Origin of the sequence: Rathayibacter sp. AY1F9, from assembly GCF_002932155.1 — a bacterium.
Taxonomy (GTDB): Bacteria; Actinomycetota; Actinomycetes; order Actinomycetales; family Microbacteriaceae; genus Rathayibacter.
Genome location: NZ_PSVA01000005.1, coordinates 1 through 112,037, shown reverse-complemented (window position 1 = coordinate 112,037; position 112,037 = coordinate 1). Strand labels below are relative to the sequence as shown.

The following is a 112,037-nucleotide window of genomic DNA, read 5'->3' as shown; positions in this document are numbered from 1 at the left end:
CGAGTCCGCGGAGTAGCGCGGCACGAGGTGCCCGAGAGACGCCGGGTCCAGCCGGCGGCGCCCCTCAGGCGTCTGGGACCCGGCCGCGACTCGGCACGACCGGGAGGACGGGGTCAGTCGAGGTAGTCGATGTCGTCCCACGGCTGGTGGACGTCACCGGTGTCGCGGTCGTCGTCCGGCACCTCGAGCTCCTCGAAGATCACCGGAACACCCGTCGAGATCAGGACGCTGACCTGGCGGTTGCCCACGATCACGAAGTCGACGAGGCCTCCTCCGGCCTGCGTCGCCTCGGTCGCCGACCGCTTCAGCTCGGCGACGTCGGTCCCCTGGGACAGCCCGTAGGTCTTGCCCTCGATGGTGACGGTGGTGCGGATCATGTGGCGCTGCTGCTCCTCGGCTCGATGGATTCAGCGTACGAATCGCGACAGAGCGCTGCCAGGCCTTGCGGTGGAGGCCCACGGCTGCCACGGGTGAAGGGGCCGGCTGAGGCGAGCGGCGTCCGGAGCCGAGGCCGGAAGCAGCGTGACGGGCCGCTCGGGCGGATCCGCCGCTCCTGACCTCGGTTCCGGACACCGGGCGGCGGAGTCAACCGGGCGCGCTCCACGGAGCTCCCGCCGTAGCGTGGAATCTGTCCGCACGTTCCGCATCCAGCGACAAGGAGGATCCGATGACCGAGAAGAACACTCCCGAGGACCCGCAGACCACCGACCCCGAGCACGTCGACCCCGAGACGGCCACCGACCCCGAGGGCGACCCGGTCGAGAACCCGTCGGGCTGACGCCCGCACCGGAACGGCCCGCGGCCACCGGGACACCGCTGAGAAGGCGGAGTCCCGGAGGTCGCGGGCCGTTCCCGTGTCCGGCGCCGCCATACTGACGGAGTGCAGGCTGAGGACGACGAGCGCAGGGATCTCGAGCGGATCCTGTCGGCCCGACCCCGCGACGACGGCGCCGACCGGGACGAGCGGCGCGAGGCGCTGCGACGGCTCGGCGAGCTGGAGGCGGAGGACGCTCCTCCCGGAGTGACGGGGTCCGGCGCGCAGACCGGCGCCGCGCCGTCCGTGGCACAGCCGGGCGCGGCGCATCCCTGGACGGCGACCGACTCGCTTCTCCCCCTGCCCGCGACCGCGCTCCCGCTGTCGGCGACCGCCGGCTCCGGGACTCCGGAGTCGCCCGCCGAGCACCCCGACCGGCCGGCCCCGCGGACGCCGCACCCCCGCCGCCGCCGCCTCGTGCTCGCCGCCGCGATCGTCGGCGGAGCCGCGGTCGGCGCGATCGTCTCCACCGCGCTCCTCCTCCCTCCGCCCGCGGACCCCGTCGCCCCGCCGACCGCCTCCGCGGATCCCGCCGACCGCTTCGCCGCGCTCGTCGAGGGCTGGGAGCCGACCACCGACGTCCCGCCGGGCCTCGCCCTGCTCGCCGGGGAGGCCACGGTCTACGGCTCCGGGTTCGACACCGCCGAGAACGACCGCCTGCTGATCACCGAGCCGAACGGCACCACGGTGTGCCTCGCCGTGCAGCGCCCGGACGCGTCCTTCTTCGCCGGCTGCACCGGCTCGGAGGCGTTCTTCGCCGGGGAGCCCCTCCGGGTCAGCGGCACGACGCTCCGCAGCGGCGCCCCGGTGTACACGCAGATCCTGCTCCGCCCGGACGGGACGATCGAGGGCGGCTACCAGCTGGTGCCGGAGTCGCCGCAGCCCGAGGCGGCGGAGTCCGGAACGGTGGAGTCCGGGTCGGTGGAGTCCGGGTCGGCGGACCCCGCGACCAGCGAGCCCTGAACCGCCGAGCCCGCGACCAGCGAGCCGTGAGCCTGCGACCAGCGAGCCTCTAGGCGCGCGTCGCCTCCGCCGCGTCCGCGATCACCTCGGCCGCGGACGCCGTCCGCTCCCACACCGCGCGCTGCCGCTCGGCGCCCGTGCCCCGCGCCAGGACCCGCTCGACGCCGCACGCCGCGACCTCCTCGTTGCCCGACTCCGCCAGCGCCCGACCCGCGTGGTCGAGCAGGCGCGCCAGTACCGCGGAGGCGGGGGCCGGGCAGCCGTCGACCGGATCGATGAGGTCGCCGGTCGTGCCGTGGCGGCTCGCCAGCCACGAGGAGACGGCGATCACCGGAGTCGGCAGCGGCACGGGCGGAACCCCGGCGCCCGCGTCGCGCACGGCCGTCTCGGCGAGCGCCCGGATCAGGACGGCGATCAGCGCCGAGTCCTCGGCGTGCAGCGGGACGTCGGCGATGCGCACCTCGACGGTCGGGTGCGCACGGGAGAGACGGGCGTCGAAGTAGAGCATGCCCTCGTCCAGCAGCACGCCGCAGGAGGTGAGGGAGGCGACGACGCTCCGGTACTGCTCGACGTCGCCCCAGATGCCGACCGGGCCGGCGGTGGGCCAGCGCCCCCACGACTGGTAGCGCCAGCTGGCGAACCCGGTGTCGACACCGGCGCTCAGCGGGGAGTTGGTGCTCAGGGCGAGGAGGGCGGGCAGCCAGCCGCGCAGCCGGTCGAGGACCGCGATCCCCTCCTCCGGCGACCCGATCCCGACATGGACGTGCAGGCCGCAGGTGAACTGCTCGCGGGCGACGAGGCCGAAGCGCTCGGCCATCCGGTCGTAGCGCTCGTCGGCCGAGAGGTGCGGCTCGAACGCGGCGGGGCTGGTCGCGACCGCGACGGCGCGGGCACCGACCTCGCGGGCGGAGTCGTCGGCCAGGCGGCGGCCCTCGCGCAGTCCGGCCAGCAGCGCGTCGTGCGTGCGGGCGGGCGAGCCGACCGCCTCGATCTGCTCCGCCTTGAGCTCGGCGGCCAGGGCGACCGCCGCGGAGCCGCGGACGGAGCCGAGCAGCAGCGGCGCCGCAGGCGTCGGGAGGAACGTGCCGGCGTCGACGAGGAGGTACTCCTCCTCCACCCCGAAGGTGCGGGCGCTCATCGGAGCGCCTTCCGCCCGAGTCCCCCGCCGCAGCCCACCCGGTCATCCCACCGTGCCGGGCGCCCGCCGGGCAACCGTCCTCGGCCGATGTTCAGCGTCGGGACGCCCGCGACGCCGGTCCGCGGGCGGGCTGTCAAGGCCGGGTGCAGCGGGGCGCGGAGCGGCAGGATCGGAGCACACCCAGAACCGGAGGTCACCGTGCCCGACAGCACTCCCGAGCAGGCCGAGTACGACGTCGCCGTCATCGGTGCAGGACCCGCGGGGACGGCCGCCGCCCTCCGCGCCGCGGAGCTGGGAGCGCGCGTGGTCGTGCTCGAGGCCGCGCGCGTCGGCGGCACCTGCGTCAACACCGGCTGCGTGCCCACCCGCGTCCTGGCGAAGACGGCGCGGATGATGCGCGAGACCCGCTCCGCCGGCGACTACGGTATCGAGATCGGCACTCCCGTCCTCGACTGGGCCGCGACCGTGCGCCACGTGCACGAGCGCGTCGACCTGGTGCGCTCGATCAAGCGCGAGGCGCAGCGGTTCGAGGAGGCGGGGGTCGACCTGATCCACGAGGGCCGCGCCCGCTTCGTCGACGAGAGCACCTTCGTGCTCGACAGCGGGCGGCGGATCCGCGCGCGCTCGATCATGGTCTGCGTCGGCGGGCACTCGCGGCGGCTGCCGATCCCGGGCGCCGAGCTCGCGACCGTGCCGGAGGACGTGCTCGGGCTGACCGAGCTGCCGCGCCGCGTCGCCGTGATCGGCGGCGGCAACACGGGCGCCCAGCTCGTCACCGTCTTCAACGCCTTCGGCTCGGAGGTGACGCTCCTCGACGTCGCCCCGCGGATCCTGATGACCTCCGACTCCAGCATCTCCGAGCACGTCGGCGCCGCTTTCGAGCGCCAGGGCGTCCGCGTCCGCACCGGGATCGAGACGGTGTCGGGCATCGAGCGGCAGGACGACGGCTCGCTCGCGATCGCGTGGCGCGAGGGCGGCGAGGACCGCACGGCCGAGGTCGACGTGGTGATCATGGCCACCGGCTGGCCCGCCGACGTCGAGGACCTCGGACTCGAGAACGCGGGCATCGAGGTCGTCCGCTCGGCGATCCCCGCCGATCAGTACTTCCGCACGGTGGTGCCGCACATCTTCGCGGTCGGCGACGCGAACGGGCGCGACATGCTCGTGCAGGCGGCGCAGTTCGAGGCGGAGGCCGCCGCCGAGAACGCGGTGCTCGGCGCGAACCGGCGCACGCCTCAGTTCCTCCTGCCCGCGGGCGGATTCACGGACCCTGACTACGCGGGCGTCGGCTTCACGCAGGAGCAGGCCCGCGAGCGCGACCCGCAGTGCGTCGTCGCCTCGGTGCCGTTCTCGCACCTGGACCGCGCCGTCATCGACGACCGCGAGAACGGGTTCCTCACGCTGATCGCCGACCGGCGCCGCGAGCTGCTGCTCGGCGCGCACGCGGTCGGCGAGAACGCGATCGAGGTCGTGCAGTCGGTGACCACGGCGATGGCGGCCGGAGTCGACCTCGCGACCCTCGCGAACGTCCGCTTCGCCTACCCCACCTACAGCGCGGTGATCGGGATGGCGGCGCGCGCCCTGCTGGCCGAGCCGGCGCGCCCGACCGAGCTGGACTGACGCGCTACCCGATCCTCGGAGGCGGCGCCAGCCCCGAACCGGCGGCCCGCCGCCTCCGAACAACTGGAGACGGGCACTCCGCCCGCCCCGCCGAGAGGAACCCCTGTGCCGATCCCCGCTGTCGACTACAACCACGTCCGACTCACCGTCCGCGACATCGCCGTCTCGCGCCCCTTCTACGACTCCGTCTTCGGCTTCGACGTCGCCTTCGAGGCGCCGCCGGCCGACGCGTCGCCGGAGGAGAAGGAGCAGCTGGCGTTCGTGTTCGGCGGCGTGATCTACCAGTTCCCGGGCGGACTGCTCGGCCTGCGCCCCGTCGCGCCCGGCGACGACCGCTTCGACGAGGACCGGGTCGGGCTCGACCACGTCAGCTTCACCGTCCCCGACCTCGACGCGCTGAAGGCGGCCGCGGCCGTGCTCGACGACCTCGGCATCGCCCACGAGCCGATCAAGGACGCCGGCGGCATGAGCCTCCTCGAGTTCCGCGACCCCGACAACATCGCGCTCGAGATCACGTCCCCGAGCTGATCGGAGCAGCGCGCGCACGATCGGGCGGGTCTCACCCGGCCTCCACGCTGATCGAGTAGCGCGCGTATCGAGATCCCCCACGCTCGAAGGGGCGGGTCTCGATCCGCCGTTGCGCCGCTACTCGACCAGCAAGGGTCCCCGCCGTGCTGATCGAGTAGCGCGCTCAGCGCGCGTCTCGGGATCCCCGCGAACCCACGGAGCGCGGACTACGGACGGCGCCGACGGTACGGAGTCGTCGTCGACACCCGCACGAGGCCTGCGCGCTCGAGGATGGGCCGCGAGTACTCGGTCGAGTCGCTGTGCACGAGGGTCTTCCCGAGGGCTCGAGCGGAGGCGGCGCGGGCGGCCGTGACCAGGCCGTAGAGCCCGCGTCCGCGGTACTCCGGCAGCGTCGCTCCGCCCCAGATGCCGGCGAAGGCGGTGCCCGGGACGGGCTCGAGCCGGCCGCCGGACGCCATGCGCCCGTCGACCTCGGCGACCCACAGCTCCATGCCGTCGCCGCGCGCCAGGCGGGCGACGAGCGAATCGGCGATCGACACGTCGACCTCCTCCTCGAAGGCGGCGTCGATCATGGCGCTGAACGCGCGGACGTCCGGCTCGTCGACGACCCGCCGCAGCACGACCCCCTCCGGGACCGGCCGGTCCGAGAGCAGCGCCTCGACCGGGCCGATCATGATCGATTCGGCCTCGTCCGGCGCGAAACCGTTCGCGACGAGCGCGTCGTGCAGGCCGGGGGCCTCGTCGTGGCCGCGGGTCTTCCACTCGACGCGGGTGATGCCGGGATCGGCGTCGAAGTGCGCGCAGGCCGCGGCGACCAGGCGGGCGATCTCCGCGGAGGAGGCGCCGGCGAGGTCGCGGTAGGTGACGAAGCCGCGTCCGCCGGCGAAGGTCACCAGACGCAGAGGCCCCTCGCGCGTCACGGAGACGGCGCTCGGGGTCTCGGCGTCGGAGCGGAGCTGGTCGTCGTAGGCGCGGAGGTAGTCGGAGCTCATCGCCCCGACGCTACCCCCGGACCCGGGCGATCAGGTCCTGGATGAAGGGGATGACGTCCTTCGCCTGGTCGACGCTGGCGAACCCGGTCGCGACGAGCGGCCAGATCGAGCCGATGAGCGTCGCGATGACGGCGGCCACTGCGGCGACCCAGGCGAGGGCCGCGTTGCGGGAGAGGAACGCGACGGCGAGGCAGGCCAGGCCGACCGCGTAGCTGAGGACGATCGAGAGGACGATCGCGCCGACCGGGACGTCGAGCGCCCCGGCCGTGGTGCCGTCGGCCGCGCCGATCAGCCCGAGGACGGGCAGCAGCACGGCGACGACGACCACGAACGAGAGCACGACGCCCGTGCCGAGCGCGATCCAGGCCGCGCGCGGCTTGCGTCGCGCGCCGTACGAGCGGGTGCGCACGGGACTACTCCCGACCGGCGGCGGACGACGCGCGGTCGTCCTCGGAGCGGTGGGCGTCGTCGGACGCGGCGTCGCGATCGGCCGCGGCCTCGTCGCGCTCGACGTGCTCGGACTCCTCCGCAGGAGCGACCTCGACGGTCGCGGTGCGGGGGTCGCCGTCGTCGTCGACCGGCTCGACCTGGACGCGGACCACGAACTCCGCGGTCTCGACGACGGCCGGGGCCGCGTGCGTCTCGACGCGGGGGTCGTCCTCGTCGCGCTCGGCGGCGCGCTCGTCGTCGGCCGTCTTCTGGGCGGCTGCGCGCTCGTCGCGCTCGTCGGCCGCGCGGTCCATCGCGTCAGCGGCGTCGTCGGCGGCGTCCGCCAGACGTCCGCGGGCGGAGTCGACGGCACCGGAGACGGCGTCGCGGGCGTTCCCGGCGGCCTCCACGGCGGAGGTGCGGGCGTCGGACGCGGCACGCTTGGCGGTGTCGACGAGCGGCTCCTCGTCCTCCTCCGGCTTCTCGATCGGGTCGAACGGGCCGTGGACGTCGGTCGCCTCGACGTTGACGACGACGTGGCCGCCGGCGACCGGCTCCGCCACGCGTTGCACCTGATCGCGCACGGCGTCCAGGACCTCGCGGACGGGGTGGGGGTACTCGACGACGAGGTCGATGTCGACGGTGGTGACGCCGTCGGCCTTCGAGACCGTGACTCCGGGGACGGTGCTGGTGCCCAGCACGCGGCGGGAGGCGCGGTCGAGGCCACGGGCGACGGCTCCGCCGAGGTGGTGGACGCCGGACACGCGCTGGGCGCTCTCGCCGGCGACGGTCGCGACCCGGCTCTCGGTCGACTCGGGCTCGGACGGCTTCCCGTCGCGGCGGGCGGACTCGCGTCGGCTCTGCTCGTTCGGGGTCGGCTGCTCATCGGTGCGGATGCGCTCGACGGTGCCGGGCTCCATCGGATCGGACATGGGGTGCTCCTTCAGAAAGACTTCCATCCCGCCTGAGCGGGGCTCTCCGGCCCTCCCGATCGGGAGGGCCGGACGGTGGTGCCGGCGGCTACTGCACGCGGGCGGTGCCGCTCATCTTCGTCCGCAGACCGCTGACGATCTGGATGACGACGGGCGTCTCCTCGCCGAGGAGGGCGTCCCACTGGCGGACGGCCTGGTCGACCGTCTGCCGGGTGCGGGCGGGCGAGGCGCCGCGGCGGGTGTGCGCGGTGACGCGCAGCACCTTCTGGTGCTTGATCTCGAACGCGGTCACGTCGACCGCGACGATGGACGGCTCCTGCGACAGGGCCTCCTCGAGGACCTGCTCGGCGACCTTCGCGTCGATGGTGACGGAGCCGCCCGTGGGCGTCCCCGCTCCCTCTCCCGAGCCGACGCGCAGCAGCGTGGAGGTGCGGCCGCGGCCCTGGCGCACGATGAAGCGCACCAGCAGCAGGATGAGGACGAGCGCGACGACCGCGATGACCCAGAGGATCCACGGGGTGCCGCCCGAGAGGGCCTGGCTCGTGGGGTCGGCCGCGTCCTGCGCGGCGGTGGACACGTTCTCCTGGACCTGCGGGAGCAGCGACCCCACCGCGACGGCGCCGCCGGCGAGGAGGAGGACGAGGCCCACCACGAACAGGAGCAGCCGGTTGAGGAATCGGTTCGTGGTGGTCATCAGCGGACCGTTCCCTTCTCGGACAGGCGCACCTTGGAGCGCAGGCGCGGGGTGCAGTCGAACGTGGCGAGCTCGGCGTCGACGGCCTCGCGGATCGGCGTGGCGTCGACGCTGCGGCCGGAGGTGCGGGAGACCGTCACGTCGACGACGCGGGATCCGACCGACACCGACACGTTGTCCGGGTCGACGTCACCGGCGTAGCCGGCGGTGCGGGCGACGGCCTGCGCGATGACGCGGTCGTCGACGATGGCCGCGGTGCGGTCGGTGCTGACGGCGCGACGGCCGCGACGGCCGGGCTTGAGCGACACGACGATCAGGACGAGCCCGATCAGCGCGAGCACGGCGCCGGCGGCGGCGGTCAGCGCGATGGGCGCCGCGGCCGCGTTGAGCAGCGAGGACGCTCCGTCCTGCGGGGCCACGAGCAGCGCGGGCTGGCCGAGGACGGCGAGGACCGCCTCCGTGCCCAGCCACGCGAACAGGAGGATGAGCAGGACGGCGAGGACGATCGCCGATCCGGAGCGGGACGAGTGCGTCTCGCGCCGCACCAGGCGCGGGTAGAGCGCCCGGCCGGCAGTGGTGGGAGTCGTCACGACACCCTCCTTCGTTCTCGGAGGTCGGCACCGGTGATCCGGAGGTCGACCCGGCCGATCGTGGAGCCCGTCAGTTCGAGGCAGCGCGAGCGGATGGTCGTCTGCGCCCGGCTGAGTCGGTCCAGCAGCGTCCCGGAGGAGCGGCGGCCCGTCTCGCCCAGGGGCGTGACGTGGATGGGGGCGTGCGCGACGACGTGGAGGCGTCCTCCCTCGTCGTCGAGCTCGACGGACACATCGGACGAGTTCACGTCCAGCGCCTCCGCGGTGACGGCCGACACGACTCGGCGCACGGCGCGCGAGCTGATCGTCGTGCGGCCGTGGCTGGCCTCGTCGGCCATCACCGCCGCGGTCACGAGGACCGCCGCCCGCGGAGGGTGTCGCCGAGGGAGCGCAGGTCGAGCTTGCCCTCGACGACCCGCCCGACGCCGTAGCCGATCGCCATGGCGAGCGCGACCCAGAGGAGCGCCCAGAAGCCGAAGACGAGAGCGGTCAGCGCGAGGACCGCGCCGAGGACCAGGCCGATGTGGGACGGAGTCACTTGACGCGGCTCTCGGTCTCGTCGTCCTTGTCGTCCGAGGGGATGAAGACGTCGGAGATGGTGACGTTGACCTCGGCGACCTCCATGCCGACGACCGAGGAGATGGCCTCGGAGACGGCGGAGCGGATGCTGTCGGCGAGCTTCTGCAGCGCGACGGGGTACTCGGCGACGACGGTGATGTCGGCGGCGACCTGCTTCTCGCCGACCTCGACGGAGATGCCCTGGCCGCGGTCCTGCGCGTTGATCGCGTTGCGGATGGCGCCGATGGCGCGGGCGGCGCCGTTGCCCAGGTCGTGCACGCCGGGGACCTCGCGGGCCGCGATGCCGGCGACCTTCTCGACGACGCCGTCGGCGATCGTGTTCTTGCCGGCCGAGGTGGCGGTGCCGTGCTTGGCCGAGGAGGCGTTGGCGAGGCTGGTGGGGGTGACGTTGGTCATGATCTTCTCCAGATGGTCAGAGGTCGTGGCCGGGGCCGCGGTGCTCACGATCTGTGGCACATGATGAAGACGTGGCCCGGGGCTCGGACGTCCCGGTGGCTCAGCCAAGGTGCAGGGAACGTCGAGCGGAGATGCGTTTCGCGGCCACCGGCGTCCACAGGCTCCTTCGGCGCACTCGCTGAGCGGCCAGCGGAGTGCACAGCCGCGTCAGGCCGCGGTCGCCGTCCCCGCCGGGAGCCGGCGGTCGCGCCGACGGGTGAGGGCGCGGCGCCAGGCGGGGCTCCACCGCTCCTCGGCGACCGCGTTGACGCCCCACGACAGCAGGAGGACGACGACGAAGGCGACGAGTCCGGCTCCGTCGCGGCCGATCAGCGGCCAGAGCGCGCTGACGATCGCGCTGCCCACGACCAGATGGAGGATGTAGAGCGAGTAGCTGATCCGCCCGAGCCAGAGCAGCGGCGCCCATCTCAGCACGGCGGTCCGGCGCCGCATCGCGACGACCGTGACGGCCGCGCAGACGCCGAGGACGACCGCTCCGTCCGGCCCGCCGTGGAGGAGCTGGGCGTTCAGGGCCGCGATCAGAGCCGCCGGCACGGCGAGGAGCTCGAAGCGCCCCTGGCGTCGCGAGAGGAACAGCAGCATCCCGACGCAGAAGAGCGGTCCGTACTCGGCCAGCGTCAGGTTCGCCAGGACCCGGACGGCGACCGGCGCCGAGACGACGTCGACGCCTCCCGAGGCGAGGTGAGCGGCGACGGAGGCGGTCACGGCGACGCCGAGCCAGACGACCACCAGCACGCGGACCAGCCGATCCGTGAACCGGCACTTCGTGAGGACGAGCACGAGCAGCACCAGCAGGTAGAACTGCATCTCGACGGCCAGCGTCCAGAACGCGCCGTTCACATTGGGTACCAGCAGCAACCGCTGCACCATCGTGAAGTTGAGCAGCAGCTCCAGCGGCGTGAGGTCGGTGCCGGGGACGCGGGCGAGAGCGCCGACGACGATCGAGACGACCACCGCGATCCAGTAGGCCGGGTAGAGGCGGCTGACGCGGGAGATCGCGAAGTCCGACGGCCGCCGCGCGCGGTCCGCGGACATCAGGATCACGAAACCGCTGATGACGAAGAAGAGCTGGACGCCGAACTCGCCGAACGGGAGCGCGACGGATCCCGGCGGTGCATCGGGATGATCGAGCGAGAACGCGGTGGTGAAGTGGTAGACGACCACGCCGAGGGCGGCGAGGCCGCGCAGACCGTCGAGCTCGACGAAGCGTGACGCCACGGCTCCCCCGCTCCGGAGCCCCCGCCCCTCGCTCGAGTGTTCCAGAGCGCTCCGGTCGCCCGCGCGTCGGCCGTCCGTCGTTCCGCGCCGCGCCCGGCACCCGCCTCGACCCGCATCCCGGCGGCGGAGGCGCGGGGAGGGCGGCGCTCAGCTCTCGGGACGGATGCGGAGCGCGCGGGCGAGGGCATGCCGACCTGACCGAGCGGTTCGTCGCGGATGCGATCGCGTCGGCCTCGCGCATGACCGAGCGCGGGCTCCTCCCCGCGGAGGAGCAGCGCGTCAGGCCTCGTGCAGGTGGCGGTCGAGCGTCATCCAGTTCTCCCGGCTGAGGCGGGCGGCGCCGTCCGTGTCGCCCGCACGGAGGGACTCCACGATCGCGCGGTGCTGCTCCACGGATCCGCGGGCCGCGAGGGAGGCGAAGCGCTGGCGCTCGGCACGGCGGATGAGCGGAGTGGCCTGCTCGAGCACGTCCCCGATCATCCCGTTGCCGCTGAGCCCGGTGAGCACCGCGTGGAACGCGTCGTCGGAGCGCAGCGCCAGCTCGACGTCGCCCTCCGCCAGCGCCCGCGCGAAGTCGTCGTTCGCCGACTCCATCGCGGCGAGCGCCTCCGGAGTGACGGCCGGGCCGGCGAGGCGCGTGGCGAGCTCGTGCATGGCGGCGGCGATCTGCTGGGCGTCGCTGATGCTCTCGGCCGTGGCGGGGGTCACGATCGTCGCCCGGCCGGGCTTGGCCGAGACGAGGCCGACGCGGGCCAGCCGGAGCAGCGCCTCCCGGATCGGCGTCCGGCTGACCCCGAGCCAGGCCTCGAGCTCCTGGTCGCGGAGGCGCCCCCCAGTAGGCGCGCGAACCTGATGCCCCCACCGGCGCCGGAGAAGCCTCGCGCTCCTCGATGAGCGAGAGGACATAAGCTCGCACACGTGGCAGCCGGCGCAGTGATGTACAACTTCGCGATACAGCTGGCTGATGTGGACCGCGGCGTCTACGAGGACCTCACGTTGCGAGCCGCTCGGCACCCCTCCGAGACCGACGCGTACATGATGACGCGCGTGCTCGCGTACTGCCTCGAATACGTGGAGGGCATCACCTTCAGCGAGGGGATCTCGTCGACGGCGACCGAGCCGGCGGTGCTGGTCCGCGATCTCACCGGCAGGCTGACCACGTGGATCGAGGTGGGCGCGCCGGACGCCGAGCGACTGCACTTCGGGAGCAAGCTGGCCGACCGCACGACGGTCTACACGCATCGCAACCCGGAGAAGGTGATCGCGGCGTGGTCCGGCAAGCGCGTCCACCAGCTCGAGCAGATCACCGTGCAGAGCTTCGACCAGGGGTTCCTGGATGCCGCGGTCGCGGTACTCGAGCGCCGCAACACGCTGACCGTGTCGGTCGTCGAGGGGCAGCTGTATCTCGAATTCAACGGCGTGACGTCGAGCAGCGACATCCACGTGCATCAGCCGGGCTGAGCCGGCGCCGAGTGTCACGAGGTCCGTGTCCTGAAGACCGGTCGGAGGACACGATGGAGCATCCTCCGAAACGGTCCCTCGGGACACACCCGGAGACGACGAAGGCCCGGCACCGTCCTGAGACGGTCCGGGCCCTCGGGCACGCAGGGGCTGCGCGTCAGCGGCGCAGCGTGTGGCTCGGCTTCTCGTCGAAGCGCACCTGGTACGCGCTCGCGAAGCGGCCGAGGTTGCCGAAGCCCCACTCGCGGGCGACCGCGGCGACGGTGGTCGAGCAGGGGTCGCCGGCGACCAGGTCGGAGTGGGCGCGGTCCAGCCGCACGTCTCGCAGGTAGACCGACGGCGACACTCCGAGGTGCCGCTTCGTCGCCTGCTGCAGCGTGCGGGTGTGCAGACCGGCCGCGCGGGCGGCGTCGGCCGGAGTGATCGGCTCGTGGGCGTGGTGCTGGAGGAAGTCGAGCGCGACACGGGTGCGGGAGGCGGACGGGCGCCGCAGCACGGCCGGCACGTCCCACGCGCGCCACGGGAACAGCAGGAGCAGCACGCGGGCGAGGTCGAGCTCGGCGGTGAAGCGCACGAGCGGAGTGATCGCAGCCGTCGCGAGCGCGGCGCTCGCCTCCGTCACCGCGGCGCGCCAGCGGGCGAGGACGCCGGGGTCGGCGTCCGCCCCGTGGTCGAAGGAGACGGGCTGGCGGGGGCCGGCGTGCGTCTCGGTCGCGACGTCCTCGAGGAACCCGGGGGCGAAGTGGATGAGGTTCTGCCGGTGCGGCTCGAACTCGAGCCCGAACTGGCGCTCCGCGGGGAACAGGAACGGGGCCGAGAGCGCGCCGGTCCGGGTGAACGGCGGCAGGTTCAGGCGTCCGCCGCCGGCGCGGAACCACCCGACGACGTACTCCTTCAGGTGGGGGACCTGGCCGGTGAGGGCGCCCGAGCAGTCGGAGGTGCGCAGGGTCACCCGGTCGCTGCCGCGGACGGCGTAGCGGTAGGAGAAGCCGCGCTGCGACGGAGCGACGCGGAACTCGCCTCCGCCGTACGCCTCGGAGTAGACGGCGGACGCGGCGGACGGATCGTCGCCGGAGGCTTCGTAGCGCCGGTCGGCCCGCTCGTCGCCCGCGAACGGGCTGCCGAGGGTGAAGGTCGACTCGCTCATGACGTCCGCCCGGGGCGGCGGCGGAGGGAGCAGTGCATGGGGGACTTCTTCCGGGTTCGGGGTCCGTGCGCTCCGGGGGACGCACGAGGGGTACGGAATCAAGACGTGTCGAGGAGCCGGAATGTCACGAATCCCGTCTCGAGACGTCCCCCATCGGCGGCACTCGCAATCCGGCCAGCGGATTCGCCGGCCCGTTGTCAAGGCTGGTAGTCATGCCGGACGGCGCCCCACACTGAGGGCACCGGCGCGCGGGGACACCGCGCGCGGGACCGCGGAGGAGGCGCTCATCGACGACGACCCCCTCCTGAACGCGTCCGACGCGACCCTCGCCGCGCGCGCCGTCGACGGCGACGTGCAGGCGTTCGAGCAGCTCGCCCGCCGCCACGGCGCCCTCATGCGCGTCTACGCCGCGAAGCTCCTCGGCTCCGAGGCGGAGTCCGAGGACGTGGTGCAGGAGGCGTTCCTCACCGGCTGGCGGCGTCTGGCCGATCTCGACAGCCCGGCGCACATCCGCAACTGGCTGATGCGCATCGTCACCCACAAGGCGATCGATCGGATCCGCGTCCGCCGCCGCCACGACGACATCGACGACTGGGATCCGCCCGCGCCGCCCGAGCACTCCCCCGAGCGCATCGTCGAGGCACGACTCCAGCTGGACGCGGTCTGGGAAGCGCTGGACCGATTGCCTGCTGATCAGCGACGCTGTTGGCTACTCCGCGAGACCGCCGGCTACAGCTACCAGGAGATCGCCGACGCTCTCGAACTCCCCGTCTCGACGGTCCGCGGCCTCCTCGCCCGGGCCCGTCGATTCCTGCTCCACGAATTGGAGGCATGGCGATGACCGACGACGCCGCCGTGCCCGAGGACGACCTCGACGGCCACACGCTCGAGGAGCTGGGCGAGTACCTCGACCGCGGCCGCGAGCCGCGCGACCCCTCGATCGAGAACTCCGCCGCGTGCCGGCTCGCACTCGCGAACCTCACCCGCCTCACCGAGCTCTCGGCGCGGGCGCTGCGGCAGGAGGCCGACCGCGAGCCCGACCGCGACGAGGTCTGGATCGCCGGCCTGCTCGACGCGATCCGCTCCGAGGTGCGCTCCGGCCGCGACATCCCCGTCCGCCACCCCGACCCGACCCTCCGCCTGGCGCTCACCGAGGCGGCCGTGCGCGGGATGATCCGCCGCGCCGGCGACACGATGGGCGGCGTCATCATGGGCCGCTGCACCCTCGACGGCGACGTCTCGGCTCCCGGCGCGGTGGTGCGGATCGACGTGACCTGCGCCCTCGAGTTCGGCCTGCCGGTCGCCGTGGCCGCCGACCGCCTGCGCGAGCGCATCCGCTACGCCCTGGAGCGCCACACCGAGCTGACCGTCGGCGCGATCGACGTGACCGTCGACGACGTGTACCCCCACCGGGAGGAGCGGGAATGACCGACGACACCGAGCTCTCGCAGCGGCTGACCGCCGAGATCCGCGACATCGAGGGAGTCGCGGGGGTCTACCCCGCCCAGCCGATCGTCGAGGCCGCGGCCGACGCGCTCGCCGTGAAGCTGGACCTGCGGCAGCCCGACGTGCTGGTCGACATCGACCGGTCGGAGGGGTTCACCACGGTGAGCGCGCACATCGCCGCGTCCGCCGCACTGCCGGCCCCCGAGACGCTCCGCCTGGTGGGCGAGCGGATGCACGCACTGCTCGCCGCCGACCCGTCGGTCTCGGGGCCGCTCGCCGTGAACGTGAAGGTCCGCCTCATCGAGGACTCGGGGCGCGCCGAGCACTGAGCGGGGCCGCCGCCGTCCCCTCCCGCGGGAAGCCGCTCGGGTACGCCTCGTGCGGCGTGCCGAGTACCGAGGTGGCGTCCCGCGGAAGGGATCAGGGGCAGCCCGACCGGGTCAGCAGGAGACGAGGCGGTCGAAGCGGGACGCGACTCCCGAGCTGTCGCTGAACTTGCGGTTGATGACGCTCATCGTGTTGCAGCCGCTGTCCGGGCCGTTCCTCCAGATGACCTTGACGTTGCTCGCCTGGTCGCAGTGCCACCACACCGTGACCTGCGCGCGACCCAGGGAGTCGCACTGCGAGCGGACCTCGTAGCAGTTGCCCGGGCCGCCGTTCCGGTAGACGAGCTGCCCGGCGGAGGCGGGGGTCGCGACGGCGACGGCCCCTCCGAGGGCGAGGGCGATCGCGGCGAGCGTGGCCGTGAGACGACGGTGCATGGTGTTCTCCTTCGAACGGGCGATCGGAGGCGACGGCGGCCGCCCCTCTGCAGCACCCTGGACCCGGCCCCGCCGAGCCCGGTCGTGAGCTTTCGTCCCGGAGATCACCCCGCCTGGGGGGTGGGGGGAGAGCGAGTACTCCTCACTAGCGTCGAGGCGCGTGCAGCTGCGCGCCCCTTCGACGCAGAGGACTCGCCATGCCTTCACGACTCCTCGACCGGCCGCGACTCGCCCTCGCCCTCGCGGCCCTGTGCCTCGGAGTGCTCGCGGCGACACCCCCGCAGGCGGTCGCGGCCCTCGCACCGGCGTCCGCGCCTCCGACCGCCTCGTCCGCCGGCCAGGCCGTCACGGCGGCGCCCGCCGACGCCCCGGGCTGGACCACGCTCCTGCGCGACGACTTCACCGGGCCGGCGGGCGCGCCGGTCGGGAGCCAGTGGGAGCACGAGGTCGGCACCTGGGGCACCGGGGCGGTCGACCGGACGACCGCGTCGACGGCGAACGTCTTCCTCACGGGCGGCGGCGCTCTGGGCATCCGCGCCCTCCGCGACTCCGCCGGAGCATGGACCTCCGGACGGATCGTCACCGCCGACAAGTCGTTCTCGGCGCCGGCGGGCGGCCGACTGCTGATGACCGCCTCGATCCAGCTGCCGGACGTCGCGCAGGCCACCGGGTACTGGCCCGCCTTCTGGGCTCTCGGGCGGGACGCGAACGCCGTCATCGACTGGCCCGCGACCGGCGAGTTCGACATGCTCGAGGCCGTCAACGGCACCGCCCAGGTGATCCAGACGCTGCACTGCGGAGTACCGGACGGCGGCCCCTGCGACGAGCCCGCCGGCCGGACGAGCGGGATGCTGGACTGCGCGTCCTGCGTGACGGGGTTCCACCGCTACTCCGCCCTGCTCGACCGGACCGTGCCCGGCGACGAGCGCGTGGAGTTCCTCGTCGACGGCGTCACCCGGCACGTGGTGCGGGAGTCGGAGGTGGGGACGGCCGCGTGGCAGGCCGCGGTCCCGAACGACGTGCTGCTGATCCTGAACCTCGCCATCGGGGGCGGGCTGCCGAACGGCGTGTGCGGGTGCGACAGTGCAGCCGCTCCGAAGAGCTCCGGCGGGACGATGCTCGTCGACCACGTCGCGGTCTACCGGTCCGACGCGGCGCCGGCTCCGGTCGTCGTCGGGACCGCCGCGGTGGGCGCGACCCTGTCCTCCTCCGCCGGCCGGACGGGACCGCTCGTGCATCGCTGGGCGGCGGGAGGCGTCGACATCGCGGGAGTGACGGGTCCGGATCTCGTGGTCCCCTCCTCCGCGGTCGGCAAGCGGGTGACGGTGACGGTGAGCGCCGCCGACGGCTCCGGCCCGACGACCTCGCAGCCGACCGCACCGGTCGCCGCCGGCACCCTCGGCGCCGCGACGCCGACCGTCACGGGCACGGCCCGGGTCGGAGCGGTGCTCACGGCAGCCCCGGGTCCGTGGACGCCGACTCCCGTCAACCTCACCTACCGGTGGAAGGCGGACGGCGCGGCCATCGCGGGAGCGACGTCGCCGCGGTTCACGCTCACGAAGGCTCAGGCGGGGAAGCGGATCACGCTGACCGTCACCGGGACGAAGACCGGCTACTCCACCGCGAGCCGGACCTCCGCGGCGACGGCGGTCGTGGGACGGTGACGGGCGCGGGCTGTCCCCCGCCCGCCACCGTGTCTCAGACCTCGCGCTTGCGGCGAGGAGCGATGCGCAGGACGGCGGTCCCCGCAGCGATGAGGGCGAAGGCCGCGAGTGCCAGCCAGACCGAGTCGAACCCGGTCATGGCGAGCGTTCCGGCACCGACTCCGGCTCCGGCGGCTGTTCCGATGTGGTTGTACATGTCTCTCTCTCTGTTTCACCAGTCGCGCCGACGGCGTGTCAGCGCATCCAGGTAGGCCTTGGTGTGGACGACCTGCAGGAACAGGTCGACGACGAGCTCGTACATCGACGCGGCGGCGAGCATGTACCGCCAGCCGCGGTCGCGGACCGTCACGATCCGCTCGACGACGAAGATCGCGGTGACGGCCAGCCAGAACGGCTGGAGGCTCAGCTCGCCCCAGCCGACGGCGTAGACGATCGTGGCCAGGTAGACGTAGGTGATGATGCAGCCGAGCATCGTGAGCAGCTGGCGCCCCCAGTAGGGAGCCGTGACCCGCGTGAAGCCGTACTGCACGCAGTTCTCGACCGCTCCGCGCTTCCAGCGCAGGCGCTGACGCCACAGGTCTCCCCAGGTCGGCATGACCTCGGTGACGAGGGTGCAGCCGGCGGGGCTCAGCACGTCGTAGCCGAGCTGGCGGATCGCGAACGTGAGCTCGTTGTCCTCGGTGAGGACCGTGGTGTCGTAGATGCCGCCGATGCCGTCTCCGGAGGGGAGGGAGCCGGCCAGGCGGGCCGCGCTGATGCGGCGCATCACGGCGACCTGGAGCACGGCCGCGGTGCCCGTGACGACCAGGCACTTCCCGTTCAGGCGGCGCACGTCGCGGGCGTAGCGCGCGTACTCGTTGCGCTGGAGGTGGCCGACGAAGCCGCCGCCCTCGCCGCCGCGGAACACTCCTCCGACCGCGCCGATGCCGCCGTGCAGCCTGCCGCGGGCGATCTCGAGGAACCCGGGGTCGAGCGCGGAGTCGGCGTCCTGCACGAGCACCAGGTCGTCGTCCTGCAGCCCCGGGAGGACCTCGGCGAGGAACTGGTTGAGGCCGCCCGCCTTCTTGTGGCTGTTCCCGACGGTGACGAACACCTCGGCGCCGTGCGCGAGAGCGATCTCGACCGTGGCGTCGGTGCAGTTGTCGGCGATGACGACGATCCGGTCCGGCGGCCAGGTCTGCCGGCGCAGGCCCTCGATCGCCGCGGCGATCCCGGCCTCCTCGTTGTGGGCGGGGAGGGCGGCGACCAGGTCGCCGATGCGCGACGAGGCGCGGCGGCCGCTGCGGGGGCGCGTGCCGGCGATCGGGGTGAATGCCGGAGGGAGTCGGTCGGCGTCGACGGCGGGGAGCACGGTGCGCTCGAGGACCGCAGTGGGGGCCGGCGGACGCTCGAGCAGCGCGGTCGGGGCGGCCGAGCGCTCCAGGAGCGCGGTCGCGGCGGACGGACGCTCGACCACGGCGGTCGGCGCGGCCGGACCCTCGACCATCGCGGCCCGACGCTCCAGGACAGCGGTCGCGGCGGCCGGTCGCTCGACCACTGCGGGCGGGGCGGCCGGACGCTCCAGCACCGCGGTCGGGGCGGCGGGGATCGTCACCGCTCCGGCAGGCAGCGCGGACGCGAGGCGGCGCGGAGCGGAGACCCGCTCGCGCCCGGAGCGGGCGGCACGGCGTCCCGAGAGCGGGCGCGAGGCCGTCTCGTCGTGCGCCTCCCAGGTCGCCCGGCGACGGGGAGCCGTCGGCTCGTCCGCGCCGTGGCCGGGCTGTGTGCTCATGACTGTTCCTCTCCGCGGCCGGGGGCCGATGTGCGCTGATGAGCGCCCGCGCGGAACGGAGGTCGTCGCCGGGGTGGGCGCGACCCGAGTGAGGAACGGCGTCCGACGGGGGGATCGGAGCAGGGCCTGACAGAGGACAGCATCGGGGGGTGCTGCGATCAACCTAGGGGCACGGAGATGATGGAAGCAAGCAAATTTTGTCACCCTAAAGGGGCCACACAAGGTCCTTGCGGCTTCTTCGTCTTCGTCGTATTCGATCCGTCGGCTCGCCGAGCCTCCTCCACACCCGGCGCACCCCTCTCCGCTCGGCCCCGCCGCGGGCCGTTCGGGGGTCGGCGGCGCTCTTGTGCGCCGAGCCGCCGGGGTCCACCATCGAGCGACGGCCCCCGCCCGGGGCGGCCGCACCCGACGGGTCAGGGGCGCCATGCGGTCGCGAGGTCTGCTCTTCTGCCTGATCCCGCCGATCCTCTGGGGCGGCATGCTCCCCGTCGCGGACAGCATCGCGGCGACGGTCGACTCCTTCTTCATGACCCTGATCCGCTACACCGCCGCCGCGGTCGTCCTCGCCCTGCTGCTCGCCCGGGCGGAGGGGCTCCGCGCCTTCCGGCTCGACGGCCGCGGGTGGCGGCTGGCGCTGCTCGGCGCCTCCGGATTCGCCGGCTTCGGCCTGCTCGCCTTCACGGCTCTGCGGTTCACCTCGGCCCCGAACGTCAGCCTGATGATGGGGATGATGCCGGCGATCGGCGCGGTGCTCGCGAGCATCGGCGCGCGTCGCCTGCCGCCTGCCGCCACCGTCGGCTGCATCCTGCTCGCGCTCGCCGGAGTCGCGCTCGTCGTCACCCGCGGCGACGTCGCCCTCCTCCTCGACGGCGAGCTGGGGTTCGGCGAGCTGCTCGCCCTGCTCGGAGCGATCTGCTGGGTCGTCTACACGCGCGGAGCCGCGGCGTTCCCCGGCTGGTCGGCGCTGCGGTACTCGACGCTCACCACCGCGCTCGGCTGCCCCTCGATCGCCGTCGCGGTCGCCGTGGCGACGGCCACCGGCTCCGCGCACCCGCCGACCGGGGCCGAGGTGCTCGCGGCCTGGCCGCAGCTGGCCTACCTGATCCTCCTGGCCGGCGTCGTCGCCGTGCTGCTGTGGAACACGGGCATCAAGCTGCTCGGCGCCCTCAACGGCACGCTCTTCCAGAACCTCGTCCCGGTGACGACCTTCGCGATCAGCATGGCGGGCGGCTACCGGCCGGGGCCCGTCGCCCTGCTCGGCGCGGCCATCGTCGTGACGGCGCTGCTGCTCAACAACTGGGCGACGCGGCGCGCGGCCGCGGTCGCCGCGCGTCCCGTGGCGGTACCGGCTCCGGTGCGCTGAGCGCACCGCCGGAGCCTCCCGCTCGGGGCGGTCACCGGTCGGAGTTGCCGGCCCAGCGGACGGAGCCCTGCGCCTCCTCCTTGCTGATCGGGGACACTGTGCGGCAGTGCGAGCACTCGAGCAGGTAGCGGGTCGAGACGGTCAGGACGGGGACGAAGAAGAGCGAGAGGCGCGTCCGGCGGCGGAGGATCCGCTGCTCGTCGCGCTGCCCGCAGACGCGGCAGACGAAGACGAGCGTCCGGAGGAGGTCCTCGACGGCTCGGGTCCCGAAGATGAGGAGCATGCGTCCGAGCGTAGGGAGCAGGGCGCGCTCGGCGGAGGGGGTTGCCGGGGCGCCGTCGCCGCGTAGCGCCGGGCGCAGACGACCACGGCGAGCGCCGTCTCGAGCAGGTCGCCTCCGTAGAACAGCAGGAGCGCCGCCTGGCGTCCGGTCTCGTCCGGCGCCTCCGCGTAGAGCACCGTCGCGAGCAGCGCGTGCGCGGCGATGCCCGCTCCGAGCACGCCCAGGCGCAGGCCGAACGGGGCGCGGTGCGGGTTCGGATCGACTCCGGCGAGCGCCGCCGTCAGCAGGCAGCCGCTGAGCAGGAAGTGCACGCCGAGTGCGAGGTGCAGCAGCGGATCCGCGTGCGCGGCGGCGAGCAGTCCGGTCGCGTGCACGAGCCAGAGGGAGCCCGTCGAGAGCAGGAGCGCCGTCACCGGGTGGGCGAGGAGACGGGCCGGGCGGCTCCGGAGCAGCCGCGAGAGCCGTCGGGCCGCCGTGACGTCGAGCGCGCGCAGGGCCAGGGTGACGGGGGCCGAGAGCACCAGGAGGAGCGGCGCGAGCATCCCGAGGACCAGGTGCGTCAGCATCGCCCCGCGCGGATTCGCGTGCGACCACTCCGCGAGCGGACCCGTGAAGCAGAGCGCCGCGGTCGCGAGCCCGCCGAGGAGCAGGGCGGTGCGGTGGAGCGGCCACGGCCGTCCGCGCCGCCGCTCGAGTGCCGCGGCGCCCCCTCCGAGTGCCGCCGCCGCGGCCAGCGGGACCAGGAGCAGCAGGCCCGGATCGAGCAGGGTGTGGTCGGCGTGCGGGGTCACGCCGTCGCGCGCCGTCGCCGAGGCAGGAGGAGCAGGCCCGCCGCCAGCAGCACCGCTCCGGAGGCGATCCAGACGGAGTCGTAGAGCAGCAGGTCGACGTCGTAGCGCACCTGGTGCACCCGGAGCAGCTTGTGGTCGACGACTCCGTCCCACAGCTGGAACAGCCCCGCCCCCGTGAGCCCCGCGGCCCACGCCGTGCGCGGACGCAGAGCGGATCGGCGCCGGGCGTCGGCGAGCAGGAAGCCGCCGCCGACGAGCGCGAGGAGCTCGGCCGCGTGCAGCAGCCCGTCCGAGAGCAGGCCGATCGCCGGGGTGGAGCGGTCGTAGAAGTGGTGCCAGGCGAGGATCTGGTGGAAGACGATCTCGTCGACGGCCGCCATGAGGCCGACTCCGATCAGGAAGGCGCCCTGGAACGCCCGGTCGCCGCGGAGTCCCCGACGCCGCATCCGGTCTCCTCCCGATCGAGTGCCGGGGCCCCGGGATCCCGAGACCCCCGCGCCTCCTCCCGAGGCCCCGCCACCAGGGAAGCGGACGCCCGGATCGCGGCCTAGAGGGTTGACTCCTCGCGCCCGCGCCGGTCGTGCTGCCCCTCCGCTACGGGCTGGGCCGACGAGGCGCAACCCCGCGCGAGGGGCGCTCCCGTTCGGGAGAGTGGAGGCATGCAGCAGCTGACCTACGCCTCCAAGAGCTTCGTGACGACCGACGCCGTGACCGAGGCCCTCCTCGACCTGGTGACCGCGATCGACCGCCAGGAGCACTCCGAAGCGGTCACGGTCCCGGCGTTCACCGAGGACGGCGAGCTCATCGAGGCGAAGATGACCCTCGACGCGAGCAGCGAGCTGGTCGCCGTCCCCGTCGAGGTCTCCATCAAGGACGAGGAGTCGACCACCGGCGCCGTCGAGGCCGCCGTCGAGGACATCCGCTCCCGCATCAAGAGCAACCGCGCCACGATCGCGCGCCCCGTGATCGACGAGGACCCGCAGCCCTACAACTACGAGGAGTTCTGAGCAGCGCCTGCGGGCCTCCGCGCCTCCGCACTGAGGTGCCCGGATCTGCTCACGACACGCCGGAACGGCCGGCCGATCCGAGCACCACAGCACGGATCCTCGCCCTGCGCCTCTTGACCGGCGGCGCCGCAGGGAGTCGGATGAGGGCGTGCGCGCGCTGGTCCCCGTCTCCGATCCGTGGTCCGTCGACGGGAGCGGGCGGACGGACGACGGGCCCGTCGACGACCTCTCGGTCCGCGCCGAGCGGGACGGCGGCTCGTACTCGGTCCGGACGCTGCGGCTGACCGGTGTCCGCCTCGGGCCGCGCGGCTCGGTGCACGGAGTGGTCACCGATCCGGTCGCGACGGCCGCGCTCGCGATCGGCTCGCTCCTCCTCTCGGCGATCCCCGCCGGTCTGCCCGGGGACCGGACGCGAGCCGCGATGGTGGCAGCGGAGGCGCGGGCCCAGCAGCTGGCCGCCGACCGGCCCGCGTGGGACGTGAGCGCCCTCCCCCTCGACGGGATCGACTACGCGCTGTTCACCCGGACTCTGCCCGAGGGCGCCGTCGCGCACGCCGACCTCGGCTGGGCCGTCGTCGCGCTGTGGAGCACAGGCCCGCTCCCCCGGGGTCCCTTCCACCTGCTCGACATCCCCGACGAGCCCGTCCCGCGCTGAGTCGCCCGGATCGGCTCGCGACACGCCGCAGCGGGGAGCCGATCCGGGCGACTCAGCGAACGGGTCAGCGCACTCAGCGCGGGGTCACGCGCCCGCGACCGTGGAGCCGCGCACCAGCAGCTCGGTCGGCAGCAGCGTCACGCGCTGCACCTCCTCGCCGGCCAGGAGGCGCACCAGCACGTCCGCCATCGCCTCGCCGAGGCCCGTGGAGGGCTGGCGCACCGTGGTGAGGCGCGGCTCGCTCGCCTCGGCGAAGTAGTCGCCGTCGAAGCCCGCGAGCGCGATGTCGCCCGGCACCGTGAGGCCCCGCTCGCGCAGCGCCGTCAGGGCGCCCGCCGCCATCTGGTCGTTGGAGGCGAAGACCGCGTCGATCGGCCGCCCGGAGTCGAGCAGGCGGCGCATCGCGGTCGCGCCGTCCTCGGGCGAGTAGTCGCCGTACTCGACGAGCGAGTCGTCGAGCCCCGCGGCGGTGACGGCCGAGCGCCAGCCCGACAGGCGGTCGATCGCGGCGGGCATGTCCTGGCGGCTCGCGATCATCGCGGGGGCCGTGCGGCCGAGGCCCAGGAGGTGCTCGGTGACCGTGCGCGCCGCTCCGGTGTTGTCGACGTCGACGAAGTAGCTGCCGCCCTCCTCGGTCAGCGGCCGCCCGCCGAAGACCACGGGGAGGGAGGCGCCGAGCTGCGCGTAGGAGTGGTCGCCGCTGTGGTGCGAGACGACGAGCGCGCCGTCGACGTTGCCGCCGAGCAGGTAGCGCCGCGTCTTCTCGGGAGCCGCCTCGGACGCGATCACGATGGTGAGCGTGTACTCGGTGCCGGCGAAGGCCATCGCGGCGCCCTGCACGACCGAGGCGAGGAACGGATCCGCGAACACCTTCGCCGCCGACTCCGGCACCACGAGAGCGACGGTCTGCGTGCGGCGGCTGGCGAGGGAGCGGGCGGCGCGGTTGGGCACGTAGCCGAGCTGCTCGATCGCGGCGAGCACGGCCGTCCGGGCACCGTCCTTCACGCGCGGGGAGTCGTTGACGACCCGGCTGACCGTCGCGCGGGAGACTCCGGCCAGCGCGGCGACGGCTTCGAGGGTCGGGGCGGCCGAGGCGGTGTCGTGGGTCATGCAGGCCTTCCTCGCGGGTGCCTCCGAGGCTAGCCGAGCGCCGGAGGAGCGGGACCGTGGAGGGCGTCCTCGGCGCGAAGGGGCGCGGATCGCGGCCATTCGGGGGTGATGCGGGGCGGCGGAGCGAGTCCGCGGCCTGCGAGGGCGCGGATAGCGGCCGTTCGGGGTGGCGCGGGGACCGGAGCATCGGTAGCGCCCCCGGCGATCAACGGCGCGACCAGCGCGCGGCGATCGATCGCGCACTGCCGGCGGCAGGCAGCCTCGCGCCCGTCAGCGCCCGCGACGGAAGCGCGCGAGGAAGCCCCGGAAGCGCTCGGCCTGCCGGTCGGTGAAGTCGTTCGACAGCCGGAACGCCTCGCTCGTCGGATCCGCCCCGTTCGCGACATCGCGGATGGCGCGCATCGCCTGCTCCGACGGCGTCGGCCCGTCCCCCGGACGCGGCTGCGCCGGCCCGCTCGAGGGGTCCTCGTCGCGCGGGTCCTTCGGCTCCATGTCGCCTCCTCCGCGCCAGCCTAGGCGGCGGGAGGTCGGGCCAGGAGGTCTCGGGCGGAGCGTGATCGGCGGGATCCTGCGCGGCAACGGTCGGGATGAGCCGAGCACGACGACCGGCCGAGCCACGAACCCGCCGGCCGCTCAGTCCACTGCCCGATCCCTCACCGCACCCCCCGACCCCCGGACCCGGAGTGCCACGGCCCCGGGCCCGAGGCCCCCGTCCCGCGGTCCGATGTCCCCCGACCCGGTCCCGCGGGAGTCTCCGGGCCTCAGCCCTTCACCGCTCCGCTCATGATGCCCGCGATGAGCTGGCGTCCGGCGAGGAGGAACAGCACCAGCAGCGGGATCACCGAGAGCACGGCGCCGGCCAGCACGATCGAGTAGTCGACGTAGTAGCCCGACTGCAGCTGCGCGAGCGCCGTCTGCAGGGTCGGGTTCGTGGGGCTGAGGACGATCAGCGGCCAGAGGAAGTCGGTCCACGCCATCATGAACGTGAAGAGCCCGAGGATCGCCATCGCCGGTCGCGCAGCCGGGACGGCGACGGTGAGGAACGTCCGGAACTGGTTCGCTCCGTCCACGCGCGCCGCCTCGATCAGCTCGTCCGGGATCACGTCGACCAGGTACTGCCGCATGAAGAACACGCCGAACGCGGTGACCAGCGTCGGCACGATCACGGCGCCGAGCGAGCCGGTCCAGCCGAGCTGCCGCATCAGGATGAACAGCGGGATGATGCCCAGCTGCGTCGGGATCGCCATGGTCGCGACGACTCCGATCATCAGGCCGTCGCGCCCGCGGAACCGCAGCTTCGCGAAGGCGTAGCCGGCGAGCGTCGAGAACGACACGACCGAGAGCGTGATGATCCCCGAGACGATGACGCTGTTCAGCAGCGCCGTCCAGAACGGGATCGCGGTCAGCACCTGCGAGGCGTTGGCGAGGAAGTTGCCGCCCGGGACGAGCGGCAGGGTCTCGCTGCGGGTCGCGTTCGAGCCGCTCGCCACGACGAACGACCACCACAGCGGGTAGGTCGAGCCGAGGATGAAGGCGCTCAGCAACCCGTACGTGAGGAAGCCGGGCCGGTCGACGCGACCGGCGCGGGAGGCGCGGACGCGGCGCACCGGGAAGGCGGCGGAGGTGGCGGGGGCGGTCATCGCTCGCTCTCGTTCTGGCCGAGGCCGGTGGTGGTGAGCAGGGGGTCCGCGGCGGCGATCTCGTCGGCGGTCGCGGGGCGGGCGGAGCGGCGCTTCGAGCGCTGCGAGATCCGGTTCTCGACGGAGGCGATCCGCCGCGAGATCGCGAAGTTCAGCAGGCCGATCAGCACGATCAGGAGGAACAGCAGCCACGCGATCGCGGCCGCCTCTCCGAAGTTCTGGCGGAAGAACGCCATCTCCCAGAGGTAGAGGACGGTGGTCTGGAACTGCCGGTCCGAGCCGCCGATGCCGCCCGCGTTCGACACGTCGAACAGGCGCGGCTCCGCGAAGATCTGCAGACCGCCGATGGTGGCGGTGATGATCACGAAGATCAGGGTCGGCCGGATGCTGGGGATGGTGATCGAGCGGAAGCGGCGGAACGCGTTCGCCCCGTCGATCGCGGCCGACTCGTGCAGCTCGCGCGGCACGGCCTGCATGGCGGCGAGGAGGATGAGGGCGTTGTAGCCGGTCCAGCGCCAGTTGACCATCGTCGCGATCGCGACGTGGCTGGCGAGGCGGTCGTTCGTCCACTCGATCGGGCTGATGCCCACGAGGCCGATCAGATTGTTGATCAGGCCCTCCTGGTCGCTGAAGACGCTCGAGAAGATCAGCGCGACCGCGACCGGCGAGACGATGTACGGCAGCAGGACGCTCATCCGCCAGAAGGTGCTGGCCCGCAGCGCCTGGTCGAGGGCGGCCGCGAGCAGCAGCGCGACGGCGAGCTGCGGGATCGTGGAGAGCAGGAAGATGCTCAGCGTGTTGACGATCGAGTTCCAGAAGAAGCGGTCGCCGAGCACGGCCGCGAAGTTCGCGAACCCGACGAAGTCGCCCTGGCCCTGGAGCAGCTGCCAGTCGTAGAGCGACACGACGAGCGTGTAGACCAGCGGGAACGCGCCGGTGAGCGCGAAGAGCAGGAAGAACGGCGAGATGTAGAGGTAGGGCGAGGCCTTCACGTCGAAGCGGCTCGCGCGCTGGCGGAAGGTCAGCGGGAGTCGGGGCGCCGGGCGCCGCTTCCCCGCGGGGGGCGTCGCCGTGGCCGGCGGGGTGAGTGTGCTCGTCATGGCGCTCTCTTCGAGGTCGAGTCGGAGTCGGAGGGGGTGCGGCGGGGCCGACCGGGAGGAGTCGCGGGCGGCGGGGCCGGAGAGGCCTCGGGCCGGCGGACGGCAGCGTTTCTCCCGTGCGGCGGGGCGGCCCGGGATGCGGGCGGCCCGGCCGCACGGGGACCGGGAGGTCCGGTGGCGGCCACCGGCCGCACGGGGACCGGGAGGTCCGGTGGCGGCCGGACCTCCCGTGTCGGGTGGGCGTCGTCCCGCAGGCGTCAGCCCCCGGGCGTCGGCCCGACCGGATCAGTCGACGAGCTCGCCGAGGAGCTGGAGCGCCTCGTTCCAGCCCTCCTTGCCGTCGATCTCGCCGCGGTCGACCTTCTGCAGGACCGGTCCGAAGACGTTCTCCTGGATCAGCGAGTCGTCCGGGCCCTTGTACTGGGCGACGACGCCCTCGGCGCGCTGCGCGAGGATCGCGCCGGTCGGGGAGTCGTTCATGCCGGGGTCGGGAGCGGCCGCCGAGGCGAGCTCCTTCTGCGCGTCGAGGGTGCTCGGGAACGGTCCGGCCGCCTCGAACGCCTTCAGCTGCTGCTCCGGCTCGCTGAGCCACGACGCCAGCGCGGCGGCCTCAGCGGGGTGCTTCGACTGGGTCGGGACGGAGAGGAACGAGCCGCCCCAGTTGGCGGGGCCGCCGGGGAAGACGTCGGCGAAGTCCCAGCCGGTGGCCTCGGCGTTCCCGCCGCCGGCCTCGACGTTGCTCTTCAGCGTGCCGAACATCCAGCCCGGGCAGACGAAGGTGGCGAAGGTCTGGTCGGTGAACGACTTGCCCTTGTTCCAGTCCCACGCCTTCTGCGCGGCCGAGAGGCCGGAGGCGGTGGCGTCGGTCAGCTGGCCCCAGCGCTCCTCGAGCTCCGGGTTGCCCTCGACGTTCAGCTCGCCGTCGGAGGTGTAGTACCCCTCGGGCAGCTGGTTGACCATGGCGTTCCAGACGAATCCGGAGTGGTCGAACCAGGCCTTGCCGGTGGCGTCGTGGTACTTCTGGCCGGCGGCGAAGTAGTCGTCCCAGGTCGCGTCCGGCCCGCCGAGCATCTCGGCGACGGCGGCGCGGTCGGTGGGCATGCCCGCTGCCTCGAAGGCGGCGGTGTTGTAGCAGAGGCCCTCGGGTCCGATGTCGGTGCCGTAGCCGATGACGCGTCCTTCGGGGTCGGTCGCCTGCTCGTACTTCCAGTCGACCCAGTCGGCCTTGCGGTCCTCGATGCCGTGGTCGCGCAGGTCGACGAACTGATCCGAGACCTCCATGACGGAGCCGAGCCAGCCCTCCTCGATGGCGACGACGTCGGCGAGTCCGGACCCGGCGGCGAGCTTGGTGAACGCGTCGGTCCGCGCGTTGCCGCCGGTGTCGATGTTGTTCGGGACAATGGTGATCCCCGGGTTGGCGTCCTCGTACTCGCCGTAGAGCTCGTCGAAGCCCATGGCGTTGAACGTGGTGACGGTCAGCTCGATCTCGCCGCCCTCGGAGGCGTCGGATCCCGACGAGCATCCGGTGACGATCAGGGCGAGGGCCGAGGCGCCGGCGATCGCCGCGGCGATCCTGGTGCGTCGTGAATAGGGCACGGTCACTCCTTCGTGATGGTGGTGGGGCACCCCTGCGAGCGCTCTCACGCGTGCTGTTCCGCGTATGTGAGAGCGCTCTCACGAGGTGTGCGGCGAGCTTACGCACGCCCCTGCGGAGAGGTCAAGCGTTTTCGAGAGAGCGCTCTCATCGAAGTGATGGTCCCCGCCCAGCCGCGCGCCTCCGCCGCCCTCGCCCCGCGAGAACGCAGAAGTCGCGGTACTCGAACGCGAGTACCGCGACTTCCGTGGACTCACCGCCCCCTGCCGATCGAGTAGCGGCTACTCGACCAGCAGGGCCGACCTCAGCCCACCAGCACCGCGAAGCCCTGCGCGGGCAGCTGCACGGACACGGCTCCGGACGGCGCCGTCTCGCTCACGAGCGCGCCGTCCTGCGAGTAGACGCGCAGGGTGCCGGAGCCGCCCGAGACGCCGATCGCCGTGGTGCGCACCCCGTCGGTGGAGTTGCGGATCAGCTCGGTGCGGCCGCCCTCTCCTCCGACCACGAGGCGCGTGACCAGAGGTCGCACCAGCATGGCGTCGAGGCGGGTCGACGACGCTGAGCACCAGCACGCGGCCGCGCTCGGCGAGCACCCGCTCGACCCCCGAGATGAAGGAGGGGAAGAACGGGTCGGCCGCGATGACCGCCGGGTCGCGCGCCACGACGAGGCCCACCGCGAAGGAGACGCTGGTGGAGAGGGAGCGGGCCGTGAGGCTGGGCCGATAGCCGAGCTCGGCGGCGACGCGGAGGATCCGCTCGCGGGAGTCGGGCGAGACGCCCGGCCGGTCGTTGAGCGCGAACGAGACGAGCGCCTTGCTCACGCCGGCCTCGCGCGCGACGTCGAGGATCGTCGGTCTGCCCGCCATGGGAGCTCCTTCGCTCGTCGCCGCATCTGAACCGGTTTTGTAAACCGGTTCAGAGCGCCGTAGCAGGGAGGCGGGCGAAGGAGAAGAGGGAGGTGGGTGAGGCGGTGCACGTGCCACCTGGAGCCTGTTTCCCGCCTGTCCCCGGTGCTGGGACGTGCACGCGTCGGCCGGTCGCTACGGTGTCGGACGCCTGTGCATGGGCGCCCGGGATGGCCGCCGAGCGAGTGGCTCCAGGCCGCTCACGGAACCGTCGAGCGACGGAGTCTGGGAGCCCTCCTCGTCCCGACTCCGGCGCGTCCGCCTGGTGCTGGAGTGTCCCGGTGCCCGGTGACCCTGCAGGCACTCCCCCGACCCGAGAGAGAGAACGATCATGGCCCGCCCCCACACCGCCAGCCGCACCACGAGCGAGCAGCGCACCGAGCACGCCGAGCAGTACTCGGCCGGAGCGCGCTACGCGTCGGAGGCGTTCGGCACCTTCCTCCTCGTCGCGGGCGGCGTCGGCACCGCGGTCTTCGCCTCCGCCTTCCCCGACTCCGGCAACGCGCTCGGAGTCGGCTTCCTCGGCGTCGCCCTCGCCTTCGGCCTCACCGTGATGGCCGGCATCTACGCCGTCGGCCACATCTCCGGCGGCCACTTCAACCCCGCCGTCAGCATCGGCCTCGCCATCGCCGGCCGCACCGAGTGGAAGCACATCCCCGGCTACATCGTCAGCCAGATCATCGGTGGACTCGTCGGAGCCGGAATGGTCTTCCTCGTCGCCGCCGACGGCCCCGCCGGCTACCTCGCCGCCGCCCGCGACTCCGGCTTCGCCTCCAACGGCTACGGCGCTGGATCGCCTGGCGGCTTCGGCCTCGGCGCAGTGCTGCTGACCGAGATCGTCCTGACCGCCGTCTTCGTCGCCGTCATCCTCTCCGTCACCGCCAAGAGCGAGTACAAGGCCGTCGCGCCGCTCGCCATCGGCTTCACGCTGACCCTCGTGCACCTGATCAGCATCCCGGTGAGCAACACGTCGGTGAACCCGGCGCGGTCGATCGCCGCCGCGGTGTTCGCGGGGCCGGATGCGCTGGGGCAGGTGTGGGTATTCCTCGTGGCGCCGATCGTGGGCGCGGCGATCGCGGGAGTGGGGACGAAGGTGCTGAACAGGCGGAAGTAAGGGGGCGAAGGGCCGCGCCGCGACGGGCGCCTCCTCTCGAACGGGGCGCACTGACGCTTACAATGCACCTAGAAGAACTTTCGAGTGAAGCCGCGCTCCCTCAGCGGGGTGGCGGTGTCAAATAGAGCAATCCCGATTCGGCCGAATCGGTTGATGCAACACACGAATGCGGCGTCTCGCCCCTCGGATCACGAAAGGCGCATCTTCACCCGCAGCGCTCGACCGCGATCTTGCTCCCCCGGGTCACGACGCCGGACTTGCCGCTATTGCGCCCCTCCAGCGGCGCGCGCGTCGAACTGCAGCCGAGCGCAACGATTTGCCGAACGTGCGCCAGGGACCGAGCAAACGTGCCGCCGCTCCGCCTCAGAAACAATGCTGGCGCCCCCAAAGCGAGACATCTCACCACGAGACCCCTTCCCTGACGGGGATGCGCCCGGGATCCAACGAACGCCTGGGCTTCGCCTACGAGGCAACCGCGTGTCCCAGGAAGCTAATGGTTCCCCAGGCACGTGATGATGAGAAGCGGCAGCGATCGTAGTGCAGCAGCGTGATCTGCGAACGGCGCACTTAGCGAGAGGCGAAGAGACAGGACGAAGGCTCTGTGATGCGGTCCGGAGATTGGAGCGAGTTGGCCGCGCGAGAGGAGCAGCTGGCTCAACGCTTCAACGAGCTGCGTGGGTTCGCGAGCGTTTAGCTAGCGCACAGCCGTTCGAGTGTCCGTGGGGGCGGTAAGCTGGGTGAGCGCCAGAGAGGTCGCACCGAGAGGATGAAATGGCCAAATCAGTATTCTACAGCTTCCATTACGACAACGATGCATGGCGGGTTCAGCAGATCATGAATATGGGAGCGGTCGAAGGACAGCCGCTGTTGAACTCCCAGGAGTGGGAAGCGGTGAAGAAGAAGGGAAAGGCTGCGATCGAGGAGTGGATCGACGAGCAGATGGCCTACAAGAAAGCGGTCATCGTGCTGATCGGCTCGGAGACCGCCGACCGCGAGTGGGTTGACTACGAGATCCGCAAGGCATGGACAGCGAAGAAGCCGCTCATCGGCGTCCGCATTAATGGCCTTGCCGACTCCTCCGGCACCGCGGACTCCGCTGGCGCCGACCCGTTCGAGAAGATTCCACTGGCAGGTGGCGGCAAGATCTCCGACCACGTGAAAATAATGACTCCGAACGGCTCCACCAGCAAGGACGTCCACGCCGACATCAAGGCGAACCTGTCGAGCTGGGTCGACCAGGCCTACGCCCGGTCATGACCGCGTTCGGCGGGGAGGAACAGTGCCCGTTTTGCGAGATTGTCGACCGGGACGACCCGGACGCCCGCGAGGTGTATCGGGACGAACATACGATCGCCTTCTTCCCTACCGAGCCGGCCGTGCTGGGCCACACCATGGTCATCCCGCGCTCGCACGTGCCCGACATCTGGCATCTCACTGAGGATCAGGCCCGACGGCTTAGCGTGACCACCCTGCACGTAGCAACAGCGATTCGCGAGAGTCTCGATCCCGACGGATTGAACGTGATCCAGTCCAACGGACAAGCCGCCAGCCAAAGCGTAATGCACGTGCACGTACATCTAGTGCCTCGCACCGATGGGGACCGCATTGGACGAATCTGGCCGCCCGAGAGTAATTACAGCGAGGCACAGAAGGACGACGCCTGGGAGAGGTTGCGGGAAGCGTGCCAAGCTATCGGCAGTGCAACCACATGAGTACAGCCGCTCCCACCAGCACGATGATGCCGTAGTAGTCGCGGACGGACCAGGACCACACCACTTTGCCCCATCCGATGGATTCGCACTCGACGCGGGTCAGGGTGCCGCAGTACCGAGTCGCGTTCATCTCGTACTCGTCGACGTCGCCGCACCGGGCGGCGTCGAAGAGCAGTCGGTACTTGCGTTCCTCACGTAGATAACGGGCGTCGACCGCAGCGAAGAGCGCCACCGCAAATATCCCCAGCAGCGCTACCACCGCCGAGTCATGCGTTTCCGCATACCCGTACGTGGCCGTCGCGATTGTCAGCGCCCACCCCTTGGCAACTGCTGAGGTGGAAGACATACGCCCGATCGCCGCTTGGATAAAGTCCAGATGCTGGCGGCGAGCTTCAGGAGACGGCTGCACCTGGTCTGTCATCGGATCCTCCACATTGTCGTGGCACCACCATACCGCCACTTGTCGCGGAGCCCACTTTATCCTCCAACGGGTAATGGAAGCGTCGCTGCGTAGCCCGACGGCTCTTGGCCGTCACGGTCAGTACTGCTCTCACCGCCGTGACCCCGGCGAACAAGACGCCGACTAGGGCAAGTTGGCACTAGGGTGGCGACCATGGAAGCGGCAAATCTTATTGTGCAAATCGGCGTTCTGGCTGGCACTCTTGGCGCGGCCGCGGCGACCTGGTGGCAAGCGATCGTCGCTGGCAGGGCGAACCGTGCAGCAGGGGCGGCGCAAGAAAAAGCCGAAGAAGCCGCGAATCGAGCTGTGTCAGCTGCGGAACGATCAGCCGCTGCTGAAGAGCGCGCCGCTACCGCCGCGGAGGAACAGGCGGCGATCGAACGCGCGCGCGAGGCCCGTCGGGAGCCATTCGAAGCACGGAAAAGCCGTGACGATGTCTGGCACCTCTGGAACCGCCTCGATGAGATTGTAATCATAAGCGACCTTGATGGAAGCAAGGACGGTCAACAGTACGTGCAGGCCTACGAAACTGTTCCCACCTATCTGAAGCCGGGCCGGGCCCTGATGTTCACGTTCGGCGGCGGCCTGAATGATCCTGCATCGGTGGGACTCACTGTGACGTACCGGCTCGCAAGCGCACTCGAACACGACGTTCAAGAGTGGGACACCACCCTCCTCTAGCCGAGAGGGCTGCTGATAGAAAGCGTCTCCGTCCCAAGTTCCAGCGAGGTACCGAGTGCGAGACCGGTGCAACCCCGGTGAACAAGTGCAGACTCCTCACAGTCTCCACGCGCAAGCCGTCAGTCCGAGCACGAGGTGCATCATGTCGTCGAACGACACGGGAAGCGTTTCCGAGCGATCATCCCCTTGTCCGCGCGCGTTTGCGGTGGCGCTCAGTACTTTTGTGAATACCTTATCACGACCCCGAAAAGGTATTCGCGATTTGCGCGAGCAGAGCCAACCCTGCGAACGCGATCAAACCGACCATTAGAATCCGCCCGTCGGTCCACAGGGTCGACGGTTCCCACTTTCCGCGAGCCGTTCTTTTAGCTCGGCGCCATTCAAGTCGAGGCCCGCCATCTAGGAACCCTGCTCCATTGGGGGCGGCGATCCAGGCACGCGCGCATTCGTCGCACTGCCAGACCGTTCCCTCCGCGAGGAGTGCGACGTTCTTTTGGCGTTCCTCGTGCCCCCGATAGATGGCCGGCTGACTGCACGAGTGCACTGGTGGTCGCGCCTCCGGTAGCTGAGGTCGCTCTAGGTAACCCATGATGGCCAGTGTGGCCGCGATTCGGATGCAACACAACTCAGCTCAACACTGACCCGCCCGCCAGGCCACCCCACGACCCAGCACGTCTCGGGCCCGAGTCTCCCTCCGCGTCCCACTTAGACGCCGCTGTCGGAAGCTCGGGAACTCTTCGAAGGCGCCACCTACAACCAACACGTATGCGATATGAAACACCTTTTTATGACCGTATCTAGCCCGCAGCCGCGGCCCGTTCTGCTTCACTTCGGGTCTTCTCATAGAGCCCCATCGCGACAAGCACGTTGACAATGGACGCGAAGTCGCTCTTCTGCAGCAGCGCTTTCATAGCATTGCTGTGGCCAGCGGCGGAGGCGTAGATAACGTCTTCGAGTTCCGCGGCGATGGTGGGTGAGGTTTCGAAGTCGATGGGGGTGTTGGCCATCGCTTCGGCTTGGATCTTGGGGTTGTCGACGACATGGCGGAGGATGGTTTCGGTGGCGCTGACGCCGTTGATCTCGTCCACGTCGGTGCCGGCGAACAGGCCGTTGATCTTGTCGATCACGTCCTGCAGCAACCCGTATTTCGCCTCCCGCGGTTGAGCCGACCCGGCCGCCGTGACGCCAGGTAGTTGCCCGGTCTGCCCCGAGGTCAGGCCGAGGTTCTGAGCTTCGAGTTTCCGGAGGCGGTAGTGGGTGAGGACGATGTCGTCGGTGTTGATCGCTGAAGGCTCTGCGTCTTGCCGCTCGATGACGCGGCGGTAGACGCGGAGGAAGATCGCCCATTTCTCGATGTCGGTGTCGCCGTAGTCCATGATTTGTGACAGGAAGTCGTAGGCCCGCACGAAGGCGAAGACCGTCCCGCGGAACTCCTCGAGGCGGCCCTTCTCGAGGTCGTCGAAGGTATCGACGGCGTCGTTCCAGCGGGTCCAGAACACGTCGCGGGAAGCCTTGATGTGCGAGTACAAAGTGTTGTGGCTGGACTTGGTGAGCCACGCGTCGACGACGGCGTCGACGTCGTGGGGGTCGATGATGCTCATGCTGCGTAGCTTGCCGAGCATGTCGTGAATGATGTTCGGATCTGACGGCTGGGTCAGCTCGGCGTCTTCGTAGTATGTCTGGAACGCTTCGAGGATCTGGTCCGGGTCGTTGACGAAGTCGATGACGTACGTGTTCTCCTTCCCCGGGATCACCCGGTTCAGCCGCGACAGCGTCTGCACCGCCGTGATGCCGGAGAGCTTCTTGTCGACGTACATGCCCACTAGGAGCGGCTGATCGAAGCCGGTCTGGAACTTATTCGCGACGATCATCACCTGGAACTCATCCACCCCGAACGCGGCCTCCAACGACCGCCCCTTCAGGCCCTCGTTCATCGACGTCTCTGTGAAGTCCTTCGGCCCCGACTCCGCATCCAGCACCGACCCGGAGAACGCGACGAGCGCCCCCAGCTGACCGTCGAGCTTGTGGTCCTTCAGGTAGGCGTCGATGGCGAGCTTGTAACGCACGGCCTCCTTCCGAGACCCGGTGACCACCATCGCTTTTGCGCGGCCGCCGAGCTCGCTGCGGACGTTCGCGCGGAAGTGCTCGACGATCACGGCGACCTTCTGCGCGATGTTCGTGGGGTGCAACCGCACCCACCGCATCACCTCGCTGCTGGCCTTCACCGTGTCGATCTCCACATCCACCCCAGTAGCCCGGTCGGTGTGGGCGAGGGTGAACGCGAGGTCGTAGGGGAGGTAGTTCTTCAGCACGTCGAGGATGAAGCCCTCCTCGATCGCCTGCTTCATCGAATACAGATCGAACGCGCGCTTGGTGCCCGTCTCGTCCTCACGGCCGAACAACTCAACCGTCTTCCCCTTCGGCGTCGCCGTAAACGCCAGGAACGAAATCGTCCCCACCCCGACCTTCCGCGCCATCACATCAGCGAGCACGTCCTCCACATCCACAGACCCCGCCCCCGCCTCATCGGCATCGGCCACGCCGGCGGTGAGGACCTGCTTCAGAGAGGCGGCAGCCTCGCCGCTCTGCGAGGAGTGCGCCTCGTCAGCGATAACCGCGTAACGGCGACCGGCAAGACCCGCGTGCTTCTCGATCGTGGTCAACGCATGCGGGAACGTCTGCAACGTCACCCCGATGATCTGCTTCCCCGCCAGCAACGCCTCAGCGAGCTGTGCGGACTTCGACGCATCCCCACCGCGCGTGATTGGCTGGAACACACCAGACGTGGTCTCCAACTGCTCGACGGCACGCTGCAGCTGCCCGTCGAGGACCTGCCGATCCGAGACCACGATGACCCCGTCGAACACCTTCTGGCCATCCGCGTCATGCAGCTGCGCCATACGATGCGCAGTCCACGCGATCGAGTCCGTCTTCCCGGAGCCGGCGGAGTGCTGGATCAGGTAGTTGTGACCAGGGCCCTCCTCCAGCACGGACCGTTCGAGTTTCGTGACGGCCCGCCACTGGTGATACCGCGGGAACCGCAGCGACTTCGCGTACGTCTTCTTCCCATCGATCGGGTCGCTCTTCTCCTCAAACCGGTAGTGCAGGAACCGCCCGAGAAGATCCAGCCACGTGCCCCGCTCCAGGATCTCCTCCCAGAAGTACGCCGTCGGGCTCGTTCCCGGGACGGCCGCGTTGCCCGCCCCGTTCGCCTTGCCGCGATTGAACGGGAGGAAGCGCGTGTTCGGCCCGTCGAGCTTGGTTGTCATGTGCACCTCCTCGTTCGTGACGACGAAATGCACCAGGGCGCCACGGCCGAAGGTCAGCAGCGGCTCCCCCTCCGGCTTCCGGTCCTGCGCATACTGCTTCAATCCCGCGGCGAGGCTCTGCGTGAGTTCGGTTTTCAGCTCGATCGTCGACACCGGGATACCGTTCACGAATAGAACCAAATCGATGCGATTTGCGTTCCTGCCCGAGTAGACGACCTGACGCATCACCCGTAGCCGATTCGACGCGAAACGCTCGACCGTCTTTGGGTTCAGCGAGCTCGCGGGACGCGCCTGGAACAGTGAGAACTTCGCGTTCAACACCCCGACCGACGTCTTCAGCACATTGAGCGTGCCGCCACCGTTCATCGAATCAGTCGTCTGCGCAACGACGATGCGGTCGAGAACCTGCTTACGCCCAAGCTCCCGAGATATCTCGCTCGTGCCAGGCTTTACTAGCTTGCCGAGCTGCTCCGACTGCGTCGCCTCTAACCACGCGAACACGTCAGCGGGGAACAGCGCACGCTCCCGGTCATACCCCTCGTCATCGGGGGAGTACTCCCACCCGTGCGCGGCGAGATGCTGGCACAGTTCAATCTCGAACGCGTCCTCGTGCTGGATCGCCATCAGTAACCCCCGGTCAGCGTTGACGGCCGTCAGGCCGCGCCGCGCACATCGATCTTGCCCGCCACCGCCGCCGAGATGAGCGCGGCCCGCCGCTCCTTCGACAGCGCGATCGCCTCGCGGGCATCGGCGATAGCGGCATCCAGCTCGGCAGTTTCCCGGTCTAGGTAATTGGCGATCGCAACTTGCTCCGAGTACGGCGGGAGAGCTGCTGCCTCATTGAAATAGTTGACGTGATCCAAATTCTGAATGCCTGTCGACTGCTTGATAGATCGCACAGTCAGGCGGCTACGGTAGTTTGACCCATGCACGTAATTCCAGAACCGCGGATCCATTCCTTCCTTCAACTTAATTCTCGCGACAAAGTTTGAAGTCACAGCAGGTTCATCGCTATCGAATAGAACCACGAATCCCACGGGAGAATTCTCGCCGCCACCGCTTTTTTCTAGCAGCAGATCGCCTCGCATCAATAGCCGACCGACGCGTTCCGAAGGACGAACTTCCCGGAAAGTTATGTTCCGATCGTGCACGGACTGCGACGCGCGGTCGAAGTCGGCGACGCGGACACATCTCAGATCATAAGCACCCCCGGGATCGGCCCCCCAGGTACCATTCTTCACAGATGCAATCGAAGCTGCAATGCGGGTTATTTCCCAATTCGTCGGGATGACGCCGATACGAGGCACTCCGCTATCCTTCATGGGTACGGACGGATTCAGGCCCCTCGTAATAGTGTGAGCAATTGTTGCGGCGCGGCGCTCGGCGAGCAACGCGATGAGCTCCTCCTGATCCGCGATGAACGCATCGATCTCCGCCGTCTCCCGGTCCAAGAACCGTACGATCGATTCTTGTTCACCGATGGGAATTATCGGAATTTTAGCTGCAGCAAGATCCGTCTGATTCATACTGGGCACTGCCGTACTTGTTTTGAAGTACGAGTAGGGAATTTGCGTCGCCCAGTAATATACGAAGCGCGGATTCAGGTGCTTCCGCGAAATCTCGGTAAAATACATTGTGTCAACCGTCCAAAACCGGCCACTCACATGAAGTGGGCGGTCGACGGTTCCCTTTCGCCCGAATAGCACGGACTCGCCCTCAAAAAGGAAAGTAGAGGCACGGCGAAATTCTCCCCCTGAGCCATAGACGGGGTAGCCTTCGCGAGCAACTTCAACGTGTGAATAGTCAGCGCCATTACGGAAACGTACATATCTTCCTACCGCGCATACTTCCCAAGCTGCCGGGATTGCTCCAATCCATTCGTCGCCACTTGCCTTGTATTCAAGGTATGGTCTCAACTCGCTCACGCCTTCACCGCCTCGAGGCGCGCGCGGATGCGGCCGAGTACCGCTTCGAGGTCGGCGTCGATTTCTTCGAGTGAGCGCGGGGGCACGTGCTGGTAAAAGTGCCGCGTGAAGGGGATTTCGCAGCCCTCTTTCGTCTTCGACTCGTCGATCCACGCGTGCGGGGCGAAGGGCGTCACCTCACGCTCAAAGTACTCGTGAAGGTTCTCGGTCCACGGGACATTCTCGGTGTCGCGAAGAGTGGCATCAGCCTCAGGGCGACCCTTCGCGTCGTTCACGATGGGGGCGTTCTCGTCCCGCTCCGACAGGGCGCCCAGAAAGGCCTTGTACTGAGCCGGAGTCATCGCGACGCCGTAGTCGTCGAGCCGGCGCTTGAGTCGCTTGCGGAACTCGGCGAGTTCCGTGGTCGGCGGGACCTCTGCCTCCTTCACCGAGGCGACGAAGTTCTTCCACTCCACCTGCGCCAGGGCCTTCGTCTCCCGTGCGACGGCCAGCCGTTCCGGTGTGAGTGCCCAGTTCAGGCGCAGCGGCCGCTCGACGGTGATGGTGCGGTAGAAGAAGTCCTCGGTCGCGAAGGTCTTCGAACGCGCCCCTTCCGCTTCACCGCTGTAGAGCTTCAAGAGCGTGTTGATGTCATCGGGGCCCAGCTCATTGCGCTTGGAACCGAGGCCCTTGCGCATCTTGCGGAACAGCTTCGTCCCGTCGATCAGCTGCACCTTCCCGACCCGGTCGGCGCTCTTCTTCGTTGCGAGTACCCAGATATACGTCGCGATTCCGGTGTTGTAGAACATGTCGGTCGGCAGCGCGATGATCGCTTCGAGCAGGTCGCGCTCGAGCACCCATTTGCGGATGTTCGACTCCCCCGACCCCGCGCCACCCGTGAAGAGCGGGCTGCCGTTGAGCACGATTGCGGCGCGCCCGCCGCCCTGCTCCGCGGTCCGCATCTTCGAGATCAGGTGCATCAGGAACAGCATTGAACCGTCGGATACCCGCGGGAGCCCGGCTCCGAACCGCCCGGCGTAGCCGCGGAGAGTGTGCTCCTCGGTGACAGCCTTCTGCTGCTTCTTCCAGTCGACGCCGAACGGCGGGTTGGAGAGCCCGTAGCTGAAGGTCGCGCCAGCGTGGCCGTCGTTGATGAGGGTGTCGCCGAAGTAGATCGCGTCGACCGACTGCCCCTTAACCGTCATGTCTGCCTTGCAGATCGCGTATGACTGCGGATTAATTTCCTGGCCGGCGAGCGTGAGCACTGCCGAAGGGTTCGCGCTGCGGATATGGTCCTCCGCGACGGAGAGCATCCCGCCGGTGCCGGCGGTCGGGTCGTAGACCGAACGCACGACGTTCGGCTTCGCGAGCGTGTCTGATTCCGGGGCGAGCAGCACGTCGACCATCAGCTCGATCACGTCGCGGGGGGTGAAGTGCTCACCCGCTGTCTCGTTGGACGCTTCCGCGAACTTGCGGATGAGCTCCTCGAAGATGTGCCCCATCTCCTCGTTCGGCACCTGCGCCGGCGAGAGATCGACCGCCGCGAAACGCTGCGTGACGTGGAACAGGAGGTCGTGCTCGTCGAGCTCGGCGACGCGGTCCGCGATCTTGTACTTGTCGAAGATGTCTTTCACGTTCTCCGAGAACCCAGAAACGTAGTCGAGCAGGTTCGCCGCGAGGTTCTCCGAATCGCCGAGGGCGGTCTTGAGGTCGAACTTCGATTCGTTCCAGAAGGAGTACGAGTGGCCTGCCTTGTTGCGCAGCAGGGACGCGCGCACGGGGATTCCGTCGCCGGCGGCCTGCTCAACCGCCGCGAACACCGCTTGCTTCGTGGGTTCGAGTACCGCGTCGAGACGGCGGAGCACCGTGAACGGCAGGATGATGTCGCCATACTGGTGGGCCTTGAAGCTCCCGCGAAGCAGGTCAGCGATCGACCAGATGAACGTAGCGTGATTATTACTCAAGTCTAACTTCCCTCGTACGCGTGTAAGCAGGATCCTATCTACGGGGGCCGACACCGGCGGTGGTGCTCGGACGTCCTCGAGTCTTGCGCTTTAGGGGTACGAGATGTCCTACTCCTCGGCCCGTTCGGTGGTGGTGCTGGTCAGGGTGATTCCGTGGCGCATGGCGGTGAGCATTGTGCTCGCCACGCTGTCGGCTGCCGCTGACGCTTGTTGCGCTAGTGCTTTGGCGTGTTGTGCTTGGGCAATTGCGGCGTGCACTGCGCGTTGCTCGTCGAAGGTGAGGAGGGGTACTTCGAGGTCGCGCACTGGGATGCGGGAGATGACCGTTCCGGTGTCGAAGCGGAGGTTCCAGTCGCCGCTGAGGGCGTCTGCTAGATAGTGCGGGTCGAGCTTGGTTCGATCGCGAACGCGCAGGCGGGAGACGCTACCAACGGGGATGTGGCCGCCGTCCTCATCGACCACGGCCTGAATGTCGTGCATCGCCGTGATGAGGACGTCGCCTGGTTCCGTGAGGAAACGTGGATCATCGGTTGGGGGGAGCTCGCTGGTGTCGGAGATCTTGCGCTTGCGGACAGCGGCCGCGTCGACCTGTCGTCCCGCGAACTGCAGCATGTCGACCGTTCGCGCCGGGCGCGCGGCAACAAGTTCGACTGCGCCCGCTTCAATGAGTTTCGCGACGGTCATGATGAGAGGTCTGCTTAACACTGCGGGTGCAGAAATGCGCGTCGCGGCATCGGGAAGGGCCGTCGTCGCGCGGGTCAATTCGGTGCGCGCTCGCTTATAGGTGCTCATGACCTCAGTGGCGTCGACGCCTTCGACGGTTACCCACTTTGCAGGGTTGAGGTCGGCGTCGGCGGCCGTCAGTTCGCTGACGGCAACGCGTCGGTGAGGGACGGATGCGAGGCTGTCCTCGTGAGTCAACCAGTCGGCCACGAGTGTCTCCGGCTCATCCACGTTCGTCGCATCGATGAGTAGTACGTCTGCAGCCGGCATCGTTTCTGGGTCGCCGAGCACCCAGAGCGCGAGCGGGATCGAGGTGTGGGGCAGCATTTTCCCGGGGAGCCCGACCACCGCGCGAACGTGACCGCCGTGGAGGAGGTTCTTTCGAATGTCGGTTTCCGGGCCTCGGCGGGAAAGAGCACCTCGTGCACCCACGACGTATCCGACGCCGCCTGGAGCGAGGTGCGCCACGACGTGTTGCAGCCAGAAGGAGTCGCCACTGGATCGCGGTGGGAAGCCGAACCGCAGTCGCGGGTCGAGCATCGAGGCATCCGAATTGATACGGACGCCGAAAGGAGGCTCGGCGATGATCACGTTCGCCCGCAAGCTCGGGTCGGCGTCCTTGAGCAGGACGTCTAAGTTGTTGACCTTCAGGTTCACGCCGTGCAGTTTCGCGCGTAATGCTGCGAGGCGTGCCGCCATCGCGTTGATCTCGTCACCGACGACTTGGTCAGGGCGTGCTCCCATCTCGAGCGCCTGCAGCAGCGCCACACCGATGCCGCACGCCGGGTCATAGAGAACACCGCCCTCAAGGTCCGCCGCGAGAGACGCGAGCAGAGTGCTGGTGCGCGAGCCAACGAATCCGGCGTTGCCAGCTGACTTGCCTTGCGCCCTCGAAGTCCGTTCGAGCACGCCGTCGATCGCATCGGCGAGCTTGTCGCGGGGGATTCCGGCGATCACGGCGCGGACTTCGTCGAGCGTCGATTTCTTCATGTCAGGCCAGTCGTGCGAGGGGGCTCCCTCAATTACGTCGACGGCGGTCTGCACGAAGACCTCACCCATCGTCTCCATCGACGTATTGCCGCGGAGAAGGTTCGCGGCTCCCCAGAGCCCTCTTTCCCACGCTTTGCTCTCGGCCCCGACACCGGTCGCGGCCTTGTTTTTCTCGGGGTGTGCTGCCAGCCACGTCATGACGTCGGAACTGGTGAACAGGGGTTTGTTTGCCGTGCCGCCCGAGGGCTGGGGGAAGTCTGGCATGCGCTTTCGCCAGTTGCTGACGGCCGCGCGCGAGACGTTAGCGAGGTCGGCGATGTCGCTGGGCGCGAGGAGCCCCTCGTTGGTCGGGGTGATCATGCGGCCTCCTGGAAGGCGTCGTGGTCATAAATGAGATCGAGCATGTGAGCGGCGGCCATCCGAAGGGCTCGCGAGCAGGCATCCGGACGGGATACGACGGTGACGTCGACGTTGCCCGCTCCGAGGCGTGAAACTGCGTCGGTGAAGATGCCGTCACCGGAGACGAGGACAACCTGTTCGAACCGTTCTTCGACGCGCTCGGTTTCGAGGACCTCGAGAAGCTCGAGGTCGGCACCGTCACGACCGGGACGAAAAACGAGCCGACGCGGACCCTGCCATTCGAATCCGACGATGTCGACACTGAAACGTCCACACCCAAGCACCACCAGGTCATCGGGACGCTGACCGATCGTTTCCCTGATGGCCTCCTGCGCGACCTGTAGCTGGCTAGACCTTGACACTCCACCTCCCACGATGTTCTCGATGTCGATCAGGACGAGTCGACGCTTCTGCGCCGCTTCCGGTGTGTACATCCTAGTGCCTCTTCTGCGTGTGAATCCGATCCCCGAATGGGCTTGCTCCTACCGTAGCCGGGTTGCTCTCGGGCCGCAAGCTAAATCCGATTCACACGTTGCAAGTCGTCTGCGTGATTCACATTTTCGTGCTCGAGGATGCGCTCATCACTCATAGGGCGCGTACCTCGGAATTGCATCGAGCGTCCGGACCCTTGAACGGCGGTGCCGGCGGATGCTCTGATGGAGGCACTAAAGAGCCGGGCGGTGTTGGTTGGTCGGCGGGATAAACCAGCTTTCAGCGGCTCGCGCCACAACCCCGATAACCCGAGGCGACCAGGGCCTGCCACCCCCGCCTCGATACCGTCTCCCCCATGCCCGACCCCACTCCCGACACCCCCGAGGTCGCCGCCGAGCACCTCCGCGCCGAGCTGCAGCTGAGGCGCTTCGGGCGGCTCCGCCTCACCATCGACATGGCGCTCGGCAGCGGGTTCCTCGCGCCCTACGACCTCGTCGTCGTCCGCCTCGACACCGGCGCCGAGATCATCCGCGTGAAGGCCGATCTCACCGATCCCCATTACCTCCTCGGGCAGGTCGAGCTCGACCTCGAGACGAAGACGGTCGCCGAGTTCCTCGAGGAGTGGCGCCCCGCCTGACCGGGCCGGCACAGCCGCCATCACGGCGACGGGGACAGCACGGCGCCGAAGCGACCGGAGCAGGACGGCGGAGATCCGTACGCCCTCGCCTCACAGCCCCGCGGGAACCCTGTCCCGCTCCTCGTCGACCACCACCGGCACCCATGCGCCGCGCGCCGGCCGCCCCGCCCACCACACGTACACCCCGGCGGCGACCACGGCGCCTCCGGCCGCGACCGCCCACCAGGGGAACCCGGCGACATCGGGCGACTCCCCCGCCGCGTCCACGTCCGACTGCGGCGTCGGGATCACCCGTTCGCCGGTGACGAGGATGCGGTGGGTGTTGATCCCGAGCGGGGTGCAGGTGACAAGGGTCAGGAGGTCCTGGCCGGGCTGCACGAGGAGGCTCTGCGTGTCCTCCGGCTCGACGACCAGCGTCTCGCGCACGCGGTAGGTGACCACCTCGCCGTAGACCTCGATGGTGAAGGTGTCGCCGACGTCGACACGGTCGAGGTGGGTGAAGAGCTCGGCCGAGGCGAGGCCGCGGTGGCCGGTGAGCACCGAGTGGGTGGAGGGACCGCCGACCGGCAGGGCGGTGCCCTCGAGGTGGCCGACGCCGCGCTCGAGGACGGCGTCGCTCGTGCCGTGGAAGATCGGCAGATCCACGTCGATGGCGGGGATCCGGATGCGGGCCATCAGCCCCTCGGCGTCGCCGCGCAGGAGGGAGGAGTAGCGCTCGCGGTCGGCGACCTGCTCGTCGTCGGCGAGGGGGAGGCGCTCGTTCGCGGCGACGGCCGCGCCGCCTCCGCTGAGGCTCTGGTTGTAGGCGCGGGCCTCGACGAGGTTCTGCCGGAGGGTCTCGGCGCCGAGGTCGGTGATGTCCTGCGTGAGGGAGTCGATCTCGCGCGCCTGCTCGACGGCGCTGAGCCAGCTCGCGGCGACGGGGTACAGCAGAAGCGCCACTCCCGACAGGCTGATGAGCGCGATGACCAGCGGGGCGATCGGCAGCCGCCACCGCGGCCGACGGTGGATCCGCCTCCGTGGAGGAAAAGGGCTGGAGAGAGAGGAATGCGGGGCACCCGACGGGTGCCCCGCATTCGACTTCGTCATGGTCTGACGTTACTCGGCGGTCTGAGCAGCCAGCGCGGTGCGGCGGCGCGAGGCGATCAGGCCCGAACCGATCGCGAGGGCGAGGAGCGCGCCTCCACCGAGGGTGAACCACTGCGCGCCGCCACCGGTGAGGGGCAGGGCGAACGCCGGCACCTGGGTGTGGAGGAACTCGACGTAGTTCTGGATCGGCGCGGTGGCCGAGCTCGGTCCGGCGACGACCTGCGTCAGCACCTGGGCCGGGGTGGGCAGACGGAATCCGGCGGGCGGGGTCAGCTCGCGGACGTAGTAGTTGCCCGGCGTGATGATCGGGATCTCGACGATGCCGTTCGCTCCGGTCGTCCAGTTCTGGTTGCCGTTGATGAACACCGGGTTCTGGCCGAGGTTGGCGTCGTTCTCGGTGAGGAACACCTGGTAGACCGCACCCGCGAGCGGCACGCGGTTGGCGCCGTTGTTCTGGTAGGCGTACACGGTCAGCTGACCGATCGGGGTGCTGCCGGTGACCGTCTCCGTGGCACCGTTCACGACGCTCGTCGCCGAGTTGGTGATGATGCCGTTGGCCGGGATGGCGGTGGCGCGGGTGAGCACCGTGAGGGTGACGACGCCGCCCTGCAGGCCCTGGAGCTTGGTGAGGCCGGACTGCAAGAAGTTCAGCGTCACGTTCCGGGTCGCGGCGTCGTAGCCGAGCGTGTAGTCGGTGTTCGCGATGAACGCCGGTGCGGGCGCGGTGCCCGCGGCGCTGGTCACCGTGATGCCGGTGGGCGCGACGCCGGCCGGTCCGGTCGGCAGGTAGGTCAGCTCGGCGGGGAGCGTGTCGGTGAGGGTGAACGTGTCGAGCGTGTCACCGGCGGCGAGCACCGGGACGTCCGAGGCGATGGCCCAGCGGATGAGGTCGGGGTTGCGCGCCTCGACCGAGTTCGCCGCCGCGGGGACGCGCGTCTTGGTGAGCTCCGTGACCGCGTTCTTGGGGTAGACGTGGACGTCGTAGATCCACTGGTTCGCCGGCGCACCGGTCGGGCCCGTCGGGAACGGCAGGGTGACGAGGAACGGCGTCGCGCCGTTGGTCGCTCCGGCGGGGAGCTGGGTCTCGGTCACGAGGTAGAGGCCGAGCGGCATGCTCGCGCCGTTGTTGAACACGGCCTCGCCGTCCGTGCCGCTGGTGGCGGTGAAGGTGTCGGCGGCGGTGACGCGGGTCGCCGCGGTGCCCGGGGTCAGGTTCGCGACCTGGTTCCAGCCGTCGGGCGTGGTGAGGTCGACGCCCTGGACGCGCGCGGCGGTGAACACGGCTCCGGGCAGCGCGTCACCGGGGACCGTGATCTCCTGGCCGGTGCCGATCGCCTGGCCGTTGTTGGAGCCCAGCGCGAGCTTGTGCACGGTGAGGGTGCGGCTGATGGTCGGGTCGATGTTGCCGGGCAGCGTGACCGCTGACGCCGGCGCGACGGCGGTCAAGACCGCCGCAGCGCTCAGCGCGAGGACGCCGGCTGCGGCGGCGAGCCGCCTGGTGAGTGAGCGGGACATGTGATCTCTCCTACTGAGGTCGTGAGTGCTGGTGTCGTGGAGTCGAAGGTGTGCGGGAAGGGGTCTGCGGGAGAGCGCCGGGGCTCTCGGTCGGGGCGTCACCGGGAGGGGCCTCGCAGCCTCCGGCGCCGCTCCCAGAGGAGGAGGCCGAGTGCGAGAGTGAGCACCGACCCCCCGCCCAGGAGGAACGCGTCGGTGCTGGCGCCACCGGTCAGCGGCAGGCGTGTGGGGTCCACGGGGGCGTTGACGAAGCGGTAGACCGCCGTCTGACCGGCCGTGGGGGCCGTGATCGTCCGCGAGGCGACCGGGGACCACGTCGTTCCGGTCAGGCGCTCGAGACGCAGTTCCTGGTAGGCGAGGCGGCGGGTCGGATCCGTCGCCGCCTCGGACAGCGTGTAGCCGTGGCCCGGTCGCACCTCGAAGGTGCTCGCCGGGTTGCCCGCGGCGGCGTACTCCGCGCCGGCCCGGGTCTCCGTCGGGAGCGTCGCTCCGGCCAGTGCGGCGGGCGTCGCGGTGACGCGCCAGTCGGCCGCCTGGAAGCCGGTCTGGGGGCGCAGGACCTGCTTGACCAGGGTGATCGTCGCGCTGGCGTTGTCCACGGTGCAGGTGACGGCGGCGCCGTTCGTCGGGGTCACGTCTCCGGCCGCGCTCACGGTGAGGGCGGCGCCGGTGTCGGTGCGGCACTGCCAGGGCCCGGTCTGCACGGAGGTGGCGGGGCCCCCGGTTTCGGCGAGCCGGTAGGCGGCACCCGGGGTGACGGGGATCGCCGACACGCCCGCGGAGCCTGCGCGGCCGGTCGGGCCGGGCAGGGCGCCGGTCGGGCCGGTGGCGCTGAGCGTGAAGTCACTGGGCAGCGCGCTGCCGGAGCTCACCGTCTTCACGAGCGTGAGGGACGCCGTGGGCCGGTTCACGATCGAGCACTCGACGACCGCCGCGGAGGCGATGCCGGTGAGGCTCGCGCTGATGACGGTCCCGGACTGCGAGAACGTGGTCGCCCGGGCGGTGCCGTTGACCGTGCAGGCGCCGCTGACGAACGCGAAGCCCGTCTGCTGCACCTCCGAGACGGTGAGCGTCGCCCGCGACGCCTCCGTGCCGAACAGGACGGTCCAGGCGGCCTGGCCCGCGGCGTCCGTCTGCTGGCGGGGCGACTGCTCCGGCAGCAGGGCGACGGTGCCGGCGGTGGCCGTCGCGGTCGTGCCCACGGTCCAGTCCACGCCGGGGCGGGTGGTGCCGGAGGCGTCCCGGATCGTCTTGGTGATCCGCACGGTGGAGGCGGGGCGCGGGGAGTTGAAGAAGGTGCAGGTGACGTTGACGCCGAGCCGGTTCGGGAGGGTGACCGTCCCGGTCGGGTTCGAGCCCGTGCTCACCCGCACGCCGTCCGCGTAGCACTCGTAGATGCTCGTGTAGGCGGTGATCGGGGAGGCGGAACCCGCGGCCATCGCCTCCGAGACCGTCACCGTGCTGTTGATCGGAGTGGGGAAGGGGCCGATCTGCGCGGTCTGGCGGCCGGTGGTGGCGCCGGTGGTGGTGGCCGTGGCGAAGGGCGACGCCGGAGAGCCGGCGGCCGCCGTGAGCTGGAACTGGTCCGCCGCGGCCAGGCGCCCGACCACGCTCTTCTGCACGGTGATCGTGGCCGGTGAGGAGCAGCCGGAGAGGTCGACGGCGTTGACGCTCACGCGCGGCGTGCCGCTGACGCGGGTCCAGGTGGTGGCGTCGAACTCGTAGGCGCTGCCGGGGATGGCGGGGACACCGTTCGCGGCGGCGACGTCGCCGTTGGCGAGGTAGACGGTTCCGCGCGGCGAGAAGGCGATGCCGTTGATGTTGGCGAAGGCGGCGTCGGTCCCCGTCACGGCCTTCGCGATCGAGGTGTTCACCGGGAGGGTGCCGCCGGTCGCCGCAGCCAGGGCGTCGGCCGGCACGGTGAAGATCGCGGCGCTGCTGGCGTTGTTGACCGAGCCCGCGCCGACGACGTAGAGGTTGCCGCGAGCGTCGAACGCCATGTCGCCGTTGCCGTTGGGGGTTCCGGAGGTGGGGAAGGAGCCGACGAGGGCGAACCGGGTGGCGACGGGGTTGGCCTCGGTGAAGCTCCAGATGTAGAACTGGCCGCTCGCGAAGCTGCCGAACAGGTACCGGCCCGTCCGGAGGTCGACCGCGCCGGCGACGATGCTGCCGGCCACCTGCGCTCCGCCGGCCACTGTCGTGTAAGCGCTGTTCGCGATCCTCTGGAAGCCGGCCTCCGGCGTCCACTTGAGGACGGCGTCGACGTCCGTCGCGTCGGACGAGCGGTCCAGCGCGTACGCGAAGGCGCCGTTCGCGCCGACGCCGAGCGCGTTCGCCTCGGCGGTCCCCGACCAGCTGCCGATCGAGGTCAGGGATCCCGTGACGATGTCGGCCTGCTGCAGGGCGCCGGCCGCCGTGAGGGAGTAGAAGCGGCCGGTGTCGCAGAACAGGCGCGGCGTCTGCACCGTGTTCGTGAAGGTGCAGAGCACCTCCGCTCCCGCCTCGCTGGGGATCGTGATCGACCCGGCGGCGGAGGCTCCGGAGGCGATGACCGTGCCGCCGCGCGAGCACTCGTAGCTGTTGGAGTACCCCAGGCCTGCGCCCGCGGTCTGCGCCTCGGCGATCGTGTACGTCGCTCCGGACTGCACGGTGAGGCGGCTGATCTGCGCGGCCTGGATCCCGGTGGCGGTGCCCGTGGTGGTCGCCGACGCGAGGACCGTCGTGCCGCTGCGCACCGAGAGCGTGAACTGGTCGCCCGTGGCGCTGCGCACCGGCAGGTTCTTCCGGACGGTGAGGGTCGTCGCGGCCTGGATCGTCACCGAGGTGGGGGCGGAGGCGATGAGGCCGGTGGGAGTCGTGGTCCCGGTGCTGTACGTCCCGGCGGCGGCGGCCACCACGTCCACGGAGATCGTGCACGAGGTCGCACCCGCGGCGAGATCGCCGCCGAGCGTCGAGACGGTGGAGGATCCGGCGGCCGCGGTCACGGCGAACGCCGTTCCGGTGACGTCGGTGCAGGACCCGCCGACAGCCGGCGTCGGGGCCACGACGAGGCCGGCCGGGAGAGCGGTCGAGAAGCGCCAGTCCGCCTTCGCGAGGAGGTCGCTGGTGTTGGTGACCGTGTAGGTCAGCGTGGTCGGCACCGTCGCGGTCGGCACGGCCTGCGTGAAGGCCGCATCGAGAGCGGGAGTGACGTCGAGCACGCGGAGGTCGTCGACGGCGAAGGCGCTTCCCGTGCCGGTGACCGTGTTCACGAGCTGCACCTGGGCTGCGGCGATCTGCGCCGGAGTGAGGAGCGCGGTGCTCGTGCCGGTGTAGGCGGCGGCGCGAGCGGAGGCGGGGAGCGCGGGATCGACGAGCGAGCCGAGCCCGCCGACCAGCGGGAGGGTCGGGGACGTGTAGAACACGCTGCCGGTCGCGGCGCAGGGCACGACCGGTGCGGCGAATCCGGTGAGGACGGTCGACCCGCCCGACACCAGGTTGAGGGAGAGGGACGCGTTGTTCGTCCCGCACTGCCCGCCGGCGGCGTTCATGCCGACGGCGTAGTAGCGGGCGGCGGGAGCGGAGACGCCGATCCCTGCGGCGCTCTGGGCGACGGTCGCGCCGCCGGTGATGGCGGCGTACGGGTACTCGACCAGGGCGTGGTTCGCCTGCGTGCCGGTGTTCGAGCCGTTGGCCGGCGCGGTGCTGGAGGTGGACCCCGGCACTCCGGCCGCCACCTGGCCGAGGACGTCCGCCATGCGGCGGGTCTCGCGTGCGGCCGACGATCCCGTGCCGACGGTGAGGAGGGGCCGGGTCGGGCAGAAGGCGGAGTTGGGGTAGGGCGCCGTGTAGTTGACCAGGACGCCGGTGCAGTTCGTGGCGGTCGACCAGCCGGTGGCGGCCGTGTAGCGGCCGTTCGCGTAGGCGGTGAGCGCGCTCGGGGTGGCGGTCAGGCCCTGCTCGAAGGTCTCCGTCCACACCTGTCGCGGGGCCTCGGCGACGCCGGCGGCGAGTGTGGAGAAGCCTCCCGCTGCTCGCGCCGTCGCGGGCGGGCCGCGGTCCGACTCCTGATCGTCGTCCGAGGCCGCCGTGGGAACGGGCGCCGATCCGGCGGGCGCCGACTCGACGGGCTGCTCCGTCTCTGCGGCGCCGCGGGGTGCTGCGGGATCGGGCTCGTCCTGGGCGGGCTCCTCCGCCGTGGCACTCGGCGACTCCGCGGCCTCGGCGGGTGCGGGCGGGGCGGACGTCGACGGGGCGGACGCTGACGGAGTGGGTGCCGACGGAGCGGGTGCCGGATCGGCCTCGGGGGCTGTCGGCGGTGTCGGTGCGACCGGCGTCGGGAGAAGGGCGGGGGCGTCGCCGGCGACCGGATCCGCCTGGTTCGCGGCCTGAGCGGGAGACGAGGCGGAGACGTCGCCGAGCCCCCACGAGCCGACGAGGAGAGCGCCGATCGTCGCGAAGACGACGGCCCGCATTCCGAGGCGCGACGGCGCTCGGTGCCGTGAGTGGCGGCGCCGCCGGGTCGTGAAAGCCATGGTTCTGCTTCTCAGTCGTGTTGTCGATCGTGGAGATGAGCGAAACGTCGACACGACGAACGACACGGATGTCGCAGCGAGTGCGGAGGCCCCAGACTCCGGAGGGGAGCACGCATTCCCCGCGGGCTTCCGAAGATGAACGTATAGGTCGGCCTCCCTCTCGCCATAGAGAAGTGAGCCCCCCGTGTCGGGGCCATAACCGATGAGAAAAGGACCGGGGTGAAACCGAATATGGCGCCTTTTGACGGGTCCTCGCGAAGGAGTTCGAAGAAGTGAGCGCGCGCGACCGGCTCGGCTCACTCCTCCCGTCAGGTCCCGTGCAACGCTCGGGCCCCACCCGGCCACGTACTCGGTAGACGCCCGACCGACGAAGGATGGACCCGATGACGCGACGCACACTCGACGACCTGCTCTCCCGCAGCGACCCCGCGACCGACGACCGGGCGCCCGGCGTCCGCACCGCCCTGCACAGCGTGATCGCCGAGACCCGCGAACGCGCGCCCCGCCGTCCCGCGCGGTCGAGGGCGTGGTGGCTGGCGGCTCCCGTCCTCCTCGTCCCGGGTCTCGTGCTGGCGACCAGCGCCGGCACCGACGTCCGCTCGGTCCCCGACTTCACGATCCCGATCAGCTACACCACCGACTCCGGCGCAGCAGTGTCGTGCTCGATCGACTACTTCAACGGCGAGATCGACTACCGCGAGGTCACCACCTCCGCGACCGACTACCTCCGCGCGCAGGACTGGAGCGGCGTCGGCCAGCGGATCCACGACGACGCGCTCGCCTACACGACCGATCCCGCCTGGCTGGCCTCGGACATGAACAGCGACGGCCCCGGCCTCTCTGACGAGACGATCCGCTGGCGCGCCTGGATCACCGCCGCGGACGACCACATCCTCGACACGATCCCCGAGGGCGTGATCGTCGAGGGCGACGGCGGCCTGGGCGGCAGCACCGACTGCACGGGAGCGCTGTGATGAGCGCCGGCGAGGCGGCGCCGTCGATGGCCCGCAGCGTCGTCCGCTCCCCCGCGCGCGACCGCGGGGCAGAGATCACGGCCCTGGTCGAGCGGGAGGCGGCGGACCTGCTCCGCTACTTCGCGCGGCGGACGGCGAGCCCCGAGGACGCCGCGGACCTCCTCAGCGACACCCTCCTGATCCTGTGGCGGAAGGATCGGTCGATCCCCGAGGACGAGACGCGCGCGCGGATGTGGGCGTTCGGCGTCGCACGGCGGGTGCTCTCGGGCCAGCGCCGCACCGCGACCCGGAGGAGCGCGCTCGTCGAGCGGCTGGCGGAGGAGCTCCGCATCACTCCGCCCGCGCCGGCCGACGACGAGGCCGAGGATGTCCGCGCCGCGATCGCGCAGCTGAAGCCCGTCGACCAGGAGATCATCACCCTCGTCTACTGGGACGGCTTCTCCCTCGCCGAAGCGGCCGAGATCCTGTCCCTCCGCGCCGCGACCGTGCGGAGCCGGCACGCGCGGGCGCGGGCGACGCTGCGGGACGCGCTGGGAGCAGCGATGTGAGGAGGGGTGCGGGGCGGGCGTGCCGGCAGCACCATCCGGAACACGTGGGGCCAGGCCGGCACAACGCCCCCGCCACGAACGACGTCCGGCCCCGCCCCGCAGGCACCTAGTCGAGGAAGTACGCGTTCACCTTCTCGTCGGTGTCCAGGATCTCCTCCGAGGGCACCCCGACTCGGGCCGCGAGGTCGATCGCCCCGAGAAGCGCGACCTCGATGTCGGGAGAGAACGCCCGGTCGAGGATGTCGATGAAGTGCAGCATGCTCGTCTCGAGCTTCGCCAGGAGATCGGCGTAGTCGGCGGCCAGCTGTTGATCGAGTGAGCGCTGATCCTCGAGATATCCGGCGATGAGCGCTTCTTCCCGGGCGGAGAGCGAGGACGACGCGACGCTGAACATGACGGAGCCGACGGTGTTGCCGATGACGGCGCCGAGGACGGGGACCGGGATGAGCACCTGCCCGACGACCGAGGACAGCGCGCTGATGCCGGCCTGGAGGCAGAGGATCTCGGAGTTCTCGATGAACTCGATCTCGGAGATGTCGCCCGCTCGCAGCCTGCTCGCCTGGCCCGCGATCCCCAGCGCGGCGGTCGTGACCGTGTTCGCCGTGGCGGCCGACGTCGCAGTGAGATTGGTGAGTGAGTAGATCGTGAGACCGCGGACACCGCCCTTCACCGCGCCGAGACCGGAGGCGTTCGCGATGTCCTTCCAGTCGTCGGCCGAGAACTCCTTGAGCTTCGTGCCTTCGCGGCGCTTGTCGAGGACCGCGGAGACGAATGCGGTCCCACCCTCGATCCCGGCGGCGACGACGGTGGCCTGAGCGCCCTGGCGCACCGTCGCCCGGTTCTCCCGAACGGCAGCCGTGCGGGCGGCCTCGTCGGTCGCCGTGATCCTTCCCTCCTCCGCCGCGAACGTGTCGGCGTACGCACCGAGCTGCACGTCCCGGTACTCCAGCCGGGAGGGCTCGAGTGCCGCGATGTCGATCGTCTCGCTCGAGAAGAAGGCCTCCACACGGTTCCAGTCGCGGAGGGACGGGCCGTCCCCGCTGCGGGAGAGGAGCTTCGCTGCATCCTCGGCGGACATCGCGTGCAGCTTCTGGATGGCCTCGAAGTGGTCGCTCGGGATCTGGTACCTGCCGCCGTTCCTCACGAAGTCCGGGTACCTCTCGAGGTGCTCCGTGATCGCGCCGAGGCCGAACCGCCCGCCGGCGGTGGAGAACTTCTGCTGGATCAGCAGGCCGTTCCGCATGAGATCGACAGGGCCGTTGTCGTTCACCCAGGAGTTGCCGCCGGTCTCCCCGAGCACAGCGGCGCGGGCGTTGCCGATGCCGACCTCGGCGACCTCGGCGATGAATCCGTGCGCGCCCTTCACTCCACCGCGGTTCGACGAGACCACGTCGCCTATGTGCAGGAGGGCCGTATCCAGATGGTCGAGAGCCGTCGAGAGGTTCTGGTCCTGCCTGCTCAGGGCGCCCATGAGTCGATCGACGCGGACCTGGTTCAGGTAGCCCACCCAGGCGGCGACGGCCTGCTCGTGAGTGCTTCGGGCGACGTCGGCGAGATCAGGCATCGTCGGCGGCCTGCTCCACACGGGCGCTCAGCAGTGCCGCACTCGCTTTCGCGATGTTCACCAGCGCGCCGAGCTGCGACTGCTGAGCGGGAGCCAGGGTCGCGAAGTCCGCCCCGAAGAGCGGCAGCGCCTCGCCGTAGACCTTCAGAAGCAGCTCTCGAGTAGAGGCGGTGCGCTGGAGGAGGTCGTCGATCTGCGCGTCCATCGCCTGCACCTGCGCGATGTTCCGCATCACGGCGGTGAGCATCTCGTGCTTCGTCTCGCGGTTCTCGAACTTCTTCTTCGTGAACAGGACGACCGAGGTGAGGACGGCGGCGCCTGCGAGGCTCCAGCCGACCGGGCCGGCCAGCGCGAGCAGCGCTCCTCCCGCGACGGTCCCTCCGCCACCGGCAGCGACGGCCCCGCCGCCGAGCCATGCCAGGGCGGCCTGGCTCGCAGCGGCACCGGACAGGGTCGAGATCGCGGTCCCGGTCGACGCGGTGCCGAACGTGGTGGCGACCCACATGGCGGCGGTCGGCGCGACGCTCGCGATCGCCGCGCCGGCGGTGACACCGGCGCCCGCTCCCGCCGCGGACTTCCGTGCAGCGACGAGATCCGCGCGGGCGATCTCCTCGGCGTCCAGGAACCGGGCTCTGTCGAGCTCGATCTGCTCGAAGTCCCTGCTGAAGGACTTGGGCGTGTTGGCGATGCTGTTCACCACGAGCTCGACGAGAGCGATCAGGTCGGTGGAGCGCTCGCGTTGCCGGAGGAGGGAGAGCCCGTCGTCGCTCATCGCCGTGAAGGCGCGGTTGTATTCGGCCGTGACCTCCTCGTACGACTGGAGGCTCCTCGGGCCGAACTTCTCGGCGGCTGCTTCGCGGAGATCGCCGGCCTGCTCCATCACCTGCGTCGTAGCGCTCCGCGCACGCTTGCTCAGATCGCCGGCAGCTCGCGCGACTCTCTCCTTCGCCCTGTCCAACTCCGGTCGCTCGACCATCACCTGTACCTGTTCCCCGTAGACGCCTTTTCCCGGCTCGACACTATCCAGCCGCGTATCGAAAGGTGATCGGGAACACCGCTGCCGACGCTTCTCGGACACCCCTGCCGGATGAGTCGCCCCCGCCGCTCTTCCTCCGGCTCGCGGCCCTCCGCGCCCCTTCACCCGGCACCCCCGCCTGAGTAGCATCCCCCGCATGAGCAGGCTCGTCGTCTCCGTCCTCACCTCGCTCGACGGCCGCTTCGAGGGGCCCGGGCACGACCTCTCGGCGCTGCCGTTCGAGGACGCGTTCAACGACCGCAACCTCGAGCTGCTGCGCCGCGCGGGCACACTCGTCTACGGCGGCCGCTGGTTCCGCGACAATTGGGACAGCTGGAGCGCCGTCGCCGCGGATGGGACGGCGGGCGAGCGGGAGCACGAGACCGCGCGGCTGGTCACGTCGCTCGACGCGCTGGTGATCAGCGACTCCCTGGCTCCCGATCCGGAGGCGCCGTGGGCCGCCACCACCCGGATCGTGCCGCGGAAGCGGGGTCCGGCCGAGATCGAGCTGCTCAAGCAGGGCGACCGGGGCGACCTGCTGATGTTCGGCAGCGGCACCACCTGGAACCCGCTCCTCGAGCAGGGCCTGGTGGACGAGCTGATCGTCCTCGTCGGCGCCGGACTCGCGGGCGGCGGGACGCCGCTCTACTCCGGGGCGCCGCAGCACGGGCTGCGCCTCCTCGACGCGACGGTTCTGCCGGGCTCTGAGCTGGTGCGGCTCCGCTACGACGCGAGCGGGGCCGGCGAGCGGCCGCACAACCTCCGCTGAGACAGGGCGTCCTCCCTCAGGAGCCCACGCCCCTCCTCTCAGCTGACGTCGTGCGCGCCCGAGGCCGGGGCAGCTGCCGAGAGCGAGCCCCCAGCGGACTCCTCCGGCCGGCGGAGTGCCCGAGCGCACAGTCGGACCCCCAGAAGCGCAGTCGCCGCGCCTCCCGCCAGCATCCCGGCACCCAACGCCGTCCACGTCGTCAGGCTGGAGCTCGGCGCGCCGTGCAGACCGTAGAAGAGCCCGACCCCGCTGCCGACCAGAGCGGCCGCGACCAGCGGGATCGCCAACGCCGATCCCTTCTCCGACCGCGTCCACGCCGAACTGCAGAGAACGGCGACGGCGCCGATCAGCCAGCCGACGCCGGGGATCAGCAGCCAGCCGAAGGCGAAGACCAGGGAGGCCGCGACCGCGAACCACGGGCGGTCGAGGACCGTCCGCTCGTCACCGCGATGGACTCCGGCCTCGACTCCGCTCGTCATGCGTCGGAGCCTACGGAGACGGCCCGGACCGCGGCACGAAGTGACGCGGGATCGGCCGGACGGCGCCACACCCGCCTCCGCTCGGTCCTGAGGAGCCGGTCCTGCCGAGCCGGTCCTCGAGCGCTGGCACCCGGCCCACCTGAGGCACGCCCCGCCCTCCGCTCACCCCGCGACGGTCAGCGACACCTCGACCGCCACGTCCTCCGGCCCCTCCCCCAGCACCGTCTGCCGCACCTCGACCCCGTCGAGCCGGAGACCGCGGTCTCCGGCGGCGTCGAAGAGCGCGACGATCGCCGGATGCAGCGTCCCCTCGGGCAGATCCTCCCCGTCGCGAGGCCGCCAGGTGGCGACCAGCTCGGTGCGCGCCGGGAGGATCGCGGCGAAATCGGCGAGGTCGCCCGCCGCCTCCGCCGACGTCGGCCAGCAGCAGACGAGCTCCGCCGAACCCCGCTCGCCCGCCCGGAGCGCCGTCCAGAAACGTCCCGTCGGCCCGATCCCTGCCGCGTGCACTCGGGTAGCGAGTGCGCCGAAGATCTCGTTCGCCTCGTCGTCGCCCGACCCGTCGGCCTCGTCCAGGGCGATCGTGAGGACCTGGCCGACGTAGGGCTGCGCCGGCATCGTCCGCTCGGCCACCTCGACCGGCACGGCGAGCGCCCGCAGCGCCACTTCGGCGGCCTCGAACGCCCGGTCCTCCTGCTCCCGCTCCGCGAGCACGCGCTCCCTGTGCGCCAGCAGCGCCTCCGCCGCGGTGCCGGCTCGAGTCGCCGCCGCGACCTCGGGCAGCGGGACCCCCGCGCTCCGGAGCGCGCCGATCACGACTCCGACCCGGACCTGCGCGTCGGCGTACCGGCGGTACGACGACCGCTCGTCGACCTCCGCCGGGACCAGCACGCCCTTCTCGTCGTAGTGCCGGAGCGCCTTCACGCTCAGACCCGTGATGCCTGCGTACTCCCCGATGCCCACCATGCCTCCAGCATCCCGTCTCCCCCGGCGGGAGGGTCAACTGGCGGGAGGGTCAACGGGCGGGAGGGTCAACGGGCGGGAGGGTCAACGGGCGGGGGTGCCGACGCGGGACGGACAGCAGCGGAGCGGGCAGCAGCGGAGCGACCGGAGCCGGGCGGGCGGCAACGTGTCCGGCGCCGGCGGATCCGACACGGCCTCACGCCGACGCTTCAGCTCTCGCGCTTCAGCCCGCGCGCCTCACCGCGAGCTCACCAGCCCTCGGGCCCCGCGCTCCCCGCCTCGTACTCGTCCAGCGGAGCGTCGCCCGCGGCCCAGGCGGAGAGCACCGGAGTGATGATGCGCCAGCACTGCTCGGCCACGTTGCCCGGGACCGAGAGCAGGGTGTCGCCCTGCAGGATCCCGGCGAGGACCTGCGCGTAGGGGTCGAGCGTGGCCGCGCCGGGCTGCGCCGTCAGGGTGGTGCGCTCGAGATCGGTCAGCTCGTCGGCGCTGTTCACGACCAGGTCGAGGCTGACGTCGCCGCCCTTGAGGCCGATCCGGAGGACCGTCCCGGCGTCGCCCTCGGCCGCCTGCAGGCCGCGCGGGGGCGTGGCGGCGCGGAAGTGGATCGCCACCTCTCGGCGCGGGTCGCCGATCGCCTTGCCGGAGCGGAGGACGAAGGGGACGCCCGCCCAGCGCGGGGTGTCGACCTGGAGCAGCAGCTGCGCGAGGGTCTCGGTGCCGGTCTCGGGGTCGACGTCGGGCTCGTCGACGTAGGAGGGGAAGAAGCGGCCGTCGACGCGGCCCTCGGTGTAGCGGGCTCGGCGGGCGGAGGAGGGGTCGTCGCGCCAGAGCCGCACGGCGCCGAGCACCTCGGCCATGCGCGCGTGGACCTCGTCGGGCGCGACCTCGTCGGGGCGCTCCATCGTGGTCAGCGCGAGCACCATCAGGAGGTGGCTCTGCAGCATGTCGCGCAGCGCGCCGGTCTTCTCGTAGAAGGCCGCGCGGCCCTCGATGCCGAGCGTCTCGTCGTAGACGATCTCGACCTTCTCGATCCACTCGGCGCTCCAGCTCGCCTCGAGCATGCTGTTGCCGAACCGCAGGCCCAGCATCCCCAGCACGGTCGCGTTGCCGAGGAAGTGGTCGATGCGCCAGAGGCGGCTCTCGGGGAGGACCTTCGCGAACGCCGCGTTGAGGGCGATCGCGTCGTCGAGGTCCTCGCCGAACGGCTTCTCGATGGCGACGACCAGCTCCTCGGGGAGGTCGAGCTCGGCGAGCGAGGCGGCGACCTTGTGCCCCATCGCAGGCGGCAGGGCGACGTAGAGCACCGGGGTCGACGGGCAGGCGTCGAGGAGGGCCTTCAGCTGCTCCGGGTCGGAGGCGTCGGTGCCGACGAAGCGCGCCCGTGACGCGAGGGCCTCGACCGTGTGCGCGGCGACTCCGGCCGCCTCGAGGCTGCGGCGGACGAGGCCCTGCCACTCCTCGTCGGTCTGGGGCGTGCGCGCCGCGCCGATCAGCGTGAGCTCGAGGTCGCGCGCGAGCTCGGCCACCCGGCCCAGGCCCGGCAGCAGCAGCCGCTCGGTGAGGTCGCCGCCCGCTCCGAGGATCGCGATGCTCCGCTGCTCGCTCCCCAGCGCCGCGGCCTCGGGGATTCCGATCTGCTCCGTCATGGTGTCTCCCTCGTAGCCGTCGTGAGTCAGCGGCCACAGTACGCGCCGGGCCCTGGCGCGAGGCCGGGAGCCGGGAGGGGTTGAGGAAGCGGGCGCGGAGTGGCAGGGCGGCGCGGTCGGGAGCGAGAGAGCTGCACGACCTCCGCTGAGACGCGGCCCGCCGTGTCGGGGCAGGGAGCCCCTTCTCAGCCGACGTCGGGCCGCGACCCGCGGACGTCCGGCCCGCCGCAGCCGTCCCGCACAGCACGTCATCCCTCTCCGGTGCCGTCCGGCGGTACCCTGCCCGCATGCGCCTTCGCCAGGTCGTCCTCGACACGGAGGACGCCCGCGCCCTCTCCGCCTTCTACCTCGCCCTGCTCGGCGGCGAGTACCGCCCCGGCGACGAGCCGCCCGCGGACGGCTCCGACGACGAGGCGGAGTGGGTCGCGATCGTCACCGCCGACGGCGCGAAGCTCACGTTCCAGCGGGTGGCCGCCCTGCCGCGCGCGACCTGGCCGGAGGGGCCCGTCCCGCAGCAGCTGCACCTCGACTTCATGGTCGCGGACGCCGACGAGCTCGACCGGCAGAAGACCCGGGCGCTCGCTCTCGGCGCCGAGCTGATCGAGGACAGGAGCGAGGACCCGGAGGAGGCGCTCCACGTCCTCGCCGATCCGGCCGGCCACCCGTTCTGCGTCTTCGTCGCGCCCGACTACCCGGCGGAGTAGGGGCGCGCGGCTTCAGCGAGCCGCACGCGTCGGATCACATGCCGGTGATCGTGACCGTCGTCGTCGCGGCGATCACCGCGGCTCCCGTGACGCTCGCGGCGGTTCCCGCGAGGACGGCGGCGGCCGCCGGCCCTGCCCAGTGCTGCGCCGCGAGCGACCGGATCGCCTGCCGGTCCGGGATGCCGGGCCTCGGCGAGAGCGCTCCGGCCGCGTCGAGCAGGCCGATGAGCGCCGCGTCCGACGGCAGGGGCGCCGTCCGAGCCGCGAGGACCTCGGCGACCCGGATCCGCAGCCGCTCGTCCTCCGCCGGCTCCACGGCGGCGACCCGCTCGAGGAGGGCGGCATGCAGCTCCCTCCGAGTGAGGCGGGCGATCCACCAGGAGACGCTGCGCGGTGCTCGCTCCGCTGCGATCCACCCGAGTGCCCCGTCGAGCACGGCGTCCCCGAGCGCGGACCGCTCCGGCCCGAGGGCGACGACTCCGGCGTCCACCTCGACGCACCGCTGGAGGGAGAGCTCCGCGAGGACGGAGGCGGCCAGGACGGTGTCGAGAGCGCCCGACGAAGCCGCGGGCCGCCCGTCGCTCCGCCGCAGCAGGAGGAGGAGAGCGACGGGGAGGGGCGGCTGCCCGGCTCCGGGGGGCGCAGCGGCCGGCGGGGTGGTGGGAGCGGGCTGTTCCGAGGAGTTCCGTGTCGAGTCGTCCATCCCTCGAGCCTGACACCCGACCCGTCGAGACCGCATCCGCCGGGCGACGGGTCCTCCGTCGTCCGACCGGCCCACCGGCCGGACACGCCCGAGAGCCCACGTCGCGCCCCGAAGCGGACAGCCCCTCGGCCCGTCCGGCGTCAGACCACCCCCGCCGCCGTCCCCGACACGATCAGGTCGGCGCGGTCGCGAGTGGCCTCGATCAGCAGCGCGTTCCGCCCGTCGACCTCCGAGGCCCAGGCGGAGGCCGCCTCGGGGGCGCGGCCGAAGGAGACGTGGCGGTCGACCAGGCGCTCGAAGCGCTCGGTCTCGGGAGTCGCGCAGAACCAGGCCTCGTCGAACTCGGCGCGCAGCAGCGCCCACGGGCCCTCGTCGACGAGGAGGTAGTTGCCCTCCAGCACGACGAGCGAAGCGGAGGGGTGCACGGCCAGCGCGCCGGCCACTCCCTCGTCGACGGTGCGCTCGAAGGTGGGCGCGTAGACGACGTGGTCGGTCTCGGCGCGCAGCCTCCGCACCAGGGCGAGGAAGCCCCAGCCGTCGAACGTGTCGAGGGCGCCCTTGCGGTCGTGGCGGCCGAGCTCGTCGAGCGTGGCGTTGGCGAGGTGGAAGCCGTCCATCGGCACGAAGGCGGCGGTCCCCTCCCCCGCGAGCTCGTTCGCGCGGGCGACCACCGCCCGGGCGAGCGTGGTCTTGCCGGCCCCGGGGCTGCCGGCGATCGCGACGATCGCGCGGCGGCCCGGCGAGGTCAGCGCGAGCGCGCGCCCGGCCAGCTCGTCGAGGCCGGGCCGCACCGCGTCGGGCGCGACCTCGGTCTCAGGCCTCGCCACGGCTGCTCTCCAGCGCGTTCACCAGGAAGCCGTGGGCGTGGCGGGCGAGCGCGGGGCCGTCGTTCCAGAGGTTCCGCCACACGGCGAGGTCGTTCGAAAGGGTCGGCGAGACCACGGCCGACGAGAACGACTCGAAGGTGATGGGTCCGCGGTAGTCGATCGCGGCGAGGGCGTGGAAGAACGTCGTGAAGTCGAGGTGGCCGCTGCCGAGGTAGCCGCGGTGGTTCTCGCCGATGTGGACATACCCGAGACGATCCCCGACCAGCAGCACCGGGCGGAAGAAGTCGTCCTCCTCGATGTTCATGTGGTACGTGTCCAGGTGGATCAGGACGTTGTCGGCGCCGATGTCGTCGGCGAGGCGCAGGGCGTCCGCGGCGGTGTTGATGACGTTGGTCTCGTAGCGGTTGCAGATCTCGAGGCCGAGGGTCATGCCCTTCGTCGAGGCCTCGGCGGCGAGGTCGGTCAGCACCGAGACGACGTTCGCCCGGCCCGCGGCCGAGAGGGGCGCGCTGTACTTGCCGAGCGCGCTGTAGAGGGCGCCGGTGAAGTGGGTGCCGCCGAGCGCGTGGGTGGTCTCGAGGGAGTCGGCGAGCAGCTTCGCGCCGCGGGCCACCACCTCCGGGTCGTCGCTGGAGACGTCGGCCGAGAAGGCGAGGCCGCGCGAGCAGACGATGCCGAGGTCGTTCGCCTCGAGGGCGGCGCGGGCGGAGGCGGTGTCGAGGTTCTGCACGTCGTGCAGCGAGAGCTCCAGCAGGTCGAATCCGGCCGCCTTGGTCTGCTCGATCGTCGCGGTCACTTCGTCGGGGGTGGTGCCGCCGGCGAAGACGAGGGCGTGCACTCCGAGAGGGTTCGTGGTCATGGTGGTGCTCCTTGGTTCGAGAGGTTCAGGGGCGGCGTCGGGCCGCGGGGTCGGTGTCGAGCAGGTCCGCGAGGAACGCCTGGCCGGAGGTCGCGAGGGCGACGGGGTCGTGCCAGAGCTCGCGCCAGAGACCCATGCCCTCGGCCGAGGCCGGGGGCTGGACGGCGGGCGAGAAGCTCTCGAGGGTGAGCGGACCGCGGTAGCCGGAGTCGGCGAGCGCCGCCGCGAGCCCGGTCCAGTCGGTGCTCCCGGTGCCCGGCTCTCCGCGGTGGTTCTCGGAGGCGTGGAGGTAGCCGAGCAGGTCGCCGGCGTCGCGGACGGCGCTCGCGAGGTCGACCTCCTCGAGGTGGGCGTGGAAGGTGTCGAGGTGCAGGAGCACGTTCGGCGCGTCAAGCTCGCGGAGGAACGCGGCGGTCTGGGCGGCCGTGTTCAGCAGGTTGCTCTCGTAGCGGTTCACGTACTCCGCTCCGACGACGACGTCGGCGGGAGCGGCGGCCGCGGCGACCCTCCGCAGCACGTCGAGCGAGCGCGCGCGGGCAGCCATGTCGGCCGCGTGCTCGTACTTGCGCATGGCCGAGTAGGTGACTCCGCCGACGTACCGCGCGCCGATCGCCTCGGCGAACCGCACGGCCGCCAGGAGCCGCTCCTCGCCGCGGCCGGCCGTGGCCTGGTCGGTGATGTCGGAGTCGGCGTCCAGCGCGAGCGAGACGACCGCGTCGATCCCGTGCTCGTCGAGCAGGTCGGCGGTCCACGCGGAGGCGTCGGGGTCGGCGGGAGCCGGGATCTCGATCAGGTCGAAGCCGATCGAGGCGGCGGCGCCGATCGCGCGGCGCCCCGACTCCGGCGTCCAGTCGCCGACGAGCAGGCCCGCGTGGACCCCGATCGGCGACGAGCGCTCCGTGCTCCCGCGGTGCAGGAACTCGGGGTGCATCAGGCGGCCTTCGCGCCCGTGATCAGCGAGACGAGCTCGTCGCCGCTGGTCTCGGCGGTGCGGCGGCCGGCGACGGCGAGGCCCGCGCGCATCACCCACACCTGGTCGCTCAGGCGCATCACCTGGTCGAAGTTGTGGCTGATCAGCAGCACGGCCACTCCGGCGTCGCGCAGCTTGAGGATGATCTTCTCGACGCGCGCCGTCTCCTGGACGCCGAGCGCCGCGGTCGGCTCGTCCATGATCACGATCTTGCTGCCCCAGCCCGCGGCCCGGGCGATCGCGACCGCCTGGCGCTGGCCGCCCGAGAGGCGGCGGACCTTGCTGGTGACCGGCGGGACGTTCACGGCGAGGTCGCCGAGAAGCTCCTGGGCCGTCTTCTTCATCTGCGTCCGGTCGAGGAACCGCACCCCGGGCACGCCCTTGGTGAGCTCCCGGCCGAGGAAGAAGTTCTGCCACACGGTCAGGTCCTCGACCAGGGCGAGGGTCTGGTGCACCGTCTCGATGCCGCCGTCCCGGGCGCCGAGCGGAGTGGTGAAGTGCACCACGTCGCCGTCGAGGGTGATGGTGCCGGAGTCGGCGGGGTGCACTCCGGAGAGGCAGCGGACGAGGGTGGACTTGCCCGCGCCGTTGTCGCCGATCAGGGCGGTGATCTCGCCGCGGCGCATCGACATCGACGCTCCCTTGAGAGCGTGGACGCCGCCGAAGGACTTCTTGATGTCCCGCGCTTCGAGCAGGATGTCGCTGGTCATGGCTGGGCTCACTTCTTCTGGTAGCGGGTGATGAGGGCGGCGAGCACGACCACCAGGCCGACGGCGAGGGGCTGGTAGAACTGCGAGACGCCGAGCAGGGTCAGGCCGTTGGTCAGCGCGGTCAGGAGGAACGCTCCGATGATCGGGCCGACGATCTTGGCCTTGCCGCCGGTGAGGCTCACTCCGCCGAGCACGACGGCCGCGATGGAGTTGAGCAGGTACTGCGTGTTGATGGCCGGCTCCGCGGCGCCGACGCGGGCGACGAGGAGGAGCGAGCCGACTCCGGCGAGGACGGCGGCGATGATGTACACCGCGATGCGCACGCGTCCGGCCTTGATGCCGTTGGCGACCGCGCTCTCCTCGTTGCCGCCGACCGCCTGCACGTGCAGGCCGAAGCGGGTTCGGAACATGACGACCCAGGCGACGACTCCGATGACCGCGGCCAGGATGATCGGGTAGCCGATGATCCCGATCGAGCCGGTGGTGAGGCGGAGCAGCTCGGGGCTGCCGACCGTGATCGGCTTGCCGTCGGAGACGATCAGCGCGAGGCCGGTCGCCACCGAGAGCGTGCCCAGTGTCGCGATGAAGTCGGTGACCTTGCCCTTCGCGATCAGGAAGCCGTTGATCACTCCGATCAGCCCCGCGAAGAGCAGGGCCGCGAGCGCCGAGAGCCAGAAGCCCCAGCCGGCGCTCCAGCCGATGCCGAAGCCGACCGCTCCGACGGTCATCGTCGCCGAGATCGAGAGGTCGATGCCGCCGGTGGTGATGACGAAGGACTGGCCGATCGAGAGGATGACCAGGATCGCGGCGGCGACGAGCATCGCCTTGATGTTGCCGAGGCTGAGGAACGTCGGCGTCGCGATCGAGAACACGATCACCAGGGCGACGAGCCCGATCGGTGCGGCGTTCTCGGCCCAGAAGCTGAGCTGACGGAGGTTCGCCAGCAGCGGGGAGGCGCTGGCCGGGGGTCGGGCGGTGACTGAGGTCATGGTCGCTTCCTGGGTTGCCATGGGCGGGAGGTCCTACTTGCTGGGGACGAGCGCGGCGAGCGGGTTGTCGAACTCCTCGAACGGCTGGGGGAAGGCGCCGAGGGCCTGCTCCGCGGTCTCGGAGGTCACGAGTGCGGTGGGCGACTCGATCTCGGCGGGGATCTCCTCGCCGGCGCCGACGGCCTCGCACGCCTGCACGCCGAGCTGGCCGATCGCGTAGGGGTACTGGGCGACGGTGGCGGTGAGGCCGCCGTCCTTCACCGACTGCAGCGCGTCCTCGTTGCCGTCGACGCTGACCACCTGGACGGAGCCGGTGAGGCCCGCGTTCTCGACGGCCTTGACGATGCCGAGGCCCATGTCGTCGTTCGCGGCGAAGAACGCCTTCACGTCGGGGTTCGCGGCGAGGATGTCGGTCGCCTTGGTCAGCGCGACCTCGCGCTTCCAGTCGGCCGCGGCCTCCTGGACGACGGTGAGGTCGGAGCCGATCGCGGCGGTGAAGCCGTCGACGCGGGCGGCGCTGGTGACGTCTCCCGAGACTCCGCCGATGACGGCGACCTCGGAGCCGGCGGGCAGCTGCTGCAGGAGGAAGTCGCCGGCCTTGCCGCCCGCGGCCTCGTTGTCGGTGCCGATGTAGGTGGTGACGTCGAGGTTCGCGGCCTCGACCGCGTCGGGGTCGAGCGGGCTGTCGATGTTGACGATCGTCTTGCCGGTGGCGGAGGCGAGGGCCTGCACCAGGTTCGTGCCGCTGATCGGGTTGACGATCAGGCAGCCGAAGTCCTGGCCGGCGACCGTGGTGAGCTTGTCGGCCTGGCCGGTGGTGTCGCCGATGTCGGCGGCGGCCTGCACCGAGACGTCCACGGAGTCGTCCTTCGCGGTGTCCTCGATGCCGTTCTCCATCGCCTGGAAGAAGGGGTTGTCGAGGCCCTTGATGACCGCGGCGACCTTGGTCGATCCGGAGCCGCCGGCGGCCGTGTCGCCACCCGAGGCGCAGCCGGTGAGGAGGAGTGCGAGGGCGCCGACCGGTGCAAGAACCGGGAGGAGGCGGCGTGCTGTGCGGTTCATCGTCATCCTTGAGGATCAGTGGCACCACTGCGTGCCGGTGTGTGAAAACTACCCGGGCTTTCGCGTTACCGCAATACGAAAGTCGGGGAACTTCAGGTTTCCCGTCGGCAGGCATGTACGCTGACCGTGACAAGAGGGGGAGCGATGACGGGGTACTCCACCGGCGAGGCCGGTTCGCACGTGGCCGACGTCCTCGCGCTGTTCCGCGAGCAGGGCGAGATCTCGCGCAACGCGGTGATGGAGCAGACGGGGCTCTCCCGCTCCACCGTCAACCAGCGCCTCGCGACCCTCGTGGAGCTCGGCCTGATCGCCCCCACCACCGGCGGCGAGTCGACCGGCGGGCGCCCCTCGAGCATGTTCGCGATGAACCTGGTCGGCACGGTCTTCCTCACCGCCGACATCGGAGCGAGCGGATTCGTCGCCGCCGCCTGCGACCTGCGCGGCACCCCCCTCCGGCACGAGAGCGGCGTCGTCGACGTCTGGGAGGGACCGGACGCCGTGCTCTCGCTGGTGATCGCCGCGTTCGAGCGGCTGCAGCAGGGCGACGCGGTCGCCGGCATCGGCGTCGGAGTCCCGGGGCCGGTCGAGTTCGCCGCCGGGCGCGTGCGCAACCCGCCGATCATGACCGGCTGGGACGACTTCGACATCGCCGGCTACTTCGCCGAGCCGTACGAGGGCGTGCAGGTCGTCATCGAGAACGACGCGAACGCCCGCGCCCTCGCCGAGTCGCGCCACCACGGCTCCGACAACCTGATCAGCCTGAAGCTCGGCACCGGCATCGGCTCGGGCCTCGTCTTCAACGGAGCGACGATCCGCGGAGCCGTCGGCGCGGCCGGCGACATCGGCCACACCCGCGCGGTCACGGGCACGGTCGACGCGGATCCGCTGCCCTGCCGCTGCGGCAACGCCGGCTGCGTGGAGGCGTACGCGAGCGGCTGGGCCCTCGTCCGCGACCTCTCGGCCGACGATCCCTCGATCGCGCACGTCGCCGACGTCACGGCCCGCGTGCTCCGCGGCGACATGCGCGCCACCCAGGCGGTGCGCCAGGCCGGCCGCGTCCTCGGCGAGGCGGTCGCCGACCTCGTCAACATCCTCAACCCGCGGACCATCGTGATCTCGGGCCAGCTCGGCGACTGCGGCGAGGTGCTGATGTCGGGCCTGCGCGAGCGCGTCTACCTGCGCACCCACCCGCTCGCCACGCGGCACCTGACCATCCACACGTCGGACCTGGGCGAGCTGGCCGGCGTGATCGGCCTCGCCCTGACGACAGCCGACCAGGTCTTCAGCCGCGAGCGCTTCGACCGCGAGGCGAGCGCCGAGAGCCCCCGCGCGGCGGCCGCCGCGAGCTGAGCGGGAGCGCCCGGCAGCGGCGGGACCGGCATGAGCGACCCCTCCGCCCCGCGCACTGTTACGCCCGGCGACGAAGGGTTACGCCGGGCGACGCGGGCCGGGACGGGCGGGCCCGCGGTGCTCCATCATCGTGTCCGGGACGACGCGGAGAGGCCGCGGCCGCCCGACCCGTCCGAAGGAACGCGATGATCCGGCTCGAGCAGCTCAGCAAGTCGTACGGTCCGGCGACCGTGCTCGACCGCCTCGACTTCTCGGTCGCGACCGGCGAGATCTTCGCCGTCGTCGGCCCGAGCGGTGCGGGCAAGAGCACGCTCGCCGCCTGCGTGAACCTCCTCGAGCGGCCCACCTCGGGCACGGTCGTCGTCAACGGGGAGGCGCTCTCGCAGCTCTCGGAGGAGCGGCTGCGCGTCGCCCGCCGCCGCATCGGCACCGTCTTCCAGTCCGACGGACTCTTCAGCCGCCGCACGGCCGAGCAGAACGTGGCCCTGCCGTTGGAGTACCTCGGCGTCACCGCCGCCGAGACGAAGCACCGCGTCGCGGAGCTGCTCGAGCGCGTCGGCCTCTCGGACCGCGCCCGCTACTACCCGCACCAGCTCTCCGGTGGTCAGCGCCAGCGCGTCGGCATCGCCCGCGCGCTCGCCCTCCGCCCCTCGGTGCTGCTCTCCGACGAGGCGACCTCGGGCCTCGACCCCGCCTCGACCACCGCGATCACCACGCTCCTGAAGGAGCTGCGCGACGACCTGGGCCTCTCGATCCTCTTCATCACCCACGAGATGGAGACGGTGCGCCAGGTGGCCGACTCCGTCGCCCGCCTCGACCACGGCCGCATCGTGGAGTCGGGGCGCCTCGTCGACCTGCTGCGCGACCCCGCGTCCCCGCTCGGCCTCGCCCTCAACCCGGTGCGCCCCTCCGTCGCGCCCGGCCCGGGTCTGGGCGAATGGGTGGTGGGCTACTCCCGCTCCGGAGTGCCGACCGACTGGGTCACCCGGCTCGCGGAGGCGGTCGGCCCCGTCTCGCTGCTCGGCGCGGCGATCGAGACGGTGGACGGGCAGGCGGTCGGCCACGCGACGATCGGGCTCGGCCCGGTCGACGAGGCGCGGCTCACCCGTGCGGCGGCCGAGCTCGGCCTGTCGGTCCGGCCCGCCGGCGTGCGCGTCCTCGCCGAGGAGGTGGCGGCATGATCCTCCACCTCGACAACAAGGTCCCGCTCGAGCAGATCCCCGCGCTGGTGCTGCCGGCGCTCGGCGAGACGCTGATCATGGTCGGCATCGTCATGGCGATCGTGGTGCTGGTCGGCGTGCCGCTGGGCGCTCTCGTGCACAACCTCGCTCCGGGCGGGCTGGCCGAGAACCGGGCCGCCCACCAGGTGCTCAGCGCCGTCATCAGCGTCGGCCGCTCGCTGCCGTTCCTCATCCTGATGGCGTCGATCATGCCGTTCACGCGCCTGATCACCGGCACCAACATCGGGATCGCGGCCGCCGTCGTGCCGATGTCGATCGCGGGGATCGCCTTCTTCACCCGGATCGTCGAGAACGCGCTGCGCAGCGTGCCGCTCTCGCTCACCCGCGTCGCCCGCGCCTCCGGAGCGTCGCGGCTGCAGGTGGTGCGGACCGCTCAGCTGAGCGAGGCGGTGCCGCAGATCATCGGCGGCCTGACGATCAACACGATCGCGATGATCGAGTACTCGGCGATCGCCGGCACGATCGGCGCCGGCGGCATCGGCTACGTCGCGGTGACCTACGGCTACCAGCGCTTCGACACCACCGTCATGCTCGCCACCATCGTGATCCTGGTCGCCACCGTCGCGACCGTGCAGCTCACCGGCGACGCCCTCGTCCGCGCGACCACGCCCGGCGCCTCCCGCTCGCGGCGAGCGCCCCGGGTCGCGGCCGCCGTCTAGAACCACCACTCCTCCTCCTGCGCCCTCGGGCGCCCCTCCCGCGCGCCCGCGCACCCCCTCTTCGAAAGGCACCGCCATGTCCACTCCCGACGACCTCGGATTCGATCTCAAGAAGAAGCGCCGCTGGCCCTGGATCGCCGGAGCGGCCGTCGTCGTGGTCGGCGTCGCCTGCGCGATCGCCGTCCCGCTCCTCTCCCCCGCCGTCTCGGCCAACGAGCAGGAGGGAGCGACGCTCTACGTCGCGACCGCCGAGGGCAACGCCTCCGAGCAGGCCCTGGTCGACTTCGTCGCGAAGGAGGTGGCGCCGCGCTACGGCATCACCGTCGCCTTCAAGGGGCTCTCGGACAGCAACACCATCAACCGCGCGGTGAGCGAGGGCGAGGTCGCGGCCACGGTCTACCAGCACAAGCTCTGGCTGGGACAGGTGCTCGAGGCCAACCCCGACTTCGAGGAGGAGGCGGCCACCCCCGTCTTCCGCTGGGGCTTCGGGCTCTGGAGCGACAAGTACTCCGACGTCTCCCAGATCCCCGACGGCGGCACGGTCTCGCTCTACTCCGACCCCGCCAACGAGGCGCAGGGCCTCTGGCTGCTGCAGAACGCCGGCCTGATCACGCTGAAGCCGGGCACGGAGCCGGGCACCGCGACCCAGGACGACATCGCCGAGAACCCGAAGAACCTGCAGTTCACGCTGCTCGACTTCGCCGCCCAGTCGCGCGCGCTGCCGGACCTCGACGCGGCCGTCGGCTACACCGAGTACTACCTCGCCGCCGGCATCCCGATCGAGCAGCAGATCTTCGCCCCGCAGGCCCCCGACGACTTCGCCGGGCAGCTCACCATCGGCTCGAAGTACCGCGACACCGAGAACGTGAGGAAGCTCGTCCAGGCCTTCCAGGATCCGGCCGTGCAGGAGTTCCTCGCCACGGACGAGACGGTGAAGGGGATCCTGCTGCCGATCGACGGCTGAGCAGGGCCGGAGCGACGGGGTCGCCTGAGGAGTCGCGCGCGGCTTCTCGGGCGACTCGGCGTCTGTAAACGTAGCGTGGGCTCATGAACACGTTCACTCTCCACAACGGTGTCGAGATCCCCGCCCTCGGACTCGGCGTCTTCCAGACTCCGCCCGACGAGACCCGCGCCGCCGTCGCCGCCGCGCTCGACGCGGGGTACCGGCACATCGACACGGCGGCGGCCTACGGCAACGAGCGCGAGGTGGGCGAGGCGATCGCCGGCCGCGACGACGTCTTCCTCGAGACGAAGGTGTGGATCAGCGACTACGGCTACGACGAGACGCTGCACGCCTTCGACAAGAGCGCGGGCAAGCTCGGCGTCGAGCGGATCGACCTGCTGATCCTGCACCAGGCCCTGCCCGAGGCCTTCGACCGCACCCTCGACGCCTACCGGGCGCTCGAGCGGCTGCTCGCCGACGGGAGGGTGCGGGCGATCGGCGTGAGCAACTTCATGGTCGAGCACCTCACCCGCCTCCTCGCCGAGACCGACGTCGTCCCCGCGGTGAACCAGCTCGAGGTTCACCCGTACTTCCAGCAGCGGCGGGTCGAGCGCTTCGGCTGCGAGAACGACATCCTCACCCAGGCCTGGTCGCCGATCGGCGGCATCACCGCCTACCGCGACTCCCCGCGCCGCAGCTTCGACGACCCGGTGCTCCTCGATCTCGGCGCCAAGTACGGGAAGACGGCCGCGCAGGTGATGCTGCGCTGGCACCTGCAGGAGGGCCGCCAGGTCATCCCCAAGTCGACCCGCCCCGAGCGCATCGCCGAGAACATCGACGTGTTCGACTTCGCGCTCTCCGGCTCGGAGCTCGCCCGGATCGACGCCCTCGAGGCCGGCGTGCGCGGCGGACCGGAGCCCGAGGCCGTGACGCTGGAGGCGTACGGCCGCGACATCCCCGAGGCGTGAGGAAGGCGCCCGCGACGGGAACACCGGAGCCGTCGCGGGCGTTGCCCTCACCATGAGCGTTCCCCTCTCCATCCTCGACCTCGCCCCCATCGCCCCCGGTGAGACCGCTCGCGACAGCTTCGCCGCCTCCGTCGCCCTGGCCCAGGAGGCCGAGCGGAACGGCTACCGCCGCGTCTGGTACGCCGAGCACCACAACATGGCGAGCATCGCCTCCAGCGCGACCTCTGTGCTCATCGCGCACGTCGCCTCGCAGACCTCCACGATCCGCCTCGGCTCCGGCGGCGTCATGCTGCCGAACCACTCCCCGCTCACCATCGCCGAGCAGTTCGGCACCCTCGAGACGCTGCACCCGGGACGGATCGACCTCGGACTCGGCCGCGCCCCCGGCAGCGACCAGGCGACCTTCCGCGCGCTCCGCCGCGACCCCGACTCCTCCGAGCGCTTCCCGCAGGACGTGCTGGAGCTGCAGGCGTTCCTCGCCGGCGAGTCCCGCATCCCCGGAGTGAGCGCGACGCCCGGTGCCGGCACCCGCGTCCCCCTCTACATCCTCGGCTCCTCGCTCTTCGGCGCGCAGCTCGCGGCCGCGCTGGGCCTGCCGTACGCGTTCGCCTCGCACTTCGCTCCGGACGCGCTGCACCAGGCCGTCGCGGAGTACCGCCGCGGCTTCCGCCCCTCCGAGCAGCTCGACGCGCCCTACGTGATCGCCGGGATGAACGCCATCGCCGCCGACACCGAGGAGGACGCACAGGAGCAGTTCGCGCAGATGAAGCGCGCCCGCCTGATGATGCTGCTGCGCCAGAGCGGGCAGATCCCCGTCGGCCAGACCTTCGACGACGAGGAGCTCGACGCCCTGCTCAGCGCCCCGATCGGCGCCCACGTCGCGAGCATGACCACCTACACCGGTGTCGGCACCGGCGACCAGGTGGCCGACTACACCGCCGACTTCGCCCGCTCCGCCGACGCCGACGAGGTCATCGTCGCCCACGCGTCGCTGCAGACGGAGGCGCGCCTGCGCTCGGTCGCTCTCCTCGCGCAGTCGAACGCGCGCGTCGCCGTCTGAGCCCGTCCGCAACCGAGGTCGAGCGGCCCGGCACCGGCCTGATGGCCACTGTCGGACGCTCCGGGCCTCGGTTGCGAACGGCCGGCCCTGGGCAGAGTGGGGGTCGGGCGGCGCACATCAGCGGACGCGAGCAGAAGTGAGCCTCTAACGGGGGCCACCTCTCGGGGCACGACCCCGGGAGGAGCGCGTCCGCGGTGCCAGGCTGAGCCCTGTGTCGACGATGACGGGCAAGCGGCGTGAGCCCGGGGACGGCCCTGCACGGTCGGCTGCCCTGCTGCTGCGGGTCTGCGCGGGCGACCGGACCGCCTTCCGGCAGCTCTACTCGCTCACCGCGGGCCGGGTCGTCTCCGTCGCGGATGCCGTGCTCGACGACCGCGCCGCCGCCGAGGAGGTCGCGCAGGAGGTCTACCTCGAGCTCTGGCGCACCGCGCGCTCGCTCGACCCGGGCCGTCCCGTGCTCGCCTTCCTGGCCCAGGTCGCGCACCGCCGTGCCGTGGACCGCGCCCGGGCGGACCGGTCGGCGCGGCGCCGGGAGCTGCAGTACACGGTCCTCGACCGGCCGCGCGATCACGAGTGGGAGCGCTCGGACGTCCGGCTGGCCCTGGCGCCCGCGGCCGGCGCGATCCGGCAGCTCGCCGCCATCCACCACGACGTCCTCTACCTCGCCTACGTCCGCGGGTACAGCCACTCCGAGATCGCGGAGGAGCTGTCGATCCCGCTCGGCACCGTCAAGACCCGGCTGCGCGACACCCTCATCCGCCTGCACACCCACCTGCAGTCCGCCGGCCCGGCGGACCCGGACGGCGGACCGGGACGGCGCATCCGGCACTGACCGGTGGCGCGAACGCCTCTACGCGACCGGGGTTCCACGCTTCAGGACCGTGTCCGGCCCGCTCAGCCCGCCTGCGTCGCGCCCGAGACCGCGAGCCCGACGATCACCGTGAGCACCGTCGTCCACAGCGCGATCGCGACGCCCTGCCAGAGCAGGATCCGCCCTCGGCCGACTCCGGCGCCCGCCAGCATCACCGCGGTGAAGTGCGTCGGGAGCAGCAGCGGCCCCAGCAGGCTCACGCCCGGGACGCCGTAGCGGGTGAAGGCCCGCTGGAACTTCTCGCGCCGCGGAGTCGTCCGCTTCGCCTCCGAGCGGCCCGTGATCGCCGAGCGGACGCCGGTGCCCAGCAGCACGAGCAGCGCCACGCAGACGAAGTTGCCGATCGCCCCCGCAAGCCCGGCGACGACCGGGTGGATGCCGCCGATGATCCCGATGCTCGCCGCTCCCTCGCCCTCGATGAAGGGGACGGCCCCGGCCGCGGCGACGACGAGGGGCTGCACGAGCTCGGGAACGCGGCCGATCAGGTCCTGGAATCCGAGGATCGCGTCGCTGATGATCGTCATGGTCGTGCCTTCCGGTTCGTGGCCCCGGCTCTCGGGACTCCTCCATCCGACCGTGTCCGGGAGCGCCGCGGCAGTGCCGCCGGGTCACCGCTGTCCGGGACGATCGACGGTCCGAGGGGTGACAAGTGTCATGGTCGTAGCTTGGGCCGCATGGTGAACACGACCGAGGCGGATCCGCCCGTGCGCGCGGGCCGCGGCGTCGCCGTGACCTGGTGGTACACCCTCGCGTCAGCCGCCTCCTTCGTGGTGGTCGTCCTGGCCGTCTGGTCCGTGGCGGTGCTGAGCGCCGAGGCCGAGGAGTGGCGGAAGGCCGCCTACTTCCTGGGCGCGGCCGCCTGGGTCGCGGTGTTCTCGCCGACCGCGCTCGCGTACCGGCGCGCCGACCGCGAGGGCCCGGTGCGCCTCCGGGCTGCGCCGACCCTGGTCTTCTGCCTCGGAGTGGCGGCCGCGGCGCTCACCGGCACGGCCGCCGGGAGCCTCGCGCTCGGACTCTCGCTCGCCGCGACCCTGGTCGCCGTGCTGCCCTGGCAGAGCGGGGTGCGGCTCCGGGTGATGGTGCTCTGCACGATCGTCCTCGCGGTCGCGGCGGTGCTCGAGCAGACGCGAGCGGCGCCGGACGCGTCGGCCGCGCTCTCGACCCTCCTGCTGTTCGCGACGCTGCTGCCACTGACGGTCGTCAGCGCGCTGTGGTGGTGGGACATCGTCCGCGAGCTCGACCGGGCGCGCGCCGCCGAGGGCCGGCTCGCCGCCGCCCAGGAGCGCCTGCTGCTCGCCGGCGACGTGCACGACCTCCAGGGCCACCACCTCCAGGTGATCGCGCTGCAGCTCGAGCTCGCCGAGCGCCTCCTCGGCAGCGACCCGGAGGCCGCTCTCGAGCAGCTGCGCGCCGCCCAGCGCTCGGTCGACGGCGCCCGCACCGGCACCCGCGAGCTGGCGACGCGCTTCCGCAGCGTCCCGCTCGTCGACGAGCTGGCCAACGCCGCCGACCTGCTCCGCTCGGCCGGGCTCCGCGTCGAGCTCGAGGTCGACCCGGCGGCGGCTCACGCGCCGGCCGAGACGCTCGGGCCGGTTGTCCGCGAGACGACGACGAACATCCTCAAGCACGGCGGCGGCTCCAGCGCGCGGCTGCGGCTCGCGCGGGAGCAGGACGAGTGGCGGTTCGAGGCGGTGAACGACCTGGCACCGGACGCGGAGGAGGCGGACGGGACCGGCTCGGGCGTCCTCGGCATGGCGGAGCGGGTCGAGCGGGCAGGGGGGACGCTGCGCGCCGGGGCGGTCCGCCGCTCCTTCGAGCTGGACGCGCGCCTGCCGGTGGGGAGCGACTCGTGATCCGGGTGCTGATCGCCGACGACGAGGACATGATCCGCACGGCTCTGGCCGCGCTCCTCCGCCTCGAGGAGGACCTCGAGATCGTGGGCGAGTGCCGCGACGGCGAGCAGGCGGTCGCGGAGGCGCTGCGCCTGCAGCCCGACGTGTGCCTGTTCGACGTCGAGATGCCCGGGCTCGACGGGATCGAGGCGGCGGAGCGGCTGCGCCGGGTCTCGGCGACGCGGGTCGTGGTCGTCACCCGGCACGCGCGGCCGGGGGTCCTGCGGCGAGCGCTCGGAGCGGGCGTCAGCGGCTTCCTGCCGAAGTCGCGCCGGGTCGAGGACGTCGCCGAGGTGATCCGCCAGGTCGCGAGCGGACGCCGCTACGTCGATCCGGAGATCGCCGCCGACGCCCTGGCGAGCACGCGCAGCCCGCTGACCGACCGCGAGCTCGACGTGCTCAGCGCCGGCTCCCGCGGCGAGACGATCGGCGAGATCGGCGCGGCGCTGCACCTCTCCTCCGGCACCGTCCGCAACCACGTCTCGTCGATCCTGCGCAAGCTCGACGTCGACACCCGCCAGCGCGCGGTCATCGAGGCCCGCGAGCGCGGCTGGATCTGAGCGCAGGCGCCGCAACGGCAGCCACTACGCAGGAGTCGTCGCACTCGCGCTCGAGTGCGACGACTCCTGCGTTCTCGCGAGCGGTGCCTGTCAGGCCGTCGGCGTCCAGATCCGCATCGTCGACGGTCCGCGGTTCGCCCAGCGGTGGTACGGCCGGAACTCCGCCTCGAAGCGGCGCCCCTCCTCCACCGGCACGAAACCGTAGGGCCATCCGGGAGCCGCCTCGCGCGCCACGAGGGACACGCGCGCTCCCTCCGCCGTCACGACGGGCGGCACCGAGGCGTCGACCGCGATGTGCTCGGTGTCCAGGCCCTCGGGCAGGTCGAGCGACTCGATCGCCAGCACGAACGGCCCGCGCTCGAGGGCGACCTGGCCGCGCACCGCGTCGATCCGGGGATGCGGGGCGACGAAGCGGGCCGTCATCGGCAGCGAGAGCCGCACGGTGTCGCCGGCGGAGAACGCCCGGCGGACGGTGACGGTCGGCGTCGAGACCGGCTCGCCGTCGAGCAGCGCCGAGCCCCGCGCGAACGGAGGGACCCGCAGCGTCAGCGCGAACTCCGCGTCCTCGAGGATCCGCACGACGACCTCGCCGTCGGCCGGGTACTCCGTCTCGACGCGCAGCGCGACGCCTCCGGTGCGCACCTCGTACGCGCCGTACTGGTGGAGCTGCACCCCGTCGTCGGTGGCGGTCGCGAAGCCGAGCTCCACGCTCGCCAGGGTGCGGGCGGTGTTGGTCGGGCAGCACGAGACCCAGAACCAGGGCGCGCGGAGGCTGGACTGCGCGCGGTCGGTCTCGCGCGACTCGTCCGGTGCCACTCCGTCGACGCGCTGCTGCAGCGTGTTCGTGTAGAAGAAGGCGCGGCCGTCGTCGCGGGTCGCGGGGAGCACCGCGTTCAGCAGCGTCCGCTCCATCAGGTCCGCGTAGCGGGGCTCGTTCGAGCCGAGCAGGAGCCGCCAGCTGAGCATCGTGGAGCCGATCGCCGCGCAGGTCTCGGCGTAGGCGCGGTCCGGCGGCAGCTCGTAGTCGGCGCCGAACGCCTCGTCCTGGTGGTGCGAGCCCATCCCGCCCGTGACGTAGGTGCGCCGCTCGACGGTCGCCTCCCACTGGCGGCGGACCGCCTCCTCCAGCTCGGCGTCGCCGGTCTCGACCGCGACATCGAGAGCCCCGGAGGCGAGGTAGAGGGCCCGCACCGCGTGGCCGCGCAGCACCTCCGCGTCGCGCACGGGCACGTCGTCCTGGAAGTACTCGGCGCCGAACGCGATCGGCTTCAGCGTCCCCGTCCCGCGCCGCTCCACGAAGAGGCGGGCCAGCTCGAGGTAGCGCTCCTCCCCCGTCGCCCGCGCCAGCTCGGCGAGCGCCGGCTCGATCTCGGGGTGGCCGCACACGGCGACCCTCCCCTCGGGCCCGAACTCGCGGTGCACGTGGTCGGCGAGCCGTCGGGCGACCTGCGGCAGGAGGTCGTCGTGCCCGGTGCGGAGCCGCGCCACGGCGGCCTGGATCAGGTGCCCGAAGCTGTACAGCTCGTGGCCCCACTCCAGGTCGGAGTAGCGCGCACGCTGGCCGGGCCGGCCGAAGCTCGTGTGCAGGTACCCGTCCGGGTCCTGGGCGGAGGCGACCCGCGCGACGAGGTCGTCGTACCGCTCCTGCAGCCCGGCGTCGTCGCTCCGGCCGAGCTCCCAGGCCATGGCCTCGAGGAGCTTGTAGACCTCGGAGTCCACGAACTCGATGCCCGCGTGCGCGTCGCCGCCCTCGGCGGACGAGATCGAGCCGTCGGCCGCGCGGTCGAAGTTGCCGGCCCAGCCGACGCGCTCGATCCACGAGCGGCAGTGCTCGATGACGGCGGAGGAGTTGAGGTCCTGGTAGTGCTTCCAGAAGCCGCCGGTGAGGAGGATCTCGTCCTGGCGGAGCGGCCGGAGCACGCTCCGCGAGGGGGCGACCGGGCCGCCGAGGGCGGTGGCGGTGGGGGCGGTGAGGGTCACGGTGTCTCCTTGGAGGGACGGGTCAGTCCTTGACGGCGCCGGCGGTGACTCCCGCCGAGACATACCGCTGGGCGACGACGAGGAGGACGGCGGCCGGGAGCGAGGCGACCACGGCGGTCGCCATGATCGAGTTCCACTCCTGGTTGTTGTTGCCGATGTACTTGTAGATGCCGAGGGTGATCGGCTGAAGCTTGCCGCCGCTGTCGAGCGTCGAGGCGAAGATGAAGTCCGACCAGGCCCAGAGGAACGCGAACAGCGAGACGGTGACGACGGAGTTGCGGCTGATCGGCATGATCACCGAGGTGAAGGTGCGCCAGGCGCTCGCTCCGTCCATCCGGGCCGCCTGGGTGAGCTCGTCGGGGATCCCCGACATGAAGGCCGTGAAGATCAGCACGCCGAACGGCACCGCGATGGTGGAGTCGGCCACGATCAGGCCCGGGATCGAGTTGAGCAGCCCCAGGTTGAGGTAGATGGCGTAGAAGCCCATCGCCATGATGATCGCCGGGATCATCTGCGCGATCAGCAGCACGAACGAGAGGGCCTGCCCGCCGCGGGGCCGCAGCTTCGCCAGCGAGTAGGCGGCGGGAGCGGCGATCGCCACGGTCAGCAGCACCGTGCCGAGGCCGACGACGAGGCTGGTGCCCAGGTAGGGCAGCTGCTCGCTCAGCACCGCCTGGTAGCCAGTGAACGTGGGCGAGAACGGGAACCAGTCCGGCGGATCCTTCCGCATCGAGCCGGTCGGAGTGAGGGAGACGTTGATCATCCAGTAGACGGGGAACAGCATGACCGCCGTGAGGGCGATCCCGACCACCGTCAGGTACCAGGGGCGGCGGGCGGTCACGAGTCGGCCTGCTTCCGCTGGACCCGGATGTACACGAGGCCGAAGACGAGGGCCAGGATGATCAGCAGGTTGCCGACGGCCGCGGCCGGTCCGAAGTCGGGCAGCATCGAGCCGAAGCCGAGCTGGTACGTCCAGGTGGCGAGCGTGGTCGAGGAGTCGGCGGGGCCGCCCTTCGTCATGATCCAGATGATGTCGAACACCTTCAGCGTGTAGACGAGGCCGAGCAGGATCGTGATCGCCGACACCGGCCGCAGCAGCGGCAGCGTGATCCGCCAGAACTGCTGGGCGCCGGTCGCGCCGTCGAGCGAGGCCGCCTCGTAGAGGTCCTGCGAGATGTTCTGCAGGCCGGAGTAGAGGATCACCAGGTTGAACGGGATGCCGATCCAGATGTTCGCGATCAGGACCGCGATCAGCGAGGTGGTCGGCGAGGTGAGCCAGTTGATCTGGCCGATCCCGAACGACTCCAGGAACGCGTTCACGATGCCGGAGTCGCTGTTGAGCATCCACGACCAGGTCGAGGCCGAGACGATCAGCGGCAGGAGCCACGGCACCAGGAACAGCGCCCGGAGCGTGCTCGCCAGCGGGAAGCGGCGGTAGAAGAACACGGCGAGCGCCAGCCCCAGCGTGAACTGGAAGAGGAGCGAGACGCCGGTGAAGACCGCCGTGTGCAGCAGCGCCGGGCCGAAGGTCGCGTCCTGGAACACCTGGACGTAGTTGTCGAACCAGACGAAGGGCGCGTTCCCCTGCACGAACGAGCGGACCGTGTAGTCCTTCAGGCTCAGCTCGAGGTTGCGGTAGAGCGGGAACGCGTAGAAGACGAGCAGGTAGGCGACGAGCGGGGCGAGGAACGCCCACGCGACCAGGCGGCCGCCCTCGGGGCGCCGGCGGCGCCGACGGCTCTCGGCGGCCGGGGCGGGCGGGGCCGGCGGCTCGGTGCCGCGCCGCAGGAGGCGGGCGGTCTCGGTGGCAGTGGTCATGGTCTCTCCCGTCCCCCCGGCCGGTGCGCGGAGCACCGGCCGGGGGGACCTCGTTCGGGGAGCGGGAGCCCCCGGTCGTCCTACTTCGTGGCGGATTCGGCGGCCGACTGGGCGGCCTTCAGGGCGTCCTCGGGAGACTGCGAGCCGCTGAGCACGGTCTGCACCGCGCCCCACAGCTGCTCCGAGATCTTCGGGTACTTCGTGCCGAGGTCGTCCGAGGTGCGGCCCTTCGCGGCCTGCACGGCGGTGACCCACGGCTCGAGGTCGGCGTTGCCGGCGACCTGCTCCTGCTGCGCCTCGGCCGTCGGCGCGATGTACGAGAGCGTGTTGTCGGTCGTGACCAGGCTCTCCGTCGAGGTCAGGCACTCGGCGATCTGCTTCGAGGTCTCGTAGCGCGCCGTGTCCGACTGCACCGGGAGGGTGAGGAACTCGCCTCCGGTCGGTGCGGGGGCCGCTCCGCCGTCCTTCGACGGGATGGTCAGGACGCCGTAGTCGATGCCCGAGGCCTTCGCGTTGGCCAGCTGCCAGGTGCCGTTCTCGCCGAACGCGTACTCGCCGGTCTCGAACTCCTGCCAGCTCGTGGTCTGCGTGTTGCCGATCACGGAGTTGGGCGCGTAGCCCTTCTCCAGCCAGTCGCTCCAGAGCGAGACGGCGTCGACCGCGGCGGGCGAGTCGAGGTCGGTCAGCTCGGCGCCGGAGCCCCAGAACCACGGCAGGAACTGGAAGGTCCCCTCCTCCGTGCCGATGCCGGAGAACGTGATGCCCTTGCCACCGGAGGCGGTGACCTCCTCGAGCGCGTCGGTCAGCCCGGCCCAGTCGGTGATGGAGGCGGCGTCCACGCCGGCCTTCTCGAGCACGGCCTTGTTGTAGTACAGCGCGAGCGTGTTGGCGCCGATCGGCACGCCGAAGGTGTCGCTGCCGGTCTGGCCGGCCGCGAGGATGTTCGCGTCGATCCCGTCGGTGGAGAGCCCGGACTCGGCGGTCGTGGTCAGGATGCCCGACTCCGCGAGCGTCGAGACCACGGGGTTGTCGACGAGCAGGAGGTCGGGCGAGTTGCCCTGCTGGCCGGCGAGCAGCGCCTTGTTGGTCAGGTCGGTGGTGTCGTAGCCGGTGCGCTCGACGGTGACGCCGGCCTCGGTCCCGCAGGAGTCGATGAGCTTCGCCCAGTCGGACGACTCGTCGAACTGGGGGTACGGGTCCCAGAACGTGTAGCTGCCTCCCGCGGCGGAGCCGGAGTCTCCCCCGGAGCCGCTCGCGCAGCCGGTCAGTGCGGCGGCGGCCGTCCCCAGCAGGACGGCGGCGGCGAGGCCCCGAGCGTGCTTCCTCGTCTTCACGGATGATCCCTTCGTCGTTGATGGATTCCTCGGCAGTCGTCCCGATCGTCTACGCCGGGCCGAAACTACTTTCTGTCGGGTAAACCTAAGCAGGGGCGGTCAGCGCGTCAAGAGATGCGACCTTTTCGGTCTTTTCGGTTTTTCGCCGGAGTCGTGCGAGGATCGACGCGGCGGCCCGCCGGGCCCGGAACGGAGGCGCGGTGCCACCACGCAAGCCCACCGGCACCATCACGCTCACCGACGTGGCGGCCGCCGCCGGCGTCTCGATCGCCACCGCCTCCAAGGCGCTCAACGGCCGCGACCAGGTGCGCGCCGAGACCCGCCAGCGCGTGCTGGACGCCGCCGAGGCCCTCTCCTTCACCCCGAACCCGTTCGCGCAGGCCCTCAACTCCCGGCGCACGGGCACCATCGGGATGCTCACCAACGATCTCGACAACCGCTTCGTGCTCCCCGTGCTGCTCGGCGCCGAGGACGCGTTCGGCGCAGGATCGACGTCGGTGCTCCTCTGCGACGCCCGCGGCGACTCGATCCGCGAGCAGCACCACATCAAGAATCTGCTCGCCAAGCGCGTCGACGGGATCGTGGTGCTCGGCCGGACGACGAACCCGCGCCCTTCGATCACGCGCACCATCCCGGTGCCGGTCGTCTACGCCTATGCGCCCTCGGAGGATCCGCGCGACTCCTCCTTCACGCCCGACAACGTGCAGGCCGGCGTCCTCGCCGCCCGCCACCTGATCGAGCGCGGACGGACGAGGATCGCCCTCGTCAACGGCGAGCCGAGCTACACCGCCGCCCACGACCGCGCCCGGGGCGTCGAGCAGGCGCTGACGGAGGCGGGGCTGCCGCTGGTCGGCGGCGGCGTCCTCTTCGGGCAGTGGTCCGAGAGCTGGGGCCGCCAGTGCGCCGAGACGCTGCTGCGCGCGCATCCGGACCTCGACGCGATCATCTGCGCGAGCGACCAGATCGCCCGCGGCACCCTCGACCACCTGCGCGAGACCGGTCGGCGGGTTCCGCAGGACGTGGCCGTCGTCGGCTTCGACAACTGGGACCTCCTCGTCGAGGCCGCCCGCCCGCCGCTCTCGAGCATCGACATGATGCTCGACACGCTCGGCCGCGCCGCCGCGGAGGAGCTCTCGAACGCGATCCACGGACGTCCGACCGCGGGCGTGCAGGCCATGCCCGTCCGCTTCGTGCCGCGGGAGTCCTCCGGCTGACGCCCCCGCCCTCCGCGAGAACGCGGAGGACACCGCCTGCTCAGCGGTGTCCCGACGCTCGGAGCGGCGTCTCGACGCACGAGCGGGCCAGCGCGCATCGGCGAGGACACCGGAGGGACGGGCGGAGCGCGATCGTGGGCGCAGACGTGCGCCGGACCCCTCGGGAGTCCGGCGCACGGCCTGGCGGTGATCAGCTGCCGGTGATCAGCCGGGATCAGCTCCCGGTGCGTTCACCGCGGCGTCGGAGGGTGAGGAGCATCAGACCGCCGCCGAGCAGGGCGAGCAGGGCGAGCAGGCCCAGCACTCCGGCGGTCGCCGTCGCTGCGGCGTCCACTCCGGTCGAGGCGAGAGCCGGACCGCGGGGACCGTTCGACCCGGACACGGGAACGACCGCGGCGTAGGAGGGCGCCGGTCGCGGCGCTGTGGTCGCGGTCGGAGTGGGCGAGGCCGTGGGCGTCGCGGTCGGCGTGGGGGTGGGGGTCGCCGTCGGCGTGGTGGTGGGAGTCGCCGTCGGAGCCACGGTCGGGGTCACCGTCGGCGTGGTCGTCGGCGTGACCGTCGGAGCCACGGTGGGCGCGATCGTCGGAGTCACCGTCGGAGCCACGGTGGGCGCGATCGTCGGAGTCACCGTCGGAGCCACGGTGGGCGCGATCGTCGGAGTCACCGTCGGAGTCACCGTCGGAGTCACCGTCGGCACGACGGTGGGAGTCACCGTCGGAGTCACCGTCGGCACGACGGTGGGAGTCACCGTCGGGGTGACGGTGGGAGTCACGGTCGGCGTGACAGTGGGTGTGACCGTCGGCGTCACGGTCGGCGTGACGGTGGGGGTCACCGTCGGGGTCACGGTCGGCGTGATGGTCGGGGTCACCGTCGGCGTGACCGTGGGCGTCACGGTCGGTGTGACTGTCGGCGTGACCGTCGGCGTCACGGTGGGCGTGACCGTCGGCGTCACGGTGGGCGTGACCGTCGGGGTCACGGTCGGCGTCACGGTCGGCGTGCCGTCGGGGTCACGGTCGGCGTCACGGTCGGCGTGACCGTCGGGGTCACGGTCGGCGTGACCGTCGGCGTCACGGTCGGCGTCACGGTCGGCGTGACCGTCGGCGTCACGGTCGGCGTAGCCGTCGGCGACGGTCCGCCGTCGGAGGGCTCGCAGCCCGGCTCGGTGAAGTCGTTGGAGTCGAGCGTGACCGCTCCCGTGCGGGCCAGTGCGCGGCCCTCGACGGAGACGCCCGTCGTCACCGTGATCGAGGCCGAGGCGAGCACGGAGCCCACGAAGTCCGAGTCGGTGCCGAGCGTCGCGGAGCTGCCGATCTGCCAGTAGACGTTGCAGGCCTGCGCTCCGTTGATCAGGGCCACCGTGCTCGACGAGGCCGTCGTCAGCGTCGACGCGGCGCGGATCACGAAGACCGCCTCGTTGACGCCCTCGGCGTCGAGCGTGAGCGTCCCCGTCACTCCGACCGGTCCGGCCGCGGTGTAGACCCCGGGCTTCAGCGTGCTGCCGCCGATCTCGGCGCCGATCTGCGCGGTCGTCGCCTGCGAGGCGAGCTGTCCGTAGGCGGTGCCCACGTCGGCCTGGGCCTGAGCCGCCTCCGCGTCTCCGCGGTGGATCACTCCGTCCGTCCGTCCGGGCGGGAACCCGGTGACGGCGGTCAGCGGGCTGACCCCGACGCTCTGGTCCAGGACGCTCGACCCCGTGTTCGTCACGGTCGACGCGGCCAGGACCGAGTAGTCCTCCGCCGTGCCGAGGTCGGGAGCAGTGGCCGCCTGCGCCGAGACGCCGGCGAAGAGCGCGGCGCCCACGACGGCGAGGACGACACCCGTCCCGATCGCCCCTCTTCTGCGGTCCTGCCGATGACGGCGGAGCGAGGTGCGAGAGGACACGTGCGGCATGAGGCCAGCGATCTGCCCACGTCAGCGTGAGCTCAACAACCCGAGGTGGGAGGCTCGAACCGTAGGTCGCGCTCCTCGCCCGCGTCTACGCCGCGACCCTGACGGGGGGGCAGGATCCGCCGACGGCGTCCCCCGACCCGGGACATGGCCGCCACTGGAGTCCTCGCGCCGGTGACGGCGGACCCGGCCGGCGGAGCGGATCAGCGGTGACGCCCGCGGCACCGGCGCCGGTCCGGGTGCCGCGCGGCCCGGGAGCCCTCAGCCGAGAGCCGCCACCCGCTCGATCACGCCCTCGCCCAGCCGGGCGACGTACCCCTCCGGATCCGGCCCGGCCGGCGCCAGCTGCACGTGGTCGATCCCCAGCGCCGCGTACTCCTCCATCGCGCGGACGAAGCCGTCGGGGTCGCCGATCGGATCGCCGCCCCCGGTGATGGTCTTCGTGATCGTCGCGTAGTCGCGCCCGAGGTCGTCGCAGTGCCGCTTCAGCACGTCGAGCTTGTGCGCCACGTCGTCCGCGCCGGTGCCGAACAGGTTGCAGGCGTCGCCGTACTGCGCGACCAGCCGCAGCGTCTTCCTCTCTCCGCCGCCGCCGATGAGGATGGGCGGGCCGGGCTGCTGGATCGGCGCCGGGTGGTTCAGCGTCTCGGCCAGCCGGTAGTGCGTCCCCTCGAACGGCCCGTCGTCATCGCTCCACATCTGACGGCAGATCCGCAGCGTCTCCTCCAGCCGCTCGAACCGCTCCTTCAGCGGCGGGTAGGGCACGCCGAGCCCGAGGTGCTCGCGCTCGTACCAGGCGGCGCCGATGCCGAGCATCGCGCGCCCGCCGGAGAGCACGTCGAGGGTGGTGACGATCTTCGCGAGCAGTCCCGGATGGCGGTACGTCACGCCGGTGACGAGGAGCCCCAGCCGCATCCGCTCCGTCCGGCCGGCGACGAAGCCGAGCGAGGTGTAGCCCTCGAGCATCGGATCCTCGCTCGTCGCGAAGTGCTCCATCTGGAAGTAGTGGTCCATCAGCGTGAACCAGGCGCAGCCGACGTCCTCGGCCGTCCGCGCGGTCGCTCCGAGGATCGGCGCGATCCCCGCGCTTCCGCCCGGAAGGGTGAAGTTCATGAAGTGAATGCCGAGCTGCACGCGCGTCTCCTGTCGTCCCGGGATGTCCAGGAGCCAGTGTGCGCCGAGCCACCGCTCAACACGCCGACGCGGCCGCCTCTGAGCGGCGTCTCATCCGTTCCGCGGCGTCTCGGCCGATCGCACCGCCGAGGGGCGGCCGCCCTCACTCGCAGACGCGGAAGCGGTTCCGATCGAACCCGACGACGTCGCCGACGGCGAGCTGGCGCCCGCGGCGCAGATCCACCTCGCCGTTGACGGTCACCATCCCCTCGGCGACCGCCTCCTTGGCCTCGCCGCCCGAGAGGATCCCCGCGAACTTGAGGAACTGGCCCAGGCGGATCGACCCGCCGCCCAGCGGGACGTCGACGGGCTCGGGAACGGCAGCGGCGCCTGTCACGTCAGACCGCCGGGATGTCGGCGAAGCGCGAGAAGTGGCCGTGGAAGCCCACAGTGACCGTGCGGGTCGGGCCGTTGCGGTGCTTGGCGACGATGAGGTCGGCCTCGCCCGCGCGCGGGTTGTCCTTCTCGTAGGCGCTCTCGCGATGCAGGAGGATCACCATGTCGGCGTCCTGCTCGATCGAGCCGGACTCGCGGAGGTCCGAGATGGCGGGGAGCTTGTCGGCGCGCTGCTCGGGGCCTCGGTTCAGCTGCGAGAGCGCGATGACCGGCACCTGCAGCTCCTTCGCGAGGAGCTTGAGGGCACGGGAGAACTCCGAGACCTCCTGCTGGCGGCTCTCGACCTTCTTGCCGGAGGTCATCAGCTGCAGGTAGTCGATGACGACCATCTTGAGCCCGACCCGCTGCTTGAGCCGGCGGCACTTCGCCCGGATCTCGACGAGGGTCATGTTGGGCGAGTCGTCGATGTAGAGCGGCGCGTCGTTGATCCGGCCGCGGGTGGAGGCGATGGTCGTCCAGTCGCGCTGGTCGACCGTGCCCTTGCGCATGTGCTGCAGCGGCACGGACGCCTCGGCCGAGAGGAGGCGCATCGCGATCTCGCTGCGCCCCATCTCGAGGGAGAAGAAGATCGTGGCCATGTTGTGCTTGATCGCGGCGGCGCGGGCGAAGTCGAGCGCCAGCGTCGACTTTCCGAGCGCGGGGCGCGCGGCGACGATGATCATCTGCCCGGCGTGGAAGCCGTTGGTCAGGTCGTCGAGGTCGGCGAAGCCGGTGGGGACGCCGGTGAAGCTGCCGTCCTTGTGAGCGGCCGCCTCGATCTCGTCGATCGCGACGGTCACCGCGTCGGTCAGCGGGACGTAGTCCTCCGCCGTCTCGGAGCCGGTGACGTTGTAGATCTCGGCCTGCGCCGTGTTGACCAGGTCGAGCACCTCGCCCTCGCCCTGGTAGCCCATCTGCGCGATGCGGGTGCCCGCCTCGACGAGGCGGCGCAGCAGAGCGCGCTCGGCGACGATGGAGGCGTAGTACCCGGCGTTGGCCGCGGTGGGGACCATCGAGGTGAGCGTGTGCAGGTAGTCGGCGCCGCCGGCCCGCTGCAGCTCGCCCTGCTTCGTGAGCTCGTCGGTGACCGCGATGACGTCGGTCGGCTCGCCGTGCGAGTAGAGGGCGAGGATCGCGTCGAAGACGATCTCGTGCTTGGGGATGTAGAAGTCGGTGCCCTTGACGCTCTCGACGACATCGGCGACCGCGTCCTTCGAGAGCAGCATGCCGCCCAGCGCCGACTGCTCGGCGAGGAGGTCGTGCGGAGGGGTCCGCTCGTTCCCGCGCGACTCGCCGCGGTCACCGCGACCGTCCCGTCCGTCCGAGCCGGGTACCGCCAGGTGCGCGATCGTCATGCCTTCGCCTCCTCCTGTCGGGTGCTGCGCGTCCGGTCGAGCCGGTGCCGGGATCCGGTCTACCAGCGACCTCCGACAGCGGCGCGCGGGCGCCTGCCCGCACCCCTCGCGGGGCGCTGCGCCACCCTACGGACCGCCGCCCGCGGCACGCAAACCGCCCTGTGGAGAGAGCTGTGCAGAACCGAGGGGAAACGCCGGGCCCACTGTGGGCAACGTGTGGACAACCCTGTGGGATCAGCGGCCCTCAGCAAGTTTTTTCCGGCTCTTGACCAGGCATTTCCTGCTTTCCACAGGTGTGTGGGGAAAAGAGTCTCAAGACCACAGTGAAGGTTGGTCCCGCCGGAGGGTGTATGTGGATGGAGCTGTGGAGAACGGGAACGACGAAGGGCGGTGCGAGGGGACTCGGAAGTCCCGTCGCACCGCCCTCCGCGGCGTTCTCGCGGCCTTACTTGGCCGCGACCACCTGCAGCTTCACAGTGGCCTGGATGTCGTCGCGCAGACGCACCACGGCCTCGTGCTCGCCGACGTGCTTGATCGCGTTCGAGATGACGATCTTGCGCTTGTCGAGCTCGCCGAATCCTGCCGCCGCCACCGCGTTCGCGATGTCGGAGGTCTTCACCGAGCCGAACAGGCGGCCGTCCTTGCCGGCCTTGACCGTCAGCTTCACGCGGTTGGCCTCGAGGACCTGCTTGGTGTGCTGGGCCTCTTCGATGGTCTTGTGCTCACGAGCGGCTCGCGCCGACTTGATCTGCTCGACCTGCTTCTCGCCACCGCGGGTCCACGCGACGCCGAAGCCCTGCGGGATGAGGTAGTTGCGGGCGAACCCGTTCTTCACGTCGACGACGTCGCCGGCCGAGCCGAGTCCGTCGACCTCGTGGGTCAGGATGACCTTGGACATACCGTTACCTACCTTCCGCTGCCGGCGTAGGGCAGGAGCGCCATCTCGCGGGCGTTCTTGACGGCACGGGCGATGAGGCGCTGCTCCTGAACGGAGACGCCGGTGATACGACGGGCGCGGATCTTCCCGCGCTCCGAGATGAACTTGCGGAGGGTCGCGACGTCCTTGTAGTCGATGACACCCACGCGGACCGACTTCGCGGGGGCCGCGTTCTTCGCGCCCTTGCCGCGGATCGGCTTGCGGCGGTCGCCGCTGCTCTTTCCAGCCATAGTGGTTTCCTTAGATTCTGGTTCGCCCCTGCCCCGCCGCGAGCGATCGCGGTGCGGGGGAGGCGTGATTCAGGTGAGGAGAGCGTCCGAGCCGAGGCTCAGAACGGCGTCTCGTCGTTGTAGCTGCCCGGCGTGCTCCACACGTCGCCACCGGCGGGAGCGCTCGGCGCCCACGGCTCCTCGGCCTGACCGCCACGGTTGCCGCCGGCGTTGCCGGAGCCCCCCTGACCGCCGCCGCCGAAGCCGCCCTGGCCGCCGCCGATCTGACCGCCGTTGCCCTGGCCGCCACCGGCCTGGCCGCGTCCGCCTCCACCGGAGGCGCGCGTGACCTGCGCGGTCGCGTAGCGCAGCGAGGGCCCGATCTCGTCGATCTCGAGCTCGATGCTGGTGCGCTTCTCGCCTTCCTTCGTCTCGTAGGAGCGCTGCTTCAGGCGGCCGGTCGCGATGACGCGGCTGCCCTTGGTCAGCGTTCCTGCGACGTTCTCGGCGAACTCGCGCCAGACGGAGGCGCGGAGGAACAGCGCTTCGCCGTCCTTCCAGTCGTTCGCCTGACGGTCGAAGGTGCGCGGCGTGGAGGCGATGGTGAAGTTCGCGACCGCGAGCCCGCCCTGCGTGTAGCGCAGCTCGGGGTCGGCGGTGAGGTTCCCCACCACGGTGATGATCGTCTCGCCGGCCATGAGCGCTACGCCTTGGGAGCGGCCGAGGCCTTGGCAGCCTTGCGGGCGGCCTTCTCGTCGGCGAGCTTCGCGGCGGCCGCGACCTGGGCGATGCCCTCTTCGGCCCGCAGCACCTTGGTGCGCATGACGGCCTCGGACAGCTTCAGCTGACGGTCGAGCTCGTTCGCTGCGGCGGAGGTCGACGTGAAGTCGACGACGGCGTAGATGCCCTCGGACTTCTTGTTGATCTCGTACGCCAGACGACGGCGGCCCCAGACGTCGACCTTGTCGATGGATCCACCATCGGTGCGGATGACGTTGAGGAACTTGTCGAGACTCGGAGCGACGGTGCGCTCATCGATCTCGGGGTCCAGGATGACCATGATCTCGTACTGATGCGTCACTAACCCACCTCCTTCGGACTGAACGGCCACGGTATTTCCGTGACAGGAGGGTATGTAGCATCTGCCCACTCCCGCGGACGCGAGTGCGTCTGGTCGTGGACAACCTGTACAGACTACAACAGGAGCGCCGCGACGCGCCGGACGGATCCGTTCGAGGCGCACCACCCCGGGTGCAGGGCGAGGCGGGCACGGGGCCGGGCTCAGCGCCTCAGCGCGACGCCCACCACTCGCGGAGCCGCTGCGTCGCGACCTCCTCGTCGAGCGGACCCTCCTCGAGCCGCAGCTCCAGCAGGAACCGGTACGCCTGCCCGACCTCGGGGCCCGGGGCGAGGCCGAGGATCTCCATGATCCGCGTGCCGTCGAGGTCGGGGCGCTTGGAGGCGAGCTCCTCCTTCTCGGCGAGCTCCGCGATGCGCGCCTCGAGGTCGTCGTAGGCGTGCGCGAGCCGGTCGGCCTTGCGGCGGTTGCGCGTGGTCACGTCGGCGCGGGTGAGGATGTGCAGCCGCTCGAGCAGGGGCCCGGCGTCGGTCACGTAGCGGCGCACCGCGGAGTCGGTCCACGCGCCGTCCGTGTACCCGAAGAAGCGCAGGTGCAGCTCGATGAGGCGGGCCACGTCCTTCATCGTCTGGTTGTCGAACTTCAGTGCGCGCATCCGCTTGATCGCGAGCTTGGAGCCGACCAGGTCGTGGTGGTGGAAGCTCACCGCTCCGCCCGGCTCGAGCCGCCGCGTGGCCGGCTTCCCGATGTCGTGCAGGAGGGCGGCGAGCCGCAGCACGACGTCGGGCGCGGCTCCGGGGTGCCGCGACTCCTCCAGCGCGATCGCCTGCTCCAGCACGGTGAGGCTGTGGGTGTAGACGTCCTTGTGGTGGTGGTGCTCGTCCTGCTCCAGGCGCAGCGCGGGCAGCTCCGGGAGGAAGCGACCGGCCAGACCGGTGTCGACGAGCAGCTCCAGGCCGGCACGGGGCGAGGCGGTCGCGAGGAGCTTCCGCAGCTCCTCCTGCACGCGCTCCGCCGAGACGTCGTCGATCCGGCCGGCGAGCTCGGCCATCGCCCACTCGACCTCGTCGGTGGTGCGGAATCCGAGCTGCGAGGTGAAGCGCGCGCCGCGGAGCATCCGGAGCGGATCGTCGCCGAAGGAGAGGTCGGCGGGGGAGGGGGTGCGCAGCCGGCCGGCGAGCAGGTCCTCCACTCCTCCCGAGGGATCGACGAGGACGACCTCAGGGAGCCGCAGCGCCATCGCGTTGACCGTGAAGTCGCGCCGCACCAGGTCGCCCTCGAGCGAGTCGCCGAACTCGACCTCGGGCTTGCGGCTCACCCCGTCGTAGCTGTCGCTGCGGTAGGTCGTGATCTCGACCGTCTCGCCGGCCACGCGAGCGCCGATCGTGCCGAAGGCCCGGCCGATGTCCCAGTGCGCCTCGGCGATCGGAGCGACGATCCGCACGATGTCGTCGGGGCGTGCGGAGGTGGTGAAGTCGAGGTCGTGCACGCCGTGGCCGAGGAAGGCGTCGCGGACCGGGCCGCCGACCAGCGCGAGCTCGTGGCCCTGGGCTGCGAACGCCTCCGCCAGCCGCGTCACCGTGGGCGTCCCCGCGAGCGCGCGGAGGGTCTCGAGAGCGGTCTGGACGCTGTGCATTCGCACGATCCTAGTGGCGGGGGGTGTCCCGGCAGCGGGTGACCGTGCCAGGGGGTTACGGGGGGGGAACCGCCTGCACAGCGGACGCACCGCCTGCCCCGAGGAGGGCTGCCCGTAGAATCACCCGCATGGAGGCCGAGTGAGTCCGATGCATCGGCGCGACCCCTCCCTCCGCTCCCGCCGCTCGCGGGCGGCCCTCCTCCTGCTCCGCTCGGCAGGTGCCGCCGCTCTCGCGCTCGGCCTGACCGGCGTGGCCTCCCCCGCCCTCGCGGCCCCGGTCGCCGCCGCGACGGCGACCTCGACGCCCGCTCCCGGCACCGTCACCACGACCGCCGGGGCCGGCAGTGACGGCGTCCTGCGGCCCGGCCAGGACCTCGAGCTCTCGATCGCCGTGCGCAACGGCACCACCGAGGCGATCGACAGCGCCGACGTGACGGTCGCCCTCTCCTACGCCACCCTCGACACCCGCGCGGAGCTGCACGACTGGCTCGACGCCGAGGCCGACAACGACACCGACCCGGTCCGTGCGACCGCCCAGCTGCGCCTGCTGCCCTCCAGCACCGCCGAGGCCGGCCTCACCGTGCCGGTCGACCAGATCCCCTTCTCCAACGACCGGACCGCGCTCGGCACCCACGCCGTCCTCGTCACGGTCACCGGTCCGGGTGGTGTCGTCTCGACCGCTCGCACCGCCGTCGAGCTGACCGACGACGCGGTGGCCCCGGAGCGCGAGACCGGCGTCAGCGTCCTCGTCCCGCTCACCGTCCCGGACACGGCCGACGGCCTGCTCTCGGCCGAGGCCCTCGCCGACTACACCGACGGCACGGGGACCCTCACCCGGCAGCTCGACGCGGTCGCGGGGAAGGGCGTCACGATCGGGGTCGACCCGCGCATCCTCGCTTCGATCCGGATCCTCGGCAGCGCCGCTCCGGAGTCGGCCCTCGACTGGCTCGACCGGCTGCAGTCCGTGCCGAACGAGCGCTTCGCCCTGCCGTACGCCGACGCCGACGTCTCGGCCCAGGCGCAGGCCGGGCTCTCCGCCCTCCTCTCTCCCACCTCCTTCGAGTACGCGATCGACGACACCCGCTTCGCCGCGGTCCCCGGCACCGCCAGCCCGGCGCCCACGGTCGCCGTCGACTCCGACCAGCCGGCCGAGGACCTGCCGGCGCGTCCGAGCACCGAGTCGCTGCTCGCCTCCGACTGGAGCACCTCCCTCGGCAGCGTCGCCTGGCCCGACGAGGGCACTCTCCGGGGGTCGGACCTCGACGTCTACGCGGCCAGCGGCATGAACCGCACGGTCGTCCCCTCATCCGGTCTCCTGCTGCCGGAGGAGGTGACCACGACCTCGCGCGCCACCGTCGGCGACTCGGACCTGGTCGTGGCCGACTCGCGCCTCACCGAGGCGTTCGACGCGGCCGCGACTGCCACCGACGACACCGAGTGGCGCGCCCGCATGTCCGAGATCGCCACCGATCTCGCCGAGGTGCAGGAGGAGGGGACCGCGCCGGACGTCGTGCTCACCCTCGGTCGCGGCTCGGCGATCGGCGCCGCGCGCCTCTCCGAGACCCTCGACGCGATCGAGTCGCTGCCCTGGGCCCGCGGAGTCGCCCTCTCCACCGCCCTCGCCGTCCCCGCGACCGAGGGCGCGAGCGTCGTCGACTCGCCGGAGTCGGAGTCGCGGCTCGACCGGGTGCGCGACCTGCTCGACGCCGGCTCCGAGGTCGAGGCGTTCTCCTCCGTGCTGCAGGAGCCGGAGCTGCTGTCGGGCAAGAGCCGCAACGACGTGCTGGCGCTGCTCTCGGTGACCTGGCGCGGAGACGGCAGCGGCTGGGGCGACGCCGTCGGCGTGGCCATGACCGAGGCCGACCGGACGCTCTCGCTGGTGTCGATCGACGCGACCGGCAGCATCCTGCAGGTCTCCCGCGACTCGAGCATCCCCGTGTACGTCCGCAACGAGCTCCCCTGGCCGATCGCCGTCCGCATCCAGGCCTCGACCTCGAACGCCGTCCTCGACATCGACGAGGAGGCGATCGAGACCACCGAGATCGACGCCCGCTCGCAGGGCCGCGTCCTCATCCCCGTGAAGGCCCGGGTCGGCAACGGCGAGACGAGCCTCGGCCTGCAGCTGACCTCGGCGCAGGGCGTCCCCATCGGCACCCCCACGGGCATGACGACCAGCGTCCGCGCCGACTGGGAGACCGTCGGCACCCTGGTCATCGGGATCGCGCTCGTCGTCGTCTTCGGAGCCGGCATCCTCCGCAACATCCGCCGTCGCCGTCGAGGCGACACCCCTGAGGACGAGGAGGACCCGAACGCCGTGCTCGAGGTCCAGCCCGATCTCGACGACCAGCGATCGGACCCGCGTGGCTAGCTTCTCCCTCGGACGCGCGAGCGCCGTCCTCGCCTCCGGCACGATGGTCTCGCGGATCCTCGGCTTCATCATGTCGATCGTCATGGCGAACACGATCGGAGCCGCGGTCGCGCCGGGCGCGGACGCCTTCACGACGGCGAACCTGCTGCCCAACACGATCTACTCGATCATCGCGGGCGGCGCTCTGAACGCCGTCCTCGTCCCGCAGATCGTGCGGGCGGGCCTCGACGCCGACGGCGGCCGCGGCTACATCAACCGCCTGCTGACCCTGGCGCTCGGCCTGCTCCTGGTGACCACGATCGCCGCCACGGTCCTCGCTCCCCTGCTCGTGCGCCTCTACGCGCCCGGCTACGGACCGGAGCAGTACCAGCTGGCCGTCGCCTTCGCGTTCTGGTGCCTGCCGCAGGTCTTCTTCTACGGCCTCTTCACGATCCTCGGCGAGGTGCTCAACGCCCGCGGCTCGTTCGGCCCCTTCACCTGGGCGCCCGTGCTGAACAACGTCGTGGTGATCGCCGGGCTCGTCGCCTTCATGGTGCTGTTCGGCGCCGATCCGGAGGGGAACCGTCCGGTCGACTCGTGGTCCCCGGCGATGGTCACCCTCCTCGGCGGGAGCGCGACACTGGGCATCGTCGTCCAGTCGCTGTTCCTGATGCTCTTCTGGCGGAGGGTCGGCCTCAGCTACCGCCCCGACTTCCGCTTCCGGGGCGTCGGTCTCGGCACGGCCGGGCGGATGTCGCTGTGGTCGTTCGCCACGGTGCTGCTGACCATCGTCGCCGGCATCGTCGAGAGCCAGGTCTCCTCCACCGCGTCCGGCGAGGGGCCCTCGGCCGCGGCGCTGCAGAAGGCGTGGCTGATCTTCATGCTGCCCCACTCGGTCATCGCGATCTCGATCGCCATGGCGTACTTCACCAAGATGAGCGGCCACACCGCGCGGGGGGAGATGAAGGAGTTCCGCTCGGACGTCTCCACCTCGCTCCGCCTGGTGCTGATGATGCTCGTCTTCGCCGCCGCCGCGATCGTCGTGGTCGCGGTGCCGTTCGGCTCCGTCTTCACCGACTCGTTCGCGGACGCGAAGGCCATCGGAGCGATCGCCATGGCCTACGTGATCGCCCTGCCGCTGTTCTCCTCGATCGCCATCATGCAGCGCGCGTTCTACGCCCTGAGCGACGGAGCGCGGCCGTTCCTGTTCACCCTGGTGCAGGTCGTCGTGGCGGTCGCCGGGTACCTGATCGTGCTCCGGCTCCCCGCCGACCGCACCGCCGTCGGCATCGCCGCTGCGACCTCGCTCGGCATCTGCGTGCAGGCCCTCGTGGCGGCCCTCCTCCTGCGCCGCCGGCTCGGCGGCCGCGGAGGCAGGCGGATCCTCGTCAGGCTCGCGCAGTTCGTCCTCGCCGCGGTGCCCTCCGCCGCCGCCGGCTACGGCGTCCTGGTCGCCCTCGGCGGCACGCGCGCGGGCGGTTTCGCCGTCTCGAACTACGTGGAGCCGCTGCTCTCGATGGCCGCGATCGGCACCGTGATGGCGCTCGTCTACTTCGCGGTCCTCTGGTTCCTCCGGGTGCCGGAGCTGCGCGCCGTCCTCGCTCCGGTGCTCCGCCGACTGGGCCGCTGATGCTGCTCCGGTAAAAGCCTGGTCAGAGTGCATTTCCTGGGCTGCTGCATCGAGCGGCGCGTGGCACGACCGGCACTCCCGGGCCCGCGGAATAGTGCCCGCCTAGGATGTGTTGTAGCCCACGGAGCCGCGGAACGATTCGAGCGACCGGCTCCGGGTGCTCGGCTCCCGCCCCACCCGTCACCGCTCGTACAGACCCCGAGGAGTTGCCGTGCGCGACATCGTCATCATCGGATCCGGCCCCGCCGGCTGGACCGCCGCCATCTACGCGGCGCGCGCCGAGCTGCACCCGGTGGTCGTGGCCTCGTCGGTCGAGATCGGCGGCGACCTGATGAACACGACGGACGTCGAGAACTTCCCCGGCTTCCCCGACGGCGTCCTCGGCCCCGAGCTGATGACCTCGATGCAGGCGCAGGCCGAGAAGTTCGGCGCCGAGACCTTCTACGACGACGTCACCTCCCTCGATCTCGAGGGCGAGATCAAGACCGTCCACCTCGGCTCCGGCGAGAGCATCGAGGCGAAGACCGTCGTCGTCGCGACCGGATCCGCCTACCGCAAGCTGGGCCTCCACGATGAGGACCGCCTGTCGGGACACGGTGTCTCGTGGTGCGCCACCTGCGACGGCTTCTTCTTCAAGGGGAAGACCATCGCCGTCGTCGGCGGAGGCGACTCCGCCATGGAGGAGGCGACCTTCCTCACCAAGCACGCCGCGAAGGTCTATGTGATCCACCGCAAGGACTCGCTCCGCGCCTCGAAGGTCATGCAGAAGCGCGCCTTCGACAACGACAGGATCGAGTTCATCTGGAACGCCGAGGTCACCGGCATCACCGGCGAGAACCACGTCGACGGCGTGAAGCTGCGTGACACGATCGACGGCACCGAGTCCCACCTCGACCTCGACGGCCTGTTCATCGCGATCGGCAACGACCCGCGCACGCACGTCGTGCACGGCAAGCTCGACCTCACCACCGAGGGCACCATCTCGGTGGTCGGCCGCTCCTCCCAGACCTCCGTTCCCGGCGTCTTCGCCGCGGGCGACGTGATCGACCCGACCTACCGTCAGGCCGTCACCGCCGCGGCATCCGGAACGGTCGCCGCCCTCGACGCGGAGCACTACCTCGCTTCGCTCGCCGATGGCACCGCCCACACCGAAGGCTCACCCCGGGCCGAGCTCATCACCCGCTGACCGTCCGGTCATCGCACATCGGAGCCGGCAGCCCGCCGACTCGTGAAGGAGAGAACACCATGTCCACCGCGAAGAGCGTCACCGACGCATCGTTCCAGTCCGACGTCCTCGACTCCGAGAAGACCGTCCTGGTCGACTTCTGGGCCGAGTGGTGCGGCCCCTGCCGCATGGTCGCACCGATCCTCGACCAGATCTCGGCCGAGCACGGCGACAAGATCGAGATCGTCAAGCTGAACGTCGACGAGAACCCGCAGACCGCCGCGAAGTACCAGATCACGTCGATCCCGGCGATGAAGGTGTACCAGAAGGGCGAGGTCGTGAAGACCGTCATCGGCGCCAAGCCGAAGCCGGCCCTCGAGGCCGACCTGGCCGCGTTCCTCTGAGTTCGCACTCCTGACCGCCCTCTGCGGTCTCCGAGAGCCCCTGTCACGTCGTGACGGGGGCTCTCCTTGTTCCGGGCTGTTTCACGTGAAACAGCTGCTGGGGCGCAGGCCACGATCCCTGCGGTGGCGCCCGACCGCCCCGCCGCAGCACAGGACCGGCCGGTACTGTGGATCCACCCGGCTCCGGCCGGAGAGACCCTGATCCACCGAGCGAAGCGGAACCATCGTGACCAACCGCGGCACCAACCTCGACCCCTGGTACAACTCCTATGCGGAGCGCACGGCCGGTCTGGCCGCCAGCGAGGTCCGAGCCCTGTTCGCCGTCGCGTCACGCCCCGAAGTGGTCTCGCTCGCCGGCGGCATGCCGTTCGTGTCCGCGCTCCCCCAGGACCTGGTGACCGGCGCCATCGACACCGTGATGCGGGAGCAGGGGCCCGTCGCGCTGCAGTACGGGTCGGGCCAGGGCGTCCCCGTCCTGCGCGAGCAGATCCTCGACGTCATGGCCCTCGAGGGCATTTCCGCCAGCGCGGACGACATCGTGGTCACCACGGGCTCTCAGCACGCCCTGGAGCTCGTTTCGAAGCTGTTCCTGGACCCGGGGGACGTCGTCCTCTCCGAGGGCCCCAGCTACGTCACGGCGATGGTCATCTTCCGGTCGTACCAGGCCGAGGTCGAGCACGTCCCGATGGACGAGCACGGGCTCATCCCCGCCGGCCTCCGCGAGCACATCGCCCGCGTGCGCGCCGCCGGCAAGACGATCAAGTTCCTGTACACGATCCCCACCTTCCACAACCCCGCAGGCGTGACCCTCAGCTGGGAGCGCCGCGTCGAGATCCTCGAGATCTGCAAGTCCGAGGGAATCCTCGTGCTCGAGGACAACCCGTACGGCCTCCTCTACTTCGAGGACGTCCCGCCGAAGGCGATGCGCTCGCTGGAGGAGGACGGGGTGATCTACCTCGGGACGTTCTCGAAGACGCTCGCTCCCGGCTTCCGGGTGGGCTGGGCTCTCGCTCCGCACGCGATCCGCGAGCGGCTGATCCTCGCCAACGAGGCGGCCGTCCTCAGTCCGTCGTCCTTCAGCCAGCTGGTCATCTCGAAGTACCTCGAGACGGCCGACTGGCGCGGACAGATCGACACCTTCCGCGGCGTCTACCGCGAGCGGAAGGAAGCGATGCTGAAGGGCCTGCAGACCCATCTGCCCGGCCTCAGCTGGACGAACCCGAACGGCGGCTTCTACGTCTGGGTCACGCTGCCCGCGGAGCTCGACTCCAAGGCGATGCTGCCGCGCGCGGTGAAGGAGCTCGTCGCGTACACGCCGGGCACCGCGTTCTACGGCAACGGGGACGGACGTCAGAACATCCGCCTCTCGTTCTGCTACCCGACGCCGGAGCGCATCGGAGACGGCATCCGCCGCCTCGCCACGGTCATCAACGGGGAGCTCGACCTGCTGTCGACCTTCGCGGGTACGGGCCGGCTGAGCAGCGCCGACGCGAGCAAGCGCGACGCCGTCCTGCCGCCGAACGTCTCCTGACACCGCTCCTTCGATAAGAAAGCCCTGGTCATGACCGATTTCTCTGTGCTCGACCGTACACTCGACATCGTCGTCATCAGCGGTGGCATCAGCCACGAGCGCGACGTCTCCCTGCGGTCGGGCCGTCGCGTGGCGGATCGTCTCTCCGCGATGGGCCACCGCGTCTCCCTGCACGAACCGGACGCCGGCCTCCTCTCGACGCTCCTGCAGAAGCGTCCCGACGTCGTCTGGCCCGCGGTGCACGGGGCGAGCGGTGAGGACGGTGCGCTCCTCGGGCTCCTCGAGGCGGCGGGCTTCGCCTACGTCGGCTCGCGGACGGACGCGGCGCGCCTGGCCTGGTTCAAGCCGACCGCGAAGACGCTCGTCGCTCGCGCGGGCTTCTCGACCCCGCGCTCCGTCACCCTCCCCCGCGAGACCTTCCGCGAGCTCGGAGCCACCGGGATCCTGGAGCAGGTCGAGGCGCACCTGCCCGGCTCACTCGTGGTGAAGCCCGCTCAGGGCGGTTCGGCCCAGGGCGTCAGCATCGTGACGGAGTCGTCGCAGCTCCCGCGAGCGATGGTCGAGGCGTACACCTACGGCGACGTCGTTCTCATCGAACAGCAGATCCAGGGGACCGAGGTCTCCGTCGGTGTTCTCGACCTCGGTGACGGTCCTTTCGCCCTCCCGCCTGTCGAGATCGCACCCGTCACCGGCCAGTACACCTTCGAGGCGCGCTACAACGCGGGGGAGACGCACTTCTACACACCGGCACGGATCTCGCCGGAGATCACGGAGGAGGTGTCCCGCGTGGCCGTTGCGATCCACGAACTGCTGGGACTCCGCCACCTGTCGCGGCTCGACTTCATCATCGACGACGCCGGACTCCCCTGGTTCTTCGACGCGAACGTCCTTCCCGGAATGACCGAGACCTCGCTCGTTCCCCAGGCTATCGAGGCGTCCGGCCGCTACCTCGGCGACGTCTACTCCACCCTCGCGAAGCTCGCAGCCTCCTGACTCCATACCGTTTCACGTGAAACAATACGCTGCGCGTCCGCTCCTGATAGCGAGGCTGCGACGTTTTGAACAAGCGCGCGAAACCATGCTAGACGAGTAGTCGGATCGCGGCATATCGAGACCCGCGATCGCCCGCTTCTGCTATGACATGGGTCAAGTAGCCGCCCGACAACGTGTATTGGTCTTCATCAGCAGACCAGTAGTGCCGACTCGGGGGAAGAACCCGAGGCCGCGTCTCGACTCCCACAACGCCAGACATCCATCGCCGCGCCGGTCGAGTGTCCGTAGATCCGCGTGGTCAGACCCCCTCCTCGCGCTGAACCCACCAGGAATCGACCTGGCCCATGGCTTCCATCGGCACCTGGTCCTCGTCGTCATGCTGGTCGAGGAACCGCATTGCTGAGTATCGAGACCCGGACACCCTCGGTGGGTACCAGGTGAGGCATTGCCTGGGGCAAGATATCCACGCCAATCGCTTCCTCATATGAGCAGGCATACCGGCGAAGAGCAGTAGTGCGTCGAATCGAGGCTCACCACAATCGCCACCCGCGCTATCTCTGGGAAACAACTCGTTCTATCGACGCTGATCGACGCCAGCACCCGTCGCCATGCTCGTCGAGTAGCCACACCGCGACATATCGAGACCCACGGCCGGAAGGGACCCCTCTCGCTTGGTTCTCCGACCTCAACTCCGCCTCGGGGGGTGGTGCCTGAATCTCGTTGGTCAGGCGAGCGATCTCTTTCGAACACTGCGGTCGAAGTCCGTCCCACGATGATCCGCACGTGCGTCCAAGGTTCTCGGCAGGGGCGTTTCACGTGAAACGCTTCCGCGGCCGTTGAGCAACTTCAATCGGAAAAGTTGCGCCCTGTGGAGCGAGTCAAGCCAAGAGGCCCTCCTGATTGACCCGACGAGTTCGTGGGTCTTCAATGGCCAGGCCGCCCTAGAGGACACCGTTTCACGTGAAACGGCCCTTCCGTTGAGTCTTTCAGTGCTCTCTGGGGGCGACCACCGGCCGGGTCCTCCGTAAGACATCGGCGAACCCACTCATCACATCGGCGTCGATCCGCGAAAATGGAGGGTACTGCATTTCGTCTTAGTTGCCCGCCCGCCAGCCAATGCCTGGAGGCCCAGGAGGCGCTCCTCCCAAGGGACATGGGATGCGCGGTCGGCTAAGGGAGTCCTCATCTCAGCGGCGGATGGACGGCTGTTTCACGTGAAACATTGCTTCCGCCAACTATCGGCGATGAGGGCGTCGCCCCTGGCAGGGGAGGGCCGCACCGAATGCGACCAGTCCAAGTGCCAGTCCAGAGCCCGCCAGCGAGCCACTGAACGCGACTAGAACTACGGAGACCGACGAAGTCTGAACTCCGCCAATCCTAGATATGCCACTCGACGCCTAATCGACCGCAATCTAGGCGCATCGTGGGCTACTCAATCCAGAGATCGATGCCCAGATCCCCGACGATCATCAGTACCGGCCGTATTCGCGACCAGGCCCGGAGTCAGCAGGGCCTCGCAGATCCTGGGGCCACCTCATCAGGCTGGACCGGTCATAAGGGCTTATCAATCAGAGAAATGGAGACGACCGAGAGTGCCGAGCTCGCACGGCAGCTCGTCGGTCACCTCAAGCGTGCTGATCTCTGTGATCGTGATGCCGACGAGGGGAGCAGATACCGCCTCATCGGCCATTACTGCCAAGACCACAGCGAGAGCGCGCCCTCGCCACCCCTCGGTTGATCAGTAGCGGCCGCTAGGCCGGCCCTCTACGGAGCGAGCGACACCTCGGTCGGCTCCCCGATCTCGGCGAGGATGCGGTTCAAGTCCTGGATGGTGGCGAAGTCGATGACCATCTGGCCCTTACGTGCGCCCAGGGTGACCTTGACGCGCGTGTTCAACCGGTCGCCGAGGTGATCCGCGATCGACGAGAGGTGTCCGGAGTGCCCGCCCTGCTCCTCCACCACGGGACGCGTGGTCGACCGCGGCGCCTTCATCTGCGCCGCGGCGGCCTCGGCGGCGCGGACGGACAGGTCCTCGTTGACGATCTTGTCGGCCAGGCGGCGCATCATCTCGACGTCGTCGAGGGACAGAACCGCACGCGCGTGTCCTGCGGTCAGGACGCCGGCAGCGACGCGGGCCTGCACATCGGCCGGGAGGCGCAGGAGACGGAGCGTGTTCGAGATCTGCGGCCGAGACCGTCCGAGCCGCGTGGCCAGGGCCTCCTGGGTGATCCCGAAGTCGCTGAGGAGCTGCTGGTAGGCGGACGCCTCCTCGAGCGGGTTGAGGTCGGCGCGGTGCAGATTCTCGAGCAGCGCGTCGCGGAGCATGTTCTCGTCGGCCGTGTCCTTGACCACCGCGGGGATGGTGGTCAGTCCCGCGGCCTTCGAGGCGCGGAACCGGCGCTCACCCATGACGAGCTCGTACTTCGCTCCGCCGCGAGCCGTCACGGGCCGGACGACGATCGGCTGCAGCACTCCGAACTCGCGGATGCTGTGGACGAGTTCCGCGAGGTCGTCCTCGTCGAACACCGACCGCGGCTGCGCCGTGTTGGGGGTGATGTCGGCGAGGGGGAGTCGCGCCAAGCGCGCTCCGGGGACCTCGAGGAGCTCCTCGGCACGGGCCGAATCGCCGACCTGATCAGGGAAGAAGACGTCGACGGGCCGGGAGCGCGACTCGTCGCTGGTCGGGATGAGCGAGCCGATCCCCCGGCCGAGTCCCGTGCGCTTGGTCGCCATCAGCGTGCCTCTCCTTCGTGTGCCGTCTCGGGTGTCTTCCGGGCTCCGCGTCGTGCGATCTCGGCGGCCGCCTCCAGATACGCCAGCGAACCGGACGACTGCGGGTCGTAGCTGATCACGCTCTGTCCGTAGCTCGGCGCCTCCGAGATCCTCACGTTGCGCGGGATCACCGCACGCAGCACCTCCTTCGGGAAGTGCTCTCGGACATCCGCTGCCACCTGCTGGGAGAGGTTCGTGCGGCCGTCGTACATCGTCAGGAGGATCGTCGAGACACCGAGGTTCGGATTGAGGTGCCGCTCGATCAAGTCGATGTTCTTGAGCAGCTGGCTGAGCCCCTCGAGCGCGTAGTACTCGCACTGGATCGGGATGAGCACCTCGCGAGCGGCGACGAACGCGTTGATGGTCAGCAGACCGAGCGACGGCGGGCAGTCGATGAAGACGTAGTCGAACGGCTCGTCCATGGTGTCAAGCATGCGGTCGAGCGCACGGCGAAGACGCTGCTCGCGTGCGACGAGCGAGACCAGCTCGATCTCGGCGCCGGCCAGGTGGATGGTCGCCGGCACACCGTAGAGCGAGGCGAACTCCGGGCTCTTCTGCACGACGTCCGCGAGGGGAGTGTCGTTGACGATCACGTCGTACACGCTGGCCGTCTCGGCGCGGTGCTCGATGCCCAGGGCCGTCGACGCGTTACCCTGCGGATCGAGGTCGATGACGAGCACCTTCGCCTCACCGCGGGCGAGCCCGGCGGCGAGGTTGACGGTCGTCGTCGTCTTGCCGACGCCGCCCTTCTGGTTCGAGATCGTGATGACGCGCGTCGACTCGGGCTTGGGCAGCGGCTGGGCGTTCAACAGTGCGCGCCGACGGGTCATGTCCGCGATCTCCCGGGCCAGGGGAGTCGAGGAGTCGAAGCCTCCGGTCAGACCGGCGGAATCGGGTTGTTTCACGTGAAACCTTCGCTCAGCGAGTGGGACGGACAGCAGCACCGAGGAGTCGACGGACGAGGAGTCGGGGGCTCACTGCGGCGTCGTGGCGATCAACCCACTGTAGCCCGGACGACCCTCGTCACCTCGGAGAGCACGCCGTCGCCGAGCACGACGACCCTGGGCGGGGAGAGTCGGAAGCGACGGATCTGCTTGGCCGCAGCCTCGATCTCCTTCTCGGCATTGATGCCCTTCAGCAGGACCAGCTCGCCTCCAGGCCGCAGCAACGGCGCGGTCAGCGGGATCAGCTTCGAGAGAGCGCTGACCGCCCGAGCGGTCACCTGGTCGAGAGGCTCCGCGAGCTCCGCCTCTTCAGCACGGGCGCGAAGAACTGAGACATTCTCGAGTCCGAGTCCGTCCACCTGCTCCTGAAGCCAGACGACGCGACGCTCCATCGGCTCGATGAGCACGAAGCGGACGTCGGGCCGCACGATGGCCAGGACGAGCCCGGGAAGGCCCGCGCCACTGCCGACATCACCCACCAGTCCCGGACGCAGGAGAGGGGCCACCAGGGCGCTGTTGAGGACGTGCCGCGTCCAGAGCCGGGGGAGCTCCAGGGGCCCGATCAGGCCGCGCTCCTCACCCTGGTCGGCGAGAGCCTCTGTGAAGAGCCGCAGGAGGGGCAGGCGGTCGCCGGCGATCGCCGCAGCGGCTGAGGGCTCGGCCTCGAGGGTCGACTCCACGCCGCTCAGCCGCGGGTGATGACGGTGTGGCGCTCGCGCGCCTCGCCGCGCGACTCCGACACGAAGCCGCGCTCGCCCACCATGTCGTGGACCAGCTTGCGCTCGTACGACGACATGGGCGGGAGCGAGGCCGACGTGGCGCCGTCCTCGATCCGCTCGATCGCGCGGTCGACCAGCTGGGCGAGCTCCGCCTCGCGGGCGTCGCGGGAGCCGCCGATGTCGAGGATGAGGCGGGAGAACGCGCCGGTCTTCGTCTGGACCGCCAGGCGCGTCAGCTCCTGCAGTGCCTGGACGGCGTCGGGGCGGGAGAGCACCCGGAGGTTCGTGTCTCCGGAGGCGGTGACCGAGAGGTAGGCGCGGCCGTTGCGGACCTCGATGTCGATGTCGCCGTCGAGGTCGCAGATGTCGAGGAACTCCTCGATGTAGTCGGCGGCGACGTCGCCCTCGTCCTCGAGCTGCGAGAGCGTGGACTCGGGCGCCTCGTCGACGGCGGACGCGTCCACGTCCGCGGGTGCGGACGCGTCGTCGGTGATGGTCTGCATCGGATCGGTCATGGCGGCTCTACTTCTTTCCGGCTTGCTTCTTGGAGCGGTTCTTGCTCACGGGCTGCGTGCGCTGCACGGCCTTCTTCTCGACGAGGGTGACGTCGCCGGCGGCCGTGGTCTCCTCGACCAGCTTGCCCTTGCGGCGCAGGCGCTCCTCGCGGGCCTTGGCGGCCTCGCTGCCCGGGGTCGGCATGTTCCGGATGACGATGAACTGCTGGATCATCGTCCAGATGTTCGAGGTCAGCCAGTAGAACATCACGCCGAGGGGGAAGGCGAAGCCCGAGAAGGCGAAGACGAGGGGGAGGATGTAGAGCAGGATCCGCTGCTGCTTGAACGTCGGCGAGGCCTTCGCCTCGGGCGACATGTTCTTCGAGACGATCTGCAGCTGCGTGATGAACTGCGACGCGGTCATCAGGACGACCATGATCACCGCGATGATGATGACCGGCTCCTGGCCGCCCTCGGCGAGTGCGCCCTGGATCGACTGGTGCAGCGGTGCGACGCCGAAGAGGTTCGCCTCGCCGAACTGGCGGGCGAGCGTCTCGTCGAGCGGGCCCACGCCCTTCTGGCTGTGCTGCGCCGCGTTCAGCACCGAGAACAGGCTGAAGAAGATCGGCATCTGGATCAGCAGGGGCAGGCAGGAGGCGAGCGGGTTGGTGCCCGTCTTCTTGTAGAGCTCCATGGTCTCGCGGGACATCGCCTCACGGGACAGCTGGTCGCGCTTGCCCTTGTACTTGTCCTGGATCTTCTTGAGCTGGGGTGCGACCTCGAGCATCCGGCGCTGGCTCTTGATCTGCTTGACGAAGATCGGGATGAGCGCGGCGCGGATGACGATGACCAGGCCGACGATCGAGAGGACCCAGGTGATTCCCGCGGCCGCCTCCATGCCGGTGAAGGTCAGCAGCTGGTGGAAGGCGACGAGGAGCAGCTCGACCACCCACTTGAGGGGCCAGAGGATCGTGCCGAGGAGGTCCATGGAGTGGGGTCAGTCCTTTCGAGGGCCCACGACGAACCCGGCTCGCGTCACGGCGAAGCGGGTCCGGCCGGAAGCCGGTCGGTGCAGGGGGATCGAGGTCGGGACGTCGTCGATGCCGCCGGCCGCCCACGGGTGGCAGCGGAGCAGACGGCGGGCCGCGAGGACGGAGCCGAGGACGAGCCCGTGGAGCTGGACCGCCTGGAGCGCGTACGCGGAGCACGAGGGGTAGTAACGGCAGACGTCCCCGTAGAGAGGGGACACGACCACCCGGTAGACGATCAGGAGCAGGACGCCGATGTTCCGCGGCAGCAGGAGGATCGCCCACCCGAGCCGGGCGAACGGGGCCTCGCGGCGGGGGAGCACGGCGGTCACGAGGACGCCCCGCTCTTCCGCGCGGCTCGCGCCATCGCGGACCACACCTCGGAGCGCAGCTCCGACCAGGGGGCGTCGGCGCTGCCGGGCAGCGCGCGGACGACGACCTGGGTGCCGGGGTCGATCTCGGGGACGAGCTCGAACGCCACGGCCTTGAGCCGGCGGCGGACGGTGTTGCGCGTCACCGCGGTGCCGACCGTCTTGGCGACGATGAACCCGAACCGCGCCGGATCGCCCGCGGAGGACCGGCGGACATACGTGACGGTGTGCGGTCCTGTGGACCGCACACCGCGACGGACGACTGTCCGGTACTCGCCTCCGTGGACGATGCGATTGGCTCTGGCCAGCACCGCTGGTCGGTACCGCTCGCTGCTAGGCGGAGAGCTCGGTGCGCCCCTTGGCGCGGCGCGCGCTGAGGATGCCGCGGCCGGCACGGGTGCGCATGCGCAGACGGAAGCCGTGCACCTTGGCGCGACGACGGTTGTTCGGCTGGAAGGTTCGCTTGCTCATAATCAGATCTCCACGTACGTGTTCCGCGGCGCGAACCGGCACCACCCGCTCGGGCGGAGACTCGGATCCTCCGGGAAGAAGGGGTGCCCGGCTGCGGAATCCGCTCGGCCTGCGAGGGCCGCACGGACGACCCCGGGCAGGCGTCAACTGATTTAAACTACGGCCTGTTCCGCCACCGGTCAAATGTGGACGGCGCGAAACCTCGATCATGCACACGCGACACGGGGTTCCGCGCATTGACACGCGGGTGTCGCTGTGGTGGATTTGTCTCCCGTCGGCTCCGTTCGTTACGGTGTTGAGCCGCAGTTATCCACAGGTGGGATCCGCGTCCTCCCGCGCCCGCACAGGCATCGCTCGAGGCCGGTGGACAACCCTGTGGAGAAAGCGGCACTCGAGACCCGGCTCCGCGCCCGGTCCGCGACGCCCCTGCAGCGGGCGGTGACGGGTCCGGCGGAGACGGCGATCCCGCAGCGACTTCACAGCGACAGCACCCAGGACCGGAGACAGATGGCAGACGACACGTCGATGGTCGACGCGTGGAACGTGATCCTCGGCGCACTGTCCCAGGACGAGCGGATCACCGCTCCCCTCTACGGGTTCGTCTCGCTCGTGGAGCCCAAGGGCATCATGGCGGGCACCTTCTACCTGGAGGTCCCGAACGAGTTCACCCGCGGGATGCTCGAGCAGCGCGTGCGCGTGCCCCTGCTCAGCGCGATCGGGACACTCGACGACTCCTTCGGCGTCACGACGTTCGCCTTCGTGGTGAACCCCGACATCGAGCACGAGCCCCTCAGCTCCCCGTCGTCGCAGGAGTCGATGAACCCGTTCGAGCCGATCACCGCCTCCTCGGCGACGGTCGCGCCGACCCGCGGGGTCGAGGAGCTGCGGACCGTGCCGGCGACCGACACCCGGCTGAACCCGAAGTACAGCTTCGACAACTTCGTCATCGGAGGCTCCAACCGGTTCGCGCACGCCGCGGCCGTCGCCGTCGCCGAGGCTCCCGCCAAGGCCTACAACCCGCTCTTCGTCTACGGCGACTCCGGGCTCGGCAAGACGCACCTCCTCCACGCCATCGGCCACTACGCGATGAGCCTCTACCCGGGGATCCGCGTGCGGTACGTCTCGAGCGAGGAGTTCACGAACGACTTCATCAACTCGATCGCGAACAACCGGGGCAACGCCTTCCACGGCCGCTACCGCAACGTCGACATCCTCCTGATCGACGACATCCAGTTCCTGCAGGGGAAGGCGGAGACGCAGGAGGCGTTCTTCCACACCTTCAACCAGCTGCACGACCACAACAAGCAGGTCGTGATCACGTCCGATCTGCCGCCGAAGGCCCTGACCGGCTTCGAGGACCGGATGCGCTCGCGCTTCGAGTGGGGCCTCATCACCGATGTGCAGGCTCCCGACCTCGAGACCCGCATCGCGATCCTCCGCAAGAAGGCGGTCAGCGAGAAGCTGCTCGTGCCCGACGACATCCTCGAGTTCATGGCGTCGAAGGTGTCGAGCAACATCCGCGAGCTCGAGGGGACGCTCATCCGCGTCACCGCGTTCGCGAGCCTGAACCGCACGCCGGTCGACATGTCGCTCGTGCAGACCGTGCTGAAGGACCTGATCACGCTCGACGAGGACAACGTCATCTCGCCGGTCGACATCATCAACCACACCGCGGACTACTTCAAGCTCACGGTCGACGACCTCTACGGCTCGTCGCGCTCGCAGGCCGTCGCCACCGCGCGCCAGATCGCCATGTACCTGTGCCGCGAGCTGACGAACCTCTCGCTGCCCAAGATCGGCCAGCTGTTCGGCAACCGCGACCACACCACGGTCATGTACGCGAACAAGAAGATCTCGGAGCTCATGAAGGAGCGCCGCAGCATCTACAACCAGGTCACCGAGCTGACCACCCGCATCAAGACGAACCGCTAGCCGGTAGTCGTGCGGTCCCCGGGACCACCTGTCCCGGGTGACGTGTCCGGGGGTCCATCGGCGTCCGTGCGCGGTGGTCGGGTAGTCGCTCCCCTCTCTTCGTGTGAGGGGAGGCGACGGGGATCGCGGCGCGAGCAGCAGGGCGTCGGTGTCGGCGCGCGTCGAGATCGGGCGAAGGCGCTGGCGGGGGTCTCGATACGGCTCGCTGGGGCTACTCGACCAGCATGAACCGCACGTGCTCAAGGGGTCCGGGTGAGCGGCTGAGCGGCCGGCGTGCGATCGGACGGTGTCGATCCGCCGTGCGTTGGCCCGGAGGGCAACGGGGGGAGAGGGAGCGCGCACTGTCTTCCGGGCCGCTCGGACGGCGGCAGCTGCCCTCGACGGTCTCCGTCGTGACCGGAGAAGTCGTCGACGGACTCCTCGGACCTTCCGCGCGGGCCTTGGACACGCCGCCTCGCGCGCCTCGGAGGGCCGATTTCCACAGTGTGAGGAACCTGTGGATAACTGTGGACAACCGCCTCGGGACTGTGCGCCGGGAGAGCCCGCCTGTGGAGGGCGACCGGTCGGCTCGGATCCCTCCACAGGGCGTCCACGGGCCCGCTCACACTCCCTCCACAGGGGCGGGTCCCTCCGATCCCACCCAGGAGTAGGGGTCCGAAGCGTTTTCCACAGTTTCCACACGTGTTAACACTGTTAACGCAGTTCTCTCTTTAATGAAGCCTCGACCGGCAACCTCTCCACAGCGGCTCGGGAGTGCTCGGCGGTCCACCCCCTTCCGAGCTCGTCGAGCCCGGCGGGTACGATGGGCGACGGTCTTCGTCCGCGACTCGTCAGGGGTGTACTCGTGAGGTTCCAAGCCAACCGCGATGTCTTCAGCGAGGCGGTGTCCTTCGCGGTCAAGCTGCTTCCGCAGCGCACGACCCTGCCGATCCTCTCCGGAGTCCTCATCGAGGCGACCTCCGAGGGTCTGACGCTGTCCTCCTTCGACTACGAGGTGTCCGCGCAGACGCAGATCGCGGCCGACGTGGAGGAGACGGGGACCGTGCTCGTCTCGGGCCGTCTGCTCGCCGACATCGCGAACCGCCTCCCCAACGCTCCCGTGCGCATCGCCACGGAGGAGTCGCGCGTCTCGGTCTCGGCCGGCTCGGCGCACTTCACGCTCCTGCAGATGCCCGTGGAGGAGTACCCGAGCATCCCCGAGATCGACGCCTCCACCGGCCTCGTCCCGGCCGACGCCTTCGCGGCCGCCGTCTCGCAGGTGGCGGTCGCCGCCTCCCGCGACGACGTGACCCCCGTCATCACCGGCGTGCAGCTCGAGATCACCGAGAACACGATCGGCCTCGTCGCGACGGATCGCTACCGCGTGGCCGTCCGCGAGATCGACTGGGACAACGGGGACAACCCCGCGCCCACCCAGCCGCTCACCGCCCTCGTGCCCGCGCGCACGCTGCAGGAGGTCGGCAAGACCTTCGGCCACTCCGGCACCGTCTCCGTCGCGATCACCAACCGCGACGAGCGCGAGCTGATCGCCTTCACCGCGGACCGCAAGACCGTCACCTCGCTGCTGATCAAGGGCAACTTCCCGCCCGTGAAGCGCCTCTTCCCCGCCTCCGTCGAGAACTACGCGGTCATGTCGACCAGCGACCTCATCGAGGCCACCCGCCGCGTCTCGCTCGTGCTCGAGCGCGAGGCGGCCCTCCGCTTCAGCTTCAGCAGCGACGGCCTCACCCTCGAGGCCATCGGCTCCGAGCAGGCGCAGGCGTCCGAGAGCATCGACGCGATCGTGACCGGCGACGACGTGGTCGTCTCGCTCAAGCCGCAGTTCCTGCTCGACGGCCTCGCCGCCGTCCACTCGGAGTTCGTGCGCATCGCGTTCACGAAGACCGAGAACCCCAACAAGCCCGGCCCCGTCCTGATCACCGCGCAGACCTCGCGGGAGCAGCCCGGCAGCGACAGCTACCGCTACCTGCTCCAGCCCAACCTGCTGCTGCGCTGACCACTCCCCGGATCGCAGAGCCGCGACCGCCCCGCTCCCGACGAGCGCCCGCCCGCCGGACAACGAATCCAGGAAGGTTCACCATGCACATCGGACTCGTCGGCCTCGGCAAGATGGGCGACAACATGCGCTCCCGCCTCCGCTCCAAGGGGCTCGAGGTCACCGGCTACGACCGCAATCCCGACGTCTCGGACGCGGCCTCTCTCGACGAGATGATCGCCGCACTCCCCTCGCCCCGCATCGTCTGGGTGATGGTGCCGGCCGGCGAGATCACCGACGCGGTCGTCAAGGACCTGTCGGAGAAGCTCAGCGAGGGCGACCTCGTCATCGACGGCGGCAACTCCCGCTTCACCGAGGACTTCAAGCACGACGCGCTGCTGAAGCCCAAGGGCATCCACTACATCGACGCGGGCGTCTCCGGCGGCGTCTGGGGACTCCAGAACGGCTACGGCCTGATGGTCGGCGGCCCGAAGGAGCTCGTCGAGTACGCCATGCCCGTCTTCGACGCGCTGCGCCCCGAGGGCCCCCGCGAGGAGGGCTTCGTCCACGTCGGCGAGGTCGGCGCCGGCCACTACGCGAAGATGGTCCACAACGGCATCGAGTACGCCCTGATGCAGGCGTTCGCCGAGGGCTACGAGCTGCTCGAGACCCGCAGCGACATCATCAAGGACGTCACCGGCACCTTCAAGGCCTGGCAGCGCGGCACGGTCGTGCGCTCCTGGCTGCTCGAGCTCCTCGTCCGCGCCCTCGAGCAGGACCCGGACTTCAAGAACATCGAGGGCTACGTGCAGGACTCGGGCGAGGGCCGCTGGACCATCGAGGAGGCCATCAACAACGCCGTCCCGGTGCCCACGATCAGCGCCTCGATCTTCGCCCGCTTCGTCTCCCGCCAGGAGGACTCCCCCGCGATGAAGGCCGTCGCAGCGCTCCGCAACCAGTTCGGCGGGCACTCCGTCAAGGCCGTCGACTGAGTCGGCTGGTGAGGACTGCCTCCGGCAGTCCTCACGGCGGTCGGCTTCCGGAGGGGGGCGCGTTCCGCAGGGCCGGTGACGGACGGCGGACTGCGGCCCGCCGCCCCCGTGAGGCAGGGATGCTCTCACGGGGGCGGCGGGCCTCCGGCCGCCTCCACCTTGCTACCGACGTCGGGCGGCGAGCCTGCGGCCGCCTTCACGGGCGGGGACGGGGCTCGGCCGATCATGGTGAGCGAGTAGTGGCCCCGGAGGGGCGTATCGGGATCCGCGTCCCGGACGGTTCCGCCGCCGTGCCGGTCGAGTAGCCCGAAGGGGTGTGTCGAGACCGGGGGCGCAGGCCAGGCCGGCAGGGGGAGAGCGGACTGCAGGCGCCGGAGCGGGTGGATCGGCCGATCGGGACGGGCGAGGAGCCCGCAGGGGTGCAGGGAAGGCCCGCGACGACGGGTGGAGGAGAGGAGCGCGACGTGCAGGTGACGCAGCTGGCGCTCAGCGACTTCCGGAACTACGAGTCGGTCGACGTCGAGCTCGTGCCCGGACCGAACCTCTTCGTCGGCCGCAACGGCCAGGGCAAGACGAACCTCGTCGAATCGCTCGGCTACCTCTCCACCCTGGGCTCGCACCGCGTGTCGAGCGACCAGGCGCTCATCCGCGCCGGCCGGGACAGCGCCGTGGTGCGCGCCCGCCTCCGCAACGGCGAGCGCGACCTGCTGGCCGAGGTGCAGATCAACCGCTCCTCCCCCAACCGCGCGCAGATCAACCGCGGCGGGATCAAGCCGCGCGAGCTCCCCCGCTTCTTCTCCAGCGTCCTCTTCGCCCCGGAGGACCTCCTCCTCATCCGCGGCGACCCGTCGGCCCGCCGCCGCTTCCTCGACCAGCTGGTGATCCTCCGCTCCCCGCGGATGAGCGCCGTCCAGGCCGACTACGAGCGGGTGCTGCGCCAGCGCAACTCGCTGCTCAAGTCGGCGCGCGCGAGCGGCGTCCGCGACCCGTCGAAGCTCGGCACCCTCGACATCTGGGACGAGCGCCTGATCGCGCTCGGGACCGAGATCATGCAGTCGCGCCTCACCCTGGTGGAGGAGCTGAGCGGACCCGTGCGCGCCGCGTACGAGGCGGTCGCCGGTGCCGACCAGCGTCCGGTGCTCCGCTCCCGCCTGAGCATCGAGGGCGCGGTCGACGACGACGGCGAGCCCGTGGAGCAGCCGGGCGCCGCGTCACCGGCGGCGGGCGAGGGACTGGCGGAGGCGTTCGCGTCCGCCCTGGCCGGGGTGCGCCGCCGCGAGCTCGACCGGGGCGTCTCCCTCGTCGGCCCGCACCGCGACGACGTGCAGTTCGAGCTGAACGCGCTGCCGGCCAAGGGCTACGCCAGCCACGGCGAGAGCTGGTCGTTCGCCCTGGCGCTGAAGCTGGGCGCTGCGGAGCTGCTCCGGCGCGACTCCCCCATGGGCGATCCGGTGCTGATGCTCGACGACGTCTTCGCCGAGCTGGACGCGCGCCGGCGCGAGCGGCTCGCCTCGGTGGTCGCCGACTACGAGCAGGTCCTGATCACCGCGGCCGTCTTCGACGACGTCCCGGAGGCGCTGGCCGCGCACACCGTGCGGATCGAGGCCGGCCGGATCGTCGGCACGGGCGCCGCCGCCGCGCCGATCGCCGTGCCGGAGCCGACCGCACCCGACTCCGCCTCGTCCGATCCGGTGTCCTCCGACTCCCCTCCTCCCGGTCCCGAGTCCTCCCGCTCCTCTTCTCCCGATCCGGTCTCGTCCGACTCCCCTTCTCCTGGTGTCGTCTCCTCCGCCGCGGCCTCCTCCTCGGAGCCCGCGTCCCCAGCGCCGGCGCGCGTCCAGCTCGGCGAAGACGTCGTCGAGCATCAGCACCGGATCGCCCATGGGGGAG

Annotated in this window: 109 protein-coding genes and 3 pseudogenes (1 of these 112 running past the window's edge); 42 read left to right on the top strand and 70 right to left on the bottom strand. The window is 70.9% G+C overall.

Annotated features, from left to right (window positions below):
• A protein-coding gene (locus C5C37_RS05460; protein ID WP_104282873.1) for a hypothetical protein crosses the window boundary here: on the top strand, positions 1–16 show its 3' portion. The gene continues 512 nt to the left of window position 1, outside the view; the window shows 16 of its 528 coding nt (coding positions 513–528); the start codon falls outside the window, past its left edge; its stop codon occupies positions 14–16.
• 97 nt (positions 17–113) lie between these two features.
• Here C5C37_RS05460 and C5C37_RS05455 read toward each other — a convergent pair whose 3' ends face one another.
• The gene (locus C5C37_RS05455; protein ID WP_104224053.1) at positions 114–377 is read right to left on the bottom strand and encodes a hypothetical protein; all 264 of its coding nucleotides are present in this window, start codon (positions 375–377) and stop codon (positions 114–116) included.
• Positions 378–880: 503 nt separating this feature from the next.
• Between C5C37_RS05455 and C5C37_RS05450 the strand changes: the two genes are divergently transcribed.
• Positions 881–1,777, top strand: coding sequence for a hypothetical protein (locus C5C37_RS05450; protein ID WP_104338592.1), 897 nt, complete (start codon positions 881–883; stop codon positions 1,775–1,777).
• Between the two features lie 49 nt (positions 1,778–1,826).
• On the opposite strand, the gene C5C37_RS05445 is transcribed toward C5C37_RS05450, so the two are convergent.
• Entirely contained in the window at positions 1,827–2,915 is a 1,089-nt protein-coding gene (locus C5C37_RS05445) for a glutamate--cysteine ligase (RefSeq protein ID WP_104338591.1), read from the bottom strand.
• Positions 2,916–3,113: 198 nt separating this feature from the next.
• Between C5C37_RS05445 and C5C37_RS05440 the strand changes: the two genes are divergently transcribed.
• Together C5C37_RS05440 and C5C37_RS05435 are read left to right on the top strand one after the other, a co-directional pair.
• Positions 3,114–4,535 carry an NAD(P)/FAD-dependent oxidoreductase gene (locus C5C37_RS05440; protein ID WP_258074047.1) on the top strand — a complete coding sequence of 474 codons (1,422 nt, stop codon included), beginning with the start codon at positions 3,114–3,116 and terminating at the stop codon, positions 4,533–4,535.
• A 105-nt stretch (positions 4,536–4,640) separates the two neighbouring features.
• A complete protein-coding gene (locus C5C37_RS05435; protein WP_104223996.1) occupies positions 4,641–5,063 on the top strand; it encodes a VOC family protein in 423 nt (140 codons plus the stop codon).
• A gap of 206 nt (positions 5,064–5,269) precedes the next feature.
• Here C5C37_RS05435 and C5C37_RS05430 read toward each other — a convergent pair whose 3' ends face one another.
• The 11 genes and pseudogenes from C5C37_RS05430 to C5C37_RS18050 all read right to left on the bottom strand — a co-directional run.
• Complete coding sequence (locus tag C5C37_RS05430; protein ID WP_104257483.1) at positions 5,270–6,055, bottom strand: GNAT family N-acetyltransferase; 786 nt, start codon at positions 6,053–6,055, stop codon at positions 5,270–5,272.
• Between the two features lie 10 nt (positions 6,056–6,065).
• Entirely contained in the window at positions 6,066–6,464 is a 399-nt protein-coding gene (locus C5C37_RS05425; protein ID WP_104223994.1) for a hypothetical protein, read from the bottom strand.
• Between the two features lie 4 nt (positions 6,465–6,468).
• Positions 6,469–7,416 (bottom strand): Asp23/Gls24 family envelope stress response protein, encoded by a 948-nt coding sequence (locus C5C37_RS05420; RefSeq protein WP_258074045.1) that lies wholly within the window; start codon positions 7,414–7,416, stop codon positions 6,469–6,471.
• 88 nt (positions 7,417–7,504) lie between these two features.
• Complete coding sequence (locus C5C37_RS05415; protein WP_104238125.1) at positions 7,505–8,110, bottom strand: hypothetical protein; 606 nt, start codon at positions 8,108–8,110, stop codon at positions 7,505–7,507.
• Positions 8,110–8,700 (bottom strand): DUF6286 domain-containing protein, encoded by a 591-nt coding sequence (locus C5C37_RS05410; RefSeq protein ID WP_104338589.1) that lies wholly within the window; start codon positions 8,698–8,700, stop codon positions 8,110–8,112. The genes C5C37_RS05415 and C5C37_RS05410 overlap by 1 nt, the downstream gene beginning before the upstream one ends.
• Positions 8,697–9,053 carry a hypothetical protein gene (locus C5C37_RS05405; RefSeq protein ID WP_244230558.1) on the bottom strand — a complete coding sequence of 119 codons (357 nt, stop codon included), beginning with the start codon at positions 9,051–9,053 and terminating at the stop codon, positions 8,697–8,699. The genes C5C37_RS05410 and C5C37_RS05405 overlap by 4 nt, the downstream gene beginning before the upstream one ends.
• Positions 9,050–9,238, bottom strand: coding sequence for a DUF2273 domain-containing protein (locus C5C37_RS05400; protein WP_104223990.1), 189 nt, complete (start codon positions 9,236–9,238; stop codon positions 9,050–9,052). The genes C5C37_RS05405 and C5C37_RS05400 overlap by 4 nt, the downstream gene beginning before the upstream one ends.
• Positions 9,235–9,675 carry an Asp23/Gls24 family envelope stress response protein gene (locus C5C37_RS05395; protein ID WP_104223989.1) on the bottom strand — a complete coding sequence of 147 codons (441 nt, stop codon included), beginning with the start codon at positions 9,673–9,675 and terminating at the stop codon, positions 9,235–9,237. Before C5C37_RS05395 ends, C5C37_RS05400 begins: the two co-directional genes overlap by 4 nt.
• Positions 9,676–9,882: 207 nt before the next feature.
• Positions 9,883–10,953, bottom strand: coding sequence for an acyltransferase (locus C5C37_RS05390; protein ID WP_181127377.1), 1,071 nt, complete (start codon positions 10,951–10,953; stop codon positions 9,883–9,885).
• A 279-nt stretch (positions 10,954–11,232) separates the two neighbouring features.
• Entirely contained in the window at positions 11,233–11,661 is a 429-nt protein-coding gene (locus C5C37_RS05385; RefSeq protein ID WP_258074043.1) for a GntR family transcriptional regulator, read from the bottom strand.
• A gap of 9 nt (positions 11,662–11,670) precedes the next feature.
• A pseudogene (locus C5C37_RS18050) lies at positions 11,671–11,859 on the bottom strand (GntR family transcriptional regulator); the annotation flags it as partial.
• 12 nt (positions 11,860–11,871) lie between these two features.
• Between C5C37_RS18050 and C5C37_RS05380 the strand changes: the two are divergent.
• Positions 11,872–12,414 (top strand): YaeQ family protein, encoded by a 543-nt coding sequence (locus C5C37_RS05380; RefSeq protein ID WP_104338586.1) that lies wholly within the window; start codon positions 11,872–11,874, stop codon positions 12,412–12,414.
• A 157-nt stretch (positions 12,415–12,571) separates the two neighbouring features.
• On the opposite strand, the gene C5C37_RS05375 is transcribed toward C5C37_RS05380, so the two are convergent.
• Positions 12,572–13,561 (bottom strand): helix-turn-helix transcriptional regulator, encoded by a 990-nt coding sequence (locus tag C5C37_RS05375; RefSeq protein ID WP_104247226.1) that lies wholly within the window; start codon positions 13,559–13,561, stop codon positions 12,572–12,574.
• Between the two features lie 352 nt (positions 13,562–13,913).
• Here C5C37_RS05375 and C5C37_RS05370 point away from each other — a divergent pair, with 352 nt between their 5' ends.
• From C5C37_RS05370 to C5C37_RS05360, 3 genes are read left to right on the top strand one after another with little or no spacing between them, the layout of a single operon-like run.
• Positions 13,914–14,402: an RNA polymerase sigma factor gene (locus tag C5C37_RS05370; protein WP_244248147.1), complete on the top strand. Its 489-nt coding sequence runs from the start codon at positions 13,914–13,916 to the stop codon at positions 14,400–14,402.
• Complete coding sequence (locus C5C37_RS05365) at positions 14,399–14,989, top strand: Asp23/Gls24 family envelope stress response protein (protein ID WP_146076902.1); 591 nt, start codon at positions 14,399–14,401, stop codon at positions 14,987–14,989. Before C5C37_RS05370 ends, C5C37_RS05365 begins: the two co-directional genes overlap by 4 nt.
• Positions 14,986–15,336, top strand: coding sequence for a hypothetical protein (locus C5C37_RS05360; protein WP_104223972.1), 351 nt, complete (start codon positions 14,986–14,988; stop codon positions 15,334–15,336). The genes C5C37_RS05365 and C5C37_RS05360 overlap by 4 nt, the downstream gene beginning before the upstream one ends.
• Before the next feature lie 111 nt (positions 15,337–15,447).
• On the opposite strand, the gene C5C37_RS05355 is transcribed toward C5C37_RS05360, so the two are convergent.
• Positions 15,448–15,768, bottom strand: a complete 321-nt coding sequence (locus C5C37_RS05355) for a hypothetical protein (RefSeq protein ID WP_104338585.1) — start codon at positions 15,766–15,768, stop codon at positions 15,448–15,450.
• A gap of 197 nt (positions 15,769–15,965) precedes the next feature.
• Between C5C37_RS05355 and C5C37_RS05350 the strand changes: the two genes are divergently transcribed.
• Positions 15,966–17,432: a family 16 glycosylhydrolase gene (locus C5C37_RS05350; protein WP_104338584.1), complete on the top strand. Its 1,467-nt coding sequence runs from the start codon at positions 15,966–15,968 to the stop codon at positions 17,430–17,432.
• A gap of 34 nt (positions 17,433–17,466) precedes the next feature.
• Here C5C37_RS05350 and C5C37_RS17415 read toward each other — a convergent pair whose 3' ends face one another.
• Both C5C37_RS17415 and C5C37_RS05345 read right to left on the bottom strand, forming a co-directional pair.
• On the bottom strand, positions 17,467–17,628 hold the full coding sequence (locus C5C37_RS17415; protein ID WP_167305255.1) for a hypothetical protein: 162 nt from the start codon (positions 17,626–17,628) through the stop codon (positions 17,467–17,469).
• A gap of 15 nt (positions 17,629–17,643) precedes the next feature.
• Positions 17,644–19,203 carry a glycosyltransferase family 2 protein gene (locus C5C37_RS05345; protein ID WP_258074040.1) on the bottom strand — a complete coding sequence of 520 codons (1,560 nt, stop codon included), beginning with the start codon at positions 19,201–19,203 and terminating at the stop codon, positions 17,644–17,646.
• 424 nt (positions 19,204–19,627) lie between these two features.
• On the opposite strand from C5C37_RS05345, the gene C5C37_RS05340 reads away from it, so the two are divergent.
• Complete coding sequence (locus C5C37_RS05340) at positions 19,628–20,566, top strand: DMT family transporter (protein WP_104223969.1); 939 nt, start codon at positions 19,628–19,630, stop codon at positions 20,564–20,566.
• A gap of 31 nt (positions 20,567–20,597) precedes the next feature.
• Here the strand turns inward: C5C37_RS05340 and C5C37_RS18045 are convergent, their stop codons facing one another.
• The 3 genes from C5C37_RS18045 to C5C37_RS05325 are packed head-to-tail and all read right to left on the bottom strand — an operon-like array spanning position 20,598 to position 22,086.
• The gene (locus C5C37_RS18045) at positions 20,598–20,756 is read right to left on the bottom strand and encodes a hypothetical protein (RefSeq protein WP_374953300.1); all 159 of its coding nucleotides are present in this window, start codon (positions 20,754–20,756) and stop codon (positions 20,598–20,600) included.
• Positions 20,708–21,640, bottom strand: a complete 933-nt coding sequence (locus C5C37_RS05330; protein WP_104338583.1) for a cytochrome c oxidase assembly protein — start codon at positions 21,638–21,640, stop codon at positions 20,708–20,710. Before C5C37_RS05330 ends, C5C37_RS18045 begins: the two co-directional genes overlap by 49 nt.
• Entirely contained in the window at positions 21,637–22,086 is a 450-nt protein-coding gene (locus C5C37_RS05325) for a DUF2243 domain-containing protein (protein WP_104315260.1), read from the bottom strand. Before C5C37_RS05325 ends, C5C37_RS05330 begins: the two co-directional genes overlap by 4 nt.
• 213 nt (positions 22,087–22,299) lie before the next feature.
• Between C5C37_RS05325 and C5C37_RS05320 the strand changes: the two genes are divergently transcribed.
• Positions 22,300–22,647, top strand: a complete 348-nt coding sequence (locus tag C5C37_RS05320) for a hypothetical protein (RefSeq protein WP_104315261.1) — start codon at positions 22,300–22,302, stop codon at positions 22,645–22,647.
• 148 nt (positions 22,648–22,795) lie between these two features.
• Positions 22,796–23,302 carry a hypothetical protein gene (locus C5C37_RS05315; protein WP_104338582.1) on the top strand — a complete coding sequence of 169 codons (507 nt, stop codon included), beginning with the start codon at positions 22,796–22,798 and terminating at the stop codon, positions 23,300–23,302.
• A gap of 84 nt (positions 23,303–23,386) precedes the next feature.
• Here C5C37_RS05315 and C5C37_RS05310 read toward each other — a convergent pair whose 3' ends face one another.
• The 7 genes and pseudogenes from C5C37_RS05310 to C5C37_RS17810 form a co-directional block, all read right to left on the bottom strand.
• Entirely contained in the window at positions 23,387–24,412 is a 1,026-nt protein-coding gene (locus tag C5C37_RS05310) for a LacI family DNA-binding transcriptional regulator (protein WP_104223963.1), read from the bottom strand.
• Between the two features lie 270 nt (positions 24,413–24,682).
• The gene (locus C5C37_RS05305; protein WP_104315263.1) at positions 24,683–24,904 is read right to left on the bottom strand and encodes a hypothetical protein; all 222 of its coding nucleotides are present in this window, start codon (positions 24,902–24,904) and stop codon (positions 24,683–24,685) included.
• A 269-nt stretch (positions 24,905–25,173) separates the two neighbouring features.
• Positions 25,174–26,052 carry a carbohydrate ABC transporter permease gene (locus tag C5C37_RS05300; RefSeq protein WP_104223961.1) on the bottom strand — a complete coding sequence of 293 codons (879 nt, stop codon included), beginning with the start codon at positions 26,050–26,052 and terminating at the stop codon, positions 25,174–25,176.
• A complete protein-coding gene (locus C5C37_RS05295) occupies positions 26,049–27,152 on the bottom strand; it encodes a carbohydrate ABC transporter permease (RefSeq protein WP_104225835.1) in 1,104 nt (367 codons plus the stop codon). Before C5C37_RS05295 ends, C5C37_RS05300 begins: the two co-directional genes overlap by 4 nt.
• Before the next feature lie 285 nt (positions 27,153–27,437).
• Positions 27,438–28,748, bottom strand: coding sequence for an ABC transporter substrate-binding protein (locus tag C5C37_RS05290; RefSeq protein ID WP_104224001.1), 1,311 nt, complete (start codon positions 28,746–28,748; stop codon positions 27,438–27,440).
• Between the two features lie 302 nt (positions 28,749–29,050).
• Positions 29,051–29,281 carry a hypothetical protein gene (locus C5C37_RS17815; protein WP_258063257.1) on the bottom strand — a complete coding sequence of 77 codons (231 nt, stop codon included), beginning with the start codon at positions 29,279–29,281 and terminating at the stop codon, positions 29,051–29,053.
• A gap of 190 nt (positions 29,282–29,471) precedes the next feature.
• Positions 29,472–29,612, bottom strand: a pseudogene (locus C5C37_RS17810) (LacI family DNA-binding transcriptional regulator); the annotation flags it as partial.
• A gap of 370 nt (positions 29,613–29,982) precedes the next feature.
• Between C5C37_RS17810 and aqpZ the strand changes: the two are divergent.
• The 3 genes from aqpZ to C5C37_RS05270 all read left to right on the top strand — a co-directional run bounded on the left by aqpZ (position 29,983) and on the right by C5C37_RS05270 (position 32,477).
• Positions 29,983–30,765, top strand: coding sequence for an aquaporin Z (gene aqpZ, locus C5C37_RS05280; RefSeq protein WP_104338581.1), 783 nt, complete (start codon positions 29,983–29,985; stop codon positions 30,763–30,765).
• 771 nt (positions 30,766–31,536) lie between these two features.
• Complete coding sequence (locus C5C37_RS05275) at positions 31,537–32,022, top strand: TIR domain-containing protein (protein WP_104338580.1); 486 nt, start codon at positions 31,537–31,539, stop codon at positions 32,020–32,022.
• On the top strand, positions 32,019–32,477 hold the full coding sequence (locus C5C37_RS05270; RefSeq protein ID WP_104338579.1) for an HIT family protein: 459 nt from the start codon (positions 32,019–32,021) through the stop codon (positions 32,475–32,477). The genes C5C37_RS05275 and C5C37_RS05270 overlap by 4 nt, the downstream gene beginning before the upstream one ends.
• On the opposite strand, the gene C5C37_RS05265 is transcribed toward C5C37_RS05270, so the two are convergent.
• Positions 32,455–32,898 (bottom strand): hypothetical protein, encoded by a 444-nt coding sequence (locus C5C37_RS05265; protein ID WP_104338578.1) that lies wholly within the window; start codon positions 32,896–32,898, stop codon positions 32,455–32,457. The genes C5C37_RS05270 and C5C37_RS05265 overlap by 23 nt on opposite strands.
• A 192-nt stretch (positions 32,899–33,090) precedes the next feature.
• Between C5C37_RS05265 and C5C37_RS05260 the strand changes: the two genes are divergently transcribed.
• On the top strand, positions 33,091–33,618 hold the full coding sequence (locus tag C5C37_RS05260) for a hypothetical protein (protein WP_104338614.1): 528 nt from the start codon (positions 33,091–33,093) through the stop codon (positions 33,616–33,618).
• Between the two features lie 797 nt (positions 33,619–34,415).
• Here C5C37_RS05260 and C5C37_RS05255 read toward each other — a convergent pair.
• From C5C37_RS05255 to C5C37_RS05235, 5 genes are all read right to left on the bottom strand, one after another.
• On the bottom strand, positions 34,416–37,511 hold the full coding sequence (locus C5C37_RS05255; protein WP_104338577.1) for a type I restriction endonuclease subunit R: 3,096 nt from the start codon (positions 37,509–37,511) through the stop codon (positions 34,416–34,418).
• Positions 37,512–37,540: 29 nt separating this feature from the next.
• On the bottom strand, positions 37,541–38,812 hold the full coding sequence (locus C5C37_RS17715) for a restriction endonuclease subunit S (RefSeq protein ID WP_219814464.1): 1,272 nt from the start codon (positions 38,810–38,812) through the stop codon (positions 37,541–37,543).
• The gene (locus C5C37_RS05245; RefSeq protein ID WP_104338576.1) at positions 38,809–40,755 is read right to left on the bottom strand and encodes a class I SAM-dependent DNA methyltransferase; all 1,947 of its coding nucleotides are present in this window, start codon (positions 40,753–40,755) and stop codon (positions 38,809–38,811) included. Before C5C37_RS05245 ends, C5C37_RS17715 begins: the two co-directional genes overlap by 4 nt.
• Positions 40,756–40,863: 108 nt before the next feature.
• Positions 40,864–42,828, bottom strand: coding sequence for an N-6 DNA methylase (locus C5C37_RS05240; RefSeq protein WP_104338575.1), 1,965 nt, complete (start codon positions 42,826–42,828; stop codon positions 40,864–40,866).
• Positions 42,825–43,301: an NYN domain-containing protein gene (locus C5C37_RS05235; RefSeq protein WP_104338574.1), complete on the bottom strand. Its 477-nt coding sequence runs from the start codon at positions 43,299–43,301 to the stop codon at positions 42,825–42,827. The genes C5C37_RS05240 and C5C37_RS05235 overlap by 4 nt, the downstream gene beginning before the upstream one ends.
• 353 nt (positions 43,302–43,654) lie before the next feature.
• Between C5C37_RS05235 and C5C37_RS05230 the strand changes: the two genes are divergently transcribed.
• Positions 43,655–43,936 (top strand): hypothetical protein, encoded by a 282-nt coding sequence (locus C5C37_RS05230; protein WP_104319433.1) that lies wholly within the window; start codon positions 43,655–43,657, stop codon positions 43,934–43,936.
• 90 nt (positions 43,937–44,026) lie between these two features.
• Here C5C37_RS05230 and C5C37_RS05225 read toward each other — a convergent pair whose 3' ends face one another.
• From C5C37_RS05225 to C5C37_RS05215, 3 genes are all read right to left on the bottom strand, one after another.
• Positions 44,027–45,025: a class C sortase gene (locus tag C5C37_RS05225; RefSeq protein WP_219814463.1), complete on the bottom strand. Its 999-nt coding sequence runs from the start codon at positions 45,023–45,025 to the stop codon at positions 44,027–44,029.
• A 9-nt stretch (positions 45,026–45,034) separates the two neighbouring features.
• A complete protein-coding gene (locus tag C5C37_RS05220; protein WP_104338573.1) occupies positions 45,035–46,540 on the bottom strand; it encodes a SpaH/EbpB family LPXTG-anchored major pilin in 1,506 nt (501 codons plus the stop codon).
• 98 nt (positions 46,541–46,638) lie between these two features.
• The gene (locus C5C37_RS05215; RefSeq protein WP_146085187.1) at positions 46,639–51,054 is read right to left on the bottom strand and encodes an LPXTG cell wall anchor domain-containing protein; all 4,416 of its coding nucleotides are present in this window, start codon (positions 51,052–51,054) and stop codon (positions 46,639–46,641) included.
• A 383-nt stretch (positions 51,055–51,437) separates the two neighbouring features.
• Here C5C37_RS05215 and C5C37_RS05210 point away from each other — a divergent pair, with 383 nt between their 5' ends.
• Both C5C37_RS05210 and C5C37_RS05205 read left to right on the top strand, forming a co-directional pair.
• Positions 51,438–52,028, top strand: coding sequence for a hypothetical protein (locus C5C37_RS05210; RefSeq protein ID WP_104338571.1), 591 nt, complete (start codon positions 51,438–51,440; stop codon positions 52,026–52,028).
• A complete protein-coding gene (locus tag C5C37_RS05205) occupies positions 52,028–52,576 on the top strand; it encodes an RNA polymerase sigma factor (protein ID WP_219814462.1) in 549 nt (182 codons plus the stop codon). The genes C5C37_RS05210 and C5C37_RS05205 overlap by 1 nt, the downstream gene beginning before the upstream one ends.
• Positions 52,577–52,682: 106 nt before the next feature.
• Here the strand turns inward: C5C37_RS05205 and C5C37_RS05200 are convergent, their stop codons facing one another.
• Together C5C37_RS05200 and C5C37_RS05195 are read right to left on the bottom strand one after the other, a co-directional pair.
• Positions 52,683–54,140 carry a hypothetical protein gene (locus C5C37_RS05200; RefSeq protein ID WP_104288028.1) on the bottom strand — a complete coding sequence of 486 codons (1,458 nt, stop codon included), beginning with the start codon at positions 54,138–54,140 and terminating at the stop codon, positions 52,683–52,685.
• Complete coding sequence (locus C5C37_RS05195) at positions 54,133–55,023, bottom strand: hypothetical protein (RefSeq protein ID WP_219813881.1); 891 nt, start codon at positions 55,021–55,023, stop codon at positions 54,133–54,135. Before C5C37_RS05195 ends, C5C37_RS05200 begins: the two co-directional genes overlap by 8 nt.
• Positions 55,024–55,312: 289 nt before the next feature.
• On the opposite strand from C5C37_RS05195, the gene C5C37_RS05190 reads away from it, so the two are divergent.
• The gene (locus C5C37_RS05190) at positions 55,313–55,924 is read left to right on the top strand and encodes a dihydrofolate reductase family protein (protein ID WP_104338570.1); all 612 of its coding nucleotides are present in this window, start codon (positions 55,313–55,315) and stop codon (positions 55,922–55,924) included.
• Positions 55,925–55,962: 38 nt separating this feature from the next.
• Here the strand turns inward: C5C37_RS05190 and C5C37_RS05185 are convergent, their stop codons facing one another.
• The 3 genes from C5C37_RS05185 to C5C37_RS05175 all read right to left on the bottom strand — a co-directional run bounded on the left by C5C37_RS05185 (position 55,963) and on the right by C5C37_RS05175 (position 59,015).
• Positions 55,963–56,403: a hypothetical protein gene (locus C5C37_RS05185; protein WP_104338569.1), complete on the bottom strand. Its 441-nt coding sequence runs from the start codon at positions 56,401–56,403 to the stop codon at positions 55,963–55,965.
• Positions 56,404–56,565: 162 nt separating this feature from the next.
• Positions 56,566–57,369 carry a MerR family transcriptional regulator gene (locus C5C37_RS05180; protein ID WP_104338568.1) on the bottom strand — a complete coding sequence of 268 codons (804 nt, stop codon included), beginning with the start codon at positions 57,367–57,369 and terminating at the stop codon, positions 56,566–56,568.
• A 245-nt stretch (positions 57,370–57,614) separates the two neighbouring features.
• Positions 57,615–59,015, bottom strand: a complete 1,401-nt coding sequence (locus C5C37_RS05175; RefSeq protein ID WP_104338567.1) for a glucose-6-phosphate dehydrogenase — start codon at positions 59,013–59,015, stop codon at positions 57,615–57,617.
• Positions 59,016–59,302: 287 nt separating this feature from the next.
• Here C5C37_RS05175 and C5C37_RS05170 point away from each other — a divergent pair, with 287 nt between their 5' ends.
• Positions 59,303–59,719 (top strand): VOC family protein, encoded by a 417-nt coding sequence (locus tag C5C37_RS05170; RefSeq protein ID WP_104239613.1) that lies wholly within the window; start codon positions 59,303–59,305, stop codon positions 59,717–59,719.
• A 34-nt stretch (positions 59,720–59,753) separates the two neighbouring features.
• On the opposite strand, the gene C5C37_RS05165 is transcribed toward C5C37_RS05170, so the two are convergent.
• From C5C37_RS05165 to C5C37_RS05135, 7 genes are all read right to left on the bottom strand, one after another.
• Positions 59,754–60,422 carry a GPP34 family phosphoprotein gene (locus tag C5C37_RS05165; protein ID WP_181127376.1) on the bottom strand — a complete coding sequence of 223 codons (669 nt, stop codon included), beginning with the start codon at positions 60,420–60,422 and terminating at the stop codon, positions 59,754–59,756.
• A gap of 140 nt (positions 60,423–60,562) precedes the next feature.
• Positions 60,563–61,249, bottom strand: coding sequence for a nucleoside/nucleotide kinase family protein (locus tag C5C37_RS05160; RefSeq protein ID WP_208543338.1), 687 nt, complete (start codon positions 61,247–61,249; stop codon positions 60,563–60,565).
• Entirely contained in the window at positions 61,236–62,108 is an 873-nt protein-coding gene (locus C5C37_RS05155; protein WP_104225811.1) for a sugar phosphate isomerase/epimerase, read from the bottom strand. The genes C5C37_RS05160 and C5C37_RS05155 overlap by 14 nt, the downstream gene beginning before the upstream one ends.
• Before the next feature lie 25 nt (positions 62,109–62,133).
• A complete protein-coding gene (locus C5C37_RS05150) occupies positions 62,134–63,039 on the bottom strand; it encodes a sugar phosphate isomerase/epimerase (protein ID WP_104338566.1) in 906 nt (301 codons plus the stop codon).
• Positions 63,039–63,788, bottom strand: a complete 750-nt coding sequence (locus C5C37_RS05145) for an ATP-binding cassette domain-containing protein (protein ID WP_104222715.1) — start codon at positions 63,786–63,788, stop codon at positions 63,039–63,041. The genes C5C37_RS05150 and C5C37_RS05145 overlap by 1 nt, the downstream gene beginning before the upstream one ends.
• Before the next feature lie 8 nt (positions 63,789–63,796).
• Positions 63,797–64,777, bottom strand: coding sequence for an ABC transporter permease (locus tag C5C37_RS05140; RefSeq protein ID WP_104222714.1), 981 nt, complete (start codon positions 64,775–64,777; stop codon positions 63,797–63,799).
• Positions 64,778–64,810: 33 nt separating this feature from the next.
• Positions 64,811–65,839: a substrate-binding domain-containing protein gene (locus tag C5C37_RS05135; RefSeq protein WP_104222713.1), complete on the bottom strand. Its 1,029-nt coding sequence runs from the start codon at positions 65,837–65,839 to the stop codon at positions 64,811–64,813.
• A 144-nt stretch (positions 65,840–65,983) separates the two neighbouring features.
• On the opposite strand from C5C37_RS05135, the gene C5C37_RS05130 reads away from it, so the two are divergent.
• The 7 genes from C5C37_RS05130 to C5C37_RS05100 all read left to right on the top strand — a co-directional run bounded on the left by C5C37_RS05130 (position 65,984) and on the right by C5C37_RS05100 (position 72,892).
• Positions 65,984–67,189 (top strand): ROK family transcriptional regulator, encoded by a 1,206-nt coding sequence (locus C5C37_RS05130; protein ID WP_104338565.1) that lies wholly within the window; start codon positions 65,984–65,986, stop codon positions 67,187–67,189.
• A gap of 185 nt (positions 67,190–67,374) precedes the next feature.
• Positions 67,375–68,370: a methionine ABC transporter ATP-binding protein gene (locus C5C37_RS05125; protein ID WP_104262564.1), complete on the top strand. Its 996-nt coding sequence runs from the start codon at positions 67,375–67,377 to the stop codon at positions 68,368–68,370.
• Complete coding sequence (locus C5C37_RS05120) at positions 68,367–69,089, top strand: methionine ABC transporter permease (protein WP_104222708.1); 723 nt, start codon at positions 68,367–68,369, stop codon at positions 69,087–69,089. The genes C5C37_RS05125 and C5C37_RS05120 overlap by 4 nt, the downstream gene beginning before the upstream one ends.
• A 76-nt stretch (positions 69,090–69,165) precedes the next feature.
• Entirely contained in the window at positions 69,166–70,053 is an 888-nt protein-coding gene (locus C5C37_RS05115) for a MetQ/NlpA family ABC transporter substrate-binding protein (protein WP_104297325.1), read from the top strand.
• 83 nt (positions 70,054–70,136) lie between these two features.
• Positions 70,137–71,000, top strand: a complete 864-nt coding sequence (locus C5C37_RS05110; protein ID WP_104338564.1) for an aldo/keto reductase — start codon at positions 70,137–70,139, stop codon at positions 70,998–71,000.
• Between the two features lie 52 nt (positions 71,001–71,052).
• The gene (locus C5C37_RS05105) at positions 71,053–72,060 is read left to right on the top strand and encodes an LLM class flavin-dependent oxidoreductase (RefSeq protein WP_104338563.1); all 1,008 of its coding nucleotides are present in this window, start codon (positions 71,053–71,055) and stop codon (positions 72,058–72,060) included.
• Between the two features lie 220 nt (positions 72,061–72,280).
• Entirely contained in the window at positions 72,281–72,892 is a 612-nt protein-coding gene (locus tag C5C37_RS05100) for a sigma-70 family RNA polymerase sigma factor (RefSeq protein ID WP_258063255.1), read from the top strand.
• Between the two features lie 62 nt (positions 72,893–72,954).
• On the opposite strand, the gene C5C37_RS05095 is transcribed toward C5C37_RS05100, so the two are convergent.
• Positions 72,955–73,455 carry a small multidrug efflux protein gene (locus C5C37_RS05095; RefSeq protein WP_104225805.1) on the bottom strand — a complete coding sequence of 167 codons (501 nt, stop codon included), beginning with the start codon at positions 73,453–73,455 and terminating at the stop codon, positions 72,955–72,957.
• Positions 73,456–73,605: 150 nt separating this feature from the next.
• Here C5C37_RS05095 and C5C37_RS05090 point away from each other — a divergent pair, with 150 nt between their 5' ends.
• Both C5C37_RS05090 and C5C37_RS05085 read left to right on the top strand, forming a co-directional pair.
• Positions 73,606–74,784, top strand: coding sequence for a sensor histidine kinase (locus C5C37_RS05090; RefSeq protein WP_104338562.1), 1,179 nt, complete (start codon positions 73,606–73,608; stop codon positions 74,782–74,784).
• A complete protein-coding gene (locus C5C37_RS05085) occupies positions 74,781–75,383 on the top strand; it encodes a response regulator transcription factor (RefSeq protein WP_104222701.1) in 603 nt (200 codons plus the stop codon). Before C5C37_RS05090 ends, C5C37_RS05085 begins: the two co-directional genes overlap by 4 nt.
• 90 nt (positions 75,384–75,473) lie before the next feature.
• Here the strand turns inward: C5C37_RS05085 and C5C37_RS05080 are convergent, their stop codons facing one another.
• From C5C37_RS05080 to C5C37_RS05065, 4 genes are all read right to left on the bottom strand, one after another.
• A complete protein-coding gene (locus tag C5C37_RS05080; protein WP_104338561.1) occupies positions 75,474–77,363 on the bottom strand; it encodes a glycoside hydrolase family 127 protein in 1,890 nt (629 codons plus the stop codon).
• A gap of 22 nt (positions 77,364–77,385) precedes the next feature.
• On the bottom strand, positions 77,386–78,204 hold the full coding sequence (locus C5C37_RS05075) for a carbohydrate ABC transporter permease (protein WP_104222699.1): 819 nt from the start codon (positions 78,202–78,204) through the stop codon (positions 77,386–77,388).
• Entirely contained in the window at positions 78,201–79,181 is a 981-nt protein-coding gene (locus C5C37_RS05070) for a carbohydrate ABC transporter permease (protein ID WP_104247032.1), read from the bottom strand. The genes C5C37_RS05075 and C5C37_RS05070 overlap by 4 nt, the downstream gene beginning before the upstream one ends.
• A gap of 80 nt (positions 79,182–79,261) precedes the next feature.
• Positions 79,262–80,515 carry an extracellular solute-binding protein gene (locus C5C37_RS05065; protein ID WP_104262569.1) on the bottom strand — a complete coding sequence of 418 codons (1,254 nt, stop codon included), beginning with the start codon at positions 80,513–80,515 and terminating at the stop codon, positions 79,262–79,264.
• A 200-nt stretch (positions 80,516–80,715) separates the two neighbouring features.
• Here C5C37_RS05065 and C5C37_RS05060 point away from each other — a divergent pair, with 200 nt between their 5' ends.
• A complete protein-coding gene (locus C5C37_RS05060; protein ID WP_104237753.1) occupies positions 80,716–81,729 on the top strand; it encodes a LacI family DNA-binding transcriptional regulator in 1,014 nt (337 codons plus the stop codon).
• A 422-nt stretch (positions 81,730–82,151) separates the two neighbouring features.
• A complete protein-coding gene (locus C5C37_RS17410; RefSeq protein ID WP_181127374.1) occupies positions 82,152–82,763 on the top strand; it encodes a hypothetical protein in 612 nt (203 codons plus the stop codon).
• Here C5C37_RS17410 and C5C37_RS05050 read toward each other — a convergent pair.
• The 9 genes from C5C37_RS05050 to C5C37_RS05010 all read right to left on the bottom strand — a co-directional run bounded on the left by C5C37_RS05050 (position 82,714) and on the right by C5C37_RS05010 (position 90,379).
• Positions 82,714–83,610, bottom strand: a complete 897-nt coding sequence (locus C5C37_RS05050; protein WP_258065774.1) for an ice-binding family protein — start codon at positions 83,608–83,610, stop codon at positions 82,714–82,716. The two genes, C5C37_RS17410 and C5C37_RS05050, sit on opposite strands and share 50 nt — an antisense overlap.
• A gap of 267 nt (positions 83,611–83,877) precedes the next feature.
• On the bottom strand, positions 83,878–84,750 hold the full coding sequence (locus C5C37_RS05045) for an LLM class F420-dependent oxidoreductase (protein ID WP_181127373.1): 873 nt from the start codon (positions 84,748–84,750) through the stop codon (positions 83,878–83,880).
• 142 nt (positions 84,751–84,892) lie between these two features.
• Positions 84,893–85,126 (bottom strand): RNA-binding S4 domain-containing protein, encoded by a 234-nt coding sequence (locus tag C5C37_RS05040; protein ID WP_104247028.1) that lies wholly within the window; start codon positions 85,124–85,126, stop codon positions 84,893–84,895.
• Between the two features lies 1 nt (position 85,127).
• Positions 85,128–86,519, bottom strand: coding sequence for a replicative DNA helicase (gene dnaB / locus C5C37_RS05035; RefSeq protein WP_104225797.1), 1,392 nt, complete (start codon positions 86,517–86,519; stop codon positions 85,128–85,130).
• A 445-nt stretch (positions 86,520–86,964) separates the two neighbouring features.
• Positions 86,965–87,417, bottom strand: coding sequence for a 50S ribosomal protein L9 (rplI, locus tag C5C37_RS05030; RefSeq protein ID WP_104222692.1), 453 nt, complete (start codon positions 87,415–87,417; stop codon positions 86,965–86,967).
• A gap of 8 nt (positions 87,418–87,425) precedes the next feature.
• Positions 87,426–87,686 carry a 30S ribosomal protein S18 gene (gene rpsR, locus C5C37_RS05025; protein ID WP_055784551.1) on the bottom strand — a complete coding sequence of 87 codons (261 nt, stop codon included), beginning with the start codon at positions 87,684–87,686 and terminating at the stop codon, positions 87,426–87,428.
• 98 nt (positions 87,687–87,784) lie between these two features.
• Complete coding sequence (locus C5C37_RS05020) at positions 87,785–88,363, bottom strand: single-stranded DNA-binding protein (protein ID WP_104222691.1); 579 nt, start codon at positions 88,361–88,363, stop codon at positions 87,785–87,787.
• A gap of 5 nt (positions 88,364–88,368) precedes the next feature.
• Positions 88,369–88,746, bottom strand: coding sequence for a 30S ribosomal protein S6 (rpsF, locus tag C5C37_RS05015; RefSeq protein ID WP_068207796.1), 378 nt, complete (start codon positions 88,744–88,746; stop codon positions 88,369–88,371).
• 208 nt (positions 88,747–88,954) lie between these two features.
• Positions 88,955–90,379 (bottom strand): CCA tRNA nucleotidyltransferase, encoded by a 1,425-nt coding sequence (locus C5C37_RS05010; RefSeq protein WP_104338560.1) that lies wholly within the window; start codon positions 90,377–90,379, stop codon positions 88,955–88,957.
• A 148-nt stretch (positions 90,380–90,527) separates the two neighbouring features.
• Between C5C37_RS05010 and C5C37_RS05005 the strand changes: the two genes are divergently transcribed.
• From C5C37_RS05005 to C5C37_RS04980, 6 genes are all read left to right on the top strand, one after another.
• Complete coding sequence (locus tag C5C37_RS05005; protein ID WP_104338559.1) at positions 90,528–92,747, top strand: DUF6049 family protein; 2,220 nt, start codon at positions 90,528–90,530, stop codon at positions 92,745–92,747.
• Positions 92,740–94,356 carry a murein biosynthesis integral membrane protein MurJ gene (gene murJ / locus C5C37_RS05000; RefSeq protein ID WP_258063253.1) on the top strand — a complete coding sequence of 539 codons (1,617 nt, stop codon included), beginning with the start codon at positions 92,740–92,742 and terminating at the stop codon, positions 94,354–94,356. Before C5C37_RS05005 ends, murJ begins: the two co-directional genes overlap by 8 nt.
• Positions 94,357–94,567: 211 nt before the next feature.
• The gene (trxB, locus tag C5C37_RS04995; RefSeq protein ID WP_104338558.1) at positions 94,568–95,542 is read left to right on the top strand and encodes a thioredoxin-disulfide reductase; all 975 of its coding nucleotides are present in this window, start codon (positions 94,568–94,570) and stop codon (positions 95,540–95,542) included.
• A gap of 59 nt (positions 95,543–95,601) precedes the next feature.
• Entirely contained in the window at positions 95,602–95,925 is a 324-nt protein-coding gene (trxA, locus tag C5C37_RS04990; RefSeq protein WP_104222687.1) for a thioredoxin, read from the top strand.
• Positions 95,926–96,151: 226 nt separating this feature from the next.
• On the top strand, positions 96,152–97,456 hold the full coding sequence (locus C5C37_RS04985; protein ID WP_104338557.1) for a PLP-dependent aminotransferase family protein: 1,305 nt from the start codon (positions 96,152–96,154) through the stop codon (positions 97,454–97,456).
• A 30-nt stretch (positions 97,457–97,486) separates the two neighbouring features.
• A complete protein-coding gene (locus tag C5C37_RS04980; protein ID WP_104338556.1) occupies positions 97,487–98,449 on the top strand; it encodes an ATP-grasp domain-containing protein in 963 nt (320 codons plus the stop codon).
• Between the two features lie 1,764 nt (positions 98,450–100,213).
• Here C5C37_RS04980 and C5C37_RS04975 read toward each other — a convergent pair.
• The 8 genes from C5C37_RS04975 to rpmH all read right to left on the bottom strand — a co-directional run bounded on the left by C5C37_RS04975 (position 100,214) and on the right by rpmH (position 105,248).
• Positions 100,214–101,182, bottom strand: a complete 969-nt coding sequence (locus C5C37_RS04975; RefSeq protein ID WP_104338555.1) for a ParB/RepB/Spo0J family partition protein — start codon at positions 101,180–101,182, stop codon at positions 100,214–100,216.
• Positions 101,182–102,126, bottom strand: coding sequence for a ParA family protein (locus tag C5C37_RS04970; RefSeq protein ID WP_374952917.1), 945 nt, complete (start codon positions 102,124–102,126; stop codon positions 101,182–101,184). The genes C5C37_RS04975 and C5C37_RS04970 overlap by 1 nt, the downstream gene beginning before the upstream one ends.
• Positions 102,127–102,215: 89 nt before the next feature.
• Positions 102,216–102,845 carry a 16S rRNA (guanine(527)-N(7))-methyltransferase RsmG gene (gene rsmG / locus C5C37_RS04965; RefSeq protein WP_104338554.1) on the bottom strand — a complete coding sequence of 210 codons (630 nt, stop codon included), beginning with the start codon at positions 102,843–102,845 and terminating at the stop codon, positions 102,216–102,218.
• A gap of 5 nt (positions 102,846–102,850) precedes the next feature.
• Positions 102,851–103,399, bottom strand: coding sequence for a R3H domain-containing nucleic acid-binding protein (locus C5C37_RS04960; RefSeq protein ID WP_244229531.1), 549 nt, complete (start codon positions 103,397–103,399; stop codon positions 102,851–102,853).
• Positions 103,400–103,406: 7 nt separating this feature from the next.
• Positions 103,407–104,366 (bottom strand): membrane protein insertase YidC, encoded by a 960-nt coding sequence (gene yidC / locus C5C37_RS04955; protein WP_104222681.1) that lies wholly within the window; start codon positions 104,364–104,366, stop codon positions 103,407–103,409.
• A gap of 9 nt (positions 104,367–104,375) precedes the next feature.
• Positions 104,376–104,729: a membrane protein insertion efficiency factor YidD gene (gene yidD / locus C5C37_RS04950; RefSeq protein WP_258074051.1), complete on the bottom strand. Its 354-nt coding sequence runs from the start codon at positions 104,727–104,729 to the stop codon at positions 104,376–104,378.
• Between the two features lie 5 nt (positions 104,730–104,734).
• On the bottom strand, positions 104,735–105,088 hold the full coding sequence (gene rnpA / locus C5C37_RS04945; RefSeq protein ID WP_104222680.1) for a ribonuclease P protein component: 354 nt from the start codon (positions 105,086–105,088) through the stop codon (positions 104,735–104,737).
• Positions 105,089–105,110: 22 nt separating this feature from the next.
• Positions 105,111–105,248 carry a 50S ribosomal protein L34 gene (gene rpmH / locus C5C37_RS04940; protein WP_055784512.1) on the bottom strand — a complete coding sequence of 46 codons (138 nt, stop codon included), beginning with the start codon at positions 105,246–105,248 and terminating at the stop codon, positions 105,111–105,113.
• Positions 105,249–105,755: 507 nt separating this feature from the next.
• Here rpmH and dnaA point away from each other — a divergent pair.
• From dnaA to recF, 4 genes and pseudogenes are all read left to right on the top strand, one after another.
• The gene (dnaA, locus tag C5C37_RS04935) at positions 105,756–107,180 is read left to right on the top strand and encodes a chromosomal replication initiator protein DnaA (RefSeq protein WP_104225789.1); all 1,425 of its coding nucleotides are present in this window, start codon (positions 105,756–105,758) and stop codon (positions 107,178–107,180) included.
• Positions 107,181–108,024: 844 nt separating this feature from the next.
• Positions 108,025–109,176, top strand: a complete 1,152-nt coding sequence (gene dnaN, locus C5C37_RS04930; RefSeq protein ID WP_104222678.1) for a DNA polymerase III subunit beta — start codon at positions 108,025–108,027, stop codon at positions 109,174–109,176.
• Positions 109,177–109,259: 83 nt separating this feature from the next.
• The gene (gene gnd, locus C5C37_RS04925; protein ID WP_104222677.1) at positions 109,260–110,147 is read left to right on the top strand and encodes a phosphogluconate dehydrogenase (NAD(+)-dependent, decarboxylating); all 888 of its coding nucleotides are present in this window, start codon (positions 109,260–109,262) and stop codon (positions 110,145–110,147) included.
• A 464-nt stretch (positions 110,148–110,611) separates the two neighbouring features.
• Positions 110,612–111,772, top strand: a pseudogene (recF, locus tag C5C37_RS04920) (DNA replication/repair protein RecF); the annotation flags it as partial.
• Positions 111,773–112,037: the final 265 nt, after the last annotated feature.

Bases quoted from the DNA above. Each gene is read 5' to 3' on its own strand.
- C5C37_RS05395 (WP_104223989.1), bottom strand. From the start codon at position 9,675: ATGACCAACGTCACCCCCACCAGCCTCGCCAACGCCTCCTCGGCCAAG.
- C5C37_RS05350 (WP_104338584.1), top strand. From the start codon at position 15,966: ATGCCTTCACGACTCCTCGACCGGCCGCGACTCGCCCTCGCCCTCGCG.
- C5C37_RS05070 (WP_104247032.1), bottom strand. From the start codon at position 79,181: ATGACCACTGCCACCGAGACCGCCCGCCTCCTGCGGCGCGGCACCGAG.
- C5C37_RS05375 (WP_104247226.1), bottom strand. From the start codon at position 13,561: ATGAGCGAGTCGACCTTCACCCTCGGCAGCCCGTTCGCGGGCGACGAG.
- C5C37_RS05265 (WP_104338578.1), bottom strand. From the start codon at position 32,898: ATGACAGACCAGGTGCAGCCGTCTCCTGAAGCTCGCCGCCAGCATCTG.
- C5C37_RS05150 (WP_104338566.1), bottom strand. From the start codon at position 63,039: ATGCACCCCGAGTTCCTGCACCGCGGGAGCACGGAGCGCTCGTCGCCG.
- C5C37_RS05240 (WP_104338575.1), bottom strand. From the start codon at position 42,828: ATGATCACCCCGACCAACGAGGGGCTCCTCGCGCCCAGCGACATCGCC.
- C5C37_RS05355 (WP_104338585.1), bottom strand. From the start codon at position 15,768: ATGCACCGTCGTCTCACGGCCACGCTCGCCGCGATCGCCCTCGCCCTC.
- C5C37_RS05215 (WP_146085187.1), bottom strand. From the start codon at position 51,054: ATGGCTTTCACGACCCGGCGGCGCCGCCACTCACGGCACCGAGCGCCG.
- C5C37_RS05305 (WP_104315263.1), bottom strand. From the start codon at position 24,904: ATGGAGCCGAAGGACCCGCGCGACGAGGACCCCTCGAGCGGGCCGGCG.
- C5C37_RS05155 (WP_104225811.1), bottom strand. From the start codon at position 62,108: ATGACCACGAACCCTCTCGGAGTGCACGCCCTCGTCTTCGCCGGCGGC.
- C5C37_RS05115 (WP_104297325.1), top strand. From the start codon at position 69,166: ATGTCCACTCCCGACGACCTCGGATTCGATCTCAAGAAGAAGCGCCGC.
- C5C37_RS05365 (WP_146076902.1), top strand. From the start codon at position 14,399: ATGACCGACGACGCCGCCGTGCCCGAGGACGACCTCGACGGCCACACG.
- yidC (WP_104222681.1), bottom strand. From the start codon at position 104,366: ATGGACCTCCTCGGCACGATCCTCTGGCCCCTCAAGTGGGTGGTCGAG.
- C5C37_RS05170 (WP_104239613.1), top strand. From the start codon at position 59,303: ATGCGCCTTCGCCAGGTCGTCCTCGACACGGAGGACGCCCGCGCCCTC.
- C5C37_RS05220 (WP_104338573.1), bottom strand. From the start codon at position 46,540: ATGTCCCGCTCACTCACCAGGCGGCTCGCCGCCGCAGCCGGCGTCCTC.
- C5C37_RS05415 (WP_104238125.1), bottom strand. From the start codon at position 8,110: ATGACCACCACGAACCGATTCCTCAACCGGCTGCTCCTGTTCGTGGTG.
- C5C37_RS05255 (WP_104338577.1), bottom strand. From the start codon at position 37,511: ATGGCGATCCAGCACGAGGACGCGTTCGAGATTGAACTGTGCCAGCAT.
- C5C37_RS05185 (WP_104338569.1), bottom strand. From the start codon at position 56,403: ATGACGAGCGGAGTCGAGGCCGGAGTCCATCGCGGTGACGAGCGGACG.
- C5C37_RS05190 (WP_104338570.1), top strand. From the start codon at position 55,313: ATGAGCAGGCTCGTCGTCTCCGTCCTCACCTCGCTCGACGGCCGCTTC.
- C5C37_RS05235 (WP_104338574.1), bottom strand. From the start codon at position 43,301: ATGTACACACCGGAAGCGGCGCAGAAGCGTCGACTCGTCCTGATCGAC.
- C5C37_RS05145 (WP_104222715.1), bottom strand. From the start codon at position 63,788: ATGACCAGCGACATCCTGCTCGAAGCGCGGGACATCAAGAAGTCCTTC.
- C5C37_RS05340 (WP_104223969.1), top strand. From the start codon at position 19,628: ATGCGGTCGCGAGGTCTGCTCTTCTGCCTGATCCCGCCGATCCTCTGG.
- C5C37_RS05310 (WP_104223963.1), bottom strand. From the start codon at position 24,412: ATGACCCACGACACCGCCTCGGCCGCCCCGACCCTCGAAGCCGTCGCC.
- C5C37_RS05130 (WP_104338565.1), top strand. From the start codon at position 65,984: ATGACGGGGTACTCCACCGGCGAGGCCGGTTCGCACGTGGCCGACGTC.
- C5C37_RS05345 (WP_258074040.1), bottom strand. From the start codon at position 19,203: ATGAGCACACAGCCCGGCCACGGCGCGGACGAGCCGACGGCTCCCCGT.
- C5C37_RS05210 (WP_104338571.1), top strand. From the start codon at position 51,438: ATGACGCGACGCACACTCGACGACCTGCTCTCCCGCAGCGACCCCGCG.
- C5C37_RS05270 (WP_104338579.1), top strand. From the start codon at position 32,019: ATGACCGCGTTCGGCGGGGAGGAACAGTGCCCGTTTTGCGAGATTGTC.
- C5C37_RS05430 (WP_104257483.1), bottom strand. From the start codon at position 6,055: ATGAGCTCCGACTACCTCCGCGCCTACGACGACCAGCTCCGCTCCGAC.
- aqpZ (WP_104338581.1), top strand. From the start codon at position 29,983: ATGGCCCGCCCCCACACCGCCAGCCGCACCACGAGCGAGCAGCGCACC.
- C5C37_RS05110 (WP_104338564.1), top strand. From the start codon at position 70,137: ATGAACACGTTCACTCTCCACAACGGTGTCGAGATCCCCGCCCTCGGA.
- C5C37_RS05180 (WP_104338568.1), bottom strand. From the start codon at position 57,369: ATGGTGGGCATCGGGGAGTACGCAGGCATCACGGGTCTGAGCGTGAAG.
- C5C37_RS05125 (WP_104262564.1), top strand. From the start codon at position 67,375: ATGATCCGGCTCGAGCAGCTCAGCAAGTCGTACGGTCCGGCGACCGTG.
- C5C37_RS05095 (WP_104225805.1), bottom strand. From the start codon at position 73,455: ATGACGATCATCAGCGACGCGATCCTCGGATTCCAGGACCTGATCGGC.
- rpsR (WP_055784551.1), bottom strand. From the start codon at position 87,686: ATGGCTGGAAAGAGCAGCGGCGACCGCCGCAAGCCGATCCGCGGCAAG.
- gnd (WP_104222677.1), top strand. From the start codon at position 109,260: ATGCACATCGGACTCGTCGGCCTCGGCAAGATGGGCGACAACATGCGC.
- C5C37_RS17815 (WP_258063257.1), bottom strand. From the start codon at position 29,281: ATGCTGGTGCGACCTCTGGTCACGCGCCTCGTGGTCGGAGGAGAGGGC.
- C5C37_RS05105 (WP_104338563.1), top strand. From the start codon at position 71,053: ATGAGCGTTCCCCTCTCCATCCTCGACCTCGCCCCCATCGCCCCCGGT.
- C5C37_RS05320 (WP_104315261.1), top strand. From the start codon at position 22,300: ATGCAGCAGCTGACCTACGCCTCCAAGAGCTTCGTGACGACCGACGCC.
- C5C37_RS05120 (WP_104222708.1), top strand. From the start codon at position 68,367: ATGATCCTCCACCTCGACAACAAGGTCCCGCTCGAGCAGATCCCCGCG.
- C5C37_RS05020 (WP_104222691.1), bottom strand. From the start codon at position 88,363: ATGGCCGGCGAGACGATCATCACCGTGGTGGGGAACCTCACCGCCGAC.
- dnaB (WP_104225797.1), bottom strand. From the start codon at position 86,519: ATGACGATCGCGCACCTGGCGGTACCCGGCTCGGACGGACGGGACGGT.
- C5C37_RS05005 (WP_104338559.1), top strand. From the start codon at position 90,528: ATGCATCGGCGCGACCCCTCCCTCCGCTCCCGCCGCTCGCGGGCGGCC.
- C5C37_RS05165 (WP_181127376.1), bottom strand. From the start codon at position 60,422: ATGGACGACTCGACACGGAACTCCTCGGAACAGCCCGCTCCCACCACC.
- C5C37_RS05260 (WP_104338614.1), top strand. From the start codon at position 33,091: ATGGAAGCGGCAAATCTTATTGTGCAAATCGGCGTTCTGGCTGGCACT.
- C5C37_RS05275 (WP_104338580.1), top strand. From the start codon at position 31,537: ATGGCCAAATCAGTATTCTACAGCTTCCATTACGACAACGATGCATGG.
- C5C37_RS05205 (WP_219814462.1), top strand. From the start codon at position 52,028: ATGAGCGCCGGCGAGGCGGCGCCGTCGATGGCCCGCAGCGTCGTCCGC.
- C5C37_RS04960 (WP_244229531.1), bottom strand. From the start codon at position 103,399: ATGACCGATCCGATGCAGACCATCACCGACGACGCGTCCGCACCCGCG.
- C5C37_RS05360 (WP_104223972.1), top strand. From the start codon at position 14,986: ATGACCGACGACACCGAGCTCTCGCAGCGGCTGACCGCCGAGATCCGC.
- C5C37_RS05295 (WP_104225835.1), bottom strand. From the start codon at position 27,152: ATGACGAGCACACTCACCCCGCCGGCCACGGCGACGCCCCCCGCGGGG.
- C5C37_RS05140 (WP_104222714.1), bottom strand. From the start codon at position 64,777: ATGACCTCAGTCACCGCCCGACCCCCGGCCAGCGCCTCCCCGCTGCTG.
- dnaA (WP_104225789.1), top strand. From the start codon at position 105,756: ATGGCAGACGACACGTCGATGGTCGACGCGTGGAACGTGATCCTCGGC.
- C5C37_RS05225 (WP_219814463.1), bottom strand. From the start codon at position 45,025: ATGACGAAGTCGAATGCGGGGCACCCGTCGGGTGCCCCGCATTCCTCT.
- C5C37_RS05010 (WP_104338560.1), bottom strand. From the start codon at position 90,379: ATGCACAGCGTCCAGACCGCTCTCGAGACCCTCCGCGCGCTCGCGGGG.
- C5C37_RS05445 (WP_104338591.1), bottom strand. From the start codon at position 2,915: ATGAGCGCCCGCACCTTCGGGGTGGAGGAGGAGTACCTCCTCGTCGAC.
- C5C37_RS04975 (WP_104338555.1), bottom strand. From the start codon at position 101,182: ATGGCGACCAAGCGCACGGGACTCGGCCGGGGGATCGGCTCGCTCATC.
- trxA (WP_104222687.1), top strand. From the start codon at position 95,602: ATGTCCACCGCGAAGAGCGTCACCGACGCATCGTTCCAGTCCGACGTC.
- C5C37_RS05420 (WP_258074045.1), bottom strand. From the start codon at position 7,416: ATGTCCGATCCGATGGAGCCCGGCACCGTCGAGCGCATCCGCACCGAT.
- C5C37_RS05300 (WP_104223961.1), bottom strand. From the start codon at position 26,052: ATGACCGCCCCCGCCACCTCCGCCGCCTTCCCGGTGCGCCGCGTCCGC.
- C5C37_RS05325 (WP_104315260.1), bottom strand. From the start codon at position 22,086: ATGCGGCGTCGGGGACTCCGCGGCGACCGGGCGTTCCAGGGCGCCTTC.
- rplI (WP_104222692.1), bottom strand. From the start codon at position 87,417: ATGTCCAAGGTCATCCTGACCCACGAGGTCGACGGACTCGGCTCGGCC.
- C5C37_RS05455 (WP_104224053.1), bottom strand. From the start codon at position 377: ATGATCCGCACCACCGTCACCATCGAGGGCAAGACCTACGGGCTGTCC.
- C5C37_RS05135 (WP_104222713.1), bottom strand. From the start codon at position 65,839: ATGAACCGCACAGCACGCCGCCTCCTCCCGGTTCTTGCACCGGTCGGC.
- C5C37_RS05090 (WP_104338562.1), top strand. From the start codon at position 73,606: ATGGTGAACACGACCGAGGCGGATCCGCCCGTGCGCGCGGGCCGCGGC.
- C5C37_RS05230 (WP_104319433.1), top strand. From the start codon at position 43,655: ATGCCCGACCCCACTCCCGACACCCCCGAGGTCGCCGCCGAGCACCTC.
- C5C37_RS17415 (WP_167305255.1), bottom strand. From the start codon at position 17,628: ATGTACAACCACATCGGAACAGCCGCCGGAGCCGGAGTCGGTGCCGGA.
- C5C37_RS05100 (WP_258063255.1), top strand. From the start codon at position 72,281: ATGACGGGCAAGCGGCGTGAGCCCGGGGACGGCCCTGCACGGTCGGCT.
- C5C37_RS04980 (WP_104338556.1), top strand. From the start codon at position 97,487: ATGACCGATTTCTCTGTGCTCGACCGTACACTCGACATCGTCGTCATC.
- rpmH (WP_055784512.1), bottom strand. From the start codon at position 105,248: ATGAGCAAGCGAACCTTCCAGCCGAACAACCGTCGTCGCGCCAAGGTG.
- C5C37_RS05200 (WP_104288028.1), bottom strand. From the start codon at position 54,140: ATGCCTGATCTCGCCGACGTCGCCCGAAGCACTCACGAGCAGGCCGTC.
- C5C37_RS05175 (WP_104338567.1), bottom strand. From the start codon at position 59,015: ATGACGGAGCAGATCGGAATCCCCGAGGCCGCGGCGCTGGGGAGCGAG.